This window comes from Sphingomonas panaciterrae, assembly GCF_036890205.1.
GTDB lineage: Bacteria > Pseudomonadota > Alphaproteobacteria > Sphingomonadales > Sphingomonadaceae > Sphingomonas > Sphingomonas panaciterrae.
The window spans coordinates 167,339-280,452 of the sequence record NZ_JAKNQR010000002.1; the positions used below are offsets into that span (position 1 = coordinate 167,339).

At 66.0% G+C, this 113,114-nt stretch carries 108 protein-coding genes and 3 tRNA genes (2 of these 111 running past the window's edge); 65 read left to right on the forward strand and 46 right to left on the reverse strand.

Annotated elements, in window-relative coordinates; genetic code table 11:
- Nucleotides 1-29 carry the 3' portion of a phosphoribosylformylglycinamidine synthase subunit PurQ gene (gene purQ / locus L8F96_RS07715; protein ID WP_334655696.1) on the forward strand. It extends 637 nt beyond the left edge of the window, so 29 of the gene's 666 nt are visible here — the last part of the coding sequence; the start codon falls outside the window, past its left edge; the stop codon is at nt 27-29.
- 46 nt (nt 30-75) lie between these two features.
- Here purQ and L8F96_RS07720 read toward each other — a convergent pair whose 3' ends face one another.
- Nucleotides 76-816: a queuosine precursor transporter gene (locus L8F96_RS07720; RefSeq protein ID WP_334655697.1), complete on the reverse strand. Its 741-nt coding sequence runs from the start codon at nt 814-816 to the stop codon at nt 76-78.
- Between the two features lie 59 nt (nt 817-875).
- Between L8F96_RS07720 and L8F96_RS07725 the strand changes: the two genes are divergently transcribed.
- Nucleotides 876-952 (forward strand) — tRNA-Arg (locus L8F96_RS07725).
- A gap of 138 nt (nt 953-1,090) precedes the next feature.
- Entirely contained in the window at nt 1,091-1,570 is a 480-nt protein-coding gene (locus L8F96_RS07730; protein WP_334655698.1) for a DUF6680 family protein, read from the forward strand.
- 386 nt (nt 1,571-1,956) lie between these two features.
- On the opposite strand, the gene L8F96_RS07735 is transcribed toward L8F96_RS07730, so the two are convergent.
- Nucleotides 1,957-2,907: a class I SAM-dependent methyltransferase gene (locus L8F96_RS07735; protein WP_334655699.1), complete on the reverse strand. Its 951-nt coding sequence runs from the start codon at nt 2,905-2,907 to the stop codon at nt 1,957-1,959.
- Between the two features lie 318 nt (nt 2,908-3,225).
- Between L8F96_RS07735 and L8F96_RS07740 the strand changes: the two genes are divergently transcribed.
- Both L8F96_RS07740 and L8F96_RS07745 read left to right on the forward strand, forming a co-directional pair.
- Entirely contained in the window at nt 3,226-3,768 is a 543-nt protein-coding gene (locus L8F96_RS07740; RefSeq protein WP_334655700.1) for a hypothetical protein, read from the forward strand.
- Nucleotides 3,768-4,247 carry a DUF421 domain-containing protein gene (locus L8F96_RS07745; protein WP_125944998.1) on the forward strand — a complete coding sequence of 160 codons (480 nt, stop codon included), beginning with the start codon at nt 3,768-3,770 and terminating at the stop codon, nt 4,245-4,247. Before L8F96_RS07740 ends, L8F96_RS07745 begins: the two co-directional genes overlap by 1 nt.
- Nucleotides 4,248-4,738: 491 nt before the next feature.
- Here L8F96_RS07745 and L8F96_RS07750 read toward each other — a convergent pair whose 3' ends face one another.
- From L8F96_RS07750 to L8F96_RS07795, 10 genes are all read right to left on the reverse strand, one after another.
- Nucleotides 4,739-4,897 carry a hypothetical protein gene (locus L8F96_RS07750; RefSeq protein WP_164518885.1) on the reverse strand — a complete coding sequence of 53 codons (159 nt, stop codon included), beginning with the start codon at nt 4,895-4,897 and terminating at the stop codon, nt 4,739-4,741.
- Between the two features lie 55 nt (nt 4,898-4,952).
- Nucleotides 4,953-5,945 (reverse strand): 1-phosphofructokinase family hexose kinase, encoded by a 993-nt coding sequence (locus L8F96_RS07755; protein ID WP_334655701.1) that lies wholly within the window; start codon nt 5,943-5,945, stop codon nt 4,953-4,955.
- The gene (gene ppsA / locus L8F96_RS07760) at nt 5,945-8,368 is read right to left on the reverse strand and encodes a phosphoenolpyruvate synthase (protein WP_417158959.1); all 2,424 of its coding nucleotides are present in this window, start codon (nt 8,366-8,368) and stop codon (nt 5,945-5,947) included. Before ppsA ends, L8F96_RS07755 begins: the two co-directional genes overlap by 1 nt.
- 65 nt (nt 8,369-8,433) lie before the next feature.
- Complete coding sequence (locus L8F96_RS07765) at nt 8,434-9,711, reverse strand: glycoside hydrolase family 130 protein (protein ID WP_125945000.1); 1,278 nt, start codon at nt 9,709-9,711, stop codon at nt 8,434-8,436.
- Between the two features lie 71 nt (nt 9,712-9,782).
- Nucleotides 9,783-10,106, reverse strand: a complete 324-nt coding sequence (locus L8F96_RS07770; protein WP_136451231.1) for a hypothetical protein — start codon at nt 10,104-10,106, stop codon at nt 9,783-9,785.
- A 210-nt stretch (nt 10,107-10,316) separates the two neighbouring features.
- Nucleotides 10,317-10,865, reverse strand: coding sequence for a DUF1269 domain-containing protein (locus L8F96_RS07775; RefSeq protein WP_046411769.1), 549 nt, complete (start codon nt 10,863-10,865; stop codon nt 10,317-10,319).
- A 70-nt stretch (nt 10,866-10,935) separates the two neighbouring features.
- A complete protein-coding gene (locus L8F96_RS07780; protein ID WP_334655703.1) occupies nt 10,936-11,436 on the reverse strand; it encodes an Hsp20/alpha crystallin family protein in 501 nt (166 codons plus the stop codon).
- Between the two features lie 410 nt (nt 11,437-11,846).
- Entirely contained in the window at nt 11,847-12,470 is a 624-nt protein-coding gene (locus L8F96_RS07785) for a response regulator transcription factor (protein ID WP_046410705.1), read from the reverse strand.
- Nucleotides 12,467-14,065, reverse strand: coding sequence for a PAS domain-containing sensor histidine kinase (locus tag L8F96_RS07790; protein WP_334655704.1), 1,599 nt, complete (start codon nt 14,063-14,065; stop codon nt 12,467-12,469). The genes L8F96_RS07785 and L8F96_RS07790 overlap by 4 nt, the downstream gene beginning before the upstream one ends.
- A gap of 455 nt (nt 14,066-14,520) precedes the next feature.
- Complete coding sequence (locus L8F96_RS07795) at nt 14,521-14,742, reverse strand: hypothetical protein (RefSeq protein WP_168770682.1); 222 nt, start codon at nt 14,740-14,742, stop codon at nt 14,521-14,523.
- Between L8F96_RS07795 and L8F96_RS07800 the strand changes: the two genes are divergently transcribed.
- The 7 genes from L8F96_RS07800 to L8F96_RS07830 all read left to right on the forward strand — a co-directional run bounded on the left by L8F96_RS07800 (nt 14,726) and on the right by L8F96_RS07830 (nt 23,691).
- Nucleotides 14,726-16,150, forward strand: a complete 1,425-nt coding sequence (locus tag L8F96_RS07800; RefSeq protein ID WP_334655705.1) for an efflux transporter outer membrane subunit — start codon at nt 14,726-14,728, stop codon at nt 16,148-16,150. The two genes, L8F96_RS07795 and L8F96_RS07800, sit on opposite strands and share 17 nt — an antisense overlap.
- Nucleotides 16,147-17,223 (forward strand): HlyD family secretion protein, encoded by a 1,077-nt coding sequence (locus L8F96_RS07805; RefSeq protein ID WP_334655706.1) that lies wholly within the window; start codon nt 16,147-16,149, stop codon nt 17,221-17,223. The genes L8F96_RS07800 and L8F96_RS07805 overlap by 4 nt, the downstream gene beginning before the upstream one ends.
- Before the next feature lie 2 nt (nt 17,224-17,225).
- The gene (gene rbbA, locus L8F96_RS07810; RefSeq protein ID WP_334655707.1) at nt 17,226-20,000 is read left to right on the forward strand and encodes a ribosome-associated ATPase/putative transporter RbbA; all 2,775 of its coding nucleotides are present in this window, start codon (nt 17,226-17,228) and stop codon (nt 19,998-20,000) included.
- A gap of 4 nt (nt 20,001-20,004) precedes the next feature.
- Entirely contained in the window at nt 20,005-21,129 is a 1,125-nt protein-coding gene (locus L8F96_RS07815) for an ABC transporter permease (RefSeq protein ID WP_334655708.1), read from the forward strand.
- Nucleotides 21,130-21,244: 115 nt separating this feature from the next.
- The gene (locus tag L8F96_RS07820) at nt 21,245-22,054 is read left to right on the forward strand and encodes a universal stress protein (protein ID WP_334655709.1); all 810 of its coding nucleotides are present in this window, start codon (nt 21,245-21,247) and stop codon (nt 22,052-22,054) included.
- A 74-nt stretch (nt 22,055-22,128) separates the two neighbouring features.
- The gene (locus tag L8F96_RS07825) at nt 22,129-22,698 is read left to right on the forward strand and encodes a CC0125/CC1285 family lipoprotein (RefSeq protein WP_296219458.1); all 570 of its coding nucleotides are present in this window, start codon (nt 22,129-22,131) and stop codon (nt 22,696-22,698) included.
- Between the two features lie 267 nt (nt 22,699-22,965).
- Nucleotides 22,966-23,691: a DUF4197 domain-containing protein gene (locus tag L8F96_RS07830; RefSeq protein WP_334655710.1), complete on the forward strand. Its 726-nt coding sequence runs from the start codon at nt 22,966-22,968 to the stop codon at nt 23,689-23,691.
- Nucleotides 23,692-24,426: 735 nt separating this feature from the next.
- Here L8F96_RS07830 and L8F96_RS07835 read toward each other — a convergent pair.
- The 3 genes from L8F96_RS07835 to L8F96_RS07845 all read right to left on the reverse strand — a co-directional run bounded on the left by L8F96_RS07835 (nt 24,427) and on the right by L8F96_RS07845 (nt 27,829).
- Nucleotides 24,427-26,316, reverse strand: a complete 1,890-nt coding sequence (locus L8F96_RS07835; RefSeq protein WP_334655711.1) for an EAL domain-containing protein — start codon at nt 26,314-26,316, stop codon at nt 24,427-24,429.
- 177 nt (nt 26,317-26,493) lie between these two features.
- A complete protein-coding gene (locus L8F96_RS07840) occupies nt 26,494-27,387 on the reverse strand; it encodes an ROK family protein (RefSeq protein ID WP_334655712.1) in 894 nt (297 codons plus the stop codon).
- A 1-nt stretch (nt 27,388) separates the two neighbouring features.
- Nucleotides 27,389-27,829, reverse strand: a complete 441-nt coding sequence (locus L8F96_RS07845) for a MarR family winged helix-turn-helix transcriptional regulator (RefSeq protein ID WP_046410719.1) — start codon at nt 27,827-27,829, stop codon at nt 27,389-27,391.
- A gap of 78 nt (nt 27,830-27,907) precedes the next feature.
- Here L8F96_RS07845 and hppD point away from each other — a divergent pair, with 78 nt between their 5' ends.
- The 5 genes from hppD (at nt 27,908) to L8F96_RS07870 (ending at nt 32,293) form a co-directional block, all read left to right on the forward strand.
- A complete protein-coding gene (gene hppD / locus L8F96_RS07850; RefSeq protein WP_125945010.1) occupies nt 27,908-28,945 on the forward strand; it encodes a 4-hydroxyphenylpyruvate dioxygenase in 1,038 nt (345 codons plus the stop codon).
- Between the two features lie 169 nt (nt 28,946-29,114).
- On the forward strand, nt 29,115-30,419 hold the full coding sequence (gene hmgA, locus L8F96_RS07855; RefSeq protein ID WP_145119205.1) for a homogentisate 1,2-dioxygenase: 1,305 nt from the start codon (nt 29,115-29,117) through the stop codon (nt 30,417-30,419).
- Complete coding sequence (locus tag L8F96_RS07860; protein ID WP_046410724.1) at nt 30,416-30,766, forward strand: Rieske (2Fe-2S) protein; 351 nt, start codon at nt 30,416-30,418, stop codon at nt 30,764-30,766. The genes hmgA and L8F96_RS07860 overlap by 4 nt, the downstream gene beginning before the upstream one ends.
- Nucleotides 30,767-30,776: 10 nt before the next feature.
- The gene (locus L8F96_RS07865) at nt 30,777-31,652 is read left to right on the forward strand and encodes an alpha/beta fold hydrolase (RefSeq protein ID WP_334655713.1); all 876 of its coding nucleotides are present in this window, start codon (nt 30,777-30,779) and stop codon (nt 31,650-31,652) included.
- Entirely contained in the window at nt 31,649-32,293 is a 645-nt protein-coding gene (locus tag L8F96_RS07870) for a DsbA family oxidoreductase (RefSeq protein ID WP_334655714.1), read from the forward strand. The genes L8F96_RS07865 and L8F96_RS07870 overlap by 4 nt, the downstream gene beginning before the upstream one ends.
- A gap of 36 nt (nt 32,294-32,329) precedes the next feature.
- Here L8F96_RS07870 and L8F96_RS07875 read toward each other — a convergent pair whose 3' ends face one another.
- Complete coding sequence (locus L8F96_RS07875; RefSeq protein ID WP_334655715.1) at nt 32,330-32,962, reverse strand: glutathione S-transferase family protein; 633 nt, start codon at nt 32,960-32,962, stop codon at nt 32,330-32,332.
- A gap of 13 nt (nt 32,963-32,975) precedes the next feature.
- A complete protein-coding gene (locus L8F96_RS07880; RefSeq protein WP_334655716.1) occupies nt 32,976-36,119 on the reverse strand; it encodes an acetyl-CoA carboxylase family protein in 3,144 nt (1,047 codons plus the stop codon).
- A 145-nt stretch (nt 36,120-36,264) separates the two neighbouring features.
- Between L8F96_RS07880 and L8F96_RS07885 the strand changes: the two genes are divergently transcribed.
- Nucleotides 36,265-37,524 (forward strand): MFS transporter, encoded by a 1,260-nt coding sequence (locus L8F96_RS07885; RefSeq protein ID WP_334655717.1) that lies wholly within the window; start codon nt 36,265-36,267, stop codon nt 37,522-37,524.
- Here L8F96_RS07885 and L8F96_RS07890 read toward each other — a convergent pair.
- The 6 genes from L8F96_RS07890 to L8F96_RS07915 form a co-directional block, all read right to left on the reverse strand.
- On the reverse strand, nt 37,511-38,047 hold the full coding sequence (locus tag L8F96_RS07890) for a (2Fe-2S)-binding protein (protein ID WP_046410733.1): 537 nt from the start codon (nt 38,045-38,047) through the stop codon (nt 37,511-37,513). The genes L8F96_RS07885 and L8F96_RS07890 overlap by 14 nt on opposite strands.
- A 73-nt stretch (nt 38,048-38,120) precedes the next feature.
- Complete coding sequence (locus tag L8F96_RS07895; RefSeq protein ID WP_334655718.1) at nt 38,121-39,242, reverse strand: CaiB/BaiF CoA transferase family protein; 1,122 nt, start codon at nt 39,240-39,242, stop codon at nt 38,121-38,123.
- 88 nt (nt 39,243-39,330) lie between these two features.
- Entirely contained in the window at nt 39,331-40,440 is a 1,110-nt protein-coding gene (locus L8F96_RS07900; protein WP_334655719.1) for a CaiB/BaiF CoA transferase family protein, read from the reverse strand.
- 10 nt (nt 40,441-40,450) lie between these two features.
- On the reverse strand, nt 40,451-41,635 hold the full coding sequence (locus L8F96_RS07905) for an acyl-CoA dehydrogenase (RefSeq protein WP_334655720.1): 1,185 nt from the start codon (nt 41,633-41,635) through the stop codon (nt 40,451-40,453).
- Between the two features lie 140 nt (nt 41,636-41,775).
- Entirely contained in the window at nt 41,776-42,120 is a 345-nt protein-coding gene (locus L8F96_RS07910; RefSeq protein ID WP_052742602.1) for a DUF6285 domain-containing protein, read from the reverse strand.
- Nucleotides 42,117-43,133, reverse strand: coding sequence for a phosphotransferase family protein (locus tag L8F96_RS07915; protein ID WP_334655721.1), 1,017 nt, complete (start codon nt 43,131-43,133; stop codon nt 42,117-42,119). The genes L8F96_RS07910 and L8F96_RS07915 overlap by 4 nt, the downstream gene beginning before the upstream one ends.
- 90 nt (nt 43,134-43,223) lie before the next feature.
- Between L8F96_RS07915 and L8F96_RS07920 the strand changes: the two genes are divergently transcribed.
- From L8F96_RS07920 to L8F96_RS07930, 3 genes are all read left to right on the forward strand, one after another.
- Entirely contained in the window at nt 43,224-44,591 is a 1,368-nt protein-coding gene (locus L8F96_RS07920) for an acyl-CoA dehydrogenase family protein (RefSeq protein ID WP_046410740.1), read from the forward strand.
- A gap of 156 nt (nt 44,592-44,747) precedes the next feature.
- Entirely contained in the window at nt 44,748-45,743 is a 996-nt protein-coding gene (locus tag L8F96_RS07925; protein ID WP_046410742.1) for an NAD(P)H-dependent flavin oxidoreductase, read from the forward strand.
- A gap of 81 nt (nt 45,744-45,824) precedes the next feature.
- Nucleotides 45,825-47,960 (forward strand): histidine kinase dimerization/phosphoacceptor domain -containing protein, encoded by a 2,136-nt coding sequence (locus tag L8F96_RS07930; protein ID WP_334655722.1) that lies wholly within the window; start codon nt 45,825-45,827, stop codon nt 47,958-47,960.
- A gap of 38 nt (nt 47,961-47,998) precedes the next feature.
- On the opposite strand, the gene L8F96_RS07935 is transcribed toward L8F96_RS07930, so the two are convergent.
- The 6 genes from L8F96_RS07935 to L8F96_RS07960 form a co-directional block, all read right to left on the reverse strand.
- On the reverse strand, nt 47,999-48,514 hold the full coding sequence (locus L8F96_RS07935) for a biliverdin-producing heme oxygenase (RefSeq protein ID WP_334655723.1): 516 nt from the start codon (nt 48,512-48,514) through the stop codon (nt 47,999-48,001).
- 45 nt (nt 48,515-48,559) lie between these two features.
- Nucleotides 48,560-48,646: transfer RNA gene (locus L8F96_RS07940), tRNA-Leu, on the reverse strand.
- A 132-nt stretch (nt 48,647-48,778) separates the two neighbouring features.
- The gene (locus L8F96_RS07945) at nt 48,779-49,150 is read right to left on the reverse strand and encodes a PilZ domain-containing protein (RefSeq protein WP_334655724.1); all 372 of its coding nucleotides are present in this window, start codon (nt 49,148-49,150) and stop codon (nt 48,779-48,781) included.
- 133 nt (nt 49,151-49,283) lie between these two features.
- On the reverse strand, nt 49,284-49,745 hold the full coding sequence (dksA, locus tag L8F96_RS07950) for an RNA polymerase-binding protein DksA (RefSeq protein ID WP_046410748.1): 462 nt from the start codon (nt 49,743-49,745) through the stop codon (nt 49,284-49,286).
- Nucleotides 49,746-50,277: 532 nt separating this feature from the next.
- Complete coding sequence (locus tag L8F96_RS07955) at nt 50,278-50,691, reverse strand: hypothetical protein (protein ID WP_197075565.1); 414 nt, start codon at nt 50,689-50,691, stop codon at nt 50,278-50,280.
- A 331-nt stretch (nt 50,692-51,022) separates the two neighbouring features.
- The gene (locus L8F96_RS07960; RefSeq protein WP_334655725.1) at nt 51,023-51,532 is read right to left on the reverse strand and encodes a host attachment family protein; all 510 of its coding nucleotides are present in this window, start codon (nt 51,530-51,532) and stop codon (nt 51,023-51,025) included.
- 94 nt (nt 51,533-51,626) lie between these two features.
- Between L8F96_RS07960 and serS the strand changes: the two genes are divergently transcribed.
- The 5 genes from serS to L8F96_RS07985 all read left to right on the forward strand — a co-directional run bounded on the left by serS (nt 51,627) and on the right by L8F96_RS07985 (nt 56,241).
- Nucleotides 51,627-52,916, forward strand: a complete 1,290-nt coding sequence (serS, locus tag L8F96_RS07965) for a serine--tRNA ligase (protein ID WP_334655726.1) — start codon at nt 51,627-51,629, stop codon at nt 52,914-52,916.
- A gap of 10 nt (nt 52,917-52,926) precedes the next feature.
- A complete protein-coding gene (locus L8F96_RS07970) occupies nt 52,927-53,991 on the forward strand; it encodes a peptidoglycan DD-metalloendopeptidase family protein (RefSeq protein WP_334655727.1) in 1,065 nt (354 codons plus the stop codon).
- Nucleotides 53,992-54,048: 57 nt separating this feature from the next.
- Nucleotides 54,049-55,275, forward strand: a complete 1,227-nt coding sequence (gene tyrS, locus L8F96_RS07975) for a tyrosine--tRNA ligase (RefSeq protein ID WP_334655909.1) — start codon at nt 54,049-54,051, stop codon at nt 55,273-55,275.
- Between the two features lie 130 nt (nt 55,276-55,405).
- The gene (locus tag L8F96_RS07980; RefSeq protein ID WP_334655728.1) at nt 55,406-55,726 is read left to right on the forward strand and encodes an ArsR/SmtB family transcription factor; all 321 of its coding nucleotides are present in this window, start codon (nt 55,406-55,408) and stop codon (nt 55,724-55,726) included.
- Complete coding sequence (locus tag L8F96_RS07985; protein WP_417158952.1) at nt 55,723-56,241, forward strand: rhodanese family protein; 519 nt, start codon at nt 55,723-55,725, stop codon at nt 56,239-56,241. The genes L8F96_RS07980 and L8F96_RS07985 overlap by 4 nt, the downstream gene beginning before the upstream one ends.
- Nucleotides 56,242-56,271: 30 nt before the next feature.
- On the opposite strand, the gene L8F96_RS07990 is transcribed toward L8F96_RS07985, so the two are convergent.
- On the reverse strand, nt 56,272-57,342 hold the full coding sequence (locus tag L8F96_RS07990) for a linear amide C-N hydrolase (RefSeq protein ID WP_334655730.1): 1,071 nt from the start codon (nt 57,340-57,342) through the stop codon (nt 56,272-56,274).
- Nucleotides 57,343-57,508: 166 nt separating this feature from the next.
- Complete coding sequence (gene recG / locus L8F96_RS07995) at nt 57,509-59,563, reverse strand: ATP-dependent DNA helicase RecG (protein ID WP_334655731.1); 2,055 nt, start codon at nt 59,561-59,563, stop codon at nt 57,509-57,511.
- 114 nt (nt 59,564-59,677) lie between these two features.
- Between recG and L8F96_RS08000 the strand changes: the two genes are divergently transcribed.
- Nucleotides 59,678-59,962, forward strand: a complete 285-nt coding sequence (locus tag L8F96_RS08000; RefSeq protein WP_046411778.1) for an FAD assembly factor SdhE — start codon at nt 59,678-59,680, stop codon at nt 59,960-59,962.
- A gap of 43 nt (nt 59,963-60,005) precedes the next feature.
- Nucleotides 60,006-63,461 (forward strand): transcription-repair coupling factor, encoded by a 3,456-nt coding sequence (gene mfd / locus L8F96_RS08005; protein ID WP_334655732.1) that lies wholly within the window; start codon nt 60,006-60,008, stop codon nt 63,459-63,461.
- An 8-nt stretch (nt 63,462-63,469) separates the two neighbouring features.
- Here mfd and mutL read toward each other — a convergent pair whose 3' ends face one another.
- Nucleotides 63,470-65,266: a DNA mismatch repair endonuclease MutL gene (mutL, locus tag L8F96_RS08010; RefSeq protein WP_334655733.1), complete on the reverse strand. Its 1,797-nt coding sequence runs from the start codon at nt 65,264-65,266 to the stop codon at nt 63,470-63,472.
- A 140-nt stretch (nt 65,267-65,406) separates the two neighbouring features.
- Between mutL and L8F96_RS08015 the strand changes: the two genes are divergently transcribed.
- The 14 genes from L8F96_RS08015 (at nt 65,407) to L8F96_RS08080 (ending at nt 79,378) form a co-directional block, all read left to right on the forward strand.
- A complete protein-coding gene (locus L8F96_RS08015; RefSeq protein ID WP_046410758.1) occupies nt 65,407-66,447 on the forward strand; it encodes a rod shape-determining protein in 1,041 nt (346 codons plus the stop codon).
- Between the two features lie 76 nt (nt 66,448-66,523).
- Nucleotides 66,524-67,384 (forward strand): rod shape-determining protein MreC, encoded by an 861-nt coding sequence (locus L8F96_RS08020; protein ID WP_334655734.1) that lies wholly within the window; start codon nt 66,524-66,526, stop codon nt 67,382-67,384.
- A gap of 86 nt (nt 67,385-67,470) precedes the next feature.
- Nucleotides 67,471-67,890 (forward strand): rod shape-determining protein MreD, encoded by a 420-nt coding sequence (mreD, locus tag L8F96_RS08025; RefSeq protein WP_417158953.1) that lies wholly within the window; start codon nt 67,471-67,473, stop codon nt 67,888-67,890.
- On the forward strand, nt 67,887-69,980 hold the full coding sequence (gene mrdA / locus L8F96_RS08030; protein WP_046410762.1) for a penicillin-binding protein 2: 2,094 nt from the start codon (nt 67,887-67,889) through the stop codon (nt 69,978-69,980). The genes mreD and mrdA overlap by 4 nt, the downstream gene beginning before the upstream one ends.
- A complete protein-coding gene (gene rodA / locus L8F96_RS08035; protein ID WP_046410764.1) occupies nt 69,977-71,089 on the forward strand; it encodes a rod shape-determining protein RodA in 1,113 nt (370 codons plus the stop codon). Before mrdA ends, rodA begins: the two co-directional genes overlap by 4 nt.
- Nucleotides 71,090-71,172: 83 nt before the next feature.
- Nucleotides 71,173-71,248: transfer RNA gene (locus L8F96_RS08040), tRNA-Lys, on the forward strand.
- A gap of 509 nt (nt 71,249-71,757) precedes the next feature.
- Nucleotides 71,758-72,987, forward strand: coding sequence for an FAD-dependent oxidoreductase (locus tag L8F96_RS08045; RefSeq protein WP_334655735.1), 1,230 nt, complete (start codon nt 71,758-71,760; stop codon nt 72,985-72,987).
- Between the two features lie 3 nt (nt 72,988-72,990).
- Nucleotides 72,991-73,338, forward strand: a complete 348-nt coding sequence (locus tag L8F96_RS08050; protein ID WP_334655736.1) for a YybH family protein — start codon at nt 72,991-72,993, stop codon at nt 73,336-73,338.
- 14 nt (nt 73,339-73,352) lie between these two features.
- Entirely contained in the window at nt 73,353-74,468 is a 1,116-nt protein-coding gene (locus L8F96_RS08055) for an acyl-CoA dehydrogenase family protein (protein WP_334655737.1), read from the forward strand.
- Between the two features lie 34 nt (nt 74,469-74,502).
- On the forward strand, nt 74,503-75,750 hold the full coding sequence (locus L8F96_RS08060) for an acyl-CoA dehydrogenase family protein (RefSeq protein ID WP_334655738.1): 1,248 nt from the start codon (nt 74,503-74,505) through the stop codon (nt 75,748-75,750).
- Between the two features lie 144 nt (nt 75,751-75,894).
- The gene (locus L8F96_RS08065; RefSeq protein WP_334655739.1) at nt 75,895-76,398 is read left to right on the forward strand and encodes a homogentisate 1,2-dioxygenase; all 504 of its coding nucleotides are present in this window, start codon (nt 75,895-75,897) and stop codon (nt 76,396-76,398) included.
- A gap of 5 nt (nt 76,399-76,403) precedes the next feature.
- Nucleotides 76,404-77,054: a peptidylprolyl isomerase gene (locus L8F96_RS08070; protein WP_417158960.1), complete on the forward strand. Its 651-nt coding sequence runs from the start codon at nt 76,404-76,406 to the stop codon at nt 77,052-77,054.
- Nucleotides 77,051-78,058: a zinc-dependent alcohol dehydrogenase family protein gene (locus L8F96_RS08075; protein ID WP_334655741.1), complete on the forward strand. Its 1,008-nt coding sequence runs from the start codon at nt 77,051-77,053 to the stop codon at nt 78,056-78,058. The genes L8F96_RS08070 and L8F96_RS08075 overlap by 4 nt, the downstream gene beginning before the upstream one ends.
- A gap of 93 nt (nt 78,059-78,151) precedes the next feature.
- Nucleotides 78,152-79,378 carry a M20 metallopeptidase family protein gene (locus L8F96_RS08080; protein WP_334655742.1) on the forward strand — a complete coding sequence of 409 codons (1,227 nt, stop codon included), beginning with the start codon at nt 78,152-78,154 and terminating at the stop codon, nt 79,376-79,378.
- Between the two features lie 52 nt (nt 79,379-79,430).
- Here the strand turns inward: L8F96_RS08080 and glmS are convergent, their stop codons facing one another.
- Together glmS and glmU are read right to left on the reverse strand one after the other, a co-directional pair.
- The gene (glmS, locus tag L8F96_RS08085; protein ID WP_125945041.1) at nt 79,431-81,248 is read right to left on the reverse strand and encodes a glutamine--fructose-6-phosphate transaminase (isomerizing); all 1,818 of its coding nucleotides are present in this window, start codon (nt 81,246-81,248) and stop codon (nt 79,431-79,433) included.
- The gene (gene glmU / locus L8F96_RS08090) at nt 81,249-82,604 is read right to left on the reverse strand and encodes a bifunctional UDP-N-acetylglucosamine diphosphorylase/glucosamine-1-phosphate N-acetyltransferase GlmU (protein ID WP_334655743.1); all 1,356 of its coding nucleotides are present in this window, start codon (nt 82,602-82,604) and stop codon (nt 81,249-81,251) included.
- A gap of 60 nt (nt 82,605-82,664) precedes the next feature.
- Here glmU and L8F96_RS08095 point away from each other — a divergent pair, with 60 nt between their 5' ends.
- Nucleotides 82,665-83,336, forward strand: a complete 672-nt coding sequence (locus tag L8F96_RS08095; RefSeq protein WP_136451601.1) for an HAD hydrolase-like protein — start codon at nt 82,665-82,667, stop codon at nt 83,334-83,336.
- Entirely contained in the window at nt 83,336-83,689 is a 354-nt protein-coding gene (locus L8F96_RS08100; RefSeq protein ID WP_334655744.1) for a VanZ family protein, read from the forward strand. The genes L8F96_RS08095 and L8F96_RS08100 overlap by 1 nt, the downstream gene beginning before the upstream one ends.
- Here the strand turns inward: L8F96_RS08100 and L8F96_RS08105 are convergent.
- From L8F96_RS08105 to L8F96_RS08120, 4 genes are read right to left on the reverse strand one after another with little or no spacing between them, the layout of a single operon-like run.
- Complete coding sequence (locus L8F96_RS08105; RefSeq protein ID WP_136451580.1) at nt 83,658-84,680, reverse strand: nucleotidyltransferase family protein; 1,023 nt, start codon at nt 84,678-84,680, stop codon at nt 83,658-83,660. The genes L8F96_RS08100 and L8F96_RS08105 overlap by 32 nt on opposite strands.
- The gene (locus tag L8F96_RS08110) at nt 84,677-85,525 is read right to left on the reverse strand and encodes an HprK-related kinase A (RefSeq protein ID WP_334655745.1); all 849 of its coding nucleotides are present in this window, start codon (nt 85,523-85,525) and stop codon (nt 84,677-84,679) included. The genes L8F96_RS08105 and L8F96_RS08110 overlap by 4 nt, the downstream gene beginning before the upstream one ends.
- The gene (locus L8F96_RS08115; RefSeq protein WP_046410788.1) at nt 85,522-85,785 is read right to left on the reverse strand and encodes an HPr-rel-A system PqqD family peptide chaperone; all 264 of its coding nucleotides are present in this window, start codon (nt 85,783-85,785) and stop codon (nt 85,522-85,524) included. Before L8F96_RS08115 ends, L8F96_RS08110 begins: the two co-directional genes overlap by 4 nt.
- 3 nt (nt 85,786-85,788) lie before the next feature.
- Nucleotides 85,789-86,181, reverse strand: a complete 393-nt coding sequence (locus L8F96_RS08120) for a hypothetical protein (protein ID WP_046410790.1) — start codon at nt 86,179-86,181, stop codon at nt 85,789-85,791.
- A 202-nt stretch (nt 86,182-86,383) separates the two neighbouring features.
- Between L8F96_RS08120 and L8F96_RS08125 the strand changes: the two genes are divergently transcribed.
- From L8F96_RS08125 to L8F96_RS08165, 9 genes are all read left to right on the forward strand, one after another.
- Nucleotides 86,384-87,622 (forward strand): ATP-binding protein, encoded by a 1,239-nt coding sequence (locus tag L8F96_RS08125; protein ID WP_046410792.1) that lies wholly within the window; start codon nt 86,384-86,386, stop codon nt 87,620-87,622.
- Between the two features lie 55 nt (nt 87,623-87,677).
- Nucleotides 87,678-88,721: a substrate-binding domain-containing protein gene (locus tag L8F96_RS08130; RefSeq protein WP_046410794.1), complete on the forward strand. Its 1,044-nt coding sequence runs from the start codon at nt 87,678-87,680 to the stop codon at nt 88,719-88,721.
- Nucleotides 88,718-90,094, forward strand: a complete 1,377-nt coding sequence (gene pstC, locus L8F96_RS08135; protein WP_136451576.1) for a phosphate ABC transporter permease subunit PstC — start codon at nt 88,718-88,720, stop codon at nt 90,092-90,094. Before L8F96_RS08130 ends, pstC begins: the two co-directional genes overlap by 4 nt.
- Entirely contained in the window at nt 90,087-91,337 is a 1,251-nt protein-coding gene (pstA, locus tag L8F96_RS08140; protein WP_046410797.1) for a phosphate ABC transporter permease PstA, read from the forward strand. Before pstC ends, pstA begins: the two co-directional genes overlap by 8 nt.
- Nucleotides 91,334-92,092, forward strand: coding sequence for a phosphate ABC transporter ATP-binding protein PstB (gene pstB / locus L8F96_RS08145; protein ID WP_334655746.1), 759 nt, complete (start codon nt 91,334-91,336; stop codon nt 92,090-92,092). The genes pstA and pstB overlap by 4 nt, the downstream gene beginning before the upstream one ends.
- 11 nt (nt 92,093-92,103) lie before the next feature.
- Nucleotides 92,104-92,778, forward strand: coding sequence for a phosphate signaling complex protein PhoU (gene phoU / locus L8F96_RS08150; RefSeq protein ID WP_125945049.1), 675 nt, complete (start codon nt 92,104-92,106; stop codon nt 92,776-92,778).
- A complete protein-coding gene (gene phoB, locus L8F96_RS08155; protein WP_046411787.1) occupies nt 92,778-93,470 on the forward strand; it encodes a phosphate regulon transcriptional regulator PhoB in 693 nt (230 codons plus the stop codon). Before phoU ends, phoB begins: the two co-directional genes overlap by 1 nt.
- Nucleotides 93,471-93,622: 152 nt before the next feature.
- The gene (locus L8F96_RS08160) at nt 93,623-93,955 is read left to right on the forward strand and encodes a hypothetical protein (RefSeq protein ID WP_334655747.1); all 333 of its coding nucleotides are present in this window, start codon (nt 93,623-93,625) and stop codon (nt 93,953-93,955) included.
- A gap of 96 nt (nt 93,956-94,051) precedes the next feature.
- A complete protein-coding gene (locus tag L8F96_RS08165; RefSeq protein ID WP_046410804.1) occupies nt 94,052-94,951 on the forward strand; it encodes an SDR family NAD(P)-dependent oxidoreductase in 900 nt (299 codons plus the stop codon).
- Between the two features lie 96 nt (nt 94,952-95,047).
- On the opposite strand, the gene L8F96_RS08170 is transcribed toward L8F96_RS08165, so the two are convergent.
- Together L8F96_RS08170 and epsC are read right to left on the reverse strand one after the other, a co-directional pair.
- Entirely contained in the window at nt 95,048-95,389 is a 342-nt protein-coding gene (locus L8F96_RS08170) for a DUF2794 domain-containing protein (protein WP_046410806.1), read from the reverse strand.
- A complete protein-coding gene (epsC, locus tag L8F96_RS08175; RefSeq protein WP_046410808.1) occupies nt 95,389-96,075 on the reverse strand; it encodes a serine O-acetyltransferase EpsC in 687 nt (228 codons plus the stop codon). Before epsC ends, L8F96_RS08170 begins: the two co-directional genes overlap by 1 nt.
- A 144-nt stretch (nt 96,076-96,219) precedes the next feature.
- On the opposite strand from epsC, the gene L8F96_RS08180 reads away from it, so the two are divergent.
- The 4 genes from L8F96_RS08180 (at nt 96,220) to L8F96_RS08195 (ending at nt 100,337) form a co-directional block, all read left to right on the forward strand.
- Nucleotides 96,220-96,990: a sulfite exporter TauE/SafE family protein gene (locus L8F96_RS08180; RefSeq protein ID WP_334655748.1), complete on the forward strand. Its 771-nt coding sequence runs from the start codon at nt 96,220-96,222 to the stop codon at nt 96,988-96,990.
- Between the two features lie 71 nt (nt 96,991-97,061).
- The gene (locus tag L8F96_RS08185; RefSeq protein WP_334655910.1) at nt 97,062-97,964 is read left to right on the forward strand and encodes a hydrogen peroxide-inducible genes activator; all 903 of its coding nucleotides are present in this window, start codon (nt 97,062-97,064) and stop codon (nt 97,962-97,964) included.
- Between the two features lie 124 nt (nt 97,965-98,088).
- Nucleotides 98,089-99,129 (forward strand): phosphotransferase family protein, encoded by a 1,041-nt coding sequence (locus tag L8F96_RS08190; protein ID WP_334655749.1) that lies wholly within the window; start codon nt 98,089-98,091, stop codon nt 99,127-99,129.
- 5 nt (nt 99,130-99,134) lie between these two features.
- A complete protein-coding gene (locus L8F96_RS08195) occupies nt 99,135-100,337 on the forward strand; it encodes an epoxide hydrolase family protein (protein WP_334655750.1) in 1,203 nt (400 codons plus the stop codon).
- A gap of 8 nt (nt 100,338-100,345) precedes the next feature.
- On the opposite strand, the gene gatB is transcribed toward L8F96_RS08195, so the two are convergent.
- The 3 genes from gatB to gatC all read right to left on the reverse strand — a co-directional run bounded on the left by gatB (nt 100,346) and on the right by gatC (nt 103,703).
- Nucleotides 100,346-101,809: an Asp-tRNA(Asn)/Glu-tRNA(Gln) amidotransferase subunit GatB gene (gene gatB / locus L8F96_RS08200; RefSeq protein ID WP_334655751.1), complete on the reverse strand. Its 1,464-nt coding sequence runs from the start codon at nt 101,807-101,809 to the stop codon at nt 100,346-100,348.
- A 27-nt stretch (nt 101,810-101,836) separates the two neighbouring features.
- A complete protein-coding gene (gene gatA, locus L8F96_RS08205; protein WP_125945054.1) occupies nt 101,837-103,321 on the reverse strand; it encodes an Asp-tRNA(Asn)/Glu-tRNA(Gln) amidotransferase subunit GatA in 1,485 nt (494 codons plus the stop codon).
- A 79-nt stretch (nt 103,322-103,400) separates the two neighbouring features.
- Nucleotides 103,401-103,703, reverse strand: a complete 303-nt coding sequence (gene gatC, locus L8F96_RS08210; protein WP_046411790.1) for an Asp-tRNA(Asn)/Glu-tRNA(Gln) amidotransferase subunit GatC — start codon at nt 103,701-103,703, stop codon at nt 103,401-103,403.
- Nucleotides 103,704-103,840: 137 nt separating this feature from the next.
- Here gatC and L8F96_RS08215 point away from each other — a divergent pair, with 137 nt between their 5' ends.
- From L8F96_RS08215 to L8F96_RS08230, 4 genes are all read left to right on the forward strand, one after another.
- Nucleotides 103,841-104,941 (forward strand): DUF3089 domain-containing protein, encoded by a 1,101-nt coding sequence (locus L8F96_RS08215; RefSeq protein ID WP_334655752.1) that lies wholly within the window; start codon nt 103,841-103,843, stop codon nt 104,939-104,941.
- Nucleotides 104,938-105,396: a Holliday junction resolvase RuvX gene (gene ruvX / locus L8F96_RS08220; protein ID WP_145119252.1), complete on the forward strand. Its 459-nt coding sequence runs from the start codon at nt 104,938-104,940 to the stop codon at nt 105,394-105,396. Before L8F96_RS08215 ends, ruvX begins: the two co-directional genes overlap by 4 nt.
- 69 nt (nt 105,397-105,465) lie before the next feature.
- Nucleotides 105,466-106,455, forward strand: a complete 990-nt coding sequence (locus L8F96_RS08225) for an aspartate carbamoyltransferase catalytic subunit (RefSeq protein ID WP_046410821.1) — start codon at nt 105,466-105,468, stop codon at nt 106,453-106,455.
- Nucleotides 106,452-107,672 (forward strand): dihydroorotase, encoded by a 1,221-nt coding sequence (locus tag L8F96_RS08230; RefSeq protein WP_334655753.1) that lies wholly within the window; start codon nt 106,452-106,454, stop codon nt 107,670-107,672. Before L8F96_RS08225 ends, L8F96_RS08230 begins: the two co-directional genes overlap by 4 nt.
- A 37-nt stretch (nt 107,673-107,709) precedes the next feature.
- Here L8F96_RS08230 and L8F96_RS08235 read toward each other — a convergent pair whose 3' ends face one another.
- Nucleotides 107,710-109,017 carry a tetratricopeptide repeat protein gene (locus tag L8F96_RS08235; RefSeq protein ID WP_334655754.1) on the reverse strand — a complete coding sequence of 436 codons (1,308 nt, stop codon included), beginning with the start codon at nt 109,015-109,017 and terminating at the stop codon, nt 107,710-107,712.
- Between the two features lie 317 nt (nt 109,018-109,334).
- Between L8F96_RS08235 and L8F96_RS08240 the strand changes: the two genes are divergently transcribed.
- Nucleotides 109,335-110,324, forward strand: a complete 990-nt coding sequence (locus tag L8F96_RS08240) for an SPOR domain-containing protein (protein WP_334655755.1) — start codon at nt 109,335-109,337, stop codon at nt 110,322-110,324.
- A 21-nt stretch (nt 110,325-110,345) separates the two neighbouring features.
- Here the strand turns inward: L8F96_RS08240 and L8F96_RS08245 are convergent, their stop codons facing one another.
- A complete protein-coding gene (locus tag L8F96_RS08245; protein WP_125945060.1) occupies nt 110,346-110,567 on the reverse strand; it encodes a hypothetical protein in 222 nt (73 codons plus the stop codon).
- Nucleotides 110,568-110,760: 193 nt separating this feature from the next.
- Here L8F96_RS08245 and L8F96_RS08250 point away from each other — a divergent pair, with 193 nt between their 5' ends.
- The 3 genes from L8F96_RS08250 to L8F96_RS08260 all read left to right on the forward strand — a co-directional run bounded on the left by L8F96_RS08250 (nt 110,761) and on the right by L8F96_RS08260 (nt 112,956).
- On the forward strand, nt 110,761-111,417 hold the full coding sequence (locus L8F96_RS08250) for a hypothetical protein (RefSeq protein WP_334655756.1): 657 nt from the start codon (nt 110,761-110,763) through the stop codon (nt 111,415-111,417).
- Nucleotides 111,418-111,490: 73 nt separating this feature from the next.
- Entirely contained in the window at nt 111,491-111,868 is a 378-nt protein-coding gene (gene crcB, locus L8F96_RS08255; protein WP_136451563.1) for a fluoride efflux transporter CrcB, read from the forward strand.
- Nucleotides 111,865-112,956: an RluA family pseudouridine synthase gene (locus L8F96_RS08260; protein ID WP_046410829.1), complete on the forward strand. Its 1,092-nt coding sequence runs from the start codon at nt 111,865-111,867 to the stop codon at nt 112,954-112,956. Before crcB ends, L8F96_RS08260 begins: the two co-directional genes overlap by 4 nt.
- Nucleotides 112,957-112,989: 33 nt before the next feature.
- On the opposite strand, the gene L8F96_RS08265 is transcribed toward L8F96_RS08260, so the two are convergent.
- Nucleotides 112,990-113,114: the 3' portion of a hypothetical protein gene (locus L8F96_RS08265; protein ID WP_046410830.1), read on the reverse strand. It continues 88 nt past the right edge of the window; 125 of the gene's 213 nt are visible here — the last part of the coding sequence; its start codon lies beyond the right edge, outside the window; it ends in the stop codon at nt 112,990-112,992.

Below are 113,114 nucleotides of genomic sequence, written 5' to 3' on the forward strand. Positions count from 1 at the left end.
TCGAAGGTCTGCTCGAAAAGATCGGCTGAAGCCGGACGGGGCGGTGCGCTATGCCGCCGCCCCTCCAGCGCGCTGTCAGACGCTCGCGCCGAAGGGCGTGAAGTCCGTCCCGTCGTCATAGACGTCCACGCCCTCCGCGCGCTTCAACCAGCCCACGACCACATACGTCACCGGCGTCAGCAGCGCCTCCCACGACACTTTCAGCACCCATTGGGTGACGAGCACCGTCAGGACGAGCTGCGTCGTCCACCCCTCCGCGCCCCAGAAGGCCATGGGGTAGAAGATCAGGCTGTCGACCCCCTGCCCCGCCACCGTCGATCCGATCGTTCGCATCCACAGATGCTTGCCGCCGGTCGCCACCTTCATCCGCGCCAGCACGTAGGAATTGACGAACTCGCCCGCCCAGAAGGCGCACATGCTGGCGACCACGATCCGCGGCACCTGCCCGAACACCGCCTCATAAGCCGCCTGGTTGGTCCAGTCGGGCGCCGGCGGCAGCGCGACCACCACCCATGCCATCAACGCCATGAAAACCGTCGCGCCAAAGCCGGCCCAGATCACGCGCCGCGCGCGGGCATAGCCATAGACTTCGGTCAGCACGTCGCCGATCACATAGCTGACCGGAAAGAACAAAATGCCCGCGCCGAACGGCCAATAGCCGACGCCGGGCAGCCAGACCTGCGCAACCTTGCCCGCGCCAAGCACATTGGACAGCAACAGGATGGCGACGAACGCCGCCATGACAAAGTCATAATAGCGCAGGTTCTTGCCGTGCAGCGCAGATGCTGTCACGCGATGCGGCGTTGCCTCGTCCATGGAAAGATCATGGCAACGGTTTCCCGCGTCGGCAATCCACGCTAACGCACATCGCGTGCGCGCCCGTAGCTCAGTTGGATAGAGCACGAGCCTTCTAAGCTTGGGGCCGCAGGTTCGATTCCTGCCGGGCGCGCCATCTCTCAGTAACTTATGCGCTAGTGTGAGCCAGTGGCGATCGATCATGTAGCGGATAGGTAGCGCCACTGATTCGGGGAGTGCTCGATTGCAACCTTCCATAACTGATTGGGTAAGCGCCGCGAGTTCAGTCCTGACGATGGTGGCGGCGATAGCTGCGCTAGTAATAGCCTGGCGGGCGCCCAAAATGGCAGCTGAATTCGCGGAACGACTGAGGGCTCAAAACCAAGCAACGGAAGAGTTGCAGCGTTTTCAAATGAACGTCTTTGCGACACTCATGCGGTGCCGCGCGGAAATCCTAAACCCTGAGGCGCGGGCAGCTATCAACTCGGTGGACGTCGCGTTTGCGGCCCACGCTGAGGTGAGGGATGCCAGACGGCTGTTTTTTGAGGCTGTAAGTCAGCAGCCGGTCAATTCAGAACGTATTATCGAACGCTATCACGGCCTAATTGAAACCGTGGCGCGGGCTCTTGGTCTTGGCTCGATAATCACTGGCTTTGATGTTCGCGCGGGATATTACCCCACTGCCATCGGCCGCTTGGACGAAGCAGCGTTGGCTGAGGCAGAGGAGAAAATCGCGAGGCGAAACGCTTCAGAGGTTGCAAAGCAGCACAGGTAACGCTGCACACCAAGTGTGATGGTGAAATTGTGCCGCTGGTAAGCTTCCGTCTATGCGGCAACCGCTATTAATCGCATCACCGTTCTCCGTTAGGGGTCAGCTTGGGCACGTTTTCACAAGGCGAGCACCACGTCCGACTTTTCAAATAGGTAGTTGAGCGCCGCCGCGGATATTGCGCAACGATCCCGGACCACCCGGGACAAATAAGCTAATCTTTTCCGCCATTCCGGAACATTTCCGAATGCGCCTTGACAAGCCTTCTAAGCTTGGGGCCAGCAGCACGCGATCAACCGAGGTGCTAACGATTGAACTGCGCTGGACGACGCGATTCCACGCCGCCGTAGCCCGCGCGCGCATGAGTGCGTACCCGCAGCGCCGATAGCGCTTCAGATACGCTGAAACCAGAATCCGCCCGGCTTCGCATCTGGATGCTCCGCCGTCATCGGACACGCAGCAATGAATTCATCGAACCGTTGCTGCTTCAGCCAATGGTTGGCGCAGATGACCTTGAACTGCGAATTGTAGCAGAGGAACGATTCCATCAGATATTGCTCGTTCCACAGCCGGCGATCCTGGCGCAGCCATGTCTCCGGATAGTCATAGGGCGTGAAGATGTCGTGCACATGCACGATCACGCCGCTCTTCACGCTGGGCACGATCTGGTGGAATTCGCGCAGCACGTCGCCCCAGGGGCGGATGACGTGCGAGCTGTCGATGAACAGGATGTCGTTGGCGTCGAGCGCATCGAAGAAGGCGAGATCCAGGTCCTCCACCCGCTCCCGGACCACCGTGACGCCCGTTCGCTCCAGCCAGGGCATCTCATACGGCTCGATACAAATGTGGGCGCACGTATAGCCCTCGTCGTCCCGCCTGTTCGCCGCGATGGCGGCGCGGGCCACGAGCGTCGACTGGCCCGATCCGATCTCGATGATCCGCGCCGGCTTCTTCAGGCGGATCATGTTGTAGAGGATCTCCGCATCGCCATAGGAATACATGCGGTTGTCGTATCCGTATTCGTCCTCGCGCGGCTTTTCGTCCGGGAACGCACGCAGCTCCTCGGCAAAGCGGAACGACCGCAGCAGCGCGAGCTGTTCGCCCTCGTTCATGTCGAAGCCGGGCAGGAAACGAGCCTTCTGCGTGTCTGCGGGGAGATCATGCTCCGCATATGTCGGCTCGTAATAATGCGTGGTCCGCACCTGAAATCCGGCACGATCCTGCAACGCCTGGAACCGCGTCATCCGGTTATGATGCTTTCCCATGAAGCGTAATGCCGGGGCAGCAATGCCGCCGAGTGCGGTCGCGCCCACGTCGGCGATCTTGTGCAGCAATACGGCCACGGACAGTCCTCTTCTTCGGGTCTCCGCTGATTGTTCGTCCGGTCGATACGCCCGGTTGATCGAACACATGCGGCATTCCGGGCATGTCTAAACACGTTGGCCGCTCACGGTCGCACGATTGCAGCCATAATGGATGTCACGCGCCATCCTGCCGATTACGGCATGGTCGGCGCGTCGCGGCGCATGATCATCACGGGCGCGCTGATGATGCTGGCGGTGCGCGCAGGTCAGCCCGGGGACACCGCACGAAACCGCCGGCCAGATCCGGGTGTTCATGCCCCGGGCGCCTCGCTCAGAGGGCGCCAGCAGGGAGCAGATATGGCGACAGCCAGGCAGGATGACGCGGCTTTTCCGGACGGGCTTGATCCCAGCCATGCCGAACCGGTCAGCGGGCTGCGCGCCCACGCCAGCCCGCTCGCCTTCATCATCCTGGGTGCGATCGTCGCGACGGGGATGACCGGTGCGCTGGGCGGCGCGCCGGCGCCGGTCACCACGATCAATGCGCCGGCAGCGGTCATGGAGGTCAAGGTTGCCCGCCCGCTGCGCAGCGGCCTGTTCTTCGAAACGCATATCCGGGTGGTCGCGCGGCAGGACATCGCCAAGCCGGTGATCGGCATCGATGCCGCATTGTGGCGTGACCTGACGATCAACAGCCAGATTCCGGCGCCCAGCGATGAAAGCTTCGCCGACGGGCAATATCGCTTCGACTATCCCGCGCTGAAGGCTGGCGACACGCTGGAGATCAAGATCGACGGCCAGACCAATCCGCCGCTCGTCGGGCGGCTTGCCGGAACCATCACCCTGCTCGACGGCGACACCCGGCTGAGCGCGATCGCTCTCTCCATCCCGGTGCTGCCCTGATGGATATCGTTTTTCGGGCGAGCGTCACCTTCGCCGCGCTATACCTGCTGCTCCGCCTGCTGGGAAAACGTGAGATCGGCCAGCTTACCCCCTTCGAACTGGTCGTGATCGTGGTGATGGGAGATCTGGTGCAGCAGGGGGTGACGCACAACGATTTCAGCCTCACCGGCTCGATCCTCGCCATCGCGACCTTTGCCTTCTGGGCGCTGGTGATGAGCTGGGCGACCTATCTCTCGCCGCGGCTTGAGAAGCTGCTCGATGGTCAGCCGCAGGTGATCATCCGCGACGGCGAGCTGATCGAGGCGAACCTTCGCCGCGACCGCATCACGCGTGGCGAGGTGGAGGCGGAAATGCGCCTCGCCGGCATCGCGCGCATGAAGGATGTCGCATGGGCGATCCTGGAAACCCAGGGGAAGATCAGCTTCATTCGCAAGGATGACGGCGACGTGAACCAGAAGGAGGACGATGCCGCCGCGTGAATGACGGCCGCGCAGGAAACAGCTTCGCACCGTCCAATGGTAAACGAACAATCGACAAGGCTTTTCACCGCAGCATCGCGCGCCCTTCGTGCGGAGGGTGCGCATGAGAGTCCGCCAGCGATGGCTCAGCCGAAGTTACCCAAATGATCGCGCAAGTCGACGCTCATGATGTCGCAGAAAAAGCACGCTTCCGCTCGCTCACCGGCCGCAACATTCGCATCTTTCTCCCGCCAATAGCGCGCAAAAATGCCCGAACCGCGGGGTCACACCACCCGTTCATCTTTAGGGTGATTTACGTAGTGCATCGGGGACGACGCATCGCCTAGATGGCAATTGCCGCCTCGGCAAAGGAGGGCAGCCAGCCGAGGCGGCAACCGGAACGGTCAACCGACGGAGCAAGCGACCACGGGAAAGCGACAGCACGAGGATAGCAGCAAGGGCAGCCGGCGACGCACAGCGTGACGCCGCTCGCCCTTATTCAGCGCAGCCGATCAGCGCAGCTCGCGTGAAGGCCCCTCTCCGGGGCATTGCGCGAGATAGCGGCGCGCCAGTTCCAGATGCGCGGTGCGCGCCTCGGTGCTGCGTGCCCGACGCACCATCGTCAGTTCGGCACGGGCGCGGAAGATGGCATATTCGACGTCGCTGCGCATCGGATCCTCTGAACTAAAACCGAATCCGATCTTACGGCCGTACGGCGAAAAGGAATTACGTAGAGTCCCGATCGACCGACGATCGGGCGGGCCGTGAGCGCGTCGCCAGCACCGATCGCTCGGGCCGGAGCCCTTCGAACAGGCCGTATATCGCCTCTGGCGCCGCAACCTGCGTGCCACTGGTAAGGAGCGTGGCGGAGCCGGCGGCGACTCCGAAGCGGGCCGCCTCACCCAGCGAGCAACCCTGCGACAGCCCCCATGTCGTGCCGCCAACCATCGCATCGCCCGCGCCGACGGCGCTGCGCACCTTGACCGCCGGCGCCACGATCCGCTCGACGCCCTCCCGGCTCACCAGCAGCGCCCCGCGCGGCCCGAGCGATACCAGCACGACCTCGGCAAACCCCGTCTCGACCAGCGCCGCCGCTGCCGCCGCCTCCTCCGCCTCGCCCATCAGCTTGCGGCCGACCAGCAGTTCCAGCTCGCGCAGATTGGGCTTGATCAGAAACGGTCGGCGCGCGCCGCTGGTGCGCAGATGATCGCCCGGCAGGTCCAGGATCAGCCGCGCGGCCACCATGTTGCACCACTCGCCCAGCTGCTCGATCAGCTCCGGCCCTACCCCGGGCGGGGGGCTGCCGCTGATCACCACGAACTCCGGCGGCGGCCGCACCCCTTTCACCCGGTCGATGCAGCTTTGCTGTTCCGCGGCGCTGAGCACTGGGCCCGGCATGACGAAGCGGTATTCGTTGCCGCTCTGCCCCTCGGCGACGGTCAGGTTCGCGCGCGTGTCCCCGGCGATGGGAATGAAGGCGAAGGGCGTACCCGTGCGCAGCAGCAGGTCCTCGAAGCGCGCCCGAAACGGGCCCCCGGCGGTCACCACCGCCAGCACGTCGCCGCCCAGCGCGTGGATCAGGTTGGCGACGTTGATCCCGCCGCCGCCGGGGTAATAGGCTGGCTCCGCACAGCGCAGCTTGTCGGTCGGCCTGACCTCCCGAGTGGAGGTGCTGACGTCAAGCGAGGGGTTGAGCGTAAGCGTGACGACCTTTGCCATCATGCCCCGGCAAAGGTCGCTTCCGCCTTCGCGACATGCCCCAGGGTCCGCACGAACGAATCCGGATTGAGCGAGATGGAATCGATCTTCTCGCCGACCAGAAAGGCGGCGAATTCCGGATGGTCGCTCGGCGCCTGGCCGCAGATGCCGACCTTCCGGCCCGCGGCATGGGCGCGACGGATGAAGTCGCTGATCGTGCGAAGCACCGCGGGATCGCGTTCATCGAACAGGGTGGAGAGCAGATCGGAATCGCGATCCGCGCCAAGCACCAGCTGCGTCAAATCATTGCTCCCGATCGAGAAGCCATCGAACCGCTGGCTGAATTCCTCCGCCAGGACGACGTTCGACGGTATTTCGCACATCATGTAGATTTGCAGCTCGCCGTCGGACCGCTCCAGCCCGTGGCGGGACATTTCCGCCAGCACCGCCTCCGCTTCCATGATCGTGCGGCAGAACGGCACCATGACGATGATGTTGGTCATGCCCAGCTTCTCGCGCGCGCGCCGCAGCGCCCGGCATTCCAGCGCGAACCCGTCGCGGTAGCGCGGATGGGCGTAGCGCGATGCACCGCGGAACCCGAGCATCGGGTTGGCCTCGACCGGCTCGAACGCCGCCCCGCCCAGCAAGTGGCGATATTCGTTGGTCTTGAAGTCGCTGAGCCTGACGATCACTGGCTTGGGCATCTGCCCCGCCGCGATCTTGGCGATCCCGCTCGCCAGCGTTTCGACGAAGAAATCCGCCCCGCTGCTGTGCCCGGCGATCAGCCGGTCAATGGCGCGGCGATCGTTCTCGTCGGTCACCTGATCCGGGTGGATCAGCGCCACTGGATGCACCTTGATCAACGTGGAGACGATGAACTCCATCCGCGCAAGGCCGACGCCCTGGATCGGCAACCGCCACCAGCGGAATGCCTGCGCCGGGTCACCCGAGTTGATCATCAACTCGGTGTGCACCTGCGGCAAGTCGGCGACGGCAATCTCGTCGATCGTATAGGCAAGCTCGCCGGCATAGACCTTGCCGATGTCGCCTTCGCCGCACGACAGGGTGATCTCGGCGCCATCCGCGATCAGCGAGGTGGCGTCCCCGGTGCCCACCACCGCCGGCACGCCCAGTTCGCGGCTGACGATCGCCGCATGGCTTGTGGTCCCGCCATGATCGGTGATGATCCCCGCCGCCCGGCGCATGATCGGCACCCAGTCGGGATCGGTCGTTTCCGCCACCAGGATCGATCCGTCGCGGAACGATCCGATATCGGCAGGCGAGCGGATGATGCACGCCTCGCCCGAACAGATCATGTCGCCGACCGCAGCGCCGGTGGTCAGCACGGGGCCCTTTTCCTTCAAATGCCACGTCCGCACCACCTCGCCCCGCCGCGCGGATTGCACCGTTTCCGGGCGAGCCTGGACGATGAACAGTTCCTGGGTCTCGCCGTCCTTGGCCCATTCGATGTCCATCGGTCGGCCGTAATGCTGCTCGATCAGCACCGCCCAGCGGGTCAGCTGCAGCACCTCGGCATCGTTCAGGACGAAGCTCGCGCGCTCGATCCGCGAGGTATCCACCGTCTTGGTGCGCGCGCTGCCGCCCTGGTGGAAAATCATCTTCTGCGCCTTCGCGCCCAGCTTGTGCTCGACAATCGGGACGAAACGGGAATCGTTCGCCAGCGGCTTGAACACGGTGAAGATGTCGGGATCGACACTCCCCTGCACCACCGTTTCGCCAAGTCCCCAGGCAGCGCTGACCACCGCCACATTGGGAAAGCCGGTCTCGGGGTCGAGGGTGAACATCACGCCCGATCCTGCAAGGTCGGATCGCACCATCAACTGGACGCCGATCGACAAGGCGACGGACTGATGGTCGAAGCCTTTGGTCTCACGATAACTGATCGCGCGATTGGTGAACAACGAGGCGTAGCAGCGCCGGCACGCCTCCAGCAGCGCCCGCTCGCCGCGCACGTTCAGGAATGTCTCCTGCTGCCCGGCAAAGCTTGCATCCGGCAGGTCCTCGGCCGTCGCGCTTGAACGCACCGCCACCGATGGCCGCGCGATCCCGTGGCGGCGACCCAGGTCGCGATAGGCGCCGACGATCGCATCGGCGAGCGGCCCCGGCAGGTCCGCTTCCAGCAAATGCATCCGGATCGCTTCGCCCGTATCGGCCAGCGTGGCGCGCCCGCCGCGCATCGCCCCGATCGCCTCCGCAATCTGGCCGCCGAGGTCCGCCGCGGACAGGAGATAGCGATAGGCGTCGGCCGTCGTCGCAAAACCGTCGGGCACGCGGATGCCCTGGCTTTTCAGCTCGTGCAGCATCTCGCCCAGCGATGCATTTTTGCCGCCCACCAGCGGCACGTCGGTCGCGCGCAGTTCATCCAGCGCGACGACCAGCCTTGCAGGCTGGCTCGCCTGGTCGCGCGCTACACCATCGATCATGTCGGTCATTGTCGCATGCTGGCTCACCCTGCCGGCGACCGACATCCGCAATAGCACGTGGCCGGTCAGCGCATGCGGGCGAGCAGGTCCGCGACCTTCATCGTCGTCACCGTGGCATAAGTGTCCGCCACGCCATGCGGCAGGATCAGCCAGCCGTCGTGGACCAGCGCCCCGCAGCTGTAGATGACGTTCGGGACATAGCCGTCGCGCTCGCCCTCCATCGGCGTCAGGATCGGTTCCTCGGTTCGCGCCAGCACCTTGCTGGGATCGTCCTTGTCGAGCAGGCAGGCGCCCAGGCTGTAGCTGCGGATCGTGCCCACCCCATGGGTGATGACCAGCCATCCCTCATCGATCTCGATCGGTGGCCCGCACACGCCGATCTGGATGAACTCCCACGGCCAGCGCGGCTTGATGATCACCTCGCCGCGGTTCCATCGGTACAGGTCGTTGGAGGTCAACAGCCAGATATTCTCATGGTCCTGCCGGCCCAGCATGGCAAAATAGCCGCCTACCCGCCGGGGAAAGAGCGCCATGCCCTTGGTGTGCGCATAGCGGCCCTCCAGCGGCACAAGATCGAAGGTGCGAAAATCGACCGTGCGCATCAATTCCTGCCGGATCGCGTCCGGCGCCACGCCGGTATAGGTGCCATAATAAACGACGCTGCCATCGTCCTCGATGAAGCGCGTCAGTCGGAGATCCTCCAGCCCCCGGCGATGCCCGGGGGCGACGGGAAACAGGACGAAGCGCGAGAGGTCAGGGTCTGGCCCGCACTCGAACCGGATCGCCGGATCGTCGCGCCCACCCCCGGGGATCGGGCTCGACTTGGCCGACACCAGCTGCTCGGCCGGGGCCTCGAACCAGACCTTGCCGCCCGGGCCGACGGTGCCGACACGGAACACGATGGAGGATACATGCCCCTCGCCGACCGCGCGGAGCGTCAGCAGCACGCGGATCGACTTGGCCGGCAGGTCGGTCTGGTCGGGGTGGATGGTGATGCTGGGATTGAACAGCGCCGCCGCCTCGACGGCATATTCCTCCAGCAGGTACCCGCCGATCAGCTGCACCTGTTCATCGCTCAGCGTATGATCGCTACCCGACGGGGAAATCGCCGCATAGAACCGCCGCTCCAGCAGCATGTCCACCTGAGAATGCCGCTTCGCCAGCTGCGCCTTCAGCTTGTTCAGCTCAAGCTTGACCGTCGCGGGCGGCAGCGCGCTGACACGGTCGACCACCAATGCCGTGCGCTGCTGCGGAACGTCGCGACTGGGAAACGGATTGTCGGCCGGGGTGAACGGCCGCAACACGACGTGCGAGGGGTCGGCGCGGAACACGACCTGCGACATGATCCATTCCCTTCATCGTCCGGCGCGGAAGCCGGGCCCTGCCCCTGTCCCGCCGGCCTGGTTGGCGAAGGTCAGGGCGACTTGGGGCTGATCACCAGCGCGGTGCCGTTCGGATCCACCGTCACCAGATTATAGCTGCCGTCGGTGCATTTGGCGCGCCACTGCGGCCGGTTCGGATTGGTCCCGACCTGCTCCGCACTGACCACCCCCTGACACGGCACCCCTGCGTCCTGGATCGCCCGGAACAGGACGATGCGCAGATCGCCTTCGGGCAGCGCCAGCACTTCCTTGGCGTAATTGCCCACGTTGATCTGTTCGGCTTCCTGCGTGACCGTCGTGCCGTCACATCCCGCGACCAGCAGCAGCAAGGGGGCAAGAAACAAGCCTGGCTTCATGTTTGATCTTCCTTTGCCTGTCGTGTGATCCGGAACCGGATGGTCGCGATCGAACTGCCGTCCAGTTCACTTCAGATCGCTTGCTTCTTCAACCCTTCGCGTCCGACGATGGGCGATCTGGCCACAGCGGCGCGCCCATCGGCCGCGACCAGGCCGCCCATGCTGCCGGTGAGGCCAATTTGCGCCGCAGACAGGCCGCTTCCCACCCGGTCAATTGGCCGGCGCGCTGCCGGCGCTCTCCTGGTCCTTCGACACCTGCATCAACGCCTCCTGCAGCCGCTTTTCCTGATCGGGCGACAAGGAAGAGCGCAGCACGCGGCCGCGCACATCAGACAATTCGCTCAGCACCTTTTCCGCCTGAACCTTGCGCACCAGCACGAAGATCGCCGAGGTGTCCGGCTTCAGCGTATCGGAAAGCTCACGGATGAAATTGTCGTCGATGCCATAATCCATCAGCGATCCGGAAAGCGCGCCCGCACCGGCGCCGACCGCCGCCCCCACCGCCATCCCGGCCAGGGGGTTCAGGAACAGCAATCCCACCAATGTGCCCCACAAGGCGCCGGAAAGCCCGACGGAGGCAGCACCGGTGCCAACCATGTTGTAGCTCTGCTTCAGCCGCACCTTCCCGTCCGGCTGCCGAATGGCGACGACCGCATCCTCCAGATCGATCAGATATTCCCGCTGCATCCGCTGCAACTGGGTGAGGACGCGATCAGCCTCATGCGGATCGTCAAAGCCGACAACAATCAGATCAGCCACATGCACTCTCCTCTGCTTTGCCGGTGCCAGCGACGCCCGGCTTCTTCGGCCAGGCGCGGGCGTCGCAGCCTCATTTCTGCGACGAGATCGGGATGCGGCGCTTCTGCTCGCCGGCCTTTTCGTCCTTGGGCAAGGTGATGATCAGCACGCCTTTGTCGACATGCGCGCTCACCGCATTTGGATCGACGTCCTTGGGAAGATTGATCTTGCGGACGAACGATCCATAACGGCGCTCGCGCAGCATGCAGTCGCCGTCCTTGCGATCCTCCTCATCGCGCTTCTCTCCCGATATCGTCAGGATTCCGTCGGCGACGCTGACGTCAATCTGGTCCTCCGACATGCCGGGGATCTCGGCCGAGAGTCGATATTCCTTGTCCTTCTCCGTCATCTCCAACGCCGGCAGGCTGAACATGCCGTCGAGCGCAGCGAGGCTGCCAAGGCGTGATCCGAACGCACTGCGTGCGGGCGAGGAGAAATTCTCGAACAATCGGTCGATCTCGCTGCGCAGCCAACCCAGTGGCGCCTCGCCGCTCGACCGCGTCTTCGCTGGCAGATCCGCTTGCGTGCTCATCGTCCCGAACTCCGGCCGTGAAAATCGTGAAGGCGGCGTTCAGGACCACGTGGTCCGGGCGCCGGAAAAAATCACCTGCCCGTGCACCGGTGGCGATGCAGACGCTGCGCCGGCGGCCGGGGGGAGCCGCTTTCACGCACGGGCAGGTGGGCTGCAAGGCAACCGGGCCTCGAGAAGCGACGTGCACACGTGCAAGGAGGTGATCCGTATCCTGACATGCCGCGATACGCTCCGCAGACTTCAGTCTTTATTGCTGCCGATCAACAGCTAGGGACGCCGCGTTTTTCGGAATATTGGGAAGAGTACCTAAGCTCGCGAAAGCCCCAATCTGGGATGGGCGCGCGGGACGATGGCGCACGACCGTTGGTGCGCTTCAGGGGCCCGTGACGCCCAGCGGAACCGCGCCGGTATTAGGTCCGCGGGCTGCCCAGGCCGGCGGCAAATGCGATCCGCAGCGCGTCGGACAGGCTGCGCGCCTTCAGCTTGGTCATCACGTTCGCGCGATGCACCTCCACCGTGCGCACCGAGATTCCGAGGTCGTAAGCGATTGTCTTGTTGGGAAACCCCTCGGCAAGCTCCGCCAGCACTTCCCGCTCGCGCGGCGACAGGGCACCCAGTGCGAGGTCAGCGTTGGCCGCCCGGGTCAGCGCGTCTGCCGATTTCTCCAGCCGCTCGAACGCATGCTCCAGCGCGGCAAGCAGCACGTCGCCATCAAATGGCTTTTCGATGAAATCGACGGCGCCCGCCTTCATCGCTTTGACCGCGATGGTGATGTCCCCGTGACCGGTCAGCACGATCACCGGCATGGCGATGCCGCGTTCGATCAATTGCTGTTGCACCGCCAGCCCGTCGATGTCCGGCATGCGGACGTCGAGGAGGATGCAGCCGTTTTCCGCATGCCGCACCTCCTTCAGAAAGGCAGTCCCGCCCTCCCACGTTCGCGTGGCGAAGCCGAGCGTCTTGAGCATGAAGCTGGCCGATCGCCGGACCGCCGCCTCGTCATCGATGATGTGCACCAAGCGTTTGTCGTTCATTCTGCCAACTCCCGATCGGCCTGAACCATGGTAAAGTGAAACGCCGTACCCCCGCCCTCGCGCGGCTCGGCCCAGATCCTGCCGCCACTCGCCTCCACGATCGTCCGGCAAATCGACAGCCCCAGTCCCATGCCGCCGGCCTTCGTACTGTTGAACGCACGAAACAGCGTCGCCGCAACCTGCGGGGCAATGCCCGATCCGGTGTCGGCAACGGTGGCTTTCACGCATCCGTCGTCCTCGACCCGCGTCGACACCGACAGGTGGCGCTCTGGCGATTCCGCCATCGCCTCGATCGCGTTCCGGATCAGGTTGATCAGCACCTGCTGGATCTGAATGCGGTCCACCAGGACGGGCGATGCATTGGCGTCGATGTCGAAGGTGACCCAGATCCCGCGTTCACGCGCACCGATCAGCGCCAGTTGTGCCGCCTCTTCGATCAGTTGCGGCAGATCCTCCACCGTCAACTCCATCTCGCCGCGGCTTTCGAAGTCATGGAGGTGCCGCAGGATATCACCCGCCCGCAGACCTTCGCGCATCGCCTCCGCCAGTGCGTCGTCGATCATGTCACGATCCTCCTCATTTCCTTCCCGAAGAAGGTTTCGGATGCCGCGCATGTAATTGACGACCGCCGTGATCGGCTGGTTCAACTCATGCCGCAAGGTGGAGGCCATCGTGCCCATCGCGCTTCCCCGTGCGGCATGAACGAGGCTGGCGCGCAGTTCCTCCAGCCGCTCCTGCGTGCGACGGTGCTCGGTCAGATCGCGGATGAACGCGGTGAAGATCGGCTTCCCTTCGGTCACGGCCTGGCCGACCGCCAGCTGCAACGGAAAGGTCGACCCATCGCCCTTTCGCCCGAGCAAGGTTGAGCCCACTCCATCGCTGCTGTTGCGCGTTGCGGCGAGGTAATATTCGAGATCCCCCACTCTTCCCTGCGGGTCGGATGACGCGATCAGCCGCTGGAAGCTCGTGCCCACGACTTCGCTTTCGGACAGCCCGAAGAGGCGTTCTGCCGCCGCGCTGAAGGACAGGATGTTGCCAGCGCGATTTGTCACCACCATTGCGTCCGGCACGGTCGCCAGGATCGAGCGATAATGGTTCTCGCTGGCCGCAGCCCTGAACTGCTCGGCGCGCTGCTGCGTGATGTCGCGGATCAGCTTTCCATAGCCGCGCAGCGTTCCCGATTGATCATAGAACGCCTTGAGGTTGAACGATGCTAGGAACCGCGATCCATCCTTTCGGACATGCCAATCCTCGCCCCTGACCGCCCCCTTCACAGCCGCAGTACGAAGGTGATGATCCGGCACCCCCTCGGCCACTGCCATCTGCGTGTAGAAGATGGAGCAATGCTTGCCGATGACCTCGTCGGCGTTCCAGCCCATCAACCGGCGCGCTCCTTCGTTCCACACCGAAACACGACCGGCCGCATCATACATATAAATGGCGTAACCGGTCGCTCCCTCGATCAGCAGGTTCAGCTCATGCGCCGCCGTGCGTTCGCGCGTCGCGCGGGCGGAATGAAGGTAGGACAGGGCAACGACGCTACCGGACGACAGACCGAACAGCAGCAGAAGCCGCAGCTCATCCGTACTCGGCAACCATCCTATCCATGAGGTCACCGCGGCGGAGAGCGCAGCCGCCACACCGGCCCAGAACGGCCCCGCCAGCATGCCGGTGACGGAAATTGCGAAGAAGAACAGAAGAAATGGGGCCGCTGGGGGCGGCCCTTTATTGAGTGCATGTTGCACAAATGCAGCCAGCCCGACCGCCCCCACGGCGATGCCGCAGCCAGTAAGCCCCGCGCGCAATGAAGCCCCACGTATGGAGTGCATCGGCTCTCCTAGTGCCGCACCATTTCCCCAGCGCGCGGCAACTCTTTGCTTAACATAAATTTTGGTACATTCGAAGACAATCTCGATTGTTGGTTACCGGTAGCGCACCAGGATGGAGCGGATCCTCTTCCGCTCATTGCCCAGCATACCGCCGTCGTGACCGGGGCAGAGTGACGGGCAAGTTGTTTCCAACGATATAGGCAAAACCCCTGATTGGCGGATCAGGGCGGGTCGGTGACACCCGTCAGACGCGCACGCCGGTCGTGCCCGGCCATCGGGGATGCGCCCCGGGCGCCCAACCAAAGACGCAATGTCGCGCACGAGCGCGAGCGGCGCTGCGCCATCTCGAGCCAAGGGATCGCATCAGGTGCAACAGGAATGACGATCTGTGGCACGACCGCTCGGACGAAGACGCGGTCGCGGATCGTGCCGATCGCGCTCATCCTGTTCACTCTTGGCGGCTGCTCCTTTGCGCCGAAACATGTTCGCCCGGCCGCGCCAGTGCCGCCGCGCTTCCCGGGGACGAACCCCGGCGGTGCGACCATCGCGGCGATCGGCTGGCAAGCCTTCTTTCGCGATCCGGAACTGCAACGCCTGATCGCACTCGCCCTGGCCAACAATCGCGACATTCGCGTGGCGGCTGCCCGCGTTCTGGAGGCTCGGGGCGCATGGCGGATCCAGGGCGCAGCGCTCTACCCGCAGATCGATGGTGCTGTCGCCGCCACGCGGGGCCGGACGCTGTACAACCTGCCAGGCAGCGCAGCGACGCCGGTCGACGTTCGCTCCATCGGCGTTCAGGCGAATGCGGCGTGGGAGATCGATTTTTGGGGCCGGCTGCGCAATCTGCGCGATGCCGCGCGCTGGCAGTATCTCGCGACGGAAGAGGCGCGCCGCGGGGTTGCCACGCAACTGATCGCGCAGGTTGCAAACGGCTATCTGCTCGAACGGGAGTATCAGGAACGCGCCGATCTCGCCCGCCGTACGATCTCCACGCGCGAGGAGTCGCTGCGGATCGTCCGGCGACGCTACGAGGTGGGATCGGGAAGCAAGCTCGACATGACACAGGCGCAGGCGTTGCTGGGTCAGGCGCGCGCCGCGCTTCAGGCTCTCGAGCAGGATCAGGAGGTCAATCGCAACGCGCTCGCGCTTCTCGTTGGCCAGCCGGTGACATTGACCGCATCGGATCGGCGCTTCGCGCAGATCACCACCTATCTTCAGCTGCCGCCGGGGCTGCCGTCCGATCTGCTCACCAACCGGCCGGACATCGTAGCGGCGGAGCGTCAGCTGCTGGCCGCCAATGCGAACATCGGCGCTGCGCGCGCCGCGTTCTTCCCTAACATCACGCTTACCGCGGGAGGAGGGATCGCCAGCACCAGCCTTGGCGACCTGTTCAGTTCGCCGACGGGGGTCTGGAGCTTCGCGCCATCGCTGACGCTGCCGATCTTCAATGCCGGCCGATTGCGGGCCAACCTTGACGTGGCGGAGGCCAGAGAGGTCTTGGCCGTGGCCGAATATGAGCGCGCGATCCAGATCGCGTTCCGTGATGTTGCCGATGCGCTTGCGCGGCGGCGACAGCTGTCGTTGCAGATCGAGACGACGCGCGGTGTGCTGGACGCGCTGACCGAGCGTGCGCGGCTGGCGAACTTGCGCTTCGATAATGGCCGTTCAGCCTATCTTGAAGTGCTCGATGCACAGCGCGACCTGTTCGACACACAGCAATTGCTGGTGCAGCTACGTCGTGCCGAGGTGGCGAGTGGAGTTGCGCTCTACGCCGCGCTCGGCGGCGGTTTCGCCGCGCAGCCCGTGTTCGATTCAGACGCTGTCGCCACGGGGAGGACACCGGCACCATGAGCAAATTGCGGGACAACCGCTGGATTTCGCGCGGGCTGATCGCGCTGGCCATCGTCGGCGTCGGGGTGCTGCTGTGGCTAGCCATGCGTCCATCGGGCCTCTCCGCCGGCATCGTCAGCGGCAACGGCCGGATCGAAGCGGTCGAGATCGACATTGCCGCCAAGATGCCGGGTCGCTTGCGCGACATCACCGTCAGCGAGGGGCAGTTCGTGCGTCAGGGACAGATCGTCGCCACGATGGATACGGACGCCTTGCAGGCGCAACTGGCGCAGGCGCGAGCGCAACTTGCCGAGGCGACGAACGCCATCCAGATCACCGAAGCGCAGGTGCTGCAGCGGCAAAGCGACAAGGCCTTTGCCCAGGCGACCGTTCGCCAGCGGGAGGCGGAACTGAACGTTGCCCGCAAGCGACTGGGACGATCCTCCACGCTCGCGAAGGAAGGTGCGACGCCGGTGCAGGAGCGGGACAATGACCAGGCGGCGGTCGAGGGCGCGTCGGCAGCCGTAGCCGCCGCTCAGGCGCAGGTCGCCGCGGTGGATTCTGCGATCCGCGCGGCCCGCAGCCAGGTGGTTGGGGCCGGCACGAACGTCGAGGCGACGCGCGCCACGATCGACCGGATCATGGCTGACATCAACGACAGCGTGCTGCGCGCGCCCCGCGCGGGCCGGATCCAGTACCGCATTGCGCAGCCCGGCGAAGTGGTGGCCGCTGGCGGCCGCGTGCTGACGATGATCGATCCATCGGACGTGTCGATGGTGTTCTTCCTGCCCGAAACTGTCGCTGGTCGGGTCGCGCTGGGTGACGAGGCGCGCATCGTTCTAGACGCGCTGCCGGATCGCTACGTTCCGGCACGGATCAGCTTTGTCGCGGACGTCGCACAATTCACCCCCAAAACCGTGGAGACATCCAGCGAGCGCGAGAAGCTGATGTTCAGGGTGAAAGCGCGCATCGATCCCGATCTTCTGCGTCGCCACGTCAACCTGGTGAAAACGGGGGTCCCCGGCGTAGCCTATGTCAGGATCGATCCCGGCGTGCCGTGGCCGGCCAGCCTGTCCCGTGTCGTGAGGGATTAGCAATGCTGGCGCCGGGCGCCTCCCCCCAGGCGTCAACCACCGCCGACGATCATGTCGCGCGACTGTCAAACGTGACCTTGCGCTACGGCCGGACGGTCGCGCTCGACAATCTCGACCTCATTCTCCCGGCAAGGCAGATGGTCGGCCTCATCGGTCCGGACGGCGTCGGCAAGTCCAGCCTGTTCTCGCTGATAGCGGGCGCACGTGCCATTCAGGAGGGCAAGGTCGAGGTTCTTGGCGGCGACATGAGTGACAAGGCGCACCGCGACCTGGTCTGCCCGCGGATCGCCTATATGCCGCAGGGTCTCGGCAAGAACCTCTACCCTACCCTCTCGGTCGAGGAGAATCTGCAGTTCTTCGCGCGGCTGTTCGGGCAGCCCCCGGAAGAACGGCGCCAGCGCATCCATCAACTGACCCGAAGCACCGGGCTCGAGAACTTTCTCTCGCGTCCCGCAGGCAAGCTTTCCGGTGGAATGAAGCAAAAGCTGGGCCTGTGCTGTGCGCTGATCCACGAGCCGAGCCTGCTGATCCTCGACGAGCCGACCACCGGCGTCGACCCGCTGGCACGTGCGAACTTCTGGATTCTCATCGGCGAGATCCGCGAACAGAACCCGGGCATGAGCGTGGTCGTCGCGACCGCCTATATGGACGAGGCGGAACGGTTCGACTGGCTAATCGCCATGGGCGACGGCCGCGTACTGGCGACGGACACGCCGGGCGAGCTGATGGCGCAGACATCGTCGCCGGGACTGGACGAAGCCTTTATCGCGCTGCTGCCCGACGAGAAGAAGCGTGATCACACGCCGGTCACGAAGCCGCAGCAGCAGTTCAATGAGCAGAGCGTCGCGATCGAGGCGAACGATCTCACGATGCGCTTCGGCGATTTCGTCGCGGTGGACCACGTCAGCTTTCGCATCGGTCGCGGCGAGATCTTCGGGTTCCTGGGATCGAACGGCTGCGGCAAATCGACGACCATGAAGATGCTAACCGGCCTGCTCGAGCCGAGCGAAGGCGAGGCGAAGCTGTTCGGCAAGCCGATCGATCCCAAGGACATCAACGTCCGGCGCCGGGTCGGCTATATGAGCCAGGCCTTCTCGCTCTACAGCGAGCTGACGGTGCGCCAGAACCTAGAACTTCATGCGCATCTGTTTGCCGTGCCGCCCGCGGAGATCGCGGAACGCGTCGCCGAGATGATCCGGCGTTTCGGCCTCGACAATGCGGCGGAGGACTTGCCGCCGGCCCTGCCCCTTGGCGCGCGGCAGCGCCTTTCGCTCGCCGTCGCGATGGTCCATCGCCCCGAAATCCTGATCCTGGACGAACCCACGTCGGGGGTGGACCCGATCGCGCGGGACACATTCTGGCGGCTGCTGATCGACCTGTCCCGCCGCGACCAGGTGACGATCTTCATCTCGACGCACTTCATGAACGAGGCCGAGCGCTGCGACCGCATTTCGATGATGGATGCCGGCAAGGTGCTCGACAGCGACACGCCGGAACGACTGATCGAGAAGCGCAGCGCCGCGACGCTGGAAGAAGCGTTCATCTCCTATCTGGAGGAGGCCAGCGATGAGGCGACGGCAGACGCCCCGATCCAGATGCCCACAGCAACGGCGCCGGAAGCCGCATCGTCGATGCGCCGCTTCAGCCCGCGGCGGATGTACAGCTACCTTTGGCGCGAGACGCTGGAGCTTCAGCGTGATCCGGTGCGGGGGGCGCTCGCGCTCGCCGGTTCGGTGATCCTCCTTCTGGTGATCGGGTTCGGGATCAGCCTGGACGTCGACAACATCCGCTTTGCCGTTCTGGACCGGGACCAGACCACCACCAGCCGCCAATATGAGCAGGAGATCGCAAGCTCGACTTATTTCATCCCGCGCCCGCCGATCACCAGCTACGACGACATGGACCGACGGATGCGCAGTGGCGACATTTCGCTGGCCATCGAGATCCCGCCGGGATTCGGACGTGATTTGCGGCGGGGAACGCCGCAACCCGTCGCCGCATGGTTCGACGGTTCGATGCCGCTGCGCGCAGAGACGATCCGCGGCTACATCCAGGGCCTGCATCAACGCTGGCTGGCGACAGAAATGCGCGACGCGGGCCTGACCGGTGCGGCGCGCGCGGGCGCGGACGGATCGGTCACGGTGCAGAACCGCTACCGCTACAACCCCGACGTGCGCAGCCTGCCGGCGATGGTGCCAAGCGTCATTCCCCTTCTGCTGCTGATGCTGCCCGCCATGCTGGCGGCGATGGCCGTCGTCCGGGAAAAGGAAACCGGATCGATCATCAATTTCTACGTGACGCCGGTGACGCCGAGCGAATTCCTGCTCGGCAAACAGCTTCCCTATGTCGCGCTGGCGATGATCAACTTCGCGATCATGGTGATCATGGGCCGCTGGGTGTTCGGCGTTCCGATCACCGGCAACTTACTGGCCCTCACGGTTGGCGCATTGCTTTTCTCCTTCGTCTCCACCGGCATCGGTCTCCTCGCCTCCTCCGTCACCCGCAGCCAGATCGCCGCGCTGTTCCTTGCCATGATCGGCACGCTGATCCCGACGCTGACCTATGGCGGCATGATCGATCCCGTGACCTCGTTGCAGGGCGGCGCGCGGATCTTTGGCGAAATCTACCCCTCGTCGCACATGATCACGATCACCCGCGGCGTGTTCAACAAAGGGCTGGGCTTCGAGGACCTGTGGTCGTCGCTATGGCCATTGCTCCTTGCGTGGCCGATCATCACCGGAGCATCGATCCTGTTGCTCCACAAGCAGGAGCGCTGAGGCGATGCGCACGCTCTCCAACATATACCGGCTCGGCATGAAGGAGCTGTGGAGCCTGTGGCGCGATCCCGTGATGCTTCTGCTGATTGCCTTCACCTTCACCGGGGTGATCTACACCTCGGCCAAGGCGATGCCGGAAACGCTCCACATGGCGTCGATCGCGATTGTCGATGAGGATCGCTCCCCGCTGTCGCGGCGGATCATCGATGCCTTCTATCCCCCGCAGTTCGCCCCGCCGATGCTCATCAATAGCGCCCAGATCGATCCCGGTCTGGACACGGGACGCTATACGTTCGTGCTGCGCATTCCCACCAACTTCCAGCGTGACGTGCTGCGCGGCCGCGCGGCGGAACTGCAACTGAACACCGACGCCACGCGGATGACTCAGGCCTTCACCGGCAGCAGCTATATCCAGCAGATCGCGCTGGGTGAGGTGAACAGCTTCGTCGCCCGCCAACAGGGCAAAAGCGCGCTGCCGGTCGATCTGGAGGTGCGTGCGCGCTACAATCCTACGCTCAGCGCCATCTGGTTCGGCGCCCTCGTCCAGGTGATCGACCAGATCACCTTGCTGGCCATCATCCTGACCGGCGCGGCGCTGATCCGCGAGCGCGAGCACGGCACGATCGAGCACCTCCTCGTCATGCCCGTGACCCCGTTCGAGATCATGGCGAGCAAGGTGTGGTCGATGAGCCTGGTCGTCCTGGTGGCATCCTTCCTGTCGACGCAGCTGGTCGTGCGCGGATTGCTGCATGTCCCCATCGCGGGATCGCTGCCGTTGTTCTTCGCCGGCGCAACGCTCGCGATGTTCGCCACCACGTCGATCGGGATCTTCATGGCGACGGTTGCGCGCAACATGCCCCAGTTCGGGATGCTTGCGGTACTTGTCCTCCTGCCGCTGCAAATGCTCTCGGGCGGGATCACGCCGCGGGAAAGCATGCCGGAAATTGTTCAGAACGTGATGCTCGCGGCGCCGACCACGCACTTCATCAGCCTGGGTCAGGCGATCCTGTTTCGCGGCGCTGGCATTCATGTCGTCTGGCCGCAAATGATCGCGCTTGTTGCAATTGGCGCGGTATTCTTCGTCTTTGCCCTGCGCCGGTTCCGTGCCGTCATCACCAGAATGGCGTGACGTTCAGCTCTAAAGACTTCGATTAGATCGTCCTTACGCACCGTTACGTATACCGTTCAGGTGCAGAAAGGCCCAGTTTCTTCATCCAGGCACCCACAAAGGCGCGGGGAAGAGGATGCGGTCGATTCTGCTTTATGCGAATGAGGATAGCGGCACGATCGATCGGGTCGAAGCTGCGCTCAATCTCGCCGGCGCCTTCAACGCCCATCTTCATTGCTTGCAGATGATCACGCCGGATACGTTCGTGGCGATGGACCCCTTTGGTGGGGTCTATCCGATGTTCGATCTGCTCGAGGACATGCGGGAGCGGGAGGCGAAGAACAAGCAGGAGATCGACGCCAAGCTGCAACGCGCGGACGCGCCGCGCACGTGGATCACCGGCACCCGCTATCCACGCAGTAGCGCGCTCGATCGCATGGCGCTGGTCGACCTGACCATCGTGAGCATTCCGCAGAAGGACGAGCTTGGCGATCGGCCGCCCCCGCCAGCGCGGCTCGCCACGCAAAGCAACACGCCGGTCCTCGCGATCGCTCCTGGCGGCACGCGTTTCGACGCTTACGGCAATGCCATGGTGGCGTGGAATGGTTCTGCGGAAGCGGCGCGCGCGCTGTGCGCGGCCGTCCCGCTCCTGTCGCGGGCTGAAAACGTGACGATCGTGCATATCGAGGAAGCGAAGCCCCATGCACTTTCGCCCACCGATGCCGCCGAATACCTCGGCTATTACGAGATCAGGTCGGATATCCGCGAAGTGGCCCGATCCGACCGGATCACCAGCGAGGTGCTCGCCGAGGCCGCGGCACTGGCCGACGCATCATACATCGTCATGGGCGCCTACGGCCACGCGCGGCTGCAGGAGCGGATTTTCGGTGGTGTGACCCAGGCCCTCTCCACCAACAGCAATGTCAGTCTGTTCATGGCCCATTGAGGAGCACGTTCATGACCTCACCGTAGCGCCAACCGCGATCTGTGTTCCGAAAACATAAGAAAGGAGACGTGTCCGTGCCCACGACCTTCAGAAAAACCACCATCGCAGCCGCTCTGGCGATCTCCGTTGGGGGACTCGCAGGATGCGCGACCACGCCAACGCCGTATCAACCGATGGGCTCCGGTAAGGTCAGCGGCGGCTATTCCGACACGCAACTTGCGCCTGATCGTTACCGCGTCACGTTCGTCGGCAATGATTACACCTCGCGCAAGACGGTGGACGATTACCTACTCTATCGGGCGGCGCAGCTGACCGCGCAGAATGGCTATCAGAGCTTCAAGATCCTCACCAACGTCAATGAAAGCGACGTCGAGACGCAATTGACGCCTGATCCGCTGTTCACCGGGCCCTATGGCTGGTGGCGCCCGGCATGGCGGTATTACGGACCGGCCGGATGGCGCAGCTGGAATCCGTGGACGGGCGATCCGTTCTGGGCAGATACCGTCGATGTCAGCACCGTCACCAAATACGAGGCGCAGGCCGATATCCTGATGCAGCGTGGGCCAGCGACGGGCAAGGGAAGCTTCAACGCCAACCAGGTGCTCACGGCCTTGGGACCGACGATCCAGCTTCCGAAGTCATAACGGTTCAATCGTAACAAGGCGGTCGCGCTGTCGGTGTTTCCCTGGCGGAAACTCCGGCGCCGCGGCCGCCCTTTTTTTTTCACCGCCGCTCGGTACGGATGCTGCCGGACGCTCAGAAGCCTTGATCACTGCCGCAGTGAATGATCCGGGTGCGTTTCTGCCGAAGTAGATTGTAGCCGCTCATCTCCCGATCAGCGCCAGCGCCGTTCAGCGGGCGTTCCGAAAGCCACCCCCAATCGCGATGCGCTTCAAGGTTGGGAGTGACGGATGACCCATTTCACGCGGCGCGCATTGCTGATCGGCGCGGGGATCGCGCTACCGGGGCTGATGGTGGCAGGCTGTGCCACGACAGCCATGTCGGGCGACATGACGGAGGCGTTGCGACGGCTGCTGACAATTTCGAGCGAGCGTGCGCTGACCCGTCTTGTATCGGACACTGGCTTTCTCAACGATCCTGCGGCCCGGCTAACGCTTCCGGGCGTGGAAGGCGATCGATCCGGCGCTGTGTTGGGCGCCCTGCTACGCTCGGCACCGGTGCAGCGTGAACTCACACTCGCGATCAATCGCATTGCCGCGGATGCGGCCGACCGTGCGGCCCCGATGATCTTGGACTCGATCCGGTCCCTCACCTTCAGTGACGCGCTCGGCATTGTTCGCGGCGGGCCAACCGCAGCAACGGGTTATCTTCAACAAGCCATCGGCGATCGGATCCTCGATGCCATGCTGCCAGAGGTAGGCCGCGGATTTCGTCAGTTCGACAGCCAGTCTGTTCTCGGTCCCGTCATCCGCGCTGCGACCGGAATCAGCGTCAGCGCTATTCAGAGGACGATCACGACCCAGGTAGCACAGACGATCTGGCGGGCGATCGGCAATGAGGAAGCCGCCATTCGCAACGATCCTGCACGCGCGGGCGACCGGCTCGTTGCCGCGATGCTGACGAGCGGGCGTCTGATGGGCGCAAGCCAAGCGCAGCGGATCGCTGATAGCGGCTGATCGAGCTCACTGGCGAACGTCCCTGCCTCACGAGGCTGAACGGCGGCTGGCACTCATCTTGCTTTTGGGAGAAATCTGGTGAATAGTCGCATATCGGCTCTACGGCTCTAATCAGAGCGCGCCGCTAGTGAGCGCCGCATCCACCCGAACTCCCTCGCAGATGCGGCGCTCATGTAGATGCAGGTGTGAAATGATCCGCTTGCGTCATGCTCCATCCTCAGCGACATGCGCGAGACGGACCGGCAATCGCTGGGTCCCAGGCTTCCAGCCGGGCGCCTCGTCCCGTCAATCCTTTTGTCCGTCAGGGGCGAGGCGCTTGGGATTGTGACTGTTACGCTAATCCTGCCGTGCCGGTCTGCCGAAGCCTGACGTCCGACTTGTACCCGATCAGCCAAATTGATCGGGTTACGACATACGTGCTTGCGTAATTAGCAAGGTCAGGGCAACTTCCCCGCATAATAATTGCCGGCTCGCCGGAATATGAGGGGATGGTTGATGGAATATGCGAACGTCATTCTACTTGGCGCCGCTGGCGTTGGTGCCGTTACGGTGATGAGCGGCATGTTGCTGTTGGCGCGTCGCCCCCGATAATCCGGAATGCGGCCCGCGCCTGATGCCGAGTGTGGACGTACCTGGTCGCACTTGCATCCACCGCGGGCTGACCTAAACTGACCTAGTTCCTTCAGGTGGCGGCTTACTGACTGCGTCGCATGTCTTGTCGATTTGCGTACGAACTCAACCAGTGGCTCCGCTTTCCGCGACGGTTGAAGGGACGGCGGCGTACACGCCTGTGATGCCTGACTTCGCAAGTGCAGCCGCGTGCTCCGCCGTGATCGGCACGGCAAACAGATAGCCCTGGAGGTGGCTGGCCCCCGCGGCGCGCAGCATCGCCACTTGCCCATCGGTCTCGACGCCTTCCGCAATGACGCCAAGCCCTAGCGCCTGCCCGAGATGGATGATCGAGTGGACGATGGCGACCGACTCTCGCTCGCGCATCATCCCATCGATGAAGCTGCGATCGATCTTCAGGCTGTCGAGCGCGAACTTGCGGATGTTGTACAGGCTGGAATAGCCGGTGCCGAAATCATCGAGCGCGATGCGAAACCCCATCTGACGCAGCCGGTACATGGTGTCGGCGGCACGCTCCGCATCGTCGAAGATGGCGGTTTCGGTGATCTCGATCTGAAGGCGCGACGGCGCGACATTGGCTCGCTGCACCTGCTCCATGACATAGCCGACGAAATTGTGCCGCCGAAACTGACGTGGCGAGAAATTGACCGAGACATATTGCCCCGGCCAGTCCTTCAGCACAGCGAGCGACCTGGCGAGCACCCAGTCCCCCAATTCGTGAATCAGGTTCGATTCCTCGGCGATCGGAATGAAGGCGGCCGGGCTGATCGGCCCAACCGCAACCGCATGCCAGCGCAACAAGGCTTCGAACCCGACGACCTCGAACGTGTCGGTCGCCACGATCGGCTGGAACAACATGCTCAATTCGTCGCGCGCGATCGCCTGACTGAGGTTGCTCTCGATCTGGCGGCGCAGCCGGATCCCTTCATCAAGGCTTTCGTCAAACAGCCGCGCCGCATTGCGCCCGCTTCGTTTCGCCTCGTTGAGCGCAAGATCCGCCCTGCGCATCAGGTCAACAGGGTCGCGCACACCCGTTTCATGCGACACCATGACGCCGGCCGAAACGGAGCCGTGCACCGGATCGCCCATCACCCTCAATGAAACATCGCACGCCGCGACGATCCGCTCGCAAGCCATCAGCGCGGCTTCCGGGGCGACAGTGTCGAACAGCAGGCCGAATTCATCCCCGCCCAGCCGCGCAACCAGTGCGTTCTGCGGAACGGCCTGCTGAAGAATGGCGCACACGGCTCGGATCATCTCGTCGCCCGCCAGGTGCCCCAGCGTGTCGTTGACCAGCTTGAAACGATCCAGGTCGACCATGGCGACCGCGAACGGGCCGGGTCGGCGCACCCGCTCGTTCAGGGCATGTTGAAACGCCAGCCGGTTGGGCGCGTCGGTCAGCGCATCATGGCTGGCGACATGGATCGCGCGCTGCTCATTGGCCGCCAGCGCGGCTGCCTGCTGCTCAAGAAGCGCAATGTGCCGCGCGAGATCGGCCCGCACGTCGGCAAGCTCGCGATCGACGTCCCAGCGCTTGCCGAGCGCGATCGCGGTCTGCACCACCTCCGCAGCTTCAAAGGGCTTCGCCAGATAGAACAGCTTGTCGGGAGGCCCCGCCACTTCGATGATTTCCGCCGGGGATACGTCCGAATAGCCGGTGACAATGACCAGATGGATGTCGGGATCGATCGTCCGTATGCGGCGGGCCGTCTCCTTCCCGTCAATGCCTGGTGGCATCCGAACGTCGATGAAGGCGACCGGATAGGGCCGGCCTTCGCCCAGGGCTGCCTCGACGGCCTGAACGGCATCAAGCCCCCGATCGTGGAACGTGCAATCAAACGCCGGGATGGGCCATTTTCCCGTGCGCGATCCGCGGAAGGCCTCAGCGGGCGCGCCGGTCGTGCCGCCATCAGTTTCGAAGCTGCGGCGATAGATCTCCTGCACGGAGGGATCATCATCGACGATCAGCAGGCGCATCGATGTTGAACCGGTCATCACGCGACTGACCTCCCGCCCCTAACAACACATTGCATTAATGAGTTAATGAGCAGCGAACACAGCGTCTCTTAAGGGATAATCCGTTTTGGTGGCGCCAGTCGTATCTCTCTCCGTCAGATCACAGCCGATGCATTCGGACAGACCACGATCACAATGCGGAAAGATACGATGTAACTAGGTCCGGGCGAGGGCCTGCTCGCCCAGCACGATGGCGCCCAGCGGACCCGCATTGTTGCCGAGCGACGGCGGGACGACAAAGGTGTCGACATCCTCCACTTCCGGGAGGGCGACGTAGCCACCGAGTGAATGGCACAACGCCGCGCGGATCTGCGGAAAGAGGAACTGATTGCCGATCATGACCCCGCCGCCCAGCACGATCCTGCGCGGGACGCCCGTGAGCGTGATGGTGTGCAGCAATTGCGCCAATGCATGCGTCACAGTGGCCCAGACCGGATGATCCGGCGGCACATCCGCCCCCACCGTCCCCGTCCGCGCGGCAATCGCCGGGCCTGACACCAGCCCCTCCACACAGGCGCCGTGATACGGGCAGCTCCCCGTCCATTCGTCCCCTGCCATGCGCACCGGACGAACATGGCCGAGTTCCCCATGCGTCAGCCCATCCACCGGGCGACCATGCGCCACGAGCCCGACGCCAACGCCGGTGCCGACCGTGATATAGGCCAGGTCGCTCAGCCCCGCGGCGGCGCCCCAGCGCGCCTCGCCGAGCGCCGCACCGACGACATCCGTGTCGAAGCCGGTGGGAACGCCGTACCGACTGCCAAGGCGCCGCGCGACGTCCGTGCCGCGCCAGCCCGGTTTCGGCGTCGATGTGATGTGACCGTAATCGGCAGCACGGCGATCGATGGAGATTGGTCCGAAGCTGGCGATTCCCAAGGCCTGGAAGCCGCGCCAACTGTCGATCACCCCCTCGATCGCGGCGAGTGTCTCCTCCGGCTTTCTCGTCGGCAGTTCGACACGCTCCAGGATTGCATCGGGGCCCTTCGCGAGGATCAGCACGCATTTCGTGCCGCCCAGCTCAACGCCGGCAATCAGGGGCGCGTCATCCACCTCAGGTCTCCAGCGCTGCCGTATCGATCCGCCGCAGCATGGCCACGAACCGGTCCAACTCGGCACGCGTAAACCGAGCGAATATCTTGCTCTCGAGTTCCAGCGCCTTGGGCGCGACGCTGGCGTAAAGATCGCGCCCTTCATCCGTCAGCGACAGGTGATGCGACCTCTTGTCTCCCGGATTGGGCGCGCGCGCGAGAAGTCCGCGCTCGACCAGCGCGATCGCCGCGCGGCTGACCGTCACCTTGTCCATTCGGGTGCGCTCGCCAATTTCCGCCTGGGTGATCGCTTCCACCTCGGCGATCACGGCCACCAGCCGCCATTCGGGAATGGTGAGGCCGAACAGCGATTCATAGGCCTTGGCGATGCGGTCACTCACCAGGTTGGAGGTGATCGACAGCCGATAGGGGAGGAACCGGTCAAGCACGAGCTGGTTGGTCATGAAGCAACCGGTAGCATTTGACACGGATCGCTCAAGCCGCGATCATAGTCACAAATGTTACCAATTGAGGATGCGCCAATGTCTGCCGGCAACCCACTCGGCCTCAACGGCTTTGAATTCGTGGAATTTACCTCGCCCGATCCCGAAGCGATGGCGAAGCAGTTCGAGCAGCTGGGCTTCGTGCCGACGCACCGTCACCCGACGAAAAACATCACGCGTTACAAGCAGGGCCGCATCAACCTGATGCTGAACCGCGACGAGGCGGGCCGGGTGAAGCAGTTCCGCAACGAACATGGCGCCTCTGCCAGCGCGATGGCGTTCCGCGTTGCCGATCCGAAGAAGGCGCTGGAATGGGCGCTCGCCAACGGCGGCAAGCCGACCGAGGAAGACGATACCGTCATCATGGGGATCGGCGGATCGTACCTCTATTTCATTCAGGACGGCATCGACCTGTATGAAAATTGGGCCGAGTTCGACGGCTGGCGCGAGGCGGAGGCGAAGAACAACGTCGGGCTCGACCTGCTCGATCACCTCACCCACAATGTCCGCCGCGGCCAGATGCAGGTGTGGAGCCAGTTCTACCGCACGCTCTTCAACTTCGAGGAGCAGAAGTATTTCGACATCAAGGGCAAGGCGACCGGCCTGTTCAGCCAGGCGATGATCGCGCCCGACAAGGCGATCCGCATCCCGCTGAACGAAAGTCAGGACGACAATTCGCAGATCGAGGAGTTCATCCGCGAATATCAGGGGGAAGGCATCCAGCACCTCGCACTGACCACCGACGACATTTACGACACCGTCGAGCGGCTGCGCGCCCGCGGCGTCAAGCTGCAGGACACGATCGAGACCTATTACGAGCTGGTCGACAAGCGCGTGCCCGGCCACGGCGAGGATCTCGAGCGGCTCCGCAAGAACCGCATCCTGATCGACGGGTCGGTCGAGAATGACGAGGGCATCCTGCTCCAGATCTTCACCGAGAACATGTTCGGCCCCATCTTCTTCGAGATCATCCAGCGCAAGGGCAACGAAGGCTTCGGCAACGGCAACTTCCAGGCGCTGTTCGAAAGCATTGAGCTGGACCAGATCCGTCGGGGCGTCATTAAGGTCGATGCCTGACCGATGATCGAGGCGTCTGCCTCGATCGAGGTGCGGCGCTCCGGCGCCGCCATCGACCGGTCAGCGCAGCAAAGCCGGCGCACAAGGCGCGGCTTTGCCGCGTCTGACGCGCCGGCGAGCCACTCGCGCCACTCCTGACTACCCAAAACAAAACCCGCCCGAGGTGAGGATGCCCAACGACACTGCCACCCCCGCGGACAGCACGGCCTACACCCCCGGCTTCGGCAATCATGTCGCGACCGAAGCGGTGCCCGGCGCCCTCCCCATCGGCCGCAACTCGCCGCAGAAGCCGCCCTTCGGCCTCTATGCCGAGCAGCTCTCCGGCACCGCCTTCACCGCGCCGCGCCACGAGAACCGCCGCTCGTGGCTCTATCGCCTGCGCCCCTCGGCCGAGCACCCGCCGTTCACCCGCTACGAAAGCGCCGTGCGGTTCGCGCCGGGCACGGTCAAGGAACCGCTCGCCCCCAATCGCCTTCGCTGGGATCCCGTAGGCGGTGACACTGGCGTCGATCTGATCGACGGCATGACGACGATGCTCGCCAATCGTGATCCCGCCGACCTCGAAGGCGTCGCGATCCACCTCTACGCCGCCGATCGCGACATGGAGAACCGCGTCTTCGTCGACGCGGACGGCGAATTGCTGTTCGTGCCGCAGGAAGGCCGGCTGGCGCTGCTGACGGAGCTTGGCCGGATCGACATCGCGCCTGGGCAGATCGCGCTGGTTCCCCGCGGCGTCCGCTTCCGCGCGCTGCTGCCGGACGGCTCAGCCCGCGGTTATGCGCTGGAAAATCACGGCGCGATGTTCCGCCTGCCCGATCTCGGGCCGATCGGCGCCAATGGCCTCGCCAACCCGCGCGATTTCGAGACGCCGAACGCCTGGTTCGAGGATCGCGACGAGCGTTTCGAGGTGATCCAGAAGTATCTCGGCAACCTGTGGCATACCGAGCTTCATCACTCCCCGCTCGATGTGGTCGCCTGGCATGGCAATCTCGCGCCGTGGCGCTACGATCTGGCGCATTTCAACACCATCAACACCGTCAGCTTCGACCATCCCGATCCGTCGATCTTCACCGTGCTGACCTCGCCCAGCGACGTGCCCGGCCGCGCCAATGCCGATTTCGTGATCTTCCCGCCGCGCTGGATGGTGGCGGAGGACACGTTCCGCCCACCCTGGTTCCACCGCAACATCATGTCCGAGGCCATGGGCCTCATCACCGGCGCCTATGACGCCAAGGCGGAGGGCTTTCGCCCCGGCGGCCTCTCGCTCCACAATCTGCTGAGCGGCCATGGGCCGGACAAGGCGACGTGGGATGCCGCATCCAACGCCGATCTGAAGCCGCACAAGATCGGCGGCACCATGGCCTTCATGCTGGAAAGCTGCTGGCCCTATCGCCCAACCGCCTTCGCGCTCGAGCACGCCCAGCCTGATTACGACGCCTGCTGGGCCGATTTCCCCAAGGCGAAGCTCCCCTGACCGAGCGTCTTACCGCCACGCCGGCCGGCATCGCGCTCGGCCCGCTCGATCAGATCGCGGACGGCGCCGCGCGCAGCTTCGTCATCGAAATGCGCGCCGGCCGCTTCCACGGTTTCGCCGTCCGCCGCGGCGACCAGGTGTTCGGCTATGTCGATCGCTGTCCGCACATGGGCCTGCCGCTCGCACAGAAGCTCGACGATTATGTCGCTGCGGATCGCATCGCATGCAGCTGGCACGGCGCGCTGTTCGATATCGAGAGCGGCGCGTGCGCCGGTGGCCCCTGCCCCGGCACCACCTTGACGCGGTGGCCCCTTACGGTGGAGGCTGGCACGATAATTACAGGGTGAGGGAGAGGCCATGAAGGCGCGCGCGAACGGCATGGAGCTGGAATATGAATCGTTCGGCAACCCCGCCGATCCCACTATCCTCCTCATCATGGGCCTGGGCGCACAGCTGACGCTCTGGCCGCTCCCGTTCGTTGAGGCGCTGGTCGAACGCGGCTTTCACGTCGTCCGCTATGACAATCGCGACGTCGGCCTGTCGACCAAGCTCGATCACGCCCGCCCGCCCCGCATCGGCATGTTGGTACTCCAGCGCCTGCTACGCCTGCGCCCGCGTGTACCGTATACGATCGGCGACATGGCAGCCGACGCCGCCGGCCTGCTGGACGCGCTGGGGATCGAAAAGGCGCATATTGTCGGCGCCTCGATGGGCGGGATGATCGCGCAGGTCTTCGCTGCCACCTATCCCGATCGCACGCAGTCGCTCACCTCGATCATGTCCACCACCGGCAATCCCCGGCTGTCGCGCGCCTCGCGCGAAGCGATGGATGTGCTCGTCAACCGCCCCAAAACGGACGATTTCGAGGCGCTCGTCGCCCATGGCGTCCGCGCGTCCAAGGTGCTTGCCGGCCCCGCCTTTCCGGTGGAGCCCGAGGTGCTGGAAGCGCGCGTACGCGAAACGATCCAGCGTTCGAACTATCCCGATGGCTTCGCGCGGCAAGTGGCCGCGATCGTCGCCGACGGCGATCGGCGCGAGCGGCTGAAGACGATCAAGGCGCCCGCGGTCGTCATCCACGGCACCGACGACACGCTGGTGCCGATCGACGGCGGCCGCGATACCGCCGCCAGCATCCCGGGCGCGCGGCTGGTGGAGGTTCGCGGCATGGGCCACAACGTGCCCGTTGAGGTCATCCCCGAGATCGTCGACGCGATCGAAAGCGTCGCGCCGTGAGCGGCCGCACGCTCCGCATCGATTTCGTCTCCGACGTCGTCTGTCCCTGGTGCCTGATCGGCCTCGCCAACCTCGAACGCGCGCTCGCCAACCTTGGCGACGAGGTGCCGGTCGACCTCGTCTTCCATCCGCTCCAGCTCAACCCCGGCCTGCCGCCAGAGGGCGAGCTCGCCGCCGACAATATCGCCCGCAAATATGGCATCACGCCCGATCAGGCGCGCAGCCGCGGCGGCGGCATGCGGGCGGCGGCAGACGCTGCGGGCGTATCGATCGCCGCCCGCCCGGACCGGCTCTACGACACGTTCGACGCCCATCGCCTGCTTCATTGGGCGGGGCGCGAGGGCCGGCAATTGGCGCTCAAACATGCGCTCCTGCGTGCATATTTCGACCAGGGACGTGCAATTTCCGACCATCAGGTGCTGGCCGATGCCGCTGCTGGTGCAGGATTGGACAGGGAAGCGGCGCTCCAGATCCTCGCCCGCGGCGATTTCGCCGCCGCAGTGAACGACGACGAGATCGAGTGGCGGTCCGAAGGGATCGCTTCCGTCCCCACCATGGTGATCGACCGCGAGTTCGTCATCAACGGCGCTCAGGAACCGGATCGCCTCGAACGCGCGCTGCGCAAACTCGCGGCTCGCTAGCCCAGTGTTCGGTCGATCATCGCAGGGACGCGGGCGTCAGAACGGCGCCGCCCCGGCCTTCTGCGCCTCTTTCGCTCGCGCGAATCCATCCCGCGCCTTCAGCCGCTCCCAATAAGCGGCGACTTGCGGCGGAAAGCCATTGTCGATCTTCAGGCTCTTGGCGAGGAGCAGTGCGTAACCCACGGAAATGTCGGCCGCCGTGAAGCGTCCGCCGACCAGGAACTCACGATCGCCCAGCACCCGCTCCACATGCCGCAGCCGCGAGTGGAACCACTGCGCATAATCGTCCGCCGCCTGCGGCAGGCGCCGCTCCGGCGGCTCCAGCATGCGATACCGCAGCACCAACGTCTGCGGGAAGGTCAGCGTCGCCTCACCGAAATGCAGCCAGTTGAGCCACGCGCCATAATCGGGCGAGTCAGGCGCTATCACCAGGTCGTTAGGCCCTGCGCGCGTCGCGATATACTGAACGATCGCCGCCGATTCCGTCATCCACGTCTCGCCATCCACCAGCAGCGGGATGGTGCCGAGCGGATTGACGTCGAGGTACGAGGGCTCGCGCACCCGCGGTGGAAACGGCAGCAGGTGGAGCTTATAGTCGAGCCCCAGTTCCTCCAGCGCCCACAGCGCCCGAAAGGATCGCGCATCCGCGCAGTGATACAGTTCGATCATCGTGTCCCCCAAATCACCAGGTATCGATATAGCGGCCAGACCGGCGCGCCGGCGTCGAGGCGAGCCCGCGCAGCAGCCAGGCCCGCGTGTCCGCCGGGTCGATCACCGCGTCGATCTCAAGGAACTGAGCCACTGACACAGCTTTGCCGCGCTCGTATGAATGCGCGACAAGTTCTTGATATCGCGCCTCTCGTGCCTCGGCATCCTGGATTGCCTCAAGCTCCTTCCGGTAGCCGAGTCGAACCGCCCCTTCGAGCCCCATGCCCCCGAACTCACCGGTCGGCCACGCGACGGTGAACGGCCCGGCATGGAGCGATCCGCCCGCCATCCCCTGCGCGCCAAGCCCGTATGCCTTGCGCACCACGACCGTGAAGATCGGGACAGACAGCGCCGCCCCGACCACGAACATGCGCGAGGCACGGCGGATCGGCGCGGTCTTCTCCGCGTCCGGCCCGACCATGAAGCCAGGCGTGTCGCACAGCGAGACGATCGGCACGCCGAACGCGTCGCACAGCTGAAAGAAGCGCGCCGCCTTGTCCGCACCTTCCGCGTCAATTGCGCCCGACAAGTAGCGGCAATTATTGGCAATCACGCCCACGGCACGGCCGTCCAGCCGCGCCAGCCCGGTGATCATCCCCTTCGCCCAGCCACCGCGCAGCTCGATGAAGGAACCAGTGTCGAACAGCCCGTCGATCGCGCGGCGGATGTCGAACACGCGCAGCCGATTCTCTGGCACCACGTGCCGCAACAGCCGCTGGTCCGGCGCATCTCCGCCCGCCACCCGCCCCTGGAAAAACGACAGCAGCCGCCGCGCGAGATCGGTCGCCTCCGCCTCATCCTCTGCCAGCACGTCGATCGCACCGCTGTTCCAATGCACCTCGACCGGCCCGACTTCCTTGGGCGAATAGACGCCGAGCCCACCGCCCTCGATCATTGCCGGGCCACCGACGCCGATATGCGCGTCGCGCGTGGCGATCGTGATGTCGCAGGTGCCGAACAGCACGGCATTGCCCGCAAAGGAATAGCCCGACGTGATGCCGATCCTCGGCGCAACACCGGACAGCGCGGCAAAGCGGCTGAACGTCGGCACGTCGAGCCCCGTCGCGCCGACCGAATCGACGTCCCCCGGCCGTCCCCCGCCGCCCTCGGTATAGAAGACGATCGGCAGCTTCAGCTCGCCCGCAATACCGAGCAGCCGATCGGTCTTGCGGTGGTTCATATGGCCCTGCGTGCCCGCCAGCACGGAATAGTCATAGGCGAGGCCAAGGCATTTGGCGGCTTCCTCCCCATGATCCGCGGCGTTCACCGTGCCGATTCCGCCGATCAGGCCGTCACCGGGCGTGTTGCGCATCAGATCATCGAGGCTCCGCCGCCGCCGCTGCGCGGCGATGGTCAGCGCGCCATATTCGATGAAGCTGCCGGCATCAAACAGGTCGTCGATATTCTCGCGCGCCGTGCGCTGGTTGGTCCGCCGCCGCCGCTCCACGGCCGCCGGACGATTGACGTCGAGCCCCAGCGCATGGCGTGCGCGCACCTCGGCAAGATCGCCGCGGATCAGGTCCAGGTCGAGCGCCGCGGCTTCGGCCGCCACATCCTCGTCACCGCCGGCTGGTTCGATCGAAACGAACACCGCGCCCTCGTCGATCACCCGCCCGGGCTCGGCCACGACCGCGCGCACGACGCCCCCGTGCGTCGCGATCACGGCATGCTGCATCTTCAGCGCCTCGATCGTCCCCACTTCGGCACCGCGCATCACCCGGTCCCCCGGCTGCACCCCGACCGCCACCACCACGCCAGCCAGCGGCGCGACGACCGCCTGCGCGTCGAGCAGCGCGGCGGGTGCCGCAGCCACGGCAAAATCGCCGACGTTGCGATCGAACCAGCCGGTGTCGACCTCGCCCGCCGCCACCTCGGCGCGCGCGAGCAGCGCCGCATGGAGCGGCAAGTTCGTCGCGACACCCTCGATCTCGAACTCCGCCACCGCGCGCCGTGCCCGCGCCAGCGCCGATTCCCAGTCCGGCGCATGGACGATCAGCTTGGCGAGCAGCGAATCGAACCGTGGGTTGGCCGCCATGCCCGCCTTCAACGCGCCGTCGATGCGGATGCCCGGCCCGCCCGGTGCCTCGACGTTGCTGATCGTGCCGCCGGACGCGCGCGGCATGCCGTCGCCGCCGATCGTCTCGGCATTGACGCGCAGCTGGATCGCAACGCCGCGCGTGTCCGGCCGCTCGGCCGGAACGCTGCTCCCTTCTGCGAGGCGCAGCTGCAGCGCCACCAGATCCAGCCCGGTCACCTCCTCGGTCACCGTATGCTCCACCTGCAGCCGCGGGTTCACCTCAAGGAAGGCGAACGCCTCCGTATCGTCGGGGATGCGCTCCTTGTCGACCAGGAACTCCGCCGTGGCCAGCCCGATATAGCCAGTGTCTTCCAGCAGGCGTTCCGCGGCCCGCTCGATCCGCGCGGCAAGCGCCGGGTCGAGCGTTTGCGCCGGCGCAATCTCGATCAGCTTCTGGTGCCGCCGCTGCACCGTGCAATCCCGGGTACCGAGCGCGATCACCCGGCCGGCAGCATCGGCCGCAAGCTGCACCTCGATATGTCGCGCCGCAGGGATATAGCGTTCGACCATCACCTCGGCCGATCCGAACGCCGCCAGCGCCTCCGCGCCCGCCGCCTCGATCTGCGCCGCCAGCGTCGCCGGGTCGTGCACGACGCGGATGCCGCGGCCACCGCCGCCGGCCAGTGCCTTCACCACCACCGGTCCCCTTGCCTCGGCCCCCTCGGCCAGCACCGGCACGCCCACCGCCTGCGCATGGCGCTTGGCGACCGCCTTGTCGCCGAACAGCGCCAGCAGCCTCGCCTCCGGGCCGACGAACAACAGCCCGGCCTTGGCACAAGCCTCGGCAAAAGCCGCATTCTCGCTGAGGAAGCCGTAGCCGGGATGAACCGCATCGCAGCCTGCCTCGCGCGCCGCGGCGATCATCGCATCAAGGGAAAGATAGGCCGCCGGACCTTCGCCGCTCAGTCCGATTGCGCGGTCAGCGGCGCGCACATGCGGCGCGCTCGCGTCATCGGCGGAATGAACCGCGACCGTCTCGATACCCAAAGCGGCGGCGGTCCGCGCAATACGGATCGCGATCTCGCCGCGGTTAGCGATCAACAGGCTTTTTATCTTGCCTCTCCCTTTCAGCCTTCTTTCACGTCGTCATGCCGAAGCATCAACCTCTTTTCGCCTCCGCTGTCCTGACGTGTAAGGGGCAGCAGAAGGTCGAATCCCGCGTTCGTTGTCAGGACAGGTTGAAGGCATGAACCCCAGGCTGAAATCAATCATCGGCGGATCGACGGGCAATCTCGTCGAATGGTATGATTGGTATGCCTATGCGGCCTTCTCCCTCTATTTTGCGCCTCATTTCTTTCCGGCGGAGGATCAGACCGCGCAATTGCTGAGTGCGGCGGCGGTATTTGCGGTCGGCTTTGTCATGCGACCGATCGGGGCGTGGATCATGGGGGTCTATGCCGATCGTCGCGGCCGCAAGGCGGGGCTGACGCTGTCGGTCACCTTGATGTGCGCCGGATCGCTGCTGATCGCCATCACGCCCGGCTATGAGACGATCGGCGTCTTGGCGCCCGGCCTGCTGGTGCTCGCGCGGTTGATGCAGGGGCTGTCGGTTGGCGGCGAATATGGCGCCAGCGCGACCTATTTGTCGGAGATGGCAGGGCGTGACCGGCGCGGTTTTTACTCCAGTTTTCAATATGTCACACTGATCGCCGGGCAGCTCACGGCACTCATGGTGCTGCTGGTCCTGCAGGTCACAATGGATGAAAGCACCCTGGATTCCTGGGGCTGGCGGATCCCCTTTGCGATTGGCGGGGTGCTCGCGATCGTCGTGTTCCGCATCCGTCGCGGGCTCGTCGAAACGGAAAGCTTCAAGAACAGCAGCGGCCCCAAGTCGGGGTTCTGGACGCTGGTGACTCACCACCCGCGGGAGACCGCGACGGTGATGCTGCTGACGGCGGGGGGCACGCTCGCCTTCTACGCATATTCGGTCTACATGCAGAAATTCCTGGTCAATACCAGTGGCTTCGACAGGGAAGTTGCGAGCCGGATCAATGCCGCAACCCTGTTCTTCTTCATGTGTTTGCAGCCGGTTGCTGGCGGCTTGAGCGACCGGATCGGGCGAAAGCCGCTGATGATCGCGTTCGGCATTGCGGGGTGCCTGTTCACGTATCCGATCTTCGTCGCGCTGGAGAGCGTGCGCAGCCCGTTCGCCGCTGCTGGGCTCGTGATGGCGGCGCTGGTGATCGTGACCGGTTATACGTCGATCAATGCGGTGGTGAAGGCGGAGCTTTTCCCCGCGAACATTCGCGCGCTGGGCGTGGCGCTGCCCTATGCGCTGGCCAATACGCTGTTCGGTGGCACGGCGGAATATGTCGCGCTGAAGTTCAAGGACCTCGGATGGGAGCGCGGGTTCTATTGGTATGTGACGGGAATGATTGGTGTTTCCCTGATCATCTACCTCAGGATGCGCGACACCCGTGTGACCAGCCGGATCAACGAGGACTGAGCGCAGGGACGGCGCGGGCGGCCTCCGCCGGGTCGATCCCCGGGCGGGTGCCGGCATCGATCGTTTCGTCGCCCCGCGCCACGCGCGCCGCCTTTTGGATGGCCTCCACGAGACGCGGGTAGATGCCGCAGCGGCACAGATTGGTGATGGCCCGGCGAATATCGGCCTCGGACGGATCACGCCTGGCCTTGATCAACGCCGATGCTGCCATGACCATGCCAGGGATGCAGAAGCCGCATTGCACGACATTGCCGTCGAGCATGGCGAGTTGCACCGGATCGGCGCGATCGCGCGACAGGCCCTCGATCGTGGTGACGAAGCTGCCCTCGACCTCAGCGATCGTCACCTGGCACGACCGCACGGCGCGGCCGTCGACATCGACCGTGCATGCCCCGCACGCGCCCGTGCCGCAGCCATATTTGGCGCCGGTCAGGTTGGACGCGTCGCGCAGCGCCCACAACAGCGGGGTCGCCGGATCGAGCAGATACTCGACGGCTTCATTGTTGACGGTCAGTTTCGTCATGGGCGCGTCTTAGCGCGAAAACGCTGCGCGAAAAGCGCCATCCCGTGCCGGAGCGCGGCGTGGCGCCTTTCCCTCAATAGCCGAGCGCCGCAATCTCGTCCGCCGAGAAGCCGAGGTCACGCAGCACGGCCGCGTCCTGCCGATCGCCGCCAAGCGCGGGCGCCACGGTGCTGCTCTTGGAATAGCGTGGTGCAGGGGCAGGCTGCTTGATGCCGCCTGCTTCGACAAAGGTGCCGCGCGCCTTGTTGTGCGCATCGTCATACGCCTCGTCGAACCCGAGCACGGGGGCGAAGCAGACATCGTGGCCCTTGAACGCTGCGACCCATTCGTCGCGCGTTTTCGTCTTGAACAGGGCGGTCAGTTCATCCTTGAGCGCCGGCCATTGCCGCTGGTCCATCTGCGCGGACCATTTGTTGTCGCTGAGCCCCATTACCTTGCGGAACTCGGCGTAGAATTGCGGCTCGATCGCGCCGAGCGAGATGAACTTGCCGTCGCTCGTCTCATAAGTGTCGTAGAAATGGGCGGCGGTATCGAGCAGGTTGGTGCCGCGCTCGTCGCTCCACCGGCCCATGCCGCGGAAGCCCCACATCATGGTCATCAGCACCGCCGACCCGTCGGTCATCGCGGCATCGACCACCTGCCCCTCGCCGGTGCGCGCCGCATGAAGCAGCGCGGCGAGCATGCCGTAAGCGAGGAACATGCCGCCGCCGCCGAAATCGCCCGCGAGGTTGATCGGTGGCGTCGGCTTCTCCCCCTTGCGGCCGAAGGCGTGGAGCGCGCCGGAAATGGCGATATAATTGATGTCATGGCCGGGTTCGGGCGCCATCGGGCCGTACTGGCCCCAGCCGGTCATGCGGCCGTAGACGAGCTTCGGATTATCGGCGAGCAGCACGTCGGGGCCGAGGCCGAGCCGCTCCATCACGCCGGGGCGATACCCCTCGATGATGGCGTCCGCCCCCTTCACGATCTTGCGCACGGCCGCGATCGACTTGGGATCCTTCAGGTCCATGCCGATCGACTTGCGGCTACGCAGCAGCGGATCCTTTTCCGCCACGCCATTGCCCTGCGTCTTGCCCGGCCGATCGATGCGAATCACCTCCGCGCCGTGATCGGCGAGCATCATGCCGGCAAACGGGCCCGGGCCGATCCCGGCGAATTCAACGATACGGATACCGGCAAGGGGTGGCGTGCTCACGGATGCTCTCTCCTGTCTGATTTGCAGGGAGAGGTATCGCGGCGCGGACGCGAGCACAACAAAAGTTATGCTGGTGTAGCGGCGCCCATCAGGAGCGGAGCGTTGGCGCCCCCTTTTCGAGCGCAAGCGCGGCGTCCGAGAACTGAATCGGCGTGCGCAGGCCGGCGATCGGCCGCGTCTCGTTTGCGGGCAGCACCATGCCGCGTGCCTGGACCTGCGGGTCGTTCAGCGCCTGCTCGACGGTATTGATCGGCCCCGCGGGCACCCCCGCCGCCTCCAGCTTCGCGAGCAGATCGTCGCGTTCGAAAGCGCGGCAGCGTTCCTCGATCAGCGCGAACAAGGGCGCGCGATGTTCGATCCGGCCGGCGTTGGTGTCCCATCGCGGGTCCGGCCCGATCCCGACGATCGCGGCGAAGCGGTGATATTGCGCGTCATTGCCCACCGCCAGGATGAACCAGCCGTCGCTGGTCGGGAACACGGCATAGGGGCTGACATTGGCATGAGCGTTGCCGATACGCGCCGGATTCTCCCCGCTGGCGAAATAGTTTGCCGCCTGATTGGCGAGCACGCCGACCATCGTGTCGAGAAGCGAGCAATCGACCTGCTGGCCACGCCCGGTGCGCGCGCGCATCATCAACGCGGCCTGGATGCCGATCGTGGCATAAAGCCCGGTCATGATGTCGGCAAAGGCGACGCCGATCTTCTGCGGCGCGCCGTCCGGCTCCCCGGTCAGCGACATGATCCCGCCCATGCCCTGGATGATGAAATCATAGCCGGCACGGTGGGCATAGGGCCCGGTCTGGCCGAAGCCGGTGATCGAGCAATAGACGAGCCGCGGATGATCGGGCGCGAGGCTGGCGTAATCGAGGCCGTATTTGGCTAGGCCGCCGACCTTGAAATTCTCGATCACCACATCGGCGTCGGCGATCAGCGCCCTCACCCGCGCCACGTCCTCCGGCTTCGTGAAGTCGGCGACGATGCTGGTCTTGCCGCGGTTGCACGCGTGGTAATAGGCCGCGGCGCGGTCGCCATCATGCTCCACGAACGGCGGACCCCAGGTGCGGGTGTCGTCCCCCGCCGGGCTTTGCACCTTGATCACCTCGGCGCCGAGATCGGCCAGGATCTGCCCCGCCCAAGGGCCGGCGAGGATTCGGGCAAGCTCGACGACCTTGATGCCCTTGAGCGGGGTTTCCTTCATGGGCCGGCGCTCAGAAGGCGGCGATGCCGGTGATCGCGCGACCGAGGATCAGCGCGTGCACGTCATGCGCCCCCTCGTAGGTGTTCACCGTTTCGAGGTTCATCACGTGGCGCATCACCTGATATTCGCCGGAGATGCCGTTGCCGCCGTGCATGTCACGCGAGACGCGGGCAATATCGAGCGCCTTGCCGACATTGTTGCGCTTCACGATGGAGACCATTTCCGGTGCGAACCGTCCCTCGTCCATCAGGCGACCGACGCGCAGGGAGGCCTGCAGCCCGAGCGCGATCTCCGTCTCCATGTCCGCCAGCTTCTTTTGATAGAGCTGAGTCGCGGCGAGCGGACGACCGAACTGATGCCGGTCGAGGCCATATTGCCGCGCGGCGTGCATGCAGAATTCCGCCGCGCCCATCGCGCCCCAGCTAATGCCGTAGCGCGCGCGGTTGAGGCAGCCGAACGGCCCCTTCAGCCCCTGAACGTCGGGGAGCAGCGAGTCTTCGCCCACCTCGACATCGTCCATCATCACCATGCCGGTGATCGAGGCGCGGAGCGACAGCTTCCCCTCGATCTTCGGCGCGGTGAGGCCCTTCATGCCCTTTTCCAGCACGAAGCCGCGGATCGCGCCGCCATGCGCGTCGCTCTTCGCCCAGATGACGAACACATCGGCGATCGGCGCGTTGGAGATCCAGGTCTTGCTGCCGGAAATACGATAGCCGCCATCGGTCTTGACCGCGCGGGTCTTCATGCCGCCGGGGTCGGAGCCGGCGTCCGGCTCGGTCAGGCCAAAGCAGCCGATCCACTCACCACTGGCCAGCCTGGGCAGATACTTCCGCTTCTGCTCCTCGGAGCCATAGGCATGGATCGGGTACATCACGAGGCTGGACTGCACGCTCATCATCGAGCGGTAGCCCGAGTCGATCCGCTCCACCTCGCGCGCGACCAGGCCGTAAGCGACATAGGACGCGCCGACGCCGCCATATTCCTCCGGCACCGTCGGGCCGAGCAGGCCGAGCGCCCCCATTTCGCGGAAGATTTCCGGATCGGTATGTTCGTTGGCGAAAGCGTCGATGATGCGCGGCGCGAGCTTTTCCTCGGCATAGGCACGCGCGGTATCGCGCACCATCCGCTCATCCTCGGTCAGTTGTTCGTCGAGGAGAAAAGGATCCGCCCAATCGAACGCGCCCATGCCGGCCATAATCTGCTCCACCTAAAAGCTGGTCCGCCCCGATCGCGGTCGCCGGCCGCGCGCTTCATGCCAATACTGGATTGACGAGAAGCGCGCGCCGGCAGCCCGCAGTGAGCGGTGTCAGGAGCGGCTATAGCGGCTGGAGCGAGTCAGCCAAGCGTATGGGCGTATTTGGGCTGATCGATCGCGATCGTATCGAGCGCCGTCGCCTTCAGATGCGCGACCAACGCGGGATCATCGGGGGCGATCGTGCCGCTGCGGATCGCGGCGACCAAGGCGGCGTCGAGCTCGTCGCGGGTGCCGTCGCGGTGCAGCAGCGCACGCATCCGCTCCACCGCCCGGGCGTCCGCCGCCGGGCTGAGCGCCATGTCGCGCGCGGCGATCTCCAGCGCGTTGCGCGCCACCCGCAGCCCGAAGACGCTCGCGCTGCCATCGACCGGCAGCCATTGCGCGACGCCCGCCACCAGTTCCTGCGCGGTCGGGTGCGTGATCATGCCGCGTTCCTTTCGATGATCGCCACGATGTCCGCCTCGGTCTCCGACAGGCGCCGGCCGATCACGCCGCGCTCCGGCCCGGCGCTGGGGTCCGAGGCGAAGCTTGCGTACATGCCCATCGTCATGACGCCCCATTTGAGGCTGCCGAGCATCGACCAGAAATCGACTCGCGCCGCGCTGATCGGCTCGCCGCCCGCCTCGGCATAGCCGTCGAGCAGGTCCTGCACATCGCCGAAGCCGCCAACGTAGCGGTCGGGCCGGCCGAACTTCCAGCTGTTGGTGCACAGCCAGCCCAGGTCCTCGGCCGGGTCGCCGACATGCACCAGCTCCCAGTCGAGCACCGCGACGAGGCCGTCATTCGGATCGACCATGATGTTGCCGTTGCGGAAATCGCCGTGGACAAAGCGCGACGTCACCTTCTCTTTCGGCAGGCGCTTTTCCAGCCAGCGGAATGCCGCCTCGATCGTCGGGCGTACCGCGCCGGCGGCGCGCCATGTTGCCTCGTAATTGGCGAGCGTAGTCTCCGCGTCGGTCTGGTCGAGGCCATCAAGCGGCGCGACCGAGTGGATGCGGGCGAGCGCCGCGCCACATTGCCGCGCAAGCTTGCCGCGCGCAGGCTCGAAGGCGGGATCGCTGGTGATCTTCTTGCCCAGCGTCTCGCCGGCGACGCGGTGCATGACATAGGCCTCGTCCAGCCCGTCGGCCTCCTCGTCGCAGACATAGGTGACGATCGGGGCGGGAACCCCCGCCTCAACGGCAAGCGCGATCGCCTCCGCCTCGCGGCGCAGCGGCGGTTTGGAGACGGCGGAGTTCATCACCATCCGCGTGCGGCGGCGAAGGATCAGCGGAGTCTTCGCCTCCCCCTCACCCACCGCATCGAACGCCCATGTCTCCATGCTCGCGCCGCCGGTCAGCCGTACCAGATTCTCGACCCGCTCAGCCCCGGGGGCCATGCGCGGTGCAAGCGCGGACAGTCGCCGCGCCAACTCGTCTTTCGAAAGCCTCTCCGCCATCGCCCCTCGGCTTGTTTGAATTAGGGGCTTTAAAATCCGTGAGAGGCCGCTACGCAAGTTAAAAGAGTCGACTTAATTCGGGAGAGGGCCATGGATTTCGGATTGCCGCAGGATCTGCTCGACTATCTCAAGGAGCTGGATGCGTTCATCGAGGCGGAGATCAAGCCGCTGGAGGATGCCGACGATAACGTCCGCTTCTTCGACCACCGCCGCGAATATGCGCGGACCGATTTCGAGGCCGGCGGCCTGCCGCGGCACGAATGGGAAGAGCTGATGCGCGAGGCGAAGCGCCGCGCCGACAAGGCGGGGCATTTGCGCTTCGCGATGGATCCCAAGTTCGGCGGCAAGGGCGGGTCGAACCTGTGGATGTGCGTCATCCGCGAATATCTCGCTGCCAAGGGCCTCGGCCTCCACAACGATCTGCAGACCGAACACAGCATCGTGGCGAACAACCCGTTCGCCAAGATGTTCGACGATTTCGGCACCGAGGAGCAGAAGGAGGAATTCATCACCGGTACGCTGAACGGCACCCGCCGGGTGACCTTCGGTTTGACCGAGCCGTATCACGGCTCCGACGCGACCCATATGGAAACGCGCGCGGTGCCGGAATCTCGCAACGGCGTGCCGGGCTATGTCATCAACGGCGAGAAGATGTGGACGACGGGGATGCACGTCGCGACGCATTGCGCGCTGTTCGCCCGCACCAGCGGCGATGACGGCGCGGCGAAGGGCATCACCTGTTTCCTGGTGCCGACCGATGACGAGGGCGTCCAGATCGAGGAATATCTCTGGACCTTCAACATGCCGACCGATCACCCGCGCGTCAGCTTCAAGGACGTATGGGTGCCGGAGACGACGATCTTCGGCGATCCGGAAAACGGCCTCCCCGTCGCCCAGGCGTTCGTGCACGAGAATCGCATCCGCCAGGCCGCGTCATCGCTGGGCGCAGCGACTTACTGCATCGAGGAATCGATCCGCTACGCCCGGCAGCGCAAGCCGTTCGGCGAGGATCTCGCCCGCAACCAGGCGATCCAGTTCCCACTGGTGGAGCTCGCCACCCAGGCCGAGATGCTTCGCCTGCTGATCCGCAAGACGGCGTGGGAAATGGACCAGATGCCGCACCATGAGGTGGAAAAGCGCCTCTCGGACAAGGTGTCGATGTGCAATTACTGGGGCAATCGCCTCTGCTGCGAGGCGGCTGATCGCGCGATGCAGGTCCATGGCGGCATCGGCTATTCGCGCCACAAGGCGTTCGAGCACATCTACCGCCACCATCGCCGCTATCGCATCACCGAAGGCGCGGAGGAAATCCAGATGCGCAAGGTGGCGGCCTTCCTGTTCGGCTACCTCGGGCCGCGCCGGCAGGAGTTCAAGGAACTCGACTGGAGCGATGTCGACTATCGCAACAGCCAGATCCGGCCGCGTTCGGGCAAGCAGGCGCTGGGCAGCGTGTTCTGATCGACGGACCGCCCCCGCCGCTGCCGCCGCGCGTTGGTGCGCATGGCAGCTGGCGGGGCGGGCCAACCGCGCGCCGAGCGGACTTGCGGCCCCGCCGCGATCGGCATAACATCTGTTACGTTAGCGCGCCCGACGAGGCGCCCATGGGAGAGGGAAATGCTCAAGACGCGGTTCACCGAGGCGTTCGGGGTCGACTATCCGATCGCGCAGGGCGGCATGCAGTGGGTCGGCAAGGCGCATCTCGTCGCCGCCGTCGCGAATGCCGGTGCGCTCGGTTTCGTCACGGCGCTGACTCAGCCCACGCCGGAGGATCTGGCGAAGGAAATCCAGCGGACCAAGGATCTGACCGACAAACCGTTCGGCGTGAACCTGACGATCCTGCCGACGATCACGCCGCCGCCCTATGCCGAATATCGCCGCGCGATCATCGAAGGCGGGATCAAGGTGGTCGAGACTGCCGGCTACAAGCCGCAGGAGCATATCGACGATTTCAAGGCGCACGGGATCAAGGTGATCCACAAGTGCACCGCGGTCCGCCACGCACTGTCGGCCGAGCGGATGGGCGCGGACGCGATCTCGATCGACGGTTTCGAATGCGCCGGCCACCCGGGCGAGGACGATATTCCCGGCCTGATCCTGATCCCGGCAGCCGCCGACAAGATCAAGGTGCCGATGCTCGCCTCGGGCGGCTTCGGCGATGGACGCGGCCTCGTCGCCGCGCTGGCGCTGGGTGCCGACGGCATCAACATGGGCACGCGTTTCTGCGTCACGCAGGAGGCGCAGATCCCCGACAGCTTCAAGCAGCAGATGGTCGAAAATGATGAGCGGGCGACCGACCTCATCTTCCGCACGCTGCACAACACGGCGCGGGTGATGAAGAACAAGGTCAGCCAGGAAGTCGTGGCGATCGAGCGCAAGGGTGGCGCCGAGTTCAAGGATATCCAGCATCTGGTGGCGGGCGCGCGCGGCCGTGCAGCGATGGAAAATGGCGACACGCAGGACGGCATCTGGTCGGCCGGCATGGTGCAGGGCCTGATCCACGACGTGCCGACGGTGAAGGAACTGGTCGACCGTATCGTGGCAGAGGCGGAGCAGATCATCGAGGGCCGGCTGCAGTCGATGATCAGCCGCTATGCGGAAGCTGCGGAGTAACAAAGGTTATTGATTTCGATCAGTTGCGCGGTTCGTTCGGAACAGGCATTTGACCTTCCTTTACGGGTTCAAGGGAAGGTCATGGCGAGCTTAAGCGAGCGGGCCGCGCCCGAATTGACGGAATGTGATCGCGAGCCGATCCACATTCCCGGAGCCATCCAGCCGCATGGCCTGCTGCTCATCGCTGATCCCGAAACGCTGCGCGTCCTGGCGGGGGCCGGCGCGCTGGAAGAGGTATTCGGCACCGACTGGCTGGACGCACCGCTCCAGCAATTGCTGGCGCAGGACGTCGCCGCGCGGCTGGACAATCCGATCGCCGGGCCGGGAGGCACGATCCGCGGCACGCCGCTGATCATCGACGATCGCGCCTATGACGTAGCGATCCATCGCGGCGCCGACCAGGTGATCGTCGAACTGGAGCCGACCGGCACCGAGCCGCTGCTGGCCGGAGACATCCTGTCGTGGATGGACGTGATCGCTGCGGGGTTTGAGCGCGCGAGCAATCTCCAGATGCTGTGTGCACGTGCCGCCACCGCTTTTCGCGCGCTGACCGGTTTCGACCGGGTGATGGTGTACCGCTTTCTTGATGACGAGGCGGGCCGTGTCGTTGGCGAGGATCGGGACCCCGCGCTCGGCACCTTCATGCACCATCACTTTCCGGCAGCGGACATTCCGCGTCAGGCGCGTGCGCTCTACGTGCGCAACCGCGCGCGCGTGATCCCCGATGTCGGCTATTCGCCCGCGCCGATCCGACCGGCGCAATATAGCGGCACCGATCTCAGCGACGTATCGGTGCGCAGCGTGTCGCCAATCCATGTCGATTACCTGCGCAACATGGATGTGGGCGCGTCCGCGTCGATCTCGATCGTCAAGGATGGGGTGCTGTGGGGCCTGATCGCCTGTCATCACCGCACCGCCAAGCTGATGCCGATCGATATCCGGATGGCGGCGACGACGCTGTCGGGTGGCCTCGCACGGCAGATCCGCGCCAAGGAAGAAGCCGAAAGCTATCGCGAGCGGCTGGCACTGCGCGCGGCGGAGGATTCGCTGGTGCCCGCGCTGAAGCCGCCGCTCACGCGCGCGGTGAGCGACCGGCACGATGATCTGCAGCGGATGCTGGACGCCGACGGCGTGGCGCTGGTCCATCCCAAAGGTGTCGACTGCTACGGCCGGTGCCCGTCGAAGAGCGAGATCGAGGCGATTGCCGAATGGCTGGGCGAGCGCAACACGACCGAAGCCTATGTCACCCACATGCTGCCGAGCCAGTATCCGCCCGCCCAGGACTATGCGGACAAGGCCAGCGGACTGCTCGCGGTGTCGGTGCCGGAAGAGAATGCGACCATCCTGTGGTTCCGCGCCGAGCAGGTCGAGGAGATTGAATGGGCCGGCAACCCGCACAAGGGCGTCGGCCATGACCCACAGGCGACGCTGACCCCGCGCGCGTCGTTTGAATCGTGGCGTGAGACGGTGCGCGGACGCTCGCGCCGCTGGACGCTGGAGCAGGTGGAGGCAACGCATCGCCTGCGGCGTGCTTTCCGCGACGCGCGCGATTCGCGCGAGCGGCAGCGGCTGTTCCAGGAACTGGAGCGTGCCGTCGCCGACAAGGACAACGCGCTGGCGCAGAAGGACGTGCTGATGAAGGAGGTGGACCACCGCGTCCAGAACAGCCTTCAGCTCGTCTCCGCCTTTCTCTCGCTCCAGGCGCGTGATGCGGGGCCGGGCCAGGTCGCCGACCAGTTGATCGAGGCGCGCTCGCGCCTGTCGGCGGTGGCACTGGTGCACCGGCGGCTATATCGTGACGACCAGATCGAGACCGTCGATCTTGCCCGCTATCTCGATGAACTGGTGCAGGATCTGCGCGGCTCACTGGGCCAGGAATGGGCTTCGCAGATGACGATCGACCTGACGCCGTTGCTGATCCCCACCGATCGCGCGATCAGCGTCGGGCTGGTGGCGTCGGAACTGGTCATCAACGCGACCAAATACGCCTATGAGGGCGGCACCGGGCCGATCGACATTTCACTGGAGCAATATCGCAACCGCTTCCGCCTGATCGTCGCGGATCATGGCGTCGGGGTGACGGGCGACCGCGTCGGCTTCGGCAGCCGGATGATGCAGGCGGTGATCGGGCGGCTGAACGGAACGCTCGATCATGCCGACAACAGCCCGGGCCTGCGCGCGATCCTGACCGCGCCGATCGAGGACGACACAGACTGACGGGGGACGGTCGCGCCGCGCCGGGTGGTGCGATCGTGTCAGATGGCGGGGACGCGGGCGGCCGCCTCGTACAAGGCAAAGGTATCGAGCGCGCCGGCGATCATGGCGGCGTGCCAGGCCTCGTCCTGCGGCGCCGCGGCCGCATCAATCGCAGTGCGGATCGTGCGCCACTCGCCTGGCTGATGCACCGCCGACAGATAGGCGTGCGGGAGGCCGGCGCCGACGCGCTTCGCCAGGATACCGCCGCCGAGCCGCGATCCCTCCACCACATATAGGGCGCCCCATGCCGCCGCCTCGCCGCCGGAGGCGGTCTCAATCCGCAGATCGACGCTGGCGCCCAGCGCCGCAAGGTCAGCGGCGAGCAACGGCGTGCGACGACGAAGCGCGCGCCATATCTGCGCCGCGCGCGCCTCTGCCGTCGGCAGCGCGCGGGCATGCGCCAGCAGCATCGCGCGATATTCGGACGGATCGGCAAAGTCGTAGCCCGCAAAGGCCGAATCGACCGAGTCATGCGCGGCGGCGGTGGCGGTACGAAGCAGGGAAATGGCAGACATTGCCGGCGCGATGCCTGATCGGGAGGCCGGCGTCGAGCCAGTCTATGGTACGGGTGGTCGGACTCGAACCGACAATCTGTTGCCAGAGGCGGATTTTGAGTCCGCTGCGTCTACCAATTCCGCCACACCCGCGTGTCCGGAGGGCGCCTTTGGCATGAACTGGGCGTGCCCGTCCAGCCCGCGATCAGGCTCGTTCCCACTTTATCGTCAGGCTTGGCCACTGGCGCTACGCAACGGTGGTCGCCGCGGGAATGAACGGGGCTATCAGCCCGGGAAGCGCATGGTCCGCGGCTCGGCCTGGTCCGACGTGCGGGCGCCAACCGGCTTTCGCGCGCGCTGCGGATCGATCGGCCGGTCGAAGGCGATCCCTGCTCGCCCCTCGGTCTGCCACGCCACCCGGCCGGAGACGAGGCCGATCCCGCGCAACTCGATCTGCACCGCGGACTCGGGCGACACAGGTTCGGGCAACTCCGCCATCAGGCCGCCGGCAGAAAGATTGCGGACCCGGACCGACAGGTCGTTCGGCATCCCTTCCACCTTCAGACGCGCCAGCAGCAACAGGCTGTCCCGACCACGATCGCCAGTGGCAGGCGTTTGGGAATCGTCGAGGAAGATGCTCGCGGAAGGGGAGTCCATGGGCGAGGATTATTCCAGCATGTGTTTACGAATTGCAAACAAACAGCCGTCAGACTGTCCCATTTAGGACCAATCCATCGCCTTTCGCCAACGGCCGGGCGGGGTGGATGATCCCGCCGGGAGCGTAGGCGGCTCAATCCTCGCGAGAAACCTTTTCGTTGCGCTCGTGCCGTTCCTGCGCTTCGACCGTCATGGTCGCGATCGGCCGCGCCTCAAGCCGGCCCAGGCTGATCGGCTCCCCGGTCACTTCGCAATAGCCATATTCGCCATCATCGATCCGGCGCAGCGCCGCCTCGATCTTGCCGATCAGTTTGCGCTGGCGATCGCGCGTGCGCAGCTCGATCGACCAGTCGGTCTCGCTCGACGCGCGGTCGTTTAGATCCGCCTCCCGCAGCGAGTCGACCTGAAGCTGTGACAGCGTGCCCTGCGATTCCCGGAGGATCGCGTCCTTCCAGGCCAGAAGCTTGGCCCGGAAATATTCCTGCTGTCGAGGGTTCATGAACGGTTCGTCCGGGCTTGGACGGTAACCGTCGTCGTTTGCAGCCCCTAGGTCTGCTGGGTCTATCTGATCCACGCGATTGTACGCCGTCGCCATCGACCTATCTCCCCGCCCGCGTCAGGGTGTCGTAGCACCACCGCGCCCCGGAAGGGGCCTATAGACGCGGAGCAGACAACCGACAAGCACTCGCAAGCGTATAAAAGTGCTTATTTGATATCCGGTTGCGACGACATGAACGAATTAACCGATCGCTGGATGTCCCGGAGTGACACGTCGGTCCCAAATTGTGCGCTGCACCTCATGTTTTTCGCGGTTATTGGATACAGGGACGAACCATTGCTGTTGTGTTTAAGGCTTTGTTCGGCACCTTGAGCCCACAAGGGCAGCAACGCTTTTGAAGAACAGGTGGCCCCTGGCCTCCAGCAGAATGAGAAAGTGACATCATGTCGGTGCGGATGGCTTTGGCGAAACTCTGCGCGTGCACCGTTGGCGGTGCAATCGTCGGCGGAGGCGCAGTGCATGTCGCCCAGACACAGAAAGCTCGCAGTTCCTATACCAAGTTCGTGAAGCAGGCGCCCAAGAAGGTCGTCCGGCGCCCACGGCCGACAACCCCCGTACGCCGAGTCGTTCAGGCTGCCACGCCGCCGACCTGCGCGCCGGCCGTGGTGACGGTCGCGTCGCAGGCAGCGCCCGTTCCGGTGCCGCTGCCCCCGGCCCCTTCCGTCGTGTCCGGCGGCGGTGAGGTCGCGCCGATCGTCGGTGGTGGCTGGGGCGGTGGCTTTGGCGGCGGCGGCTTCTTTGCCGGCGGGTTCTTCGGCGGATCGGGCGGATCGGGCTCCAGCGGAATCGTGATTTCCTCGACGTCCAGTTCGAGCGGCGGGTCGACCTCCACGTCGTCGGGTGGCTCGTCCACCTCGACCGGCGGCTCCTCGACGTCGACCTCCACGGGCGGCTCGTCGACGTCCACCTCGACTGGCGGTTCGTCCACCTCGTCATCGACCTCTACCGGGTCGTCCACCTCCTCCTCGACATCGTCCTCCACCTCGGGCTCGACGTCGAGCTCCTCCTACGGTTCGTCCTCCAAGGGCTGGGGCTCATCGTCCAAGGGCTGGGGCTCGTCCTCCAAGGGGTGGTCTTCGAACGGCGGGCATCCCGGCACCAGCAGCGGCAACCCGTCGCCGGTTCCTGCTCCGCCGATGATGATCCTGTTCGGCGCAGCGGCGGCAGCGCTGATCGCCCGTCGACGGTTCGCGAAGAGAGCGCAGCCGGCGGACTGACGGGGCAATCCCGCCGCGCCTGCCCTGACACAATGAAGGCGGCGTATCCCGTGGTGGGTACGCCGCCTTTCCTTACTTCTCTTCCGGGCCCTGGCCTCAGGCGTCGAGCAATGCCTTTTCGATGTCGGCGATCGGGTGGCCGGTCAGATCCTTGGCCAGTTCGCCCGACAGGCGATCGGTCACTTCCTTGTGGTAGTGTTTGCGCAGTTCGCCGAGCGTCTTGGGCGGCGCGATGACGATCAGCGAATCATATTCATTGGAGAACGCCAGCTTCTTCAGCAGTTCAGCCGCGTCCGCGGCAAAGCGATCCTCCTCGAGCTGATGGTAGTCGGTTTCACCCAGCGAGCCGCGCGAGGGGGCGAATTGTGCGCCCGCACCTTGCGCGTGGTTGGAACCGTTGCGCGCGATGGAGGGCGCACCGGGGCCCGACTGCGTGGAGGACGCCCGGCCTGCCTTGTCGGTCTTCTGATCGAGATCCGACGGGTTGGGCCGCTCCTCGGCATGTTCGACGGTCAGATTGGGGTGCACTTCATCGCCTTCGTTGCGCAGGAAGAGCAGCTTGCGGCCATCCGCGACCAGAACGACGGAATTATACGGCACGTGCATGAGCAAGGTCTCCTGTTTTGCTTGTCACGAGAAACAACGCGCCGCCGCGGGGCCGGGTTGCCTCGCTGATCGCTGCCCGGCATAGCCCCGCGCCATGCTCGACATTCGCCTGATCCGTGACGATCCCGCCGCCTTCGACGCCGCCATGGCGCGCCGTGGCAAGCCGGCGGATGCCGCCACCATCCTCGATCTCGATCGCCGCCGCCGCGAGGTGGTGACGGAGCTTCAGGTCGGCCAGGCGCGCCGCAACGAGGCGTCAAAGGCGATCGGCGCGGCCAAGGCGAAGAAGGACGAGGAAACCGCCGCGGCGCTGATGGCGGAAGTCGCCACACTGAAGCAGCGGCTGCCCGAGCTGGAGGCAGAGGAAGCCCGCCTTGGCGGCGCGCTCGCCAGCCTGCTCGCTGGCCTGCCCAACCTGCCGCTCGCCGACGTGCCCGATGGCGCGGACGAGAATGACAATCAGCTGATCCACGAACGCGGTCAGCGCCCGATGTTCGACTTTGCGATCAGCGAGCATGACGCGATCGGCCCCGCACTCGGCCTCGATTTCGAGACCGGCGCTTTGCTGTCCGGCGCGCGCTTCACGCTGGTGCGCGGCCATGTCGCGAAGCTCGCCCGCGCGCTCGGTCAGTTCGGCCTTGACGTGCTGACGCGCGACTATGGCTATGAGGAAGTGATCCCGCCGCTCCTCGTGCGTGATGAGGCGATGTTCGGCACCGGCCAGTTGCCCAAGTTCGCCGAGGATCTGTTCCGCACCACCGACGGTCGCTGGCTGATCCCGACCAGTGAGGTCAGCCTCACCAACATCGTGCGCGAGAAAATCCTCGCCGCCACCGATCTGCCGTTGCGCTTCACCGCGCTCACCCCGTGCTTCCGCTCCGAGGCCGGCGCGGCGGGGCGCGACACGCGCGGCTTCATCCGCCAGCATCAGTTCGACAAGGCCGAGATGGTCTCGATCGTCGAGCCCGATCAGTCGGAGGCGGAACATGAGCGGATGACGGCGATTGCCGAGGACGTGCTGACCCGGCTGGAGCTGCCGTTCCGCCGCATGAAGCTGTGCACTGGCGACATGGGCTTCTCGGCCGCCCGCACCTACGACATCGAGGTCTGGCTGCCGGGGCAGGATCGCTATCGCGAAATCTCGTCCTGCTCCACCTGCACCGATTTCCAGGCCCGCCGCATGAACGCGCGCTTCCGCCCGGAAGGCGAGAAGAACACGCGCTTCGTCCACACGCTCAATGGCTCCGGGCTGGTGATCGGCCGAACGATCGTCGCCATCCTGGAGAATTACCAGCAGGCCGACGGCTCGGTCGCGGTGCCCACCGTGCTTCAGCCCTATCTTGGCGGGCTGAACCGGCTGGAGCCGCGGCCCGTCCAGGGTTAATGCAGCGGTAATGACGAACCGTATCCCGCTTGCGCTGCCGCTCGCGATCGCGTTGGCGGGATGCATCCCTTCGGTCGACCGCCCGATCCGGCCAGCGCCCGCTGAGCCCGGCAGCAGCCCCACGCCGCACCGGGGCGGCGCGGCGCGTTCGCAGGATGAGGTGGAGCAGCTCCCCGCCCCGCCCCCGGCCTGGGAGCAGCGCGGCGTGGCCGGTGACGCGCGGCAGGTCGCCGAGCAGAGCTATGTCGTGCGGTCTGGCGACTCGCTGCGCGCCATCGCCGAGCGGACCGGCGCCGGATCGGAAGCGATCGCCCGCGCCAACGGCCTGTCCGCGCCGTTCGTCATCTACGCCGGCCAGCGGCTGCGCATCCCCGGCGGCCGCTATCACTTGGTGCGCTCCGGCCAGACCGGCATCGCCATCGCGCGCGCCTATGGCGTCGAATGGTCGCACATCGTCGCCGCCAACGACCTCAGCGAGCCCTATATCCTGCGGACCGGGCAGCGGATCCTAATCCCGGGCGACGCACGCCCGCGCAGCGCCGCCGAGCGTGCCGCCGCCTTCCGCCTCGACATCGATGACATCATCACCGGTGGCGAGCCGGCGATCGCCGAGAACCAGGCACCCGCACGGCCGGTCGCGACGCCGCGCCGTGTCCTCCCCGCCACCGCGGCGGTCGCGCCGCCCACCAGCAGCCCGGGCCGCTTCATGTGGCCGGTTGACGGCCGCATCGTCGGCCGCTTCGGTGCTGGTGCCAGCGGCCAGCGCAACAACGGCATCAAGATCGCGGTGCCCACCGAAACGCCGGTCCGCGCCGCCGCCGACGGCACCGTCGCTTATGTCGGCGACGGCATCGCCGCGCTCGGCGGGCTGGTGATCATCCGCCACGGCGAGAATTGGACCAGCGTCTACGGCCACGCCTCCAAGCTGCTCGTCCAACGCGGCCAGGCGGTGAAGAAGGGCCAGACGATCGCGCTGTCTGGCGACACTGGCTTTGCCGATCAGCCCGAACTCCATTTCGAGCTGCGCAAGGGCCGCAACCCGGTCGATCCGGCGACTCAGCTCCCCCGGAAATAGCCGGTACGCGCCTCCTGCTTGCGGGCGGGGCCGGGTGAGGGCATGTGCCGCTTCACTATGACCGACCATCAGTCCGATCTGCTCCGCGTCCTCACCGACCGCGGCTACATCCACCAGATGACCGACGCGGCCGCGCTCGACGCGCTCGCGACGAAGCAGGTGGTGCCGGGCTATATCGGCTTCGATCCGACCGCGCCGTCGCTCCACGTCGGCAGCCTCGTCCAGATCATGCTGCTGCGCCGTCTGCAGCAGACCGGGCACAAGCCGATCGTCCTGATGGGTGGCGGCACCGGCAAGATCGGCGATCCGTCGTTCAAGGAAGAATCGCGCCAGCTGCTGACCGAGGATCGCATCGGCGCCAACGTCGCCTCGATCCGCCGCATCTTCGAACGCTTCCTGACGTTCGGTGACGGGCCCACCGATGCAGTGATGGTCGACAATGCCGACTGGCTCGACAAGCTCGAATACATTCCCTTCCTGCGCGAGGTGGGCCAGCATTTCTCGGTCAACCGGATGCTGTCATTCGATTCGGTGAAGCTGCGCCTCGATCGCGAGCAGTCGCTCAGCTTCCTCGAATTCAACTACATGATCCTGCAGGCCTATGACTTCCGCGAGTTGTCGCAGCGCCACCGCGTGCGGCTGCAGATGGGCGGCAGCGATCAATGGGGCAATATCGTCAACGGCATCGAGCTGGCGCGCCGCATGGACGGGACCGAAGTGTTCGGCGTCACCACGCCCCTGCTCACCACCGCCGACGGGCAGAAGATGGGCAAGACCGTCTCGGGCGCCGTCTGGCTGCACGAGGATCAGCTGCCGCACTTCGATTACTGGCAGTTCTGGCGCAACACTGACGATCGCGACGTCGGCCGCTTCCTGCGCCTGTTCACCGACCTGCCGGAGGACGAGATCGCCCGCCTCGAAAAGCTTGAGGGTGCGGAGATCAACGAGGCGAAGAAGATCCTCGCCAACGAAGCGACCGCCATGTGCCGCGGCCGCGACGCAGCGGAACAGGCCGCCGAAACCGCCCGCAAGACCTTCGAGGAAGGCGCCAGCGGCGACGCCCTCCCCACCTTCGCCGCCAGCGGTGAGGTGGCGCTGGTCGACGTCCTCGTCGGCCTCGGCTTCTGCGCGTCGAAGGGCGAGGCCCGCCGCCTGATCAAGCAGGGCGGCGCACGCGTCGCCGGCGAGAAGGTCTCCGACGAAGCCGCCACTGTCACCGCGGGGGGCGAGCCGGTCCGCATCTCCGCCGGCAAGAAGCACCACGGCCTGCTCGTCGCGGGCTGACGCGGGGCCCTACTGATCCACGATCCTCCATCCGCCGCCTGCCACAATCACCGGCAGGCGGCAGGACGCTCGTGCCCTTGTCCTTGCATTAGCACACACTACATTAGCTACTTCTAACGGAGTAGCGACGATGCTGAAGCCGCCAATGGATCTGGCGACGTTCGAACAGAAAGCGGTGCAGGTCGCCGACACGCTGAAGGCGATCAGCAACGCACGCCGGCTGATGCTGCTGTGCAAGCTGGTGGAGCATGGCGAAGTGACGGTCACTGGCCTCGCCCGCGACGTCGGCCTCTCGCAATCCGCCTGTTCGCAGCACCTCGCGAAGATGCGCGACGAAGGCCTGGTTACCTTCCGGCGCGAGAGCCAGACCCTCTGGTACGCCATCGCCGATCCGCGCGTCGAAACGCTGCTCGCAACCCTCTACCAGCTTTACTGCAAGGACGTTGATTGATGCTTCCCACCCTGTCGTCGCACGATGTGCGCCTGGCCCTCGACGGCGGCGCCCGGCTGGTCGACATCCGTGGCGCCGACGAACATGCGCGCGAGCGCATTCCCGGCGCGATCAACCTGCCGCTCGATCGCATCGCCGCCTTGCCGCGCGATGAGCGCCCGGTGATCTTCCACTGCAAATCGGGCATGCGCACGGCCGCCAACGCGGGCGCCCTTGCCGCCGCCGCGGCAGGGGCCCCGGCCTATATCCTGGAAGGCGGCATCGATGCGTGGCGCTCGGCCGGTCAGCCGACCGTGATCGACCGCGCCCAGCCGCTGGAGATCATGCGGCAGGTACAGATTGCTGCTGGCATGCTGGTGCTGGCCGGCGTCCTGCTTGGCGTGTTCGTCGCGCCCGCCTTCCTCGGCCTGTCTGCCTTCGTCGGTGCTGGCCTGCTGGTTGCCGGGGTCACCGGCTGGTGCGGCATGGCGAACCTGCTGCGCATCATGCCCTGGAACCGGCGCTGCGCGCATTGAGCCGATGATGACCGCCGCACTTCGCAGCGACTAGGGCGTCCCGCCGAACTGGAACGGCCGGGCCGGCCTGAAGTCCTTGTTGGCCATGCCGGAGAAGATGTTCCTCTCATTCGGCCCAAGGTCGAGCTTCATCACCTTGCCACGGCCGGGCGAGAAATCGATCTTGTCGAGATCAACCCAGAAGATGTTGGGCGTCATCGCCGACTCGAAGAAATACGGCCTGCGCTTCTGGTCGGAAACGGTACGCCAGCGTGTCGACGATATGTTGGGCTGGTTCGGCGTCTTGACGCCAATTGGCACCGAGACATTGCGGATCACGCTGAAGGCAGTGGCGATCGTCTCCAGCGAGTCCGATGTCGGCGGGATGGACCTCACGTAGAAGGAAGCGCGGGCGAAGCGGTCTGCGGCGCGGCTCGTCCCCGGCAGGAACACCGTGCCGCCGACCTCTCGCCAATATTCCTCCATCGCCAACTGCCGCTCGAACGTCGGCGAGTTGGTCATGACCTGATAGTCCCGGCTGTGATGGATGACCTGTCGGCCGCCGACATATTCGATGATCGCGCTGTCGCCGCTCGGGTCCGACAGCGACAGGTGGAGGGTCGCGGTTTCCTTGGTGCCGGGCACTGGCGCGGCGGCGATGACGAAGGGTTCCTTGGCGAGCGCGTCGACTGCTCCTTGCACCGTCGTGAAATTGTCGAGCACATATTGCGCCCAGGCCGCGATGCTGAGGCCCGGTTTGGCGCCGCTGTTGGCCGGATAACGCGACTCCGCCAGCCACAGGATGTTCGCGACCAACCCTGCCTCGTTCATCCCGTCTGACGTGAATTGGTCATAGGCAGCGGCGATGACGCTGCCATAGCGAGAGGCCCACCGGATCGAATTGGGGCCCGCCCCGCCCGTACGCGCCATCCCGCGGGGAAATACCCAGAGGTTGGTCGGGATGTCGCTTTCCCAGTCCATCGACCGAGCGGTGACCACCTGGTCGTCACCGCCCAGGTTGACGACCCGCGTGCATGCCTGCACCGGTGGCGGCAGAGACATTCCGGCAATCAGCAACACGCCCAGGCAAAGCCTCAACGAGGCGATCGTCGTTCCGGACATGGCCACCTCCAGCGGCCGCTTGATAAGACCCGGGAGAGTCGACGTTCCATACGTAGATGACCGGTGGACCGTCGCCACGCCGTCTGCCCGGAGAGCAAGCCAGTCGCGCGACATGACCGGGGGATGCGCGGTCGCGCGCCCGGGCTGCCCGGTGCTACTGCGGTTATCAGCCCGATCGCAGCAGCGCGACGCCGGCATCCCGCTCGAACAGATACAGCGCCACCCGCGCCGCCTGCCCGCGCGGGCCGGAAAGCCCGCCGTCGCGATCGATCAGCAGCCGCGCATCATCATAAGCGATCGGCAGCAGCTCGTTGAGCAGTTCCGGTGTCGCCAGCCGGAACGCCGCCTCGCCCGATTGCCGCGTGCCGAGCAATTCGCCCCCGCCGCGCAGCCGCAGGTCCTCCTCCGCGATCATGAAGCCGTCGTTGGTGTCGCGCATCAGCGCCAGCCGCGCGCGCGACGTCTCGCTCAGCGCATTGCCGCGCAGCAGCAGGCAGCGTGATTGCCCCCCGCCACGCCCCACGCGCCCGCGCAACTGATGCAGCTGCGCCAGTCCGAAGCGATCGGCATGTTCGATCACGATCAGCGTCGCCTTCGGCACGTTCACGCCCACTTCGATCACCGTCGTCGCCACCAGCACGCCAAGCTCGCCGCCGGCGAAGCGCGCCATCACCGCATCCTTCTCGGCCGGTCGCATCTTGCCATGCACCAGCCCGACGCGATCCCCGAAGCGGCCCGCCAGCGCCGCCGCGCGGGCTTCTGCGGCGGCAAGATCGCTCTTCTCGCTCTCCTCCACCAGCGGGCAGACCCAATAGGCCTGCTTGCCCTCCGCGAGGTGCCGGCCGAGCGCATTGACCACCTCGTCCAGCCGCTCCTCGCTGATGACGCGGGTCTCCACCGGCTCGCGCCCGGGCGGCATCTCGTCCAGCCGGCTCTGGTCCATCTCGCCATGCTGCGCGAGGACCAGCGTTCGCGGGATCGGCGTCGCAGTCATCGCCAGCAGATGCGGCGTCGTCCTGCCCTTGGCCGACAGCGCCAGCCGCTCCGCCACGCCGAAGCGATGCTGCTCGTCCACCACGACAAGGCCGAGGTCACGGTAATTCACCGCATCCTGAAAGATCGCGTGGGTGCCGATCAGGATGTCGATCGATCCATCCGCCAGCCCCATCAGCACGCCCTCGCGCGCCCGGCCCTTGTCGCGCCCGGTCAGCACCGCGATGTTCACCGGCAGGCCGGCCAGCGTCTCGCGCAGCGTGTCGTAATGCTGGCGCGCCAGTATCTCGGTCGGCGCCAGCAGCGCGCCCTGCGCGCCCGCCTCCACCGCGATCAGCAGCGCGAGCGCCGCGACCAGCGTCTTGCCCGATCCCACGTCGCCCTGCAGCAACCGAAGCATCGGCGCGTCCTGCGCCAGGTCGCCCTCGATCTCGCGCGCCGTCCGCGCCTGTGCGCCGGTCAGCGCATAGGGCAGCCGAAGCATGTCGCGCAGCCGCCCGTCGCCCTTCAGCGCCCGCCCGCGCCGACGCCGCGTATCCTGCCGCACCAGCGACAGCGCCAGCTGGTTGGCGAAGATCTCGTCATAGGCGATCCGCGCCCGCGCCACCGCATCGGCCGGATCGGCATGGACGCGCGCCAGCGCCTCCTTCCACCCCGGCCAGTCGCGCTGCGCCAACAGCCCCGGCTCGATCCATTCGCCAAGCTCGGGCGAGCGGGCGATCGCCTGCTCGACCAGCCCGCCCACCCGGCGCGACGTAATCCCCTCAGACAGCGGATAGATCGCCTCGCGCTCGCGAAAGCTGTCCTCGCCATCCACGATCTCCGGGTGGATGATCTGCAATTCCTGGCCGTATGTCTCCAGCTTGCCGGAGACGCGAACCGGCTCGCCGACGGTATAGAGCTTGCGCACCAGCCCGCTCGATCGCCCGAAATAGACGAGGCTGACGATATTGCCGTAGCCGTCGGCGGCCTGCACCCGCGTCGGCCCGCGCGGGCTTGAAGACGCGCGGATGTCGCGCACCGTCAGCGTGATCGCGATCGTGCGCCCCGCGTCCCGCGCCATCAGCTCGTCGCGCGGCAGGCGATCGATCCAGCCGCTCGGCAAATGGAACAGCACGTCCACCACCCTCGCAAGGCCAAGCCGATCCAGCGGCTTGGCCAGCCCTGCCCCGACGCCCTTCAGCGCGGTGACTTCGGCGAACAGTGGATTGAGGATATTGGGTCGCATGACTATCTCTTGCGCCACGCCTAGCCGTTCGCATCGATCCTGTCAGGCGAGCGGATGAATTATCGTCGCCGACCGTGCGAAACCACGGCCGGCCAAGTGTCGTTGGAGCCCCTGATGGATCAAGAAACTCGTTTGCGGCGCACCCGCTTCCGCGCCTGGCACCGGGGCACGCGCGAGGCCGATTTCATGATCGGCGGCTTCTTCGATGCGCATCACGCCAGCTGGTCCGAAGAACAGCTGCAATGGTTCGAACGCCTGCTGGAGGAGCAGGACGTGGACATCATGGGCTGGGCGATCGGCTCCATCCCCTGCCCGCCCGAATGGGAAGGCGAGATGATGCAGACGATGCGCCGCGTCGATTTCGCGCTCGCCACCCCGGGCAGCCAGCCCGGCGCCTGACCAAGCCCCTACCTGCCGCCGCCCGATACGAACGGACCCGCCTTTGCCCGATCTGAAGACGATTCTCTCCGCCAAGACGCCGCTCACCCTCTCGGGCGTGCCGACCGGCTTCCTGCCCAGCCTGCTCGCCGATCTCGCCCGCGCGGCGACGACGCGGGCGGTGTTCATCGCGCCGGACGAAGCGGCGATGCGCGCGATCGCCGGCACCGCGCGCTTCTTCGCGCCGGAGATCGAGATCGTCGAATATCCCGCGTGGGACTGCCTTCCCTATGACCGGGCCTCGCCCTCCCTGCGCGTCATGGCGGAGCGGATCGGCGCGCTGCACAAGCTGCAGGCGACCCCCAAGACGCCGCAGCTCGTCCTCACCACCGTCAACGCCGCCACGCAGCGCACGCTCACCCCGTTCCGCATCCGCCAGCTGGTCGCGAACCTGAAACCGGGTGAGCGGATCGCACGCGACAAGCTCGCCGCGCTGCTCTCCGCCAACGGCTATGTGCGCACCGATACCGTCCACGACGCCGGCGAATATGCCGTACGCGGCGGCCTGGTCGATCTCTTCCCCTCGGGCGAGACGCAGGCGCTTCGGCTCGACTTCTTCGGCGACGAGATCGAGAGCGTCCGCACCTTCGACCCTGCCGATCAGCGTACCACCGGCAAGATCCCCGGCTTCACCCTCCTCCCCGCCTCCGAGGCGCTGCTGGACGAGGAAAGCATCAAGCGCTTCCGCAGCCGCTATCGCGAAACCTTTGGCGCCACCGCGACGGGTGACCCGCTCTACCAGGCGGTCAGCGAAGGCCGCCGCCTGGCCGGCATGGAACATTGGCTGCCGCTGTTCGAGGAGCGGCTCGAGACGCTGTTCGACCATATCGGCGAGGATGCGCTGGTCGTGCGCGACGGCGGCGTGAAGGCCGCGGGCGAGGCGCGGTTCGAGGCGGTCGCCGATTATTACGAGAACCGCAAGCGCGCCGAGGCAGCGCAGCCCGGCAGCTACCGCGCGCTTCCCGCCAAGACGCTCTACATGCCGCCCAAGGAATGGGAGGACGCGCTCGCCGCCGCGACGGCGCATGTCACCACGCCGTTCCACGAGCCCGAATCCGCCACCGTGGTCGACTTCGACGTCGACGGCCCGCGCGATTTCGCGCCCGAGCGCGCCGCCCATGCCAATGTCTATGAGGCGGTGGTCGATCACCTGAAGGCGCTACGCAAGGAAGGCCGCACGCCCGTCCTCGCGAGCTACTCGACCGGCGCACGCGATCGGCTCGGCAATCTTCTCAAGGACCATGGCCTCACCGGTGCGAAGGCGGTTGAAACATGGCAGGAGGCGCAGGGCGTCGGCGAGACGCAGACCGCGCTCATCGTCCTGCCGCTCGACCACGGCTTCACCGCACCCAACGTAGCCGTCCTCACCGAACAGGACATGCTCGGCGACCGGCTCGTGCGCCGTGCCAAGCGCCGCAAGTCCGCCGACGCCTTCCTCGCCGAACTCGCCACGCTCTCGCCCGGCGATCTCGTCGTCCACACCGATCACGGCATCGGCCGCTACGTCGGGCTGACTCAGGTCCCGGTCGCCAAGGCGCCGCACGACTGCGTGCAGCTGGAATATGCCGGCGGCGACAAGCTCTACGTCCCGGTCGAGAACCTCGAGGTGCTCAGCCGCTACGGCTCCGGCGAGGAAGGCGCCAGCCTCGACCGGCTCGGCGGCGAGGCGTGGCAGCGCCGCAAGTCGAAGATGAAGGAGCGCATCCGCGAGATCGCGGGTGAGCTGATCGCCACAGCGGCCCTGCGCGCGCTTCGCCAGGGCGAGGTCGCCGAGCCCGACAGCAGCGGCTACCCCAGCTTCGTCGATCGTTTCCCTTATCAGGAAACCGACGATCAGGACCGCGCGATCGAGGAAACGCTGGCCGATCTCTCCGCCGGCAAGCCGATGGACCGGTTGATTGTCGGCGACGTCGGCTTCGGCAAGACGGAGGTCGCGCTGCGCGCCGCCTTCGTCGCCGCCATGGCCGGCATGCAGGTCGCGGTCGTCTGCCCCACCACGCTCCTCGCGCGCCAGCATTACAACAATTTCATGGCCCGCTTCGAGGGCTTTCCGATCCGCATCGGCCGCCTCTCGCGCCTCGTCACCGCGGCGGAGACCAAGCGCGTCAAGGAAGGGCTTGCCGACGGCACGATCGACGTGGTCATCGGCACCCACGCGCTGCTCGCCAAGAACGTCGACTTCAAGCGCCTCGGCCTTGTCATCGTCGACGAGGAACAGCGGTTCGGCGTCACGCACAAGGAACGCCTCAAGACACTGCGCGCCGACGTCCATATCCTCACCCTCACCGCGACGCCGATCCCGCGCACGCTGCAGATGGCGATGTCGGGCCTGCGCGAACTGTCCGTGATCCAGACGCCGCCGGTCGATCGCCTGGCGGTGCGCACCTATGTCATGCCGTGGGACCCCGTCGTCCTGCGCGAGGCATTGCTGCGCGAACATTATCGCGGCGGGCAGAGCTTCCTCGTCACGCCGCGCGTCGCCGACCTCCCCGACATTGAGGAGTTCCTGCGCAAGGAAGTGCCCGAAATCCGCTACGTCATCGCCCACGGCCAGATGGCGGCAAGCGAGGTCGAGGAACGGATGAGCGCCTTCTACGACAAGAAGTTTGAGGTGCTCGTCTCCACCACCATCATCGAAAGCGGCATCGATATCCCGTCCGCCAACACGATGATCGTCAACCGCGCCGACCGTTTCGGGCTGGCGCAGCTCTACCAGCTGCGCGGCCGCGTCGGCCGATCGAAGACGCGCGCCTATGCCTATATGGTCACCCCGCCCGAACGGATGATGACCGACTCCGCGGAGAAACGCCTCAAGGTGCTCAGCGATCTCGACAGCCTGGGTGCCGGCTTCCAGCTCGCCAGCCACGATCTCGACATTCGCGGCGCGGGCAATCTGCTCGGGGACGAGCAGTCCGGCCACATCAAGGAGGTCGGCTACGAACTCTACCAGTCGATGCTGGAAGAGGCGATCATGGACGCCAAGGCGGGCGGCCTCGCCAGCCGCCCGCGCGATTTCTCGCCGCAGATCACCGTCGACACGCCGATTCTGATCCCGGACGACTATGTCCCCGATCTCGACCTGCGGATGGCGCTCTATCGCCGCCTCAACGAGCTGGACGAGAAGCGCGAGCTGGAGGCGTTCGCCGCCGAGATGATCGACCGTTTCGGGCCGCTGCCTGAGGCGACCGACAATCTCATCAAGGTCATCGAGATCAAGATGAACGCCAAGAAGGCGTGCGTGTCGAAGATGGACGTCGGGCCGAAGGGCGCGCTCGTCAGCTTCCACGACGATACACCGCCCAACGTCCCCGGCCTGCTCGCCTATGTCGACAAGCTCGGCGGCATTGCGAAGCTGCGTCCGGATTCGAAGCTGGCGCTCACCCGCAACTGGGCCGATCCGGCCGCGCGGCTGCACGGCGCACTGCAACTGTCGAAGGGGCTGGCGAAGGCGGCGGGGTAATCCCGCCGCTATTTGCGCCCGAACAGCTTCTCGACGTCGGACAGCGCCAGCTTCACCCAGGTGGGGCGGCCATGGTTGCACTGCCCCGAATGCGGCGTCGCCTCCATCTCGCGCAGCAGCGCGTTCATCTCGGCGACCGACAGCACCCGGCCGGCGCGCACCGATCCGTGGCAGGCCATGGTGCCCGCCACCGCATCGAGCCGCTCGCGTAGCGACAGCGCCTCGTCGAACGCGGCGAGTTCATCGGCCAGGTCGCGCACCAGCCCGGCAGGATCACCGCGGCCGAGCAGCGCCGGGGTTGCCCGCACCAGCATCGCACGGGGGCCGAAACGCTCCACATCGAGGCCAAGTTCGCTCAATTCCGGCGCGCGCGATTCCATCCGGTCGCATGCCGGCTCGTCCAGTTCGACCACCTCGGGGATCAGCAGCGCCTGCGCCGCCACGCGCCCCCCAGCCAGCGCGGCGCGCATCCGTTCCAGCACCAGCCGCTCGTGCGCGGCGTGCTGATCGACGATCACCAGCCCGTCCGCCGCCTCCGCCACGATATAGGTTTTCGCGACCTGCCCCCGCGCCACGCCCAGCGGGTGATCCCCGGTATCCGGCAGCGGCGCCGTCGCCGGCTCGGCACGCGCTTGCGGCGGCGGCGCGAAGAAGGTCGGCCGCTGGTCACGCACCACATTGCCGCCCGCGAAAGGCGCGCCGCCAGGAGTGACAGCCGCCTGCCCCTGCCCGCCAAAGAGGGCCGATGGTTCCGCCCCGCCGCCACTCGGCTCCGGACGAAACATCGCCATCGCGTCGGCTGGCGCGCGATGCGCCACGCGATGTCCGGCCATGTCGAGCGCGCGGCGTAGGCCGGACACGATAAGGCCGCGCACCATCGCCGGATCGCGGAAGCGAACCTCCGTCTTGGCCGGATGCACGTTGACGTCGACTTCGCTGGGCGGAACGTCGAGGAACAAGGCGACCACGGCGTGCCGGTCACGCGGCATCATCTCGGCATAAGCGCCGCGGATCGCGCCGGTGAGCAACCGATCCTTCACCGGGCGCCCGTTGACGAACAGATATTGGTGATCGGCAACGCCGCGATGGAAGGTCGGCAGGCCAGCGATCCCGCCGAGCACCAGCCCCTCGCGCTCCATGTCGATCGCAACGCTGTTCTCCTTCAGCGCGCGGTCGGTGAGCGCCGCGACGCGGGCGGGGCGATCCTCCGGCTGGAGCGCCGCAAGGACGCGGCGGCCATCATGTTCGAGAAGAAAGGCGACGTCCGGCCGTGCCATCGCAAGACGCCGCACCACGTCGAGGCAGGCGGCATATTCGCTGCGGCCCGAGCGCAGGAACTTGCGGCGGGCGGGCACGCGCGCAAACAATTCCTCCACCATGCCCCGTGTGCCCGGCGGCAACGCGGCGGGGCCGTCCCCCACCACTGCGCCATTGTCGATGACGCGCGACCAGCCATCGGCGCCGCGCACCCGGCTTTCGAGCGTCAGCCGCGCAACGCTGGCGATCGAGGGCAGCGCCTCGCCGCGGAACCCCATCGTGGCGACCTGATCGATCTCATCGGTGGGAAGCTTGGACGTGGCATGGCGTTCCAGCGCGAGCGCCATATCGGCCGCGGTCATGCCGCAGCCGTCGTCGACCACCTCGATCCGCGACAGGCCACCCTCTGCCAATCGCACGGTGACTCGGGTGGCGCCCGCGTCAAGCGCGTTCTCCACCAGTTCCTTCAACGCACTAGCCGGTCTTTCCACCACTTCACCGGCGGCGATGCGATTGATCAGATGTTCAGGGAGGCGACGTATTGACACCATCAGCCCCCTAGCCCAATCGGCGCCATCCCGCGACCCCGTGACAGCACGATCAAAGCCCTAGAAGCGACTTGCGGCCGCGGCGGCGGGATGATTGATGTACCTCGCTCCGGCGACTCGGGGACGGAATTAAGCTGAACATGGCCTTCTCGCGTTTCTTCAAGTTCATGTCCCATGACATGGCGATCGATCTCGGGACTGCGAACACCGTGGTCTATCTTCGCGGCCGCGGTATCGTGCTCAATGAACCGTCCGTTGTGGCGGTGGAGACGATCAATGGCATCAAGAAGGTCAAGGCCGTCGGTGAAGACGCCAAGTTGATGATGGGCAAGACGCCCGGCAACATCGAGGCGATCCGTCCGCTGCGCGATGGCGTTATTGCCGACATCGATGTCGCCGAGCAGATGATCAAGAGTTTCATTTATAAGGTCCATGGGCAGCGCAAGTTCATGCGCTGGCCGGAGATCGTGATCTGCGTGCCGTCGGGCTCGACCAAGGTCGAACGCCGCGCGATCCGCGACGCGGCGTCGAACGCCGGCGCGAGCCAGGTGTGGCTGATCGAGGAGCCGATGGCGGCCGCGATCGGCGCGGACATGCCGGTGACCGAACCGATCGGCAGCATGGTCGTCGATATCGGCGGCGGCACGACCGAAGTCGCCGTCCTGTCGCTGCGCGGCCTCGCCTACACCACGTCGGTGCGCGTCGGCGGCGACAAGATGGACGAGGCGATTGTCAGCTACGTACGCCGCAACCACAATCTGCTGATCGGCGAAGCCACCGCCGAGCGGATCAAGCAGGAAGTCGGCATCGCCAAGCCGCCGGTCGATGGCATCGGCATGACGATCCACATCAAGGGTCGCGACCTGGTGAACGGCGTGCCCAAGGAAATCCAGATCAACCAGGGCCAGATCGCCGAGGCGTTGTCCGAGCCGGTCGCCACGATCGTCGAGGGTGTTCGCGTGGCGCTTGAGAATACCGCGCCCGAACTCGCCGCGGACATCGTCGATCAGGGCATCGTGCTCACCGGCGGTGGCGCGCTGCTGCAGGGTCTGGACGAGGTGCTTCGCGACGAGACCGGCCTGCCGGTGACGGTGGCGGAAGATCCGCTGACCTGCGTCGCGCTGGGCACGGGTCGCGCGCTCGAGGATCCGATCTATCGCGGCGTGCTGCAAAGCGGCTGATCTGAAGGAATAGCGAATGGCGCCGCCGCGGGACCGGCGCCCGGGTTTCTCGCGACGGGCGCAATATACGCTCTTTATGAGCTACATCCTGGCCGTCGCGGGAGCGCTGGTCGGTGCGGTGTTGCTCATCCTGTCGCAATTCAATCCGCCCGCCTTTGCCGCGCTGCGGTCGGCCGCGACCGAGGTCACCGCGCCGGCTTCCACCGCGGGGGCCGCGGTCGTGCGCGGCATTGCCTTCGTGCCGGAGACGATCGCCACCTATTTCCGCGTCCATAACGAAAATGCCGCTTTGCGCGCCGAAGTCGCCCGCACCAGGGAGGCGCTGACCCAGGCGCGGATCATCGTGCGCGACAATCGCCGCCTGCGCGGGCTGCTCCAACTGCGCGAGGCGACGCCCGATACCGTGGCGACGGCGCGGATCGTCAGCTCCAGTGCATCGAGCACGCGGCGCTTCGGGATCCTGAACGCCGGGCGCTGGCAGGGCGTGCGGCCCGGCATGCCGGTGCGCGGCCCCGACGGGCTCATCGGCCGCATTGTCGAGGCCGGCCCCAATTCAGCGCGCGTGCTGCTCACCATCGACGCGGAAAGCGTCATCCCCGTGCAGCGCATCGGCGACGGGCTGCCCGCCCTCGCCGCCGGGCGCGGCGATGGCCTGCTCGATATCCGTTCGGTCGGCACCACCAATGCGCGGCTGAAGCCAGGCGACCGCTTCATCACGTCCGGCATCGGCGGCCTCTACACCCCCGGCGTGCTGGTCGCCCATGTGCTGAAGCCGGGCGCCGACAGCGCCCCCGCCAAGCCGTTTGCCGAGGCCAATACGTTCGATTTCGCCATCGTCAGCGCGCCGTTCCTGCCGCCCCCGCCCCCGGCGCGGCCCGACCCTGCCGACCCCCAGGCAACCGGCAGCCAGCCCGTCGGGAGCGCGGCGGCGCAGTGAGCACTGCGCCCAAACCCTTCCAGGCGCCGATGCAGCAGTCGCCGGCGCGTGCGCTGCCATGGCTGACCGTCATGGGCGGCTCCCTGGTGACGATCATCCCGGTGGTGGCAACGCTGCCACTGCTGCCGCCGTTCGGCCTCCTCATGCTCCTCTCGTGGCGCCTGCTCGCGCCGCTTGCGCTGCGCCGCTGGGCACCGGCGCTGCTCGGCCTGTTCGACGATTGCCTCAGCGGCCAGCCGCTCGGCAGCGCGATGCTGCTGTGGACGCTGACCTTTTTCCTGGTCGATTTGTTTGATCAGCGCACCATCTTCCGCGCCTTCGCACAGGATTGGCTGATCGCAGCGGTGGGTATCGCCTTCTGCCTGATTGCCGGTCGTTTTCTGGCCACCCCCCTCGGCGCGCAGGTCGATAGCGTGCTAGTGGTCCAGATCATCGTGTCGATTCTTCTTTTCCCCCTAGCCGCGCGCGCCGTCGCCTGGGTTGATCGCCGTCGCGTTGCCGAATGAACCGGACACCGCGGATCGCCACGGAGGCGCAGCAGGGCTACACGTTTTCGCGCCGGGCTTGGCTGCTCGGCGCGATGCAGATCGGCGTGGGCAGCGTGCTGGCCGGTCGAATGGGCTGGCTGTCGATTGCCGAGAACGAACGCTACAACCTGCTGAGCGAGAACAACCGGGTCAACATGACCCTCATCCCGCCGCGTCGCGGCTGGCTGGTTGATCGCCATGGTCACGCCATTGCGGACAACCGCACCGACTTTCGCGTCGACCTGATCCCCGATCGGATCGTTGACGAGGAACGGACGCTGGCGGCGCTTCGTGATCTCCTGGCGCTGACCGACGACGACCTGCTGCGTGTCCGCGCCGACCTGAAGCGGGCGGCGGGCTTTCAGCCGGTCAAGGTGGCCGAGAATGTGAGCTGGGAGCGGTTCGCGGCGGTGCAGGTCCGCCAGCCCGAGCTGCCCGGCGTCGCGCCCACGCGCGGGTTCGCGCGCAACTATCCCGCTGGCGCCGCCGTCGCACACCTGACCGGCTATGTCGGGGTCGCCACGGCGGAGCAGTACAAGCAGACGCGCGACCCGCTGCTGCTGACACCGGGATTCAAGGTCGGCAAGGACGGCCTTGAAAAGACGATGGAAAATGAGCTCCGCGGCAAGCCCGGGGCAAAACGGATCGAGGTGACGGCGCGCGGCAAGCTGGTCGCGGAGCTTGCCACCCGCCCCGACGTGCCCGGCAAGACGCAGAAGCTGACGATCGATTCCGGCTTGCAGGAATATGCCGCGCGCCGGCTGGGCACGAACTCCGGCTCCGCGGTGGTGTTCGACTGTCACACGGGCGAGATGCTCGCGATGGTCTCCATGCCGGCCTATGATCCCAACAGCTTCTCCGACGGGATCAGCCACATGGAGTGGAAGATGCTGTCGGCGGACGATCACGTCCCGCTGATGAACAAGGTGACGCAGGGGCTGTATCCGCCGGGTTCGACGGTGAAACCGATGAACGGCCTTGCGCTGCTGGAAGCAGGGATCAGCCCCGACGAGCGGGTGTATTGCAGCGGAGCGATGCGGGTCGGCAGCGGCGTGTTCCACTGCCACAAGCGGCGTGGGCATGGCCCGATGGACCTGCGCGGCGCCGTCGCGCAGAGCTGCGATATCTATTTCTATGAGATGATCCGCCGCCTTGGTTACGACAAGGTGGCGCCGGTCGCCCGCTCGCTGGGCATGGGCGAGAAATTCGACCTGCCCTTCGCGACGCAGCGCTACGGCACCGTGCCCGACAGCGTGTGGAAGGAGCGCAAGTACAAGACGAAGTGGACCGTCGCCGATTCGCTCAACGCATCGATCGGCCAGGGCTATGTCCTGTCCAATCCGCTCCAGCTTGCGGTGATGGCGATGCGTATCGCGTCGGGGCGGCAGGTCCAGCCCAGCCTGTTGATGGATCGCGTGCACGGCAACGCCCCTTTGCTGCCGTACAAGGAAGAGCATCTGCAGATTGTTCGCGAGTCGATGTGGAAGGTGGTCAATGGCGGCGGCACGGGCGGCGCCTCCCGCTTGTACCTGCCTGGCATCGATCTGGCGGCGAAAACCGGCACCGCCCAGGTACGCCGTATCACCATGGCCGAACGTCGTACCGGCGTGCTGCGCAATTCGCAGCTTCCCTTCAAGCTGCGCGACCACGCCTTGTTCATCTGCTTCGCGCCGTCGGACAAGCCGCGCTACGCCGCGGCCATCGTGCTCGAGCATAACGGCCACGTCATCCGCAACCTCGACACGCCAATGATCGGCAAGGACATCATGACCTATCTGTTCGACAAGGAGCGTGCGCTGAAGGCGCTCGCCGAGGTCGAACCGACATGGGGCGGCGACATCCGGACGCGCATGGCCGCGCAGGAAGCGGCCTACCGCGCCGCCGCCAATGCGCCGTCCCCGGCGCAGGGCGCCGCCACCGAAACCGACGCCCCCGCCCCGACGCGCGCGCCGGCCGTTCGCCAGGCGACCGACGCCTCGAACGCGGCGCAGGAGGCGACCGTCAGCGACATCGCCAATGGCGCCGGTCCCGCGAGCGTCGGCACCACCGAACCATCGGATCCGCAATGAGCCGACCGTCGATCGTGCCTGCGCCGCTGGCGCGGCTGCCGTGGCGGATGCTGCTGCTGGTGATCGCGCTTGGCGGGTTCGGCCTCGTCATCCTCTACTCCGCCGCCAGCGGCAACATGCGTCCCTGGGCACTCTCTCAGGGAATTCGCTTCGTCATCTTCCTGTGCGGGTCGATCGTGATCTCCCGCGTGCCGGAGGACGTGTGGCGACGTGGCGCGCTGCCCGGCTATGTCCTGATCGTCATTCTGTTGTTTGCGGTTGAACTGCTCGGTGCGGTGCGCGGCGGCAGTCAGCGCTGGCTGGATTTCGGCTTCATCAGGTTGCAGCCGTCGGAGCTGATGAAGCCGGCGATCGTGCTCGCCTGCGCGCGCTTCTACGAGCTGTTGCCGCCCAACGAGACGCGGCGCTTCGGCGCGATCTGGCCGGCGGCGATCCTCATCGGGCTGCCGGCCGGCCTGGTCATGCTTCAGCCCGATCTCGGGACGGCGCTCATGATCACTGGCGGCGGCCTAACGGTGATGTTCCTCGCCGGCGTCCCGTTGCGCCTGTTCGTCGGCGGCGCGCTCGGCCTCGCCGTCGCCGCGCCGCTTGCGGTGACCTATCTGCTCCACGACTATCAGCGTAATCGCGTGCTCATCTTCCTTGATCCCGAGAGCGATCCGCTCGGCACCGGCTATCACATCAGCCAGTCGAAGATCGCGATCGGCTCTGGCGGCATCACCGGCAAGGGCTTCCTCAACGGCACGCAGAGCCACCTCGATTACCTGCCGGAGGGGCACACCGACTTTGTCTTCGCGACCATGGCGGAGGAATGGGGCCTGCTCGGCGGCCTGTTCATCATCGTCGCTTATCTGATGGTGATCCGCTGGGGCATCAACGTCGGCCTGCGCGCCCGCACCCGCTTTGCCAAGCTCACCGCGGCGGGTCTCGCGACGACGATCTTCTTCTACGTCGCGATCAACCTGGCGATGGTGATGGGCCTCGCCCCCGTGGTCGGCATCCCCCTGCCGCTCGTCAGCTTCGGCGGATCGGCGCAGATGACCGTGTTCCTGTGCCTTGGCATCCTCATGTCGATCGACCGCAGCAATCGCGGCGAACAAAATTGGTGAAACCCGAAAAAAGTGGTTGCGTCCCGCCGGAGCAATGCTAATGACGCGCCTCCCGGCGGCGAGGCACCAGCCTACACCGGAACGGACGCATAGCTCAGTTGGTAGAGCAGCTGACTCTTAATCAGCGGGTCCTTGGTTCGAGCCCAAGTGCGTCCACCACCCTCCTCCGAATAGTTTCAATGCCTTAGGGCGCAACGCTTCGGTGGAGTGGCATGTCCGGCTGAGATGGCAGCCCCCCCGATCGGGCGCGGACCGGCCGGATAATTGGTTCACCAATCCCCAACACCACCACTCCCCGCCCCGCTACGGGCAATTGCGCAATGCATGTTGCTGCGGGAGGGGTGATGACTCCTGCGCCGCATCCGTGACGGCGACGAAGGAAGGGCCAGCCATGTCGAAAATCACCGGCACTGACGCTCTGATTTTCCTGGCGGCCATCGGCCTCTGTCTGGTGGTCCTGCTTTACTTCGTTCTCTGACGCGGTCGCCCCCGCCCTAAGGCACGATCGCAATCGTATCGACAGCCGCCCGGACCCGATCGTCGTTTTGCGTGCCCGGCCCATTGACTTGCCCGCCGCGCCGCTCGTACCTGTCAGGCGATTAGGTCGATCGACTTAATCCATACCGATCGCGCTGCCCACGATGGCCGCCGACGGCAGGAGAGCGTGCATGACATACGACCTCATCATCGTCGGGGGCGGCATCGGCGGGTCGGCGCTGGCGGCGACCATGGCGCGCGCCGGCCGGTCCGTGCTGCTGCTGGAAAAAACGACGGTCTATGAGGACAAGGTGCGCGGCGAATGGATCGCGCCCTGGGGCGTGACCGAAACCAAACGGCTCGGCCTGTACGACACATTGGTCGCCGCGGGTGGCCATCACCTGACCAGCCACGTCACTTATGACGAGACGCGCGATCCCGCTGCGGCGGAGGCGGCGGCGATGCCGCTCGGGATGTTCGCGCCCGATGTGCCGGGGCCTTTGTGCCTGCGCCACCCGGTCCACTGCCAGACGCTGTTCGACACCGCCGTCGCATCGGGCGCGACGGCGCATCGCGGCGTTACCATCACATCCATCACGCTGGGCGCATCGCCCGCGGTCAGCTACCTCCTCGACGGCGTCGAGCATGCGGCGCGTGCCCCGCTGATCGTCGGGGCCGAGGGGCGGCAATCGGGGGTACGCCGCGCCGCCGGGCTGACGTTGCATCAGGACAAGCCGCACCATTGGTTCGCCGGGCTGCTGGTCGATGGTGTCGCCGGCTGGGACGATACGCGCCAGGCGATCGGCACGGAGGATGATTTCGGCTTTCTCGCCTTCCCGCAGGGCCAGGAGCGGATGCGCGTCTATGGCGGCTGGTCGCTCGCCGATACCAAGCGGTTTGCCGGAAAGGACGGGCCAACCCGCTTCCTCGAGGCGTTCCGGATGAAATCGGCGCCGCATAATGAGGCGATCGCCGGCGGCACCCCCGCTAGCCCGCTGTTCGCCTATTACAATAACAGCAGCGCCGCGCAGCGCCCCTATGCGCCCGGCGCCGTGCTGGTCGGCGACGCGGCCGGGTGGAACGATCCGATCCTGGGCCTCGGCCTGTCGATCACCTACCGCGACGTTCGCCTCGTCAGCGACATCCTCAAGGAAGCGGCGCCGGAAGAAGCGCCCGATTTTCGACCCTATGCAGAGGAACGCGCGGAGCGGATGCGCCGGCTGCGCATCGCGGCGGAGATGCAGGCGACGCTCGACATGGAGTTTGGCGAGGCCGCGCGTGCGCGGCGGCATCGTTACTATGAGGCAAGCGCCGCCGATCCAATGCTCGGCCTCCACGGGGTCGCGACGCTCGCCGGGCCCGAAGCCGTACCGGCAGAGATTTTCGAGCCGGCGCATGTCGCCCGCGTGGTGGGGGCCTGATCGATGGACATTGCACGCTACAATGCCGACTGGCTCGCCGCCTGGACCGCCAAGGACGTCGAGGCGCTGCTCGGCTTCTACGCCGAGGATTGCCGCTATTTCGATCCGCAGACAGCGGGCGGGATCACCGGCCACGAGGCGCTGCGGGCGTATCTGACCGGGCTGTTCGCCGCGACCCCGGCGATGACCTACACCCCGGACGAGACCTGGCCCATTCCGGGCGGCTTCTGCGGCCGTTGGTATTGCGATGTTGAAGGGGCGGGTCGGATGCGCGGGTTCGACATGGTCCTGCTCGATGGCGACAGGATCACCCACAACGAAGTCTATGTGCACCAGCTGCCACAGGAATAAGAGGGAGGGGATCGATGCAGTTCGATTTCAACGAACAACAGAATGAATTTCGTCAGGAAGCACGGCGCTTCCTGACCGCGGAATGCCCGCCGGACCGCGTGCGCAAGGCGCTGGAGGGTGGCGGCTTCGATCGCGACCTGTGGCGCGGCGTGGCCGAGATGGGGTTCCTCGGCATCGCCATCCCGGAGGAGCATGGCGGCCTTGGCCTTGGCTATCTTGAGCTGTGCGCCGTGGCGGAGGAATTCGGCCGGGCGCTGGCGCCGCTCCCGATCCTCTCTTCGGTCTATCTGGTGGCAGAGGCGATCAAGTCGTTCGGCACGGCCGAGCAGCAGGCGTCATGGCTCCCCCGCATCGCGGCCGGCGCAGCGATCGGCTGCGTCGCCGCCGCAGAGTGTGAGCGATTGAGCGAGACTTCGGTTCGCACGACCTTCGCGGGCGGCACCGTCTCGGGCAAGAAGGCCCCGGTACTCGACGGCGAGATTGCCGACGTGGCGCTGGTGCTGGCCAAGGAGGGCGATCGGCTGAGCCTGGTGCTCGTCGATCTCGCGCAGAAGGCGGTCGAACGGCGCGCGCTCGACACGATCGATCCCACGCGTGCCCAAGCCGAACTGACCTTCAACAGCGCAACGGCCGAGCGGCTGGGCGAGCCGGGCGAGGGCTGGTCGCAATATCAGACGCTGCTCGACCGAGCGGCGGTGCTCGTCGCTTTCGAGCAGATCGGCGGGGCCGATCGCGCGCTGGAGATGGGCCGCGATTATGCCCTGGAGCGGATGGCCTTCGGGCGCCAGATCGGCAGCTTCCAGGCCATCAAGCACATGCTGGCCGACATGTACGTCTCCGCAACGCTCGCCCGGTCGAACGCTTATTACGGTGCCTGGGCGCTTTCTACTGGGGCGGCCGAACTGCCGCGCGCAGCAGCGACGGCGCGCGTTTCGGCTACCAACGCCTTCCGCCATTGCGCGAAGAACAACATCCAGGTGCACGGCGGCATGGGCTTTACGTGGCAGATGGATTGCCACCTCTACTACCGGCGCGCGAACCACCTCGCGCTCGCGCTCGGCAGCCAGCCCGACTGGGAAGAGAAGCTCGTCAGCCGCCTGGCTGCCGCCAACCAGCCGATCGCCGCCTGAGCCACGTAACGGACAAGACCGGAGGCCCCGTGCCATGAACTTCGACGACACTCCCGAAGAAGCCGCCTTCCGCGCCGAGGCTCGCGCGTGGATTGATGCCAATGCCCCCAAGCACCTGTACCCGATCCTTTCGGGGTCGGGGCACGGCACCGCCGGCGACATCGCCGATTTCGACATGCTGGCCGAGAGCAAGGCGTGGCAGAAGAAGAAATATGACGCCGGCTGGGCGTGCCTTCACTGGCCAAAGGAATATGGCGGGCGCGGCGCGACGCCGATGCAGCGGGTGATCTGGAACCAGGAGGAAGGCGTCTATGCCACCCTCTCCTTCACCTTCATCATCGGTCAGGGCATGTGCGGCCCGACGGTGATGGCGTGGGGGCGTGAGGAGGACAAGCAGGCTCTGCTGCCGCCGCTCGCCGCGGGTGAGGACATCTGGTGCCAGATGTTCTCCGAACCGTCGGCCGGCTCGGACCTCGCGGGCCTTCGCACCCGCGCGGTCAAGGATGGTGACGAATGGGTCATCAACGGGTCCAAGATCTGGACCTCCGGCGCGCATATCTCGCAATATGGCATCCTGCTGACCCGCACCGATCCCAGCGTCGCCAAGCACAAGGGGCTGACGATGTTCTGGATCGACATGCGCTCGCCCGGCATCGAAGTCCGCCCGATCCTTCAGGCCCACGGCCAGTCCGGCTTCAACGAGGTGTTCTTCACCGACCTGCGCGTCCCCGACAGCCAGCGTCTGGGCGGCGTTGGCCAGGGCTGGACGGTGTCGCTGACCACCTTGATGAACGAGCGGCTGTCGATCGGCTCGGGCATGTCGACCGGCTTCGAGACGCTGCTCGATTATGCCGTCCGCGCGCCGGGTCGCGACGGCGGCCGGCTGGTCGATGATCCGTCGATCCGCTCGCGCCTCGCCGATTGGGCCACCAAGGCCAGCGGCCTGAAATACACCTCGATGCGCGCGCTGACCGCCTTGTCGAAGGGACAGGAGCCAGGCCCGGAGAATTCGATCGGCAAGCTGGTCGCCGGCGCGACGAGCCAGGATATTGCGACCTTCGCCATCGACCTTCAGGGCGAGGCCGGCGTGCTGACGGATCCCGCACAGGCGGCGCATGCGGCACGCTTCCAGGCGACGCTGATGCGCAGCCCGGCAACCCGAATCGAGGGCGGGACGGACGAGATCCTGCGCAACATCATCGCCGAGCGCGTCCTTGGCCTGCCCGGCGACGTGCGCGTCGACAAGGACGTCCCGTTCGAGAAGATCCCGACCCGCGCCTGACCGGGCGCGCGGGTCAGCGACCGTCCCCTGCCCCCGGCAGGGGACGGGCCGCGCTCTTGGCATTGCAAATGGTCCGTGTCCTTGCTCCCATCTGTCGCCTTGAACGTTGAAGGGCGATACGAATGAGCAAGAAAGGAACCTTGCGTGATCCGTGCTACCGTTGCCGGCCTCCTGCTGGCCGCCTCCCCCGCCGTTGCGCAGGAGGCTCCTGACGATCCTTCCTGCGCGAATGTCCGGGTCGCGATCCCGGCAGAGCTTGCCGCCTGGTCGAAGCAGACGCCCGTCGCGGCAGGGATCAAGGCCGGCGGCGGCGCATCGGTGACGCCCGGCCAGGCGCTGCTGGTCGCGCTTCATCCGGCGAATCTCGTCACACTGGCGCCCGTGCCGAAGGAAAACGGCGGCCATGCCGGAACGCTGACGCTGACCGTGCAGGAAGCAGGCAATTACCGCGTGGCACTGGGTGGACGCGCATGGGTCGATCTGGTCGACAAGGGGCGTGCGCTCTCCTCCAGCGCGCATGGTCATGGCCCCAAATGCACGGGAATTCGCAAGATGGTGGACTATACGTTGAAGCCCGGTCGCTACACGATCCAATTGTCCGGCAGTCAGGCGGACAACATGCCGCTGCTGGTGGCGAAGGTCGGCTGATGCGGATGATCGCCCTCGCCGCCGCGCTCCTCCTTCCCACCGGCGTCGCCGCGCAGGATGTTCCTGCGGCTGCACCGGCCACCACCAGCGCTACGCCCCCTGCTCCGGCAAAGGCAGCGACCACGATCGTCACCCTGTCGACCGCGGCTGGCCCGATCGTGCTGGAAATCGAAACGGAGAAGGCGCCGGTCACTGCCGCCAACTTCCTCAAATATGTCGATGGAAAGCGGCTGGACGTGACGGCTTTCTACCGCACCGTGAAGGTGCAGGCGGAACCGCGCTACGGCTTCATCCAGTTCGGCACCCAAAACGATCCCAAGCGCACGCTGCCGCCGATCGCGCATGAGCCGACCAGCAAGACCGGGCTCAGCCATGTCGATGGCGCGATCTCCATGGCGATGGCCGAACCCGGCACCGCGCGCGGCGATTTCTTCATCATCGTCGGCAACACGCCGGCGATGGACGCCGACGGAACGAACCCCGGCTATGCGGTCTTCGGCCGCGTCGTGCAGGGCATGGATGTCGTCCACCGCATCATGGACATGCCGACATCGCCAACCAAGGGAGAGGGAATCATGAAGGGGCAAATGCTCGAACCGACCGTTCCGGTCACCGCCGCGCGGCGCACGCCGGCCCAGGCGAGCAACCCGCAATGAGGGCGATGACACTGTCGGCGCCCGGCGGCCTCGATCGCCTGAACCTCGCCGATGCATCGGATCCGGGCCAGCCCGGCCCCGGAGAGGTTCGCGTCGCGCTTCATGCCAGCTCGCTGAACTTCCACGATTATCTGGTGTGTTCGGGCAAGTCTCCGGCTGCCGATGGCCGTATCCCCCTGGCGGACGGCGCCGGGGTGGTGGAGGCGGTCGGCGAAGGCGTGACCGAGTTCAGCCCCGGCGATCACGTCGTCTCGGTCTTCTTCCCGGACTGGCAGGCCGGACCTGCGCAGGTGAGCGATTTCCGCCGCGTACCCGGCGACGGCATCGACGGCTTTGCCCGCGATGCCGTCGTACTGCCGTCCACCGCCTTTACCCGGGCACCGCGCGGCTGGAGCCATAAGGAAGCGGCGACGATCACCACCGCTGGCCTCACCGCATGGCGCGCGTTGATCGTCGACGCCGGACTGCGCGCTGGCGACACGGTGCTGCTGCTCGGCACCGGCGGTGTGTCGATCTACGCGCTGCAGATCGCCCATGCGATGGGCGCTCAGGTCATCGTAACCTCATCCTCCGACGAGAAACTCGCCCGCGCCCGCGAACTCGGCGCGGATCACGTGATCAACTATCGCAACGAGCCGCAATGGGGGAGAAAGGTCCTCGAACTCACCGGCGGGCGCGGTGCGGATATCGTGGTGGAGGTGGGTGGCCCCGGCACGCTGGGGCAATCGATCGAGGCGGTTCGCATCGGCGGCCATATCGCGCTCATCGGCGTTCTTACCGGAATGGGTGGAGAGGTGCCGACAGCCTTTCTGATGGCCAAACAGGCCAGATTGCAGGGGCTGATCGTCGGCAACCGTCAGGAACAGCAGGATTTCGTCCGCGCGTTGGAGATCACCGGCATCCGGCCGATCATCGACCGGACGTTCTCGCTCGACGATCTGCCCAACGCCTTCCGTCACCTCGAATCGGCAAGTCACTTCGGGAAGATCGCCGTCGCCTGGTGACGCCCGCTTCCTGATGGCCGACCCCGCCGGCGCAATGGCCGACTTGCGCCGGCGGCGATCCGTTCTAGGTACGAACCAAGGAAAGGATCGCCCATGAACGCTCCCCTCACCCGCAACGATTGGCAGGCCGCCGGCGTGACGCAGCTCGACGACACGATCGCGCTGCGCCGCGCGATCCATGCCGAACCGGAAATCGGCCTTCACTGTCCGCGCACCACATCGAAGCTGAAGGCGGCGCTCGCCGGCCTGCCGCTCGAAATCCACGACAGCACCTCCACCACGGGCTTCGTCGCCATTCTGCGCGGTGGCCGCAGCGGGGCGGGTGACAATGCACGCACCGTGCTGTTGCGCGGCGACATGGATGCGCTGCCCTTGACCGAGGACACCGGCCTTCCCTTCGCCTCCACCATCCCGGGCGCGATGCACGCCTGCGGCCACGACGCCCATTCCGCCATGCTCGCCGGCGCCGCGCGCGCCTTATGCGCGCGCAGGGACGAACTGCCCGGAACGGTGGTCTTCATGTTCCAGCCCGGCGAGGAGGGCCACCATGGCGCCCGCTGGATGATCGATGACGGGTTGCTCAACCTCGCGCGCCCCGACGCCGCCTTCGCGCTCCACATCTTCCCCAACGCGCCCGCCGGTGTGTTCGTCGGACGCGAAGGACCCCTTCTCGCCTCCACCGACACGCTGATCGCGACGATCCGTGGCAAGGGCGGTCACGCCGCCATGCCGCACGATTGCATCGATCCGATCCCGGTCGCTTGCGAGATCGTCACCGCGCTGCAGAGCTTTGTCGCGCGCCGTATCCCGGTGTCTGATCCCGCCGTCCTGACCATCACGCAGATTCACGCCGGCAGCAGCCACAACATCATTCCCGATGAAGTGAAGCTCATGGGAACGCTGCGCACCCTGTCGGATGCGACCCGGGAGAAGGCACGTGCCGCCTTCCATCAGATCGCCGGGAACATCGCTGCGGCGCATGGCTGCGAGGCGGATACCAGGGTCGAGGAAGGCTATCCGGTCACCTTCTGCGACCCGCGCGCGACGGCGATGATCCGTGAACTGTCACAGGACATCTCCGGGGAACGCGGCTGGACGACGATGCCGGCACCGATGATGGGCGGAGAGGATTTCTCCTACGTCCTGCGCGAGATACCGGGGGCCATGGCGTTCATGGGGGTCGCGCCGGAGGGCAGCGATCCGCGCACCAACCCGCCGCTGCACAATGTGAAGATGACGATCGAGGAGCAGGTCATGGCCAGGGGCGTTGCGATGCACTGCGCCCTGGCCGACCGCTTCCTCAGTCGTGGTTTCGATTAAGGCTGCGCCGTATTGCCCCTCCCGCCGTTTCTGGCGGCGGGAGGGGCTACGATCATTCCACGGTCACCGATTTGGCAAGGTTACGCGGCTGGTCCACGTCAGTGCCCTTGGCGACTGCGACGTGATACGCCAGCAACTGGACCGGTACCGCATAGACCAATGGTGCGATCAGCGGATGCACCTTGGGCATTTCGATCGTCGCGATCGTGTTCTCGCCCGCCTGTGCGATACCATCGGCATCAGAGATCAGCACAACCTGAGCGCCGCGTGCCTGCGCCTCCTGCATGTTGCTGACGGTCTTGTCGAACAACGGACCGGACGGCGCGATGACGACCAGCGGCACCGCCTCGTCGATCAAGGCGATCGGCCCGTGCTTCATCTCACCCGATGCGTAACCTTCCGCATGGATGTAGCTGATTTCCTTTAGCTTTAGCGCGCCCTCCAGTGCCAGCGGATATTCCGGTCCGCGGCCCAGGTACAACACGTCGCGCGCAGCTGCGATCTTCGGCGCCATCGCCTCGATCTCGGCATCGTGCGCGAGCGCCATGCTCATGGCCTCGGGCACGTGCTGCAGCTGCTTGACGATCTCCGCCTCGTTCGCCAGCAGGCCACGGGCGCGCGCGAGGTTCGTGGCAAGTGCGGCCATGACCGCGAGCTGACAGGTGAATGCCTTGGTGGAGGCGACACCGATCTCCGGCCCCGCATGCGTCGGCAGCAACAGATCGACCTCACGCGCCATCGAACTGGTCGGCACGTTGATAATACCGCCGGTCGTGACGCCGCCTGCCTTCATGTGGCGCAGAGCAGCAAGCGTGTCCGCGGTCTCGCCCGACTGCGAAATCACCAGACCGAGCGTGTTGGGCAGCAGGACGGGATCACGGTAGCGATATTCGCTCGCCACATCGACCTCGACCGGGATGCGGGCCAGCCCCTCGATCCAATATTTGCCGATCATGCCGACATAGCTGGCCGTGCCGCACGCAACGATGACGACGCGCTCGACCGTCGAAAGGTCGAACTCGATGTCCGGCAGCGAGACCTGCGATTCCAACGGGCGGAGATATGAGCGGAGCGTCTGCGCCACGACGACCGGCTGCTCGTAAATCTCCTTCTGCATGAAGTGGCGATGGTTGCCCTTATCCATTAGCTGGCCGGAAGCGCCGGAGTTGACGATCGGGCGTGACACGCGCTGGTTGGCGCTGTCGTACACCTCGACCTCCTCATGGGTGATGGCGACCCAGTCACCCTCTTCCAGATAGGCGATCCGCTGCGTCAGCGGCGCAAGGGCAAGCGCGTCCGAGCCCAGGAAGTTCTCGCCATCCCCATAGCCGACCGTGAGCGGTGCGCCGAGGCGGGCACCGAGCAGCAGATCCGGGTGTGTGCGGACCATGACGCCCAGCGCAAAGGCGCCATGGAGCCGCGGCAGGACAGCCGCCAGCGCGGCACGCGGCTCTGCGCCATTCTCGACCTCACGGGCGATGAGATGCGCGACGACCTCGCTGTCAGTCTGGCTGAGGAAGGTGCGTCCCTCCGCGATAAGTTCGTCGCGTAAGGGCTTGAAGTTCTCGATGATTCCGTTGTGCACGACAACCACATCGCCAACGATATGGGGGTGTGCGTTGTCCTCGGTCGGTGCGCCGTGCGTCGCCCAGCGGGTGTGCGCAACGCCGCTCTCGCCGCCCAACGGCTCCTCGGCCAGCCGCTGCGCCAGGTTGCGCAGCTTGCCCGGCGCGCGGCGGCGATCGAACGAACCATCAGTCACGGTGCAGATGCCGGCGGAGTCATAGCCACGATATTCCAGCCGCTTCAAACCATCCAGGAGACGATCAGCGGCCGGCTCCTTTCCGATTATTCCAACAATCCCACACATTTATCGAGATTCCTTCCGAGCACGCATCACGTTCCTGAACTTCGCTGCCCAACCGGGCTTTTCGGTCTGCGGCGGTCGCACGAGCGCCAGCGCATCGGCCTCCACATCGCTTGTAACGGTAGATCCCGCTGCCACGATCGCGCCATCGCCGATTGTCACCGGTGCTACCAGTGCCGAGTTCGAACCGATGAAGGCGCCTGCGCCGATCCGGGTCTTGTACTTGAAGAAGCCATCGTAATTGCACGTGATCGTGCCCGCGCCGATGTTCGCGCCCGCGCCGACCTCCGCGTCGCCGAGGTAGGTCAAATGGTTCGCCTTGGCGCCCTCACCCAGCACCGCCTTCTTCATCTCCACGAAGTTGCCGACGCGTGCGCCCTTTTCCATCACCGCGCCTGGCCGCAGCCGTGCATAGGGGCCGACCGATGCGCCCTCGCCGATCGTCGCGCCTTCGACATGGCTGAAGGCGTGGATCACGACCTTGTCGGCGACGGACACGCCAGGGCCGAACACCACATTGGGCTCTACAATGACGTCTCGGCCAAGAACCGTGTCGTAGCTGAACCAGACGGTCTCAGGCGCGATGAGGGTGACGCCATCGTCCATCGCCTGCTTGCGCCGGCGTTGCTGCCAGACCAGTTCGAGTGCGGCGAGCTCCGCACGGCTGTTCACGCCGGTCACTTCCTCGGCATCGGTTTCGATGACCGCAGAGGAGCGGCCGTCGGTGCCCGCCAACATCACGATATCCGGCAGATAATATTCGCCAGCAGCATTGGCATTGTCCACGCGCCGCAGCAGATCGAACAGGTCCTCGGATCGAACCGCCATCAAGCCTGAGTTGCAGAGCGTCTCGGCGCGTTCCTCCGCTGAGGCGTCCTTGAACTCCACCATGCGCGTGATACGACCCTCGACGTCGGCGATCACGCGCCCATAGGCACCAGGATCGGACGGGCGGAAGCCCAGGACGACGACAGCCGGCGCTTCCTCGGCGTGCAGGCGATCGATCATCCGGCGCATCGTCGCTTCCGTCACAAGCGGGACGTCGCCGTAGAGGATCAGCACGTCACCGGCGAACCCCGCCAAGGCCTCCTCGGCCTGCTGCACCGCATGGCCAGTGCCAAGCTGCTCCTGCTGCTGCGCGACGGCCACGCCCAGCGGCGCCACCGCGGCCTCCACCTGTTCGCGCCCTGCACCGACGACCACGACGGTTTTCGCCGCGCCCAGCCCCTCCGCCGCAGCCAGCAGATGATGCAGCATCGGCCGCCCCGCGAGAGGATGGAGCACTTTGTGCGTATCAGATTTCATCCGCGTACCCTTGCCAGCGGCAAGCACGATTACGGCGAGAGGTCGGCTCGTCATGGCGCGCCTGTGCCATCGTCGGCTTGCCAATTCCATAGCGAGCCGTCACCGCGCATGACGATGGAACGATTTCACTTCGACACGGTCGGTTTCGACCTCGACGGCACGTTGATCGACACGAGCGGTGACCTCGCTGCGGCGGTCAATCACGCGCTGGCGCAGGACGGCCGGCCGCCGCTCAGCGTCGACGCGATCAAGCCCATGATCGGGGGTGGCGCACGCCATATGCTCGCCCAGGGGCTGGCCGCGACCGGCGGGGGTGCCGACCCCCTTCTTGATCAGCTGCACCGTGTCTTGCTCGAGTATTACGAGGCCAACATCTACGTTCACAGCGTACCGTTTCCCGGCGCTTTGCGGGCGCTGGACGAACTTGCACGAAGGGGCGTGCAGGTCGCGGTCGTCACCAACAAACTCGAGCGTTTCGCGCTTGAGGTACTCCGCGACGCCGGCCTGCTTGATCGGCTGACCTGCGTGATCGGCGGGGATACGCTGGGGCCAGGCAAGTCAAAGCCGGCGGCCGATCCGATTCTCGAGATGATCCGGCGATCAGGCGGCGGAACGGCAGCATTCGTCGGGGATTCGATCTACGATGTCGCCGCGGCCCATGCGGCGGGCATTCCGGCGGTCGCCTGCCGATTCGGCTTTCTGATGCAACCGGTGGAAGAACTGGGCGCCAACGCGATCATCGATCATTTCGACGAGCTCGTCCCCGCGTTGAACGGGCTGCGGTAATGGTAACATCCCGATTGATCTGGCGGCTGATCCTTCTGGCCGCCCTCGTCTTTGCGGTGACCATGGCGCTGCTGCCGCACCCGCCGAAAGTGCCGATCGATAGCGACAAATATCAGCACATGCTCGCGTTCGGCACGCTGACGATCCTGTCGGTCCTCGCATTTCCACAGACGCCGTTGCTGCGGATCGGCGAGCGGCTGTCCTTTCTCGGCGCGATGATCGAAGTGGTTCAGTCGATCCCCGTGCTTCACCGCGACTGCGACATCATGGACTGGGTGGCCGACACCGCGGTCATCATTGGCATGCTTGTCGTGGTCGCGATCAGCCGACGGCTCCGTTCTTCCGCCACTTGATCCACAAGTGCCGCGCCAGCATCAGCGGCGGCATCCGCAGCGCGTGGGAGCGGACGTAAAACGTCAGCCGGGTGGCAGGGTGGATGGCGCGACCCCAGCCATCGCGACCGAGCAATCGTCGCAGGTACAGCCGGTCGGTCACTTCCGTCCGGCGAAATGCAAGCGGCACGGGCGTGTCGAACAGGCGATGCGTCAGGCGAAGTGCGCGCGCCAGGACCGGGGAGACGCCGTGGTCCCGCGCCCGGGCCGTAAGCCGATCCCAATAGCCGGGATCGTCATCGGCGAACTCACGCAACAGACGATCGATGTCCCACAGGTTGCGCAGTCCACCGGCGAGATCGCCATCCGCCAACAGGTGAATGGCGGCGTGCAGCACGACATCCTCGTTCGACAGCATTGCCAGACCATTGCCCAGCGGCCGCGCTCCTTCCAGCAATCGCGCGGCATCCGGTCGCAGCCGCGCCGTCAACGGCAGGATCGTGTGGTGCACGTCGATCATCCGGTCGCGCTCGCGATGGATCATGGGGGGCAGTTCATGCATCCACCGCCGGTAGTAGCTGTCGTCATAGGGATCGGGCTTCACCCACGCCCATCCATGCGCCAGCAGCGCCGCCTCCACGTCTGCAAGCGCGGCAGCGGGAACGAGTATGTCGAGATCTCCGATCGCTCGCCCGCTTCCCGCCGCAAGGCCCGCGGCAGCGAAGGCCGTGCCCTTCAGCAGGATCAGCGGCGCCACAACACCTTCCAGCGCCCGGCGCGCCATTTCCGCTTCCCATAACGCCTGCCGACGCCCCTCCAGCGAGGTCGCCCTGGCATCGGCCAGGATGGCCGCCACGCGCGGCGGCGCCAGATCGCCGACGCGGCAGGCCAGCGCTCCCATCATCTGCTCGGCCAGCGCCACGGCCAATAGCGCCGTCCACCTTCGGTCATCGAGGCCGGGCGCTCGTGATGGATCCACGAGGACGGCGATCAGGTCGCGCGCCGCGCTCACCAGAGATCCTCGATCATCGACGCTGCGGTCTCAATATCGGGATAGTCGATCGCCGCGCGAGTAACGCCCCTCACCAGTCCGGTTAGCGCGCGATAGCCGCGCTCGCCCAGGCCCACATAATTGGTCGAAGCCTGCGTCAGCCTGACGAACGCTTCCCCTGCCCCGACGGGCCGCTGATCAGCCACGTGGCCAAAGCGGGGAAACAGCAACAGCGCCGGCGTCGCGGGAACGTTCGCCATCGCCAGTGCCGCGCCCTCGGGAACGAGATGCTGGATCGTGCCCTTGGGCGTGTCCGTCATCGCCGGTCCCCAGCGGCCATCCGGTAGCGCCGCCTTCACGACCGGGATTGCAGCATTCTTCACGCTCACCGGCCGCGGGAATGGCCATATCGCCCCGGTATCCGGATCGACGAGGACGAACTCATCGGCCATCAGCCGCCATCCGCGCGCCTGCAGCAGCGCCGCGAGGGTCGACTTGCCGGCTCCTGACTCGCCGGTGATGACCACTGCCCGTCCGTCGCGCTCCACCGCAGCGGCGTGGAGCAGGAGGAAGCGGCGCAGCCCCAGCGCCAATTGCAGGTTCATCGCCATCTCCGCCGCCAGCAACCCCTGCGGCAAGGGGAGCGGGGCGGCATCCGGAATGACGAAGTCGCCGGCGATGCGCACGGCGGGGCGAAGGAACCGGCGCCAGGGCCGCGATGGCTCAAGACGAACGGTAAAATCAGGCACCGACACGTCGGTCGGATAGTCGCGGTACAGCGTACGCATCTGATCAAGCGGCCGCCGCCATGCCGATCCAATCCGAAAGCTGACCGGTCCAACCTGAACGCGGAATTCGCTGGTCATGCGCGCTCGATCAAGCCGGTGACCGCAAGCTCATCAAGGAGCGCGATCAGTTCCGCGCGACCGCCTTCCACGATGTCGAACGCGGCCTCAATCTCGGCAATCGCCATCCAGCGCCCGGCAAGTACCTCCAGCACCTCAGGCACTGGCGATGCCACCAGGTGCGTCATGCCGGATGTACGGTGAAACAGCGCTACGATGTCGTCCAGCGGCGTGACGATCAGGTCGGCCGCCGGCGGCGCGCGATAGCGCGTCGCGTCCACTGGCTACCGCCGCGGCATCTGCAACGAGGCAAAACAGGTGAACCCCGTCGTTCCGCTCCGCAGGCTCTGGACATATTTCAGATAGGCGCGGCTGCGTTCGTAATCGACACCCGGCAGGTTGCCGCCAGACGCCAGCGCGCGCCGAATGTCCTCGCCCCTGAGCGGTCGGCCGGGCGGCGCATAGGCGCCCGGGGTGCCCGGCGGCACCACCTTGCCATTCTTATCGATGAAGCTGCCCGCGCGGCCCGGATCGGGAACGGGAATATCGCACGTCATCACCGAGCCGTAGGCTTGCGCCATTGCCGGGCGGATCGACACGATCGCCACCGCGCCAACGGCACCCAGGCGCAGGGCGCGTCGCCGCCCGGGCTGCTCGGGTTGATCCTGATCGCTCATGACGGGCACCTATCCACGACCGAGCCCTTCCATAATCCTAATGCCGGCACAAGCATCGCCGCGGCAGCGTGTCGTAGCGGGACACTGCCGGCGCGCCCCGCCAGCACCCTCGTACGTCGCGCGGCGCTCACCAGCGTGCTGGACAATCGTTCTTTCGCGTCCATAACTGACCGCAACTGCGTCATTCGCCGCCAAGGGACCTATGGACGAGATCATCTCTCCACGCGGCTGGACCGCGCTTGCCATCGTCGTTGTCACCGCCGTCATTCTAGGCGTCATCGGTGCGGGACTGGATGCTGTGGCGGTCAGCATCGTCGGCGGCATTGTCGCGGTGCTGACGATGACGGGCGGCGGCCAGCATGCGGGCGAACATCCTGCCGGATCGACCACGCCCGCGCCGTTTGGCGAAATCGAGCCGGTGCTGGATGCGCTGGCCGAGCCGATCCTCATCCTGGAGGGGCCACGGGTCGCCCACGCCAACAAGGCGGCCCGCGCATTGCTGGGCGCGCATATTATCGGCGAGGACGCGCGCACCGGCATCCGCCATCCGGCCGCCGCACGGCTGCTTGGCGAGGATGCCGCCGATGCCGTCGCGTCGCTCGCGGGCCTCGGCGCGCCGGATCAGCGCTGGGAAATGCGCCTTGCCCCGTTCAGCGACGGTCGCCGCCTCGTCCATCTTTCCGACCGCAGCGGCAGCCATGCCGCAGAGCGGATGCGGGTGGATTTCGTCGCCAATGCCAGCCATGAGCTGCGCACTCCCCTCGCCTCGATCCTCGGCTATGTCGAAACGCTCGCCGACACCGCGGGCGAGGATCCGGTAACGCGCGCCCGCTTCCTCAAGATCGTTTTCGACGAGGCGCAGCGAATGGATAGGCTGGTCGACGATCTGATGAGCCTGTCTCGGATCGAGGCCGACAAGTACCGTGCACCCGCCAGTTCGATCGACCTCGCGGCCCTGGTCGACAGGACGCAGCAGGAGCTTGCCGATGCGCATGACGGCCGCGGCAAGGACATCATCCTTGAACACGATCCGGGCGAGATCATGGTGCAGGGCGATGCCGCGCAGCTTTCCCAACTGCTGCACAATCTGATCGGCAATGCGATGAAATATGGTCGGCCCGGCACGCCGATCCGCGTCTCGATCACCCGGGCCGACGACATGGTTCGGCTGGTCGTCGCCGACCAAGGGGAGGGCATCCCGCCCCAGCACCTGCCGCGGCTTACCGAACGCTTCTACCGTGTCGATCCGGGCCGTAGCCGCTCGATCGGCGGGACGGGTCTGGGCCTGGCAATCGTCAAGCATATCGTGGAGCGCCATCGCGGCCGGCTCGATATCGCCAGCCAGGTCGGCGAGGGTACCCGCGTCACGGTCATGCTGCGTGCGGCAGGTTCCGTTACTCTACCGATTGATGCGCCGGGAGCCGCTGTCATCAAGCAGTAATGCTCGTGTCACACAGGCGCGAACGCCGCGTCGTGCGGCGCTCTCGGGATGTTGAATGATTCGCGCCGCTGTGATCGTCGCGCTGCTTGCGCTCTCTTCCGCCTGCCATGACCAGGCCAGCGGTGGTGCTGGCGCGCGCGCGCAGATCAAGGCGGTGGGATCGTCCACCGTCTATCCGTTCACGACCATCGCGGCCGAGCAATATCTGGCCAACAATCCGGATGCGCGCCCGCCGGTAATCGAATCCACCGGCACTGGCGCTGGCATGCGCCTGTTCTGCGCCGGGATCGGCGCCGCTTACCCCGACATCGTCAACGCCTCTCGCCGGATGAAGCGCAGCGAGTTCGAGGACTGCCTGCGCCACGGCGCAAAGGAGATCCTGGAGGTGCAGATCGGCATCGATGGCGTCGCCTTTGCCGAAGCGAAGAACGGGCCCAAGATGGCGCTTACCTCGGCGGACCTTTACCGGGCGCTCGCCGCTACGCCGGGGGGCAAGCCCAACCGCTATCGCACCTGGCGGGACGTCAATCCGGCGTTGCCGGCCATTCCGATCCAGATTTACGGTCCGCCATCGACCAGCGGCACACGCGATGCGTTGGCGGAGCTCATCATGGCGCAGGGCTGCCTCGACACCGATCCCGAAGCGCGGCGGCTGAAGGAGACGGATGAGGATGGGTTCAAGGCACGCTGCCAGCGCGTGCGCGAGGACGGCGCCTATATCGACGCCGGCGAGAACGATAATCTCATCGTGCAGAAACTGACCGCCAATCCCAATGCGATCGGCGTGTTCGGCTATTCCTATCTGGAAGAGAATGGAGGATCGGTCGTGGGTGTGCCGATCGGCGGCGTTGCGCCGACCACCGAGACCATCGTCGACGGCCGCTATCCCGGCGCCCGGCCGCTCTACATCTACGTCAAGAAGCAGCACATGGACGCCGTGCCCGGGCTCCGCGCCTTTGTGCAGCAATATACCGGCCTTTGGGGTGCCGGCGGGCCGCTCGCGCGTCGCGGCCTGATCGCTGCGCCTGCCGAGGTCCAGCAGCAGTCGGCCGACCTGGTTCGCACCGAAACCCCGCTGGCGTTGGACGCACTGAAATGAGCGCTGGCGCATTGCTGTTCGTCATTGTCGCGTTGGGCCTGATCGCCTGGTTTGTCGCGCGCGCCCGCGCCGCGGCCTTCCGCGTGGGCGGCACGCAGCGCTTCAGTGCGCTGCCCGGCCACCACGCGTCCTATGTGGCGCTCTGGACCCTGGTGCCGGCGCTCGTCTTCCTCGGCATCTGGTGGTTCGTGTCGCCGGCACTGGTCACCGATGCGGTGCTGGCGACGCCCGCCGCGGCCGCTCTGCCGGCGGCAGGCTTCGAGCGTGCGGCGATCCTCTCGGAAGCGCGCAACCTGTCGCGCGGTGAGGCATTCGGCGCGTTCCACGATCTGGCGGAGGTGCTCGCCCCAGCCTACGCCAGCGCGCAAAGCCGCTACAATTGGATCGGCACGATCCTCGCGGCGGTGCTCGCCTTTGCCGGCTTCGCCTATGCCTTTGCGCGGGTACGGCCGGGCTTTGCCGCCCGGACGCAGGTGGAGCGCATCGTCATGCTGCTGCTCCTGCTGGCGTCGCTGATCGCCATCCTGACCACCGTCGGCATCGTCGGCAGCCTGTTGTTCGAAAGCGCGCGCTTCTTCTCGATCGTCCCGATCACCGACTTCCTGTTCGGCACCCACTGGTCGCCGCAGGTTATCGACCCGCGCGACCCCGGCGCGAGCCTGGGCGCCGTGCCGTTGTTCTGGGGCACCTTCTTCATCGGCGCGGTGATCGCGATGCTGGTCGCGATCCCGTTCGGCCTGATGAGCGCCATCTACCTGACGCAATATGCCCGCCCGGCGACCCGGCGGTGGATGAAGCCGGTCCTCGAGGTGCTCGCCGGTGTGCCCACCGTCGTGTACGGCTATTTCGCCGCGCTGACCGTCGCGCCCGCGGTGCGCGATTTTGCCGTGTCGATCGGCATCACCTGGGCGAGCAGCGAAAGCGCGCTCGCCGCAGGGCTCGTCATGGGCGTCATGATCATCCCGTTCGTGTCGTCCATGGCCGACGATTCGCTGGCCGCGGTGCCCGGTTCGATGCGCGACGGCAGTCTGGCGCTGGGTGCAACCCCCTCCGAAACGATCAGCCGCGTGCTGGTGCCGGCCGCGCTGCCGGGAATCGTGGGCGGCGTGCTTCTGGCGGTGAGCCGGGCGATCGGCGAGACCATGATCGTCGTCATGGCCGCCTCTGGCGTCGCGCAACTCACGCTCAACCCGTTCGCCAGCACCACCACCGTGACCAAGCAGATCGTCGACCTGCTGACCGGCGAAGCGGAATTCGACAGCGCAAAGACGCTGGCAGCCTTCGCGCTGGGCCTGACGCTGTTTGTCGTCACGCTGCTGCTCAACATTTTCGCCCTCATGATCGTGCGGAGGTACCGCGAGGCTTATGACTGATCGCGCGCCCACCGACTGGCGGACCGACGCCATGCGGCGCCGGATTGCCCGCCGCTACCGCTCCGAACGTCGCTTTCGCGCGCTTGGCCTTGGCGCCATCATCATGTCGGCTGGATTCCTGGCCTTCCTGATCGTGACCATGCTGGCGCAGGGGCTGGGCGGGTTTACCGAGACGCGTCTCGCGTTGCCGATCAATTTCGCCGCCGCTGACCTGCAGGTGCAGCCGGATCAGCTGCGCGGCAATCGCGCCGATCTGGCCCTTGCCGGCGCCGGGCTGGAAAGTGTCGTCGATGCGGCCGCGACCGCGGCGTTCCCGCGCGAGGGCGGCGCTGCGCTGCTGTCCGACGGCGCCTGGTTGCGGGTGCGCGATGCGGTGAAGGCGAATCCTGCCCTGCTGCGCGGCACCGCCGTGGTCGAAGTGCCCGTCGCCAGCGATATCGACATGGCGTTCAAGGGCGATGGCACCCCCGCCGCCCGAAAGACCGTCACTGCGCTCGGCGATCATTTGTCGCGCGGGATCAACTGGGACTTCTTCGTCAATGCCGACGCGACCGATCCGACCCGCGTGGGGATCTGGGGCGCGCTCAAGGGCTCCCTATTGACAATGCTGGTCACGCTGTCGCTCGCGTTTCCCATTGGTGTTCTTTCCGCGCTGTACCTTGAGGAATATGCGCCCAAGAACCGTTGGACCGACCTTATCGAGGTATCGATCAACAATCTGGCCGCCGTCCCCTCGATCATCTTCGGGTTGCTTGGACTGGCGGTGTTTCTGGGCACCTTCGGACTGCCGCGATCGGCGCCGATCGTCGGTGGGCTTACCCTCGCGCTGATGACCATGCCGGTGATCGTCATCGCGGGCCGGAACGCGATCAAGGGGGTGCCGCCGTCGATCCGCGACGCCGCGCTCGGCATCGGCGCCAGCCCGGTACAGGTGGTCTTTCACCACGTCCTCCCGCTCGCGCTGCCCGGCATCCTGACCGGCACCATCATCGGCATGGCGCGTGCGCTCGGCGAAACGGCACCGCTGCTGATGATCGGGATGCGCGCATTCATCGCCGCCCCGCCGCAGGGCCTGACCGATCCCGCCACCGTGCTTCCGGTTCAGATCTTCCTCTGGTCCGACGAAGTCGCACGCGGCTTCGTGGAAAAGACATCTGCCGCTATCATCGTCCTGTTGGTCGTGCTGCTCTCGATGAACGGCCTGGCCATCTATCTTCGCAACCGCTTCGAGACCCGCTGGTGACCCACAAGATCACGGCCCGTGACGTCAACGTCTTCTACGGTGACAAACAGGCAATCCGTCACGTATCACTCGATATCGATCAGGAGGATGTGACTGCCTTCATCGGCCCCTCGGGGTGCGGCAAGTCGACCTTCCTGCGGACGCTCAATCGCATGAACGACACGGTTCCGAACGCACGGGTCGAAGGCGACATCCGGCTGGACGGGGAGGACATTTATTCCAAGGACATGGACGTCGTTCAGCTGCGCGCCCGTGTCGGCATGGTGTTCCAGAAGCCCAATCCGTTCCCGAAGTCGATCTACGAGAATGTCGCTTATGGCCCGCGCATTCACGGGCTAGCGAGCGGCAAGGCCGATCTCGACCGGATCGTCGAACAGTCGCTGACCCGCACCGGCCTGTGGAACGAGGTCAAGGATCGCCTGCAGGACAGTGGCACCGCTTTATCCGGCGGGCAGCAGCAGCGGCTGTGCATCGCCCGCGCCATTGCCGTCGATCCTGAGGTGATCCTGATGGACGAGCCGTGCAGCGCGCTCGATCCGATCGCCACCGCCCGGATCGAGGAACTGATCCACGATCTGCGCGGCCGGTACGCGATCGTGATCGTCACGCACAACATGCAGCAGGCGGCGCGCGTCAGCCAGAAAACCGCCTTCTTCCACCTTGGTGAACTGGTGGAATATGGCGATACCAACAACATCTTCACCAACCCGCGCGAACAGCGCACCACCGATTATATCACTGGCCGCTACGGCTAAGGGACGGGGCTATGCCAGAGCATACGGTAAAGGCGTTCGACGAGGATATCGGCCGGCTGCGCGGGCTGATCAGCCAGATGGGCGGTCTTGCCGAACAGGCGATCGATCGCGCGATGCGCGCGCTCCAGCGCGGCGATCTCGAACTCGCCAAGCGCGTCCGCAAGGACGACAAGCAGATCGACGCGATCGAGGCGGAGGTTGAGCGGCTGGCAGTGCGCATCATCGCGCTGCGCGCGCCGATGGCCAACGACCTTCGCGAAGTGGTCGCCGCACTGAAGATCGCGGCCGTGGTCGAGCGGATCGGCGACTATGCCAAGAACATCGCCAAGCGCGTGCCGATGATCGAGGGCGAGCATCGGATCGAGCCCATTTCCGTCATTCAGGCGATGGCGCGCATGGCAGCGGAAATGGTGCACGACGTGCTCGACGCCTTCGCCGCGCGCGATGCCGCCGCGGCGGTCGAGATCTGCGAGCGCGACAAGGCGCTGGACGATTTCTACGATGCGATCTTCCGCACCCTTGTCACTCACATGGTCGAGAACCCCAAGACCATCAGCGAGGTCGCGCACCTCCTGTTCGTCGCCAAGAACCTGGAACGGGTCGGCGACCATGCCACCAACGTCGCAGAAATGGTGTATTTCGCCGCCACTGGCACCCAGATGGCGGATCGCGAAAAGGGGGAATGATGCCACGCGCACGCATGCTCTTGGTTGAGGACGACGCCGCGCTCGCGGAATTGCTGGTTTGGCATTTCAAGCGCGAGGATTTTGACGTCGTCCACACCATCGACGGAGAAGAAGCGCTGCTCCTGGCACGCGAGAAGGTGCCAGACATCGTTCTCCTCGACTGGATGGTGGAGGGTCTATCCGGCATCGAGGTGTGCCGCCGGCTGCGCCGCAATGCCGAAACCGCCAACGTTCCGATCATCATGCTCACCGCACGCGGCGAGGAGGAGGATCGCATTCGCGGGCTCGAAACCGGCGCGGACGATTATGTCACCAAACCGTTCAGCCCGCGCGAGCTGGTGGCGCGCGTTTCGGCCGTGCTCCGTCGCGTCCGCCCTGCACTTGCAGGCGAGGCCCTTACCTATGCGGACCTCGAGATGGACACCGTCGGCCACAAGGTACGCCGCAGCGGGGAGGTTATTCCCCTTGGTCCCACCGAATTCCGGCTGCTGAAGCACTTCCTGGAACATCCCGGCCACGTCTTCTCGCGTGAACGGCTGCTCGACAGCGTCTGGGGGCATGACAGCGATATCGAGAGCCGCACCGTCGATGTTCACATTCGGAGGCTGCGCAAGGCAATCAACGAAGGTGGCCGACCTGATATCATCCGAACCGTGCGGTCGGCCGGTTATGCGCTGGATGCAGGCCATTAGTCGGCGAAAACAGGCCGATTAGAGCCGCCGACTAGGGACTTTCCTTAGGGCTGGAGCGTCGAATCGCCACCGAAACAAGGATACATCCGTCACCCAGCGCGTTGGATGGGCTCGTTTGCGCGCAATCGAGCGTTTTCACAGGAGATTTCCTCATGAAGTCCTTCCTTTTCGTCGCTGCCGCCATTCTCGCCGCTCCTGCGATTGCACAGGATCAGTCGGCGATGGCGGATCAGGCACCGACCACCCAGTCCGGCGGCCAGGTTCAAACCAGCACCGATCCCGACGGCATGCGCATCGTCGAGACTCCGGGCGGCTATGAGCCCGCCGGCTCTCCGCTGAAGGGCACGCCGGAGCCGGGCTCAAAGGTCGTGTTCCAGCCTGCGCCGCCACCGTCGGTCGCCTTCCCGCCGCCCCCGCCGCTGCCGAGCTATCCGCCATGCAAGAAGGGACAGTTCAACAATTGCATGCAGCGCGGCGGCAAGTGATCGTCTGAGCGGAAGGTCTACCCGACGGGCAGTTGCACCCGTTTGAATGTCGAGTATGGGAGGGCGCTTCTATCCAAGTGAGGGAGCGCCTTTTCCATGTCCATTCGTTTCGATGACAAGGTAGCCATCGTCACCGGCGCCGGCGGCGGTCTTGGCCGTGAATATGCGCTCGAGCTCGCGCGGCGCGGCGCAAAGGTCGTGGTCAACGATCTCGGCGGCGATCGCACCGGCTCTGGCGCGTCCGACGCCGCCCACAAGGTGGTCGAGGAGATCAAGGCCGCTGGCGGCGAGGCGATGGCGAACGGTGCCAGCGTCACCGAATATGATCAGATGGTCGAGATGGTGGCCAAGGCCAAGGAAGCCTGGGGCGGTGTCCACGTCCTGATCAACAACGCCGGCGTACTGCGCGACAAGTCGTTCGCGAAGATGGAGCCGGCCGACTTCGCCTTCGTCGTCCAGGTTCACCTGCTCGGTTCGGCTTATGCCACCAAGGCAGTGTGGGAGACGATGCGCGAGCAGAATTATGGCCGCATCCTGATGACCGCCTCGTCGACCGGCCTCTACGGCAACTTCGGCCAGACCAACTACGGCGCGGCGAAGCTTGGTCTCGCCGGCTTCACCAAGTCGCTCTACCTCGAAGGCGCGAAGAACAACATCAAGGTCAACACGCTGGCTCCCGTGGCAGGCACCCGTATGACCGAGGATCTGTTTCCCGAGCAGCTGTTCCAGGCCTTCTCGCCCGACAAGGTCGTCCCCGCCGCGCTGTATCTCGTCAGCGAGGATGCACCGACCAACCAGATCGTCGGCGCCGGCGCTGGCGTGTTCCAGGCTGCCTATGTCACGCTGACGCCCGGCGTTGCGCTGAGCGGCGACGAGCTGTCACCGGAAGGCATCGCCAAGCATTGGGCGGAAATCACCGATCGTACCGGTGAGATCGTGCCTGATTCGGGCGCCGGCCAGTCGATGATGATCGGCAAGAAGCTGCAGGGCGGCTGATCCTCAACCACCGGCGCGTGTCACCAGCGCGCGCCGGTGTTTGACTTGCTTGTCACCGGCAATTGGAAGCGGTGGCGGTCACCGCAGCGTAGCCGCTCAGCCGTCGACCAGCTTCATCAGACGTCGCTCGACAGGTGCCAGCACCGGGCCCAGTTCGTGCCCGCGCTTCACGATCTGGCCTGCCTCGCCGTACAGCGCCCACATGCCCTGCCGGTTGCGCAACGAGGGCCGCTTTTCGATCCGGAACTCCGGCCGCTCGGCCGTCCGCCGGAACGCCGCGAACTCGGCAGCGTCGCGTCCCAGGCTGATCGCATAATCGCGCCAATGCCCGGCCGCCACCATGCGCCCGTACAGATCGAGAATACGGTTCAGCTCGCCCCGGTCGAAGCCGATCTGACTCGGTTTGCCCTTCAGCGGAAAGGGTGTGACGACCCCCATCAGGCGCGGTTACGCTCCCGCCCCTCGCCCTGCTCATCCACCAGGGCGTCGAGCCGCTTCTTCATCGCCTCCAGTTCGCAACGCAGGATTTCCACCTTCTGCGTCGCCGGATCGAACATCTCGCTGCACGGCGTGCCATAGGCCATGAACTTGCGCTCAGGCGCCTGACCACCCTCCACCACCGTCGGCCGCGCGGGAATACCGACCATCACCGCGCCCTCGGGAACGTCGCGCGTGACCACCGCATTGGCGCCCACCCGCGCCCGGCGCCCGACGGTAATCGGGCCCAGCACCTGCGCGCCCGATCCGATGATCGCCCCGTCACTGATCGTTGGGTGCCGCTTGCCCGCTATGCCGTTGTCCGGGCTGGTCCCGCCCAGCGTCACGCACTGATAGATGGTGACGTCGTCGCCGATCTCCGCGGTCTCGCCGATCACCACGAACCCGTGGTCGATGAAGAAGTTGCGCCCGATCTTTGCACCCGGATGGATGTCGATCGCCGTCAGGAAGCGGGAGAGATGATTGACCGCGCGCGCCAGGAAGAACAGCCGCGCACGATACAGGCGGTGCGCAAGCCGGTGCCAGCCGAGCGCCCACACGCCAGGATAGGTCAGGATCTCCAGCCGCGAATGCGGTGCTGGATCACGCGCGCGGATCGAATCGAGATAAACCGCCAAACGCCCCATCACGCGTCCCCTTTCGAACGCGCGATCTAGGATGTCGTGCGCACGATTTCCAGCACCGCAAAGAATGAACATGGCCGGCGAAAGCATAGCAATCTTGTGGGATTTGCTCTCGTGCGGCATGGCATTCGCGTCAGTCACTAGGGGATGAGTGTGGATTTTTCGTCGCTGACCTTGGAAGCGCTGCTGCCGTTCATCCTCGTCGGCTTTGGCGCCCAGATCGTCGACGGCGCGCTCGGCATGGCGTTCGGGCTGATTTGCAACACGTTGCTGGTCGCGGTGATCGGCCTGTCGCCCGCACGCGCTTCAGCCAACATCCACATCGTCGAAACCTTCACCACTGCCATTTCCGGCATCAGCCATGTGCTGCACGGCAACGTGGACAAGCGGCTGTTCTTCCGGCTGCTCGTGCCCGGCATCATTGGCGGGGTAAGCGGCGCGTATCTACTGACCAATCTGGACGGTGAAACGGTGAAGCCCTTTGTGCTGGGCTATCTGATCTTTGTCGGCATCTACCTGCTCGTCCGCGGGCTGCTGTTCTCTGCGCCGCGCGGCAAGCCAAAGGTCGTTGAGCCGCTTGGCCTCGTCGGCGGCTTCCTTGATGCTGCCGGCGGCGGCGGCTGGGGCCCAATCGTCACGTCCAACCTGCTGGTGCAGGGGCTTGAACCGCGCCGCGTCGTCGGCACGGTCAATGCAGTCGAGTTCTTCCTGACCGCCACCGTCTCCGCAACGTTCATCTGGCACCTCGGCCTCGAAGATTTCGCCACCGCCACGATCGGGCTCTTGATCGGCGGCGTCATTGCCGCGCCGCTCGGCGCCGTGATGGCAAAGCGGATTCCCACGACGGTGATGCTCGTGCTTGTCGGAGCGGTGCTGACGATCACCAGCACATATGGCTTCATCCGCGCCGTCTTGTAATCGCGCCTTTTCGGCTCGCATGATCGACTGAATGCACTATATCGCCAGCATTGATCGAGAAGACCGATTATATGGCGAACATCTACCTACCGACACTGAAGCAGCTGCAATATCTCGTGGCCTTGAAGGATCAGGGCCACTTCGGCCGTGCTGCGGAGACCTGCTACGTCACCCAGTCCACGCTGTCGGCCGGCATCCGCGAACTCGAAACCCTGATCGGCGTGACGCTGGTCGAGCGAACCCGCCGCGTCGTCCGGTTCACGCCGCTCGGGGATCAGATCGTGGCCAAGGCGCGGCGCGTGCTGCGCGAGGCGGAGGAACTGGGCGACATGGCGCGCGCTGCCGGCCGGCCGCTGTCCGGCGAGATGCGGATGAGCGTCATTCCCACGATCGCCCCCTTCCTGCTGCCCCGCGTCCTGCCCCGCCTGCGCGCTGATTACCCTGACCTGAAATTGTACTTGCGCGAAGAGCCCAGCGCTCAGGCATGCGAAGCCTTGCACAATGGCCGTGCCGACTGTGTCCTGCTCGCCCTCCCCTATGCCTGCGGCGACGTCACCACCGTGCCGCTGTTCGACGACCGCCTGTTCCTCGCTTTCCCGGAGGGCGAGCTGCCCGACAGCGTCCAGCCCGTCTCGCCCAAGGATATCGACGAAACGCGCCTCCTCATGCTGGAGGACGGGCATTGCCTGAAGGATCATGTGCTCGCCGCGTGTAACCGCCCGGAATTGCGTGCCGAGGCGACGATGATGGGCACCTCGCTGCACACCATCGTGCAGATGGTCGACAATGGCTTGGGCCTCACCATGCTGCCGGAAATCGCGCTCAGCGCCGGGATCCTCGATCACACCCATATCGCGGCGCGGCCGCTCGGCGGGGAAAACCCGATCCGCACGATCGCGCTTGCCTGGCGACGCGCGTCGCCGCGTGAAAAGGACTTCCGCCTGCTCGCCGAAATCCTCTCGTCTGTAAGATAATCGGGCGATTGGCGCTTCAAACGCGCTCCGCTTTCGCGTTAGGTGTCGTGAAACGACGCAGAACCTGCGCGAGGGAGAGGATGATGCGGCAGCTTTTCGTACCTGCAACGCTGGCGATACGTGCATGACGGGTGCGCGGCTGACGGAGGTGTCACCACGCCACCGGTTCGATGAAGACAGGCTCGAAACGTGGCTCAGCCGGCATGTGGAAGGCTTCGGCAACGGAATGCAGGTCCGGCAATTCGTCGGCGGGGCATCGAACCCGACGTTCATGCTTTCCACCGATGCCGGCGATTTCGTGCTGCGCAAGAAGCCGCCTGGCCAGCTGCTGGCGAGCGCGCACCAGGTGGATCGCGAATATCGCGCGATGGCTGCGCTGCGCGACACGGGCGTGCCCGTCCCCAATATGCGCGCGCTGTGCGAGGATCCCGATGTGATCGGCACCGCCTTCTACGTCATGGATTATCTGGAAGGACGCATCTTCCGCGACGCCACCCTGCCCGACCTGACGCCGGACGAACGAAGCGCAGTCTATGATCAGCTCAATCAGACGCTCGCCGCGCTCCACTCGATCGACCATCGGGCGGTGGGCCTTGAGGACTATGGCCGCCCGACCGGCTATTTCGATCGCCAGATCGCGCGATGGATCAAACAGTATCGCGGGGCAGAAACGCAGCCGATCCCCGCGATGGAGGCGCTGATCGCAGAACTGCCCGCGCGCGTTCCGAAGGATGAGGCGGTCAGCATCGCGCATGGCGACTACCGGCTCGAAAACGTCATGTTCCATCCAACCGAACCGCGGCTGATCGCGGTGCTCGATTGGGAATTGTCGACCATCGGGCACCCGCTCGCCGACCTCGGCTACAATTGCTTCATGTGGCATTCGACCTCGCCTAGCTGGGGCACGCTGGAGGGCGTCGATTTTGCGACCAGCGGTATCCCCACCGAGGAGGTTTATGTCGCCGCCTACAGCCGCCGAACGGGCCGCGGCGACGCAATCGAGGACTGGAACTTCTACCTCGCCTTTGCGGTGTTCCGCCTCGCCTCCATCAGCCAGGGCGTCTACGCCCGTGCGCTCGCCGGCGTGACCCCCAACGCCGGGGAGGCCGTGAACGGCACGCCGATGCTCGCCGAACAGGCGCTCTCCCTCCTGCGCCGCGGATGACCTCGATGGACGATACGATCACCCCCTTCACGCTCGCCATCCCGCAGGCGCAACTGGACGACCTGAAGGACCGGCTGGCGCGCACCCGCTGGCCGGAACGCGAAACCGTGGACGATTGGCAACAGGGTGTGCCGCTCGCCGCCGCGCGCGCGCTGGTCGATCATTGGCAGCACCGCTACGATTGGCGCCGCTGCGAGGCGGCGCTCAACGCCGTCGGACAATTTACCACCGCGATCGACGGGCTGAACGTGCATTTCCTGCATCGCCCCTCCCCCAATTCGGGCGCCTTACCGCTCATCCTCACTCATGGTTGGCCCGGCTCCGTCGTCGAGTTCCTGAAGGTCGTCGGGCCGCTCGCCGACCCCGCGGCGCATGGCGGCGATCCGCGCGACGCCTTTCACGTCGTCTGTCCCTCTTTGCCCGGCTATGGCTTTTCCGATCGGCCTGCCGAAAAGGGCTGGGGCGTGCCGCGCATTGCCGCCGCTTGGATCACGCTCATGAAGCGGCTGGGCTATGCCCGGTTCGGCGCCCAGGGCGGCGATTGGGGTGCGGCCGTCACTACCGCACTTGGGGCGAGCGGCGACCCGGCTGTCGCGGGCATCCACCTCAACATGGTCACCGTCCGCCCGTCAGAGGAGGACATGGCCGATGCCACTGACGCGGAAAAGGCGGCGCTGGCCGACCTGAAGCGTCACGCCGATCAGGGCACCGGCTATTCGAAACAGCAGTCCACCCGGCCGCAAACGCTGGGCTATGGGCTGGTCGACTCCCCGGTCGGCCAGGCCATGTGGATCTACGAGAAGTTCCACGAATGGACCGATTGCAACGGGGTGCCAGAGAATGCGCTGACCCGGGACGAGATGCTCGACGACATCATGATCTACTGGCTGACCGGCACCGGCGCCTCGTCAGCGCGACTCTATTGGGAAAGCTTCGGCGCGTTCGGCGGGCAAAAGGTCACGGTGCCGACCGGGTGCAGACCGGGTGCAGCATCTTCCCCAAGGAAATCCTGCGACCGTCGCGCCGCTGGGCGGAAAAAAGCTACACCAACATCATCCACTGGAACGAGCTGGATCGCGGCGGGCATTTCGCCGCCTTCGAACAACCGGACCTGTTCGTGGAAGAGGTACGCGCCACCTTCCGCTCGCTGCGCTGATACCACACCAGCACGACGCTGGCGGTCACCCCGGCATCCGCCGCCGGGGTGACGCGCCGATCAGCCCAGCGCCTTCTTCAGCAGTTCATTGACGACGCCCGGGTTGGCCTTGCCGCCCATCGCCTTCATCGTCTGTCCGACGAAGAAGCCGAACAGCGCTACCTTGCCACCACGATACTGTTCCAGCTGGTTGGGGTTCTTCGCCAGCACCTCGGCGATCACCGCCTCGATTGCGCCGGTATCGCTTGTCTGCTTCAGCCCGCGCTCCTCAACGATCTTGCCCGGCGCATCGCCGGTTTCCAGCATCACCTCGAACACCTGCTTCGCCAAGCTGCCCGACAACGTACCGTCCGCCACCAGCGCCAGCAATTCCGCCGCCTGCCCCGGCGTCACGGGCGATCCGGTGATGTCCTTGCCGATCCGGTTCAGCGCACCGAACAGCTCACCCGTCACCCAATTGGATGCCGCGACCGGCGCCGTGCCTTCTTCCAGCAACGCGTCGAACCAGCGCGCCGTCTCGACCTCGGCGGTCAGCACGCCCGCATTGTAGGGCGTAATTCCCGCCGCCTCATACCGCTTGCGCTTGGCATCCGGCAGTTCGGGAAGCGAGGCACGGCATTCCTCGAGGAATGCGTCATCCAGTTCCAGCGGCAGCAGGTCGGGATCGGGGAAGTAACGATAATCGTGCGCGTCTTCCTTCGACCGCATCGACCGCGTCGTGCCCGTGTCGGCGTTGAACAGCCGCGTTTCCTGAACGATCTTCCCGCCGCTCTCCAGCACGTCGACCTGACGGTTCGCCTCATGTTCGATCGCCGCCATCACGAAGCGGACGGAATTGACGTTCTTCGTCTCCGTACGCGTGCCGAATTCCTCGCCCGGCCGCCGCACGCTGACGTTGACGTCCGCACGCATGGAGCCTTCCTCCATGTTGCCGTCACAGCTGCCGACATAGCGCAGGATCGCGCGCAGCTTGCGCAGATAGGCGCCAGCCTCTGCCGGCGAGCGCATGTCCGGCCGGCTGACGATCTCCATCAGCGCCACGCCCGACCGGTTCAGGTCGACATAGGATCGCGTCGGATGCTGGTCGTGCATCAGCTTGCCGGCGTCCTGCTCGACGTGGATGCGCTCCACCCCGATCGTCTTGACCGTCTCGCCATCCTCAATCTCGATCGAGCCTTCACCGACAAGCGGATGATAAAGCTGCGAAATCTGGTAACCCTGCGGCAGGTCGGCGTAGAAATAGTTTTTGCGGTCGAACCGCGACCATTTGTTGATCTGCGCGTCGATCGCCATGCCCGTGCGAACCGCTTGGCGGATGCACTCGCGGTTCGGCACCGGCAGCATGCCGGGCATCGCCGCGTCGATCAGGCTGACCTGCGAATTGGGCTCCGCGCCGAACGCGGTGGCCGCGCCGGAGAACAGCTTGGCGTTGGAGGTCACCTGTGCGTGCACCTCAAGGCCGATCACGACTTCCCAGTCGCCGGTGGCACCCTTGATGCGATATGGTGCGGTTGCGTCAGCCATTGGCCAGATTCCCGAATTCGAACGTCATTACCACCACGCCTGCGGCCGGGCCACGAAGCCCGCGCGCTCCTCGATCGCGAGCGCCGCGTTCAGCACGCCCTGCTCATCCAGCGCCCTGCCGATCACCTGCAGCCCCAGCGGCAGCCCCTTGCGATCCAGCCCGCCCGGCACGCTCATCGCCGGCAGCCCGGCAAGGCTCGACGGCACGGTGAACACGTCGTTGAGGTACATCGCTAGCGGATCGGCGCTCTTCTCGCCCAGTGCGAACGCCGCCGACGGTGCGGTCGGCGTCAGCAGCACGTCGCAGCTTTCCCAGGCCTTTTCGAAATCCTGCGCGATCAGCGTGCGGACCTTCGACGCCTGCGTGAAATAGGCATCGTAGAAGCCAGCCGACAGCACATAGGTACCGATCAGGATACGCCGCTTCACCTCGTCGCCGAAGCCGGCGGCGCGCGTCGCTGCGTACATTTCCTGCAGGTTCGCGCCGTCCGGCAGGTCGCGCAGACCATAACGCACGCCATCATAGCGCGCGAGGTTCGACGACGCCTCGGCCGGCGCGATGATGTAATAGGCCGGCAGCGCGTATTTGGTGTGCGGCAGCGACACCTCGACGATCTCGGCGCCCGCATCCTTCATCCAGGCGATACCCTGCTGCCAGAGCGCCTCGATCTCCTCGGGCATATTTTCGACGCGATATTCGCGCGGAATGCCGACGCGCTTGCCTGCCATGCTGGCGTTCAGCGACTGCTCCCACTGCGGCACCGGCAGGTCGAGCGAGGTGGCGTCCTTCGCGTCGAAGCCGCTCATCGCCTCCAGCATGATCGCGCAATCGCGCACGTCGCGCGCCATCGGCCCCGCCTGGTCCAGGGACGAGGCAAAAGCGATCGTGCCCCAGCGCGAGCAGCGGCCATAGGTCGGCTTGATGCCCGAAATGCCGGTGAAGGCCGCCGGCTGACGGATCGAGCCGCCCGTATCGGTGCCGGTCGCACCCGGGCACAGCCGCGCCGCCACGGCGGAGGAAGAACCACCCGACGAGCCACCCGGCGCCAGCGGCGTTGTGCTGCCGTCGTTGCTGCGCCAGGGCGAGATGACATTGCCGAATGCGCTGGTCTCGTTGGACGAGCCCATGGCGAACTGGTCCATGTTCAGCTTGCCGAGCATCCCGGCGCCCGCGTTCCACAGGTTCTGCGACACCGTCGATTCGTACTGCGGCGTGAAGCCTTCCAGGATGTGGCTGGCAGCGGTGGTCGGCACGCCCTTGGTGCAGAACAGGTCCTTCATGCCGATCGGCACGCCGGCCAGCGGCTTCAGCTCATCGCCCGCCGCGCGCGCGGCATCGGCGGCATCGGCGGCGGCCAGTGCATGGTCCGGCGTTTCGACCAGAAAGGCGTTCAGCGGCTTGGCGCGGCTGACCGCGTCGTTGAAAGCGGTGGCAACGTCGCGCGCGGAAAAGGTGCCGGCACGCACCCCGTCGCGAATATCGCGAATGCCAAGATCGGTGAGGTCAGTCATCAAAACACCGTCACGCCGGCGATCGCCGGCTGTTCAAGGAATAGGAGCGCCTTCGGGCGCCGTGCGGCCACGATCGCCATCATTCGATCACCTTGGGCACGGTGAAGAAGCCATGCTCCGCCTGCGGCGCATTGGCGAGCACCGCGTCGCGGATGCCGCCACCGGTCAGCGGATCGGCGTTCACCACATCGTCGCGCAGGCGCAGCTTGTTGGGGATCACCGCGGTCATCGGTGCGACGCCGCTGGTATCCACCTCGCCCAGTTGCTCGATCCAGCCGAGGATGTTGTTCAACTCGGGCACGAGCCGCTCGGCGGCGGCATCGTCGATCGCGATGCGCGCAAGGCTCGCGACCTTCTTCACGGTGACGGTATCTACGGACATGGCGCCCGCTACCATCGGCGCGGGGCGAAGCGCAATGGGCGGGAAAGCGGATCGCGCACGCCCCTGCGCGCCCATCTGCGATGGCGTTCACCATGCCCGAAGTTGCGCGGCCGCCGCGACTGGGGCAGGCGGCGCCCATGGCTCGCAAGTTTCTTTACGTCATGGCGGTGCTGATCGCGCTGATTATCGCGTTTCAGATCACCTGGAACTTCTACGGCAGCGATCTGGTCCGCTGGTATTACAAGCCGAAGGTCGCGTTCGAGCAGCAGCCGGCCTTGCAGGAAAACGAATATGACCGCGCCGACATGTGGCTCGCGCGGCCGGATCGGACCGGGAACCCGGCACTATGGACCCCGGCGGGGTATCAGCCGCGCACGACGCCCGGCGGGCCCGCGGTCTTCTTCATCCATCCGACCTCCTATCTCAGCGCCGACCACTGGAACGCGCCGCTCGACGATGAGGAGGCGAATGCCCGTGCAGCGCTGTTCCTCCGTGGACAGGCAAGCGTGTTCAACGAGGTGGGCGAGATCTGGGCGCCGCGTTATCGTCAGGCGACCTTTGGGTCGTTCCTCACCAATGCGGCGCATGCGCAGCGCGCGCTCGAGCTCGCCTATGGCGACATCCAGGCCGCTTTCGCTGCATTCCTCAGAGAGATCGGGCCCGAACGACCGATGATCCTTGCCGGCCACAGCCAGGGCGCCCTGCACTTGACTCATCTGCTGAAGGATCAGGTTGCGGGCACGCCGCTCGCCCGCCGCGTGGTGGCAGCCTATGTCGTGGGCTGGCCGGTCAGCCGCAGCAACGATCTGCCTGCGCTGGGTCTCCCCGAATGTACCCGCGCCGATCAGCATGGCTGCCTGTTGTCGTGGGAAAGCTTTGCCGAGCCGGCAGACCCTGCGCTGGTGATCGACACTTATGACAGCAGCACCGCCTTCGATGGCAAGCCGCGCCGGGGCAGCACGCTTGTCTGCACCAATCCGCTGACCGGCACCGCCAACGCCGCTGCACCCGCCACCGCCAACGCGGGCACGCTGTTCCCGTCAGAGGATCTTGCCAGCGCCTCGATCGAGGCGGGCAAGGTGCCCGCACGCTGTGGCGATCGCGGGCTGCTGCTCATCGGCGAAGGACCGGACGTCGGGCCCTATGTGCTCCCCGGCAACAATTACCACGTCTATGATTATTCCCTGTTCTGGGCGAACGTCCGCCAGGACGCAGCCCGGCGGGTGGCGGCACGATGATTACGGCAAGCGCTTCCGAGTTTCGCGAGACCCTGCCCGCCGGGGGCCGCCTGCTTGGTCTTGACCTTGGCACCAAGACGATCGGTACCGCGCTGTGCGACGCCGGCTGGACCTTCGCCAGCCCCGCCGCACTGATCCGGCGGCGGAAGTTCACGCAGGACTCGGCCGCGCTGGCGGAGCTGATCACCGCGCAGAAGGTCGCCGGCATCGTACTCGGCCTCCCGCTCAATCTCGATGGCAGCGAAAGTCCGCGCAGCCAGTCGACCCGCGCCTTTGCCCGCAACATCACCGATCTTGGTCCCATCCTGCTGTGGGACGAACGTTGGTCCACCGTGGCGGTCGAACGGGTGATGATCGAACAGGACATGAGCCGCGCGAAACGTGCCGAGCGAATCGATTCGCTGGCGGCGGCGCACATCCTTCAGGCGGCGATCGACGCCCTCACGACCGGCTGATCATCGGCGCGCCGCTACGGGATACAGCGGCTTGCCCTGCCTGCGCGCCATGATTATCCGGCGCCTTCGATGCCAATGTCGGACCACCGCCCCGCTTCCCTCATTTCCGGAGGCGATGTTTTTCCGCACCGTCACCTCACCGGGATCGAGGGTCTTCAGCCACACGAGATCAGCTTCCTCCTCGACGAGGCGGAAGGCTGGATCGCCGCGAACCGTGATCGCGCGGCGCCCGACAAGAGGCTGGCGGGCCTCACCCAGATCAACGCCTTCTTCGAAAACTCGACGCGCACGCTGCTCAGCTTCGAAATTGCGGGCAAGCGGCTCGGCGCGGACGTCGTGAACATGCACGCCGCGCAGTCCAGCGTAAAAAAGGGTGAGACGCTGATCGACACAGCCATGACGCTGAACGCGATGCGGGCGGACGTGCTGGTCATCCGGCACATGTCGTCCGGCGCGGTCCGGCTGATCGCGGACAAGGTCGACTGCCCCGTCCTAAACGCCGGCGACGGGCGGCACGAACACCCGACGCAGGCACTGCTCGACGCGCTGACCATCCGCCGGCGCCGCGGCACGATCCACAATCAGCGCGTCGTCATCTGCGGCGACGTGCTGCACAGCCGCGTTGCCCGGTCCAACATCCTGGCCCTGACGGCCCTCGCCGCGGAGGTGCGCGTTTGTGCCCCTTCGACGCTGATGCCGCCCGCGATCGACCGCATGGGCGTCACCCCCTTCACCGATTTCGACGTCGCGCTTGAGGGTGCCGACGTGGTCATGATGCTGCGGCTTCAAACCGAGCGCATGTCGGGCGGCTACGTCCCCTCCAGCCGCGAATACCGGTTGCGTTATGGCCTCACACCGGAGCGGCTGGCGCGCGCCAAGCCCGACGCATTGGTCATGCACCCGGGCCCGATGAACCGCGGCGTGGAGATCGACTCCAGCGTTGCCGACCATCCCGAACGTTCCGCCATCACCGAACAGGTCGAGATGGGCGTGGCCGTACGCATGGCCTGCCTCGACGTGCTGACCCGACGAGCACGCGGCGTGGAGGGCTGGGCATGAGCAACGCGCTTCATTTCCGCAACGCCCGCATCCTGTGCGCGCGTGATGGCGAGCGCCGCGGCGACCTGTATGTTGCCGATGGCCGCATCGTCGACGAGGCTCGCGACGGCGCCACCGTCATTGACTGCGCCGGCAAGCTGCTCGCGCCTGCGATCGTCGACTTGGGCGTCGCGACGATCGATCGCGCCGCCTTCCGCGCCGGTGGCATCGTCCGCGTCGGCCTGTTGCCCGATCAAAATCCCGTACTGGACGAGCCCGGCATCGTGCAGCGGTCGGCGTTGATCGGCCGGCCAGACCTGTGGATCCACCCGATCGCCGCCGCCACCCGCGGGCTTGAGGGCACCGATCTTGCCGAGATGGCGATCTGCGCCTCTGCCGGCGCGCGCGCGGTTGGTACCGGCCCGCGCTGGATCGCTGATTCGGGCGTTATGGCACGCGTCCTCGCTTATGCCCGCGACCTTGACCTCGCCGTCATCACCCATGCCGAAGACGGCGGGCTGGTCGGCGATGCCGTGGCCACGATCGGTGAGACGGCGACTCGCCTCGGCCTGCCCGCCGCCCCGGCGCTGGCCGAACCGCTGGCGATCGCGCGCGACCTGATGCTGGCGGAGGCCGCCGACGCGCGCATCCACATTCGCCAGGTCACGACCGCCGCCGGCTTCGATCTCGTCCGCGCGGCCAAGCGTCGCGGCGTGCGCGTCACCTGCGGCATCACGCCCGCTCACTTGCTGCTGTCGGACATCGCCATGAGCGATTTTCGCACCTTCGCGCGCCTGTCCCCCCCGCTGCGCTCGGAGGAGGATCGCCGCGCCGCGCTCGCCGCGCTGGCGGATGGCACGATCGACGTACTGTGTTCAGGCCACGATCCGCGCGGGCCGGAGGAAAAGCGTCTGCCCTTCGCTGATGCCGTTCCCGGCGCCGCCGGCGCCGCGACGCTCCTTGCGCTGGCGCTCGGCCTCGCGCTGGACGGCACCGTCACACTGGATCGCCTGCCGGCGCTGCTCGCCCGCAATCCGGCGTCGGTGCTTGGGCTGGATAGCGGCGTCCTTGCGCCGGGACAGGAGGCTGACCTGATGCTCGTCGATCCTGACAAGCCGTGGCAGATCAATGCGGATACGCTGCCAGGTATAGCCGGCAACACGCCGTTCGACGGACTGCCCGTACAGGGCCGCGTGCTTCGCCTGTTCAAGGGCGGCCGAGAGATAACGACGGGCTGATCAGCCGATCAGCACCGCCGGATCCGGGCGAGGCGGTTCAGCGGCCGGCGAGTTGGACCTTGCCGGCCTTGACCCACACCGCCGTCTGATCGCCGGCTCCTGTCCGCACGAAGCAACGCCCGCCAGTCGCACGATAGCCACGGCACAGCGTCTCGGCATCGCTGCGACCAAACCCGCCCACCGACAGGCGGTAGAACGTCTTGAACGCCATGCCGGTCGGCGTCTGCTCGGCCAGCACGGGATAGCGGCGCTGCGCCCGATGCCAGGCATCCTTCGCCACGTCCGCCGAATCAAACGCGCCGAGCTGCACGTACCACTTGCCCTTCGCCATCTCGCGTGAGGCAGGGGTCGGCGTCGCAGTGGCCAGTCGCGTCGCCGCCTCGACGCGCTTGGGAGCAGTGGGCGCACGGCCAAGGGGGAGAGATTGCACCACCTCCTGCCGCTCGGCGAACACGATCTTGCTGCCCGACGGCGACGTCATCGTGGCGGCCGGCTCCACCTGCGCAACCTCAACCGCCTCGTTGGCCGCGGCCTGGGGCGAAGCTGCGTCGGCAGGCACCTGGCTCGGGGCGGCCGCCGCAAGCTGGGTCACCGGAACGCTCGCATTCAGCGCCAGCGCAACCGGCAGACCGGGATCCTTCACCGGAATGACGCCGAGCAGTGCCGAGACCTGATCGGCCGCCCCCGTCGGCTTGGCGAACGCGGTCCATTCCAGCATCCGGGCATCAGCCGCCTGCGGTGCCATGTCGATCCCGGCAACCTGCCGCGCCTCGGCCCAGCGCCCCGCGAGCGCCAGCACCAGAGCAAAATTCTGCCGCGTCGTCGCGGTAGCATCCGGCGAGCGCGCGGCCGTCATCAGCAATTCGGCGCCCGTCGCCGGATCCCCGGCCAGGGCCATCGCCAGCCCGCGATCGGCGGCCGGCACGATGGCGGCATGTTCGTCCAACAGGGTGCGCGCCTCATCCCACTGCCCCTCGGCGATCATCGCCAGGGCGAGGTTGAGTGCGGCCTTGCCATTGGTCGGCGACAGCTGAAGCACGTCGGCATAGGCAGTATGCGCTGAGGTAAAGCGGCCAGCCTTCAGGTAGGACGCGCCCAGCAGCGCACGAAGCTCTGCGTCACGCGGCATCGCCGCCACGGCCGCCTCGGCATAGCTGATCGCCTTGATCGCATCGCCCTTCGCCAGCGCCTGCTGCGCCTTGGCCGCCTTGTTCTCGGCCAGCTTGGCGAGCTTCTCGTCGCTGCGGCTGCTGGCGGTCGAGATGCCGCCTTGCGCACACCCGACCATCGTCCCGCCCAGCATCAACGCGGATAGGCTCAGGCCAGCAATCGCGCGCTTCTTCATGTCTCAGTCCCCGAACGATCTTCGTTGGCGGCGCCGGCGTGGCTCGTCAGCCGCTCCCCCCACACACACAGACGTGCGGGTCGCCATGCTGCCGCCCGAGGGCGGTCGTGCCTCGATGGTATTGCCACCTTGCCAGCGTAGATGTGCCCCTTTGGGTCTAAGGAATGGTAAATGGCGGCCCACTTTCGCTGACAAGAGGTTATGGAAGCGGTAATCTTATGCGATCAGATCGCTGCTCCGGCCGCGCGACACCGCTGGTCGCCGGAGCCGCTGGATGGGGGTTTGACCAGATGCGAAATGCCTGCCTGTTGCTGCCCGTGGCTGCACTTCTCGCCGCTGCGCCGGCCGCGGCCGACGTGAAGCAGGGTGTCGATGCGTGGACGCGGGGTGACTATAAGGCGGCGGTTCAGACCTGGCGCCCGCTTGCGGTGGCCGGCAATGCCGATGCCCAGTTCAACATGGGTCAGGCCTACAAACTGGGCCGCGGCGTCCAGGCCGATCTGCCCGCCGCGAACGAGTGGTTCCGCAAGGCCGCTGTGCAGGGACATGCGCAGGCGATCGACAATTACGGCCTCGCCCTGTTCCAGGAAGGCAAGAAGGCCGAGGCATTGCCCTGGCTGGAGAAATCCGTGGCGCGGGGCGAGCGGCGCACCCAGCTCGTCCTTGGCACCATGTTGTTCAACGCGGACGGAGTCGCCCGCGACTGGACCCGCGCCTATGCACTCGTCACCCGCTCCTCGCAGCAAGGCCTGCCACAGGCGTCGCAGACGCTCGCGCAGATGGATCGATATATCCCGGAGGTGCAGCGGCAGCAGGGGCTCACCCTCGCCCGTAAATATGAGGCTGACGCGCGGGCGCTCGCTGCATCCCTCCCGGCACCGCGTGCCCCCGGCGCGACGGTCAATTCCGCGCCGCCGCGCGCCGCGACGCCAACCGGCCCATCGCCCGCCCCGGCAGTGGCGACGCGCGCGCCGCTGACGACGTCCGGAAGCACGCCTCCATCCGCGGCTAGCCCCGCCGCGACGCCGCGCCCGGCGCCGGCCGTCGCCGCGCCCCGGCCTACACCCGCGCCCGCACCCGCTCCAGCCGCGAGCGGCGGGAATTGGCGTATCCAGCTCGGCGCGTTCCGCGACGAGTCCAACGCGCGCAACCTCTGGGCACAGGTCGGCAGCCGCACCGGCGGCAGCCCCAGCTACGTGAAGGCAGGCGCCGTCACGCGCTTGCAGGCGACGGGATTTGCCTCACGCAGCGCGGCGCAGGCGGCGTGCGCCAAGGCCCGCGTCAGCTGCGTCGTGGTCGCTCCCTGATGATCGCTGACGCGGCGGGGTTCAGATGATCCCGCCGCCCAGCATCAGGCGCAGCGCGAAGATCACGACCAGCACGATGTTCAGGTTGCGCCCGCCATTGGTGGACGACAAAGCGCCCACCGCGATGCCCACGATCCCGATCGGGATCACGAACCAGTTCAACCAGCCGAGCAGCGGCATGAACGCCACGATTCCCAGCAAGAGGGTGACGAGGCCGATCAGAATCGAAGCAATATTCAGCATCCGCAAGACATGGTGCCAGACGGGGTGTGTTGCAAGCATGGGACACATCATGGGCATCCTTCCTTAAGGATGCGGCGATAATCATGAGGCCGTTTTCGAGGGAGCGATGATGAAAACCAACGTCATGCTTGGGGTGGCAACAGCGTTGCTCGCACTCGCCTCCTGCGGATCTCCGCCCGCGGATCAAGCCGCGGTGGCTGATCTCGACAACAGCCTCGCGACGATGAACGACGCGGCAAGCGCAAATGACCCGGCGCTGCAAGGTGCGCTTCGCGATCCGATCATGGTCGATCCGAAGCTGGTGCAACAGGCGAACGCCAATACGGTGCGACCGCCGCTTCAGCCAGGTTCCGGCGCGCTACCGCCGGAAGGCATTGGCCAACGCGCTGACGCTCAGGTAGCCGGCGCGCTCCGCGCCGCGCCCGCACCGACCGGAACCTGCACGCAATGTGCCGCCGCCCGGCGCGCGCTGACGCTTGGGGCCTTGGCGCAGAGCCAGGGCGCCTCGGCGCAATGCGTGAACAACGTCGCCTATTCCGCGGATTGGGCCAACCGCCTTCCGCAAGGCGTGCCGCTTTATCCCGACGCCCAGATCAGCGAGGCGGCCGGCGCCGATCGCGACGGCTGCGCGCTGCGAGTCGTCAGCTTCATCAGCGCAGCGCCCGTCCAGCGCCTGCTCGACTGGTATTACACCCGCACCTCAGAGGCCGGTTTCCGATCCGAGCATCAGGCCGACAGCGGGGAGCATATCCTGGCAGGCACGAAGAAGAACGCCGCCTTCTTCCTGATCGTCAAGCCGCGCCAGAATGGGGGATCGCAGGTTGACCTGATGGCCGACGGCGGCGGCTGAGCAAGCCGACCGAACGGCACAGGGCACGCGTTCGGCGTTCCCCTTTGGGCGTTTTGGCTCTAGGGGCGCGGTAATGAACGGATTACTTCTGGTGATGGCCGGTGGGGCCGCCGGGGCGGGCCTGCGCCACCTCGTCGGGCGCGCCGCCCTGACCACCCTTGGCACAGGCTGGCCCTGGGGCACATTGATCGTCAACATCGCGGGCGGCTGCGCCATGGGGATGCTGGCGGGAACGCTGGCGCGGCTCAGCAGCGGCGGCGAGGCTTGGCGCCTGCTGATCGGGGTGGGCGTACTCGGCGGGTTCACTACCTTCTCCGCCTTTTCACTCGAAACATTGCTGATGATCGAACGCGGCGCCTGGCTTCAGGCGTTTGGCTATATTCTCCTATCGACGATCGGTTCGATCGCGGCGCTGGCGGCCGGACTCGCCTTCACCCGGGTGGCAGCATGAACGACAGCGTCCGCCAGTTCACCGTCGCCGCCGATGACGACGGCATCCGCGTGGATCGCTGGTGCAAGCGGCATTTGCCCGACACCAGCTTCACCACTGTCGCAAAATGGGCGCGGACCGGCCAGTTACGCCTTGATGGCGCGCGCGTCGGCCCGGGCGACCGCGTGACGGCCGGCCAGGTCCTCCGCCTCCCGCCGGCGGAACCGGTGCGCACCGATGCCAAGCCAAAGCGCGAGCGTCCGCCACTCAGCGAGGATGAGGTCGCCTTCGCGCGCGAAATGGTGATCCACCAGGATCCCGCCGCATTCGTCCTGAACAAGCCGCCGGGCCTCGCCACGCAGGGCGGAACGAAGACGACCGCCCATGTCGATGGCCTGCTCGACGCGCTTCAGTTCGATGCCGAGGGTCGGCCGAAACTGGTCCATCGCCTCGACAAGGATACGTCGGGCGCGCTGCTCGTCGCCCGCACCTCCCGCGCTGCCGCTTTCTTCTCCAAGGCGTTCTCCGGGCGGTCGGCGAAGAAGGTTTATTGGGCGCTCGTCGTCGGCGTGCCCTCGATTGACGACGGCACGATCGACCTGCCAATCGCCAAGCAGCCCGGCACCGGCGGTGAGAAGATGCACGTCGACGAGGAGAACGGCCAGCCCGCGCGCAGCCGCTATCGCGTCATCGAACGCGCCGGCAACCGCGCCTGCTGGGTCGAGCTACAGCCGTTCACCGGGCGCACGCATCAGCTGCGCGTCCACATGGCGGCGATTGGTCATCCGATTGTCGGGGACGGCAAATACGGTGGCCCGGCCGCGTTCCTGACCGGGGGCATCAGCCGCAAGATGCATCTGCACGCGCGCCGCATCCGGGTGGATCATCCCGATGGCGGGGCGATCGACGTCACCGCCGAACTGCCCACGCATTTTGCGGAAAGTCTGGCCGGCCTTGGCTTTGACGAGGCCGCTGGTGACGCGCTTCCGGCCGATACGCGGCCGCCGGTGACCCGCGAGGACCGCAAGGCGAAGGCACGCGCGCATGCCAAGCAGGTCCGCAAGGCGCGCCGGGGCGAACGCCGCGGTCGCGGCGCGCGGGGCGAGTGAATGGCACGCCGGGAGCCTGGCTCCCGGCGGCGCTCAGATGGTGAGGTTGAGCAGCGGCGCGCCCAGCGACAGGCTAACCACATGCGCTGACAGGATCAGCGATGCGCCTGCGGTGATGCCGCACATGACATAGCCGACATAGGTGAGGACCGGCGGAT

What these genes read in the sequence shown, in the direction of transcription:
- L8F96_RS08050 (WP_334655736.1), top strand. Translation starts at nt 72,991, where the DNA reads ATGGACATTGCACGCTACAATGCCGACTGGCTCGCCGCCTGGACCGCC.
- L8F96_RS07745 (WP_125944998.1), top strand. Translation starts at nt 3,768, where the DNA reads ATGGATATCGTTTTTCGGGCGAGCGTCACCTTCGCCGCGCTATACCTG.
- L8F96_RS08260 (WP_046410829.1), top strand. Translation starts at nt 111,865, where the DNA reads ATGAACGACAGCGTCCGCCAGTTCACCGTCGCCGCCGATGACGACGGC.
- gatA (WP_125945054.1), bottom strand. Translation starts at nt 103,321, where the DNA reads ATGACTGACCTCACCGATCTTGGCATTCGCGATATTCGCGACGGGGTG.
- L8F96_RS08100 (WP_334655744.1), top strand. Translation starts at nt 83,336, where the DNA reads ATGGTAACATCCCGATTGATCTGGCGGCTGATCCTTCTGGCCGCCCTC.
- ruvX (WP_145119252.1), top strand. Translation starts at nt 104,938, where the DNA reads ATGATTACGGCAAGCGCTTCCGAGTTTCGCGAGACCCTGCCCGCCGGG.
- pstA (WP_046410797.1), top strand. Translation starts at nt 90,087, where the DNA reads ATGACTGATCGCGCGCCCACCGACTGGCGGACCGACGCCATGCGGCGC.
- tyrS (WP_334655909.1), top strand. Translation starts at nt 54,049, where the DNA reads ATGACCGACCATCAGTCCGATCTGCTCCGCGTCCTCACCGACCGCGGC.
- L8F96_RS07765 (WP_125945000.1), bottom strand. Translation starts at nt 9,711, where the DNA reads ATGTCGCAGGTCGTGTTCCGCGCCGACCCCTCGCACGTCGTGTTGCGG.
- L8F96_RS07795 (WP_168770682.1), bottom strand. Translation starts at nt 14,742, where the DNA reads ATGAGCGCGATCGGCACGATCCGCGACCGCGTCTTCGTCCGAGCGGTC.
- gatB (WP_334655751.1), bottom strand. Translation starts at nt 101,809, where the DNA reads ATGGCTGACGCAACCGCACCATATCGCATCAAGGGTGCCACCGGCGAC.
- gatC (WP_046411790.1), bottom strand. Translation starts at nt 103,703, where the DNA reads ATGTCCGTAGATACCGTCACCGTGAAGAAGGTCGCGAGCCTTGCGCGC.
- L8F96_RS07820 (WP_334655709.1), top strand. Translation starts at nt 21,245, where the DNA reads ATGCGGTCGATTCTGCTTTATGCGAATGAGGATAGCGGCACGATCGAT.
- rbbA (WP_334655707.1), top strand. Translation starts at nt 17,226, where the DNA reads ATGCTGGCGCCGGGCGCCTCCCCCCAGGCGTCAACCACCGCCGACGAT.
- L8F96_RS07780 (WP_334655703.1), bottom strand. Translation starts at nt 11,436, where the DNA reads ATGAGCACGCAAGCGGATCTGCCAGCGAAGACGCGGTCGAGCGGCGAG.
- mrdA (WP_046410762.1), top strand. Translation starts at nt 67,887, where the DNA reads ATGAACCGGACACCGCGGATCGCCACGGAGGCGCAGCAGGGCTACACG.
- L8F96_RS08215 (WP_334655752.1), top strand. Translation starts at nt 103,841, where the DNA reads ATGGCTCGCAAGTTTCTTTACGTCATGGCGGTGCTGATCGCGCTGATT.
- L8F96_RS07720 (WP_334655697.1), bottom strand. Translation starts at nt 816, where the DNA reads ATGGACGAGGCAACGCCGCATCGCGTGACAGCATCTGCGCTGCACGGC.
- L8F96_RS07740 (WP_334655700.1), top strand. Translation starts at nt 3,226, where the DNA reads ATGGCGACAGCCAGGCAGGATGACGCGGCTTTTCCGGACGGGCTTGAT.
- dksA (WP_046410748.1), bottom strand. Translation starts at nt 49,745, where the DNA reads ATGGCGACGGCGTACAATCGCGTGGATCAGATAGACCCAGCAGACCTA.
- L8F96_RS08045 (WP_334655735.1), top strand. Translation starts at nt 71,758, where the DNA reads ATGACATACGACCTCATCATCGTCGGGGGCGGCATCGGCGGGTCGGCG.
- L8F96_RS08130 (WP_046410794.1), top strand. Translation starts at nt 87,678, where the DNA reads ATGATTCGCGCCGCTGTGATCGTCGCGCTGCTTGCGCTCTCTTCCGCC.
- phoU (WP_125945049.1), top strand. Translation starts at nt 92,104, where the DNA reads ATGCCAGAGCATACGGTAAAGGCGTTCGACGAGGATATCGGCCGGCTG.
- L8F96_RS08070 (WP_417158960.1), top strand. Translation starts at nt 76,404, where the DNA reads ATGATCGCCCTCGCCGCCGCGCTCCTCCTTCCCACCGGCGTCGCCGCG.
- L8F96_RS07865 (WP_334655713.1), top strand. Translation starts at nt 30,777, where the DNA reads ATGAAGGCGCGCGCGAACGGCATGGAGCTGGAATATGAATCGTTCGGC.
- epsC (WP_046410808.1), bottom strand. Translation starts at nt 96,075, where the DNA reads ATGGGGCGTTTGGCGGTTTATCTCGATTCGATCCGCGCGCGTGATCCA.
- recG (WP_334655731.1), bottom strand. Translation starts at nt 59,563, where the DNA reads ATGCGACCCAATATCCTCAATCCACTGTTCGCCGAAGTCACCGCGCTG.
- serS (WP_334655726.1), top strand. Translation starts at nt 51,627, where the DNA reads ATGCTCGACATTCGCCTGATCCGTGACGATCCCGCCGCCTTCGACGCC.
- L8F96_RS07915 (WP_334655721.1), bottom strand. Translation starts at nt 43,133, where the DNA reads ATGGCGGAGAGGCTTTCGAAAGACGAGTTGGCGCGGCGACTGTCCGCG.
- L8F96_RS07900 (WP_334655719.1), bottom strand. Translation starts at nt 40,440, where the DNA reads ATGAAGGAAACCCCGCTCAAGGGCATCAAGGTCGTCGAGCTTGCCCGA.
- L8F96_RS08245 (WP_125945060.1), bottom strand. Translation starts at nt 110,567, where the DNA reads ATGCTGAATATTGCTTCGATTCTGATCGGCCTCGTCACCCTCTTGCTG.
- L8F96_RS07980 (WP_334655728.1), top strand. Translation starts at nt 55,406, where the DNA reads ATGCTGAAGCCGCCAATGGATCTGGCGACGTTCGAACAGAAAGCGGTG.
- L8F96_RS08160 (WP_334655747.1), top strand. Translation starts at nt 93,623, where the DNA reads ATGAAGTCCTTCCTTTTCGTCGCTGCCGCCATTCTCGCCGCTCCTGCG.
- L8F96_RS08095 (WP_136451601.1), top strand. Translation starts at nt 82,665, where the DNA reads ATGGAACGATTTCACTTCGACACGGTCGGTTTCGACCTCGACGGCACG.
- L8F96_RS07875 (WP_334655715.1), bottom strand. Translation starts at nt 32,962, where the DNA reads ATGATCGAACTGTATCACTGCGCGGATGCGCGATCCTTTCGGGCGCTG.
- L8F96_RS07830 (WP_334655710.1), top strand. Translation starts at nt 22,966, where the DNA reads ATGACCCATTTCACGCGGCGCGCATTGCTGATCGGCGCGGGGATCGCG.
- L8F96_RS07970 (WP_334655727.1), top strand. Translation starts at nt 52,927, where the DNA reads ATGACGAACCGTATCCCGCTTGCGCTGCCGCTCGCGATCGCGTTGGCG.
- L8F96_RS07755 (WP_334655701.1), bottom strand. Translation starts at nt 5,945, where the DNA reads ATGGCAAAGGTCGTCACGCTTACGCTCAACCCCTCGCTTGACGTCAGC.
- rodA (WP_046410764.1), top strand. Translation starts at nt 69,977, where the DNA reads ATGAGCCGACCGTCGATCGTGCCTGCGCCGCTGGCGCGGCTGCCGTGG.
- crcB (WP_136451563.1), top strand. Translation starts at nt 111,491, where the DNA reads ATGAACGGATTACTTCTGGTGATGGCCGGTGGGGCCGCCGGGGCGGGC.
- L8F96_RS07890 (WP_046410733.1), bottom strand. Translation starts at nt 38,047, where the DNA reads ATGACGAAACTGACCGTCAACAATGAAGCCGTCGAGTATCTGCTCGAT.
- L8F96_RS07785 (WP_046410705.1), bottom strand. Translation starts at nt 12,470, where the DNA reads ATGAACGACAAACGCTTGGTGCACATCATCGATGACGAGGCGGCGGTC.
- L8F96_RS08230 (WP_334655753.1), top strand. Translation starts at nt 106,452, where the DNA reads ATGAGCAACGCGCTTCATTTCCGCAACGCCCGCATCCTGTGCGCGCGT.
- L8F96_RS07730 (WP_334655698.1), top strand. Translation starts at nt 1,091, where the DNA reads ATGGTGGCGGCGATAGCTGCGCTAGTAATAGCCTGGCGGGCGCCCAAA.
- L8F96_RS08125 (WP_046410792.1), top strand. Translation starts at nt 86,384, where the DNA reads ATGGACGAGATCATCTCTCCACGCGGCTGGACCGCGCTTGCCATCGTC.
- L8F96_RS07925 (WP_046410742.1), top strand. Translation starts at nt 44,748, where the DNA reads ATGCTCAAGACGCGGTTCACCGAGGCGTTCGGGGTCGACTATCCGATC.
- hppD (WP_125945010.1), top strand. Translation starts at nt 27,908, where the DNA reads ATGTCTGCCGGCAACCCACTCGGCCTCAACGGCTTTGAATTCGTGGAA.
- L8F96_RS08190 (WP_334655749.1), top strand. Translation starts at nt 98,089, where the DNA reads ATGACGGGTGCGCGGCTGACGGAGGTGTCACCACGCCACCGGTTCGAT.
- L8F96_RS08055 (WP_334655737.1), top strand. Translation starts at nt 73,353, where the DNA reads ATGCAGTTCGATTTCAACGAACAACAGAATGAATTTCGTCAGGAAGCA.
- L8F96_RS07910 (WP_052742602.1), bottom strand. Translation starts at nt 42,120, where the DNA reads ATGATCACGCACCCGACCGCGCAGGAACTGGTGGCGGGCGTCGCGCAA.
- L8F96_RS07845 (WP_046410719.1), bottom strand. Translation starts at nt 27,829, where the DNA reads ATGACCAACCAGCTCGTGCTTGACCGGTTCCTCCCCTATCGGCTGTCG.
- L8F96_RS08165 (WP_046410804.1), top strand. Translation starts at nt 94,052, where the DNA reads ATGTCCATTCGTTTCGATGACAAGGTAGCCATCGTCACCGGCGCCGGC.
- L8F96_RS08195 (WP_334655750.1), top strand. Translation starts at nt 99,135, where the DNA reads ATGGACGATACGATCACCCCCTTCACGCTCGCCATCCCGCAGGCGCAA.
- L8F96_RS07905 (WP_334655720.1), bottom strand. Translation starts at nt 41,635, where the DNA reads ATGGCCGGCATGGGCGCGTTCGATTGGGCGGATCCTTTTCTCCTCGAC.
- ppsA (WP_417158959.1), bottom strand. Translation starts at nt 8,368, where the DNA reads ATGATCGATGGTGTAGCGCGCGACCAGGCGAGCCAGCCTGCAAGGCTG.
- L8F96_RS07990 (WP_334655730.1), bottom strand. Translation starts at nt 57,342, where the DNA reads ATGTCCGGAACGACGATCGCCTCGTTGAGGCTTTGCCTGGGCGTGTTG.
- L8F96_RS07815 (WP_334655708.1), top strand. Translation starts at nt 20,005, where the DNA reads ATGCGCACGCTCTCCAACATATACCGGCTCGGCATGAAGGAGCTGTGG.
- L8F96_RS07945 (WP_334655724.1), bottom strand. Translation starts at nt 49,150, where the DNA reads ATGGACTCCCCTTCCGCGAGCATCTTCCTCGACGATTCCCAAACGCCT.
- L8F96_RS07960 (WP_334655725.1), bottom strand. Translation starts at nt 51,532, where the DNA reads ATGCACGTGCCGTATAATTCCGTCGTTCTGGTCGCGGATGGCCGCAAG.
- L8F96_RS07835 (WP_334655711.1), bottom strand. Translation starts at nt 26,316, where the DNA reads ATGACCGGTTCAACATCGATGCGCCTGCTGATCGTCGATGATGATCCC.
- L8F96_RS08185 (WP_334655910.1), top strand. Translation starts at nt 97,062, where the DNA reads ATGGCGAACATCTACCTACCGACACTGAAGCAGCTGCAATATCTCGTG.
- L8F96_RS07805 (WP_334655706.1), top strand. Translation starts at nt 16,147, where the DNA reads ATGAGCAAATTGCGGGACAACCGCTGGATTTCGCGCGGGCTGATCGCG.
- L8F96_RS08235 (WP_334655754.1), bottom strand. Translation starts at nt 109,017, where the DNA reads ATGAAGAAGCGCGCGATTGCTGGCCTGAGCCTATCCGCGTTGATGCTG.
- L8F96_RS08110 (WP_334655745.1), bottom strand. Translation starts at nt 85,525, where the DNA reads ATGACCAGCGAATTCCGCGTTCAGGTTGGACCGGTCAGCTTTCGGATT.
- L8F96_RS07885 (WP_334655717.1), top strand. Translation starts at nt 36,265, where the DNA reads ATGAACCCCAGGCTGAAATCAATCATCGGCGGATCGACGGGCAATCTC.
- L8F96_RS07930 (WP_334655722.1), top strand. Translation starts at nt 45,825, where the DNA reads ATGGCGAGCTTAAGCGAGCGGGCCGCGCCCGAATTGACGGAATGTGAT.
- L8F96_RS08060 (WP_334655738.1), top strand. Translation starts at nt 74,503, where the DNA reads ATGAACTTCGACGACACTCCCGAAGAAGCCGCCTTCCGCGCCGAGGCT.
- L8F96_RS07750 (WP_164518885.1), bottom strand. Translation starts at nt 4,897, where the DNA reads ATGCGCAGCGACGTCGAATATGCCATCTTCCGCGCCCGTGCCGAACTG.
- L8F96_RS08020 (WP_334655734.1), top strand. Translation starts at nt 66,524, where the DNA reads ATGAGCTACATCCTGGCCGTCGCGGGAGCGCTGGTCGGTGCGGTGTTG.
- L8F96_RS08180 (WP_334655748.1), top strand. Translation starts at nt 96,220, where the DNA reads ATGAGTGTGGATTTTTCGTCGCTGACCTTGGAAGCGCTGCTGCCGTTC.
- glmU (WP_334655743.1), bottom strand. Translation starts at nt 82,604, where the DNA reads ATGACGAGCCGACCTCTCGCCGTAATCGTGCTTGCCGCTGGCAAGGGT.
- L8F96_RS07770 (WP_136451231.1), bottom strand. Translation starts at nt 10,106, where the DNA reads ATGAAGCCAGGCTTGTTTCTTGCCCCCTTGCTGCTGCTGGTCGCGGGA.
- L8F96_RS08120 (WP_046410790.1), bottom strand. Translation starts at nt 86,181, where the DNA reads ATGAGCGATCAGGATCAACCCGAGCAGCCCGGGCGGCGACGCGCCCTG.
- L8F96_RS08225 (WP_046410821.1), top strand. Translation starts at nt 105,466, where the DNA reads ATGCCAATGTCGGACCACCGCCCCGCTTCCCTCATTTCCGGAGGCGAT.
- pstC (WP_136451576.1), top strand. Translation starts at nt 88,718, where the DNA reads ATGAGCGCTGGCGCATTGCTGTTCGTCATTGTCGCGTTGGGCCTGATC.
- L8F96_RS08170 (WP_046410806.1), bottom strand. Translation starts at nt 95,389, where the DNA reads ATGGGGGTCGTCACACCCTTTCCGCTGAAGGGCAAACCGAGTCAGATC.
- L8F96_RS07935 (WP_334655723.1), bottom strand. Translation starts at nt 48,514, where the DNA reads ATGTCTGCCATTTCCCTGCTTCGTACCGCCACCGCCGCCGCGCATGAC.
- L8F96_RS07920 (WP_046410740.1), top strand. Translation starts at nt 43,224, where the DNA reads ATGGATTTCGGATTGCCGCAGGATCTGCTCGACTATCTCAAGGAGCTG.
- L8F96_RS08075 (WP_334655741.1), top strand. Translation starts at nt 77,051, where the DNA reads ATGAGGGCGATGACACTGTCGGCGCCCGGCGGCCTCGATCGCCTGAAC.
- L8F96_RS08000 (WP_046411778.1), top strand. Translation starts at nt 59,678, where the DNA reads ATGGATCAAGAAACTCGTTTGCGGCGCACCCGCTTCCGCGCCTGGCAC.
- hmgA (WP_145119205.1), top strand. Translation starts at nt 29,115, where the DNA reads ATGCCCAACGACACTGCCACCCCCGCGGACAGCACGGCCTACACCCCC.
- L8F96_RS08015 (WP_046410758.1), top strand. Translation starts at nt 65,407, where the DNA reads ATGGCCTTCTCGCGTTTCTTCAAGTTCATGTCCCATGACATGGCGATC.
- glmS (WP_125945041.1), bottom strand. Translation starts at nt 81,248, where the DNA reads ATGTGTGGGATTGTTGGAATAATCGGAAAGGAGCCGGCCGCTGATCGT.
- L8F96_RS08080 (WP_334655742.1), top strand. Translation starts at nt 78,152, where the DNA reads ATGAACGCTCCCCTCACCCGCAACGATTGGCAGGCCGCCGGCGTGACG.
- phoB (WP_046411787.1), top strand. Translation starts at nt 92,778, where the DNA reads ATGCCACGCGCACGCATGCTCTTGGTTGAGGACGACGCCGCGCTCGCG.